Source organism: Campylobacter felis (genome assembly GCF_030250085.1).
Taxonomy (GTDB): Bacteria; Campylobacterota; Campylobacteria; order Campylobacterales; family Campylobacteraceae; genus Campylobacter_D; species Campylobacter_D upsaliensis.
Map to the genome: position 1 here is coordinate 1 of NZ_JANURX010000002.1, position 113,675 is coordinate 113,675.

General features: G+C 36.0%; 117 protein-coding genes, 10 tRNA genes, 1 other RNA gene and 4 pseudogenes (1 of these 132 running past the window's edge). 52 read left to right on the forward strand and 80 right to left on the reverse strand.

The features are described from left to right. From NYG92_RS01200 to metF, 4 genes are all read left to right on the forward strand, one after another. On the forward strand, positions 1 to 258 hold a 258-nt coding region (locus NYG92_RS01200), incomplete at its 5' end, for a flagellin (protein ID WP_270977446.1). A 115-nt stretch (positions 259 to 373) separates the two neighbouring features. Beyond that, entirely contained in the window at positions 374 to 868 is a 495-nt protein-coding gene (luxS, locus tag NYG92_RS01205; RefSeq protein ID WP_082199122.1) for an S-ribosylhomocysteine lyase, read from the forward strand. A 341-nt stretch (positions 869 to 1,209) separates the two neighbouring features. Continuing rightward, positions 1,210 to 3,474, forward strand: coding sequence for a 5-methyltetrahydropteroyltriglutamate--homocysteine S-methyltransferase (gene metE / locus NYG92_RS01210; RefSeq protein ID WP_289233288.1), 2,265 nt, complete (start codon positions 1,210 to 1,212; stop codon positions 3,472 to 3,474). 9 nt (positions 3,475 to 3,483) lie between these two features. Beyond that, on the forward strand, positions 3,484 to 4,344 hold the full coding sequence (metF, locus tag NYG92_RS01215; protein WP_082199121.1) for a methylenetetrahydrofolate reductase [NAD(P)H]: 861 nt from the start codon (positions 3,484 to 3,486) through the stop codon (positions 4,342 to 4,344). Positions 4,345 to 4,347: 3 nt separating this feature from the next. Here the strand turns inward: metF and NYG92_RS01220 are convergent. Further along, positions 4,348 to 4,435 (reverse strand) — tRNA-Ser (locus tag NYG92_RS01220). Positions 4,436 to 4,518: 83 nt separating this feature from the next. Between NYG92_RS01220 and NYG92_RS01225 the strand changes: the two genes are divergently transcribed. Then, a tRNA-Met gene (locus tag NYG92_RS01225) sits at positions 4,519 to 4,595 on the forward strand. Here NYG92_RS01225 and NYG92_RS01230 read toward each other — a convergent pair. Genes NYG92_RS01230 through NYG92_RS01260 form a run of 7 tightly spaced genes read right to left on the reverse strand, consistent with a single transcriptional unit; the run spans position 4,574 to position 10,136 of the window. Continuing rightward, positions 4,574 to 5,344, reverse strand: coding sequence for a TSUP family transporter (locus NYG92_RS01230; protein ID WP_289233289.1), 771 nt, complete (start codon positions 5,342 to 5,344; stop codon positions 4,574 to 4,576). The two genes, NYG92_RS01225 and NYG92_RS01230, sit on opposite strands and share 22 nt — an antisense overlap. Further along, entirely contained in the window at positions 5,344 to 6,111 is a 768-nt protein-coding gene (locus tag NYG92_RS01235; RefSeq protein WP_082199119.1) for a TIGR02757 family protein, read from the reverse strand. The genes NYG92_RS01230 and NYG92_RS01235 overlap by 1 nt, the downstream gene beginning before the upstream one ends. 49 nt (positions 6,112 to 6,160) lie before the next feature. Then, the gene (gene flgK / locus NYG92_RS01240) at positions 6,161 to 7,987 is read right to left on the reverse strand and encodes a flagellar hook-associated protein FlgK (protein WP_289233290.1); all 1,827 of its coding nucleotides are present in this window, start codon (positions 7,985 to 7,987) and stop codon (positions 6,161 to 6,163) included. Between the two features lie 12 nt (positions 7,988 to 7,999). After that, entirely contained in the window at positions 8,000 to 8,431 is a 432-nt protein-coding gene (locus NYG92_RS01245; protein ID WP_004275570.1) for a flagellar protein FlgN, read from the reverse strand. 35 nt (positions 8,432 to 8,466) lie between these two features. Then, complete coding sequence (locus tag NYG92_RS01250) at positions 8,467 to 8,667, reverse strand: flagellar biosynthesis anti-sigma factor FlgM (protein WP_270977455.1); 201 nt, start codon at positions 8,665 to 8,667, stop codon at positions 8,467 to 8,469. A 57-nt stretch (positions 8,668 to 8,724) separates the two neighbouring features. After that, on the reverse strand, positions 8,725 to 9,090 hold the full coding sequence (locus NYG92_RS01255) for a rod-binding protein (RefSeq protein ID WP_131937179.1): 366 nt from the start codon (positions 9,088 to 9,090) through the stop codon (positions 8,725 to 8,727). Further along, positions 9,090 to 10,136 carry a flagellar basal body P-ring protein FlgI gene (locus tag NYG92_RS01260; RefSeq protein WP_139495774.1) on the reverse strand — a complete coding sequence of 349 codons (1,047 nt, stop codon included), beginning with the start codon at positions 10,134 to 10,136 and terminating at the stop codon, positions 9,090 to 9,092. The genes NYG92_RS01255 and NYG92_RS01260 overlap by 1 nt, the downstream gene beginning before the upstream one ends. Before the next feature lie 137 nt (positions 10,137 to 10,273). Between NYG92_RS01260 and NYG92_RS01265 the strand changes: the two genes are divergently transcribed. Continuing rightward, positions 10,274 to 10,348: transfer RNA gene (locus tag NYG92_RS01265), tRNA-Glu, on the forward strand. Positions 10,349 to 10,531: 183 nt separating this feature from the next. Here NYG92_RS01265 and NYG92_RS01270 read toward each other — a convergent pair. From NYG92_RS01270 to NYG92_RS01290, 5 genes are all read right to left on the reverse strand, one after another. Further along, positions 10,532 to 10,616: transfer RNA gene (locus NYG92_RS01270), tRNA-Leu, on the reverse strand. 5 nt (positions 10,617 to 10,621) lie between these two features. After that, a tRNA-Arg gene (locus NYG92_RS01275) sits at positions 10,622 to 10,698 on the reverse strand. 10 nt (positions 10,699 to 10,708) lie between these two features. Further along, positions 10,709 to 10,785, reverse strand: a tRNA-Arg gene (locus NYG92_RS01280). A gap of 3 nt (positions 10,786 to 10,788) precedes the next feature. Further along, positions 10,789 to 10,865 (reverse strand) — tRNA-His (locus NYG92_RS01285). A gap of 22 nt (positions 10,866 to 10,887) precedes the next feature. Continuing rightward, positions 10,888 to 10,965: transfer RNA gene (locus tag NYG92_RS01290), tRNA-Pro, on the reverse strand. Positions 10,966 to 11,124: 159 nt separating this feature from the next. Here NYG92_RS01290 and NYG92_RS01295 point away from each other — a divergent pair. Then, a complete protein-coding gene (locus NYG92_RS01295; RefSeq protein ID WP_289233291.1) occupies positions 11,125 to 11,364 on the forward strand; it encodes a FeoA family protein in 240 nt (79 codons plus the stop codon). Next, on the forward strand, positions 11,351 to 13,369 hold the full coding sequence (gene feoB / locus NYG92_RS01300; RefSeq protein WP_289233292.1) for a ferrous iron transport protein B: 2,019 nt from the start codon (positions 11,351 to 11,353) through the stop codon (positions 13,367 to 13,369). Before NYG92_RS01295 ends, feoB begins: the two co-directional genes overlap by 14 nt. Here feoB and NYG92_RS01305 read toward each other — a convergent pair. Genes NYG92_RS01305 through gap form a run of 5 tightly spaced genes read right to left on the reverse strand, consistent with a single transcriptional unit; the run spans position 13,361 to position 18,649 of the window. Next, complete coding sequence (locus tag NYG92_RS01305; protein WP_289233407.1) at positions 13,361 to 14,980, reverse strand: hydrogenase small subunit; 1,620 nt, start codon at positions 14,978 to 14,980, stop codon at positions 13,361 to 13,363. The genes feoB and NYG92_RS01305 overlap by 9 nt on opposite strands. Further along, a complete protein-coding gene (fabI, locus tag NYG92_RS01310) occupies positions 14,961 to 15,788 on the reverse strand; it encodes an enoyl-ACP reductase FabI (protein WP_289233293.1) in 828 nt (275 codons plus the stop codon). Before fabI ends, NYG92_RS01305 begins: the two co-directional genes overlap by 20 nt. Before the next feature lie 2 nt (positions 15,789 to 15,790). Then, positions 15,791 to 16,462, reverse strand: coding sequence for a triose-phosphate isomerase (locus tag NYG92_RS01315; protein ID WP_289233294.1), 672 nt, complete (start codon positions 16,460 to 16,462; stop codon positions 15,791 to 15,793). Then, positions 16,459 to 17,652, reverse strand: coding sequence for a phosphoglycerate kinase (locus NYG92_RS01320; RefSeq protein WP_289233295.1), 1,194 nt, complete (start codon positions 17,650 to 17,652; stop codon positions 16,459 to 16,461). The genes NYG92_RS01315 and NYG92_RS01320 overlap by 4 nt, the downstream gene beginning before the upstream one ends. A 1-nt stretch (position 17,653) precedes the next feature. Then, positions 17,654 to 18,649, reverse strand: coding sequence for a type I glyceraldehyde-3-phosphate dehydrogenase (gap, locus tag NYG92_RS01325; RefSeq protein ID WP_214145666.1), 996 nt, complete (start codon positions 18,647 to 18,649; stop codon positions 17,654 to 17,656). Between the two features lie 61 nt (positions 18,650 to 18,710). Between gap and nadD the strand changes: the two genes are divergently transcribed. Both nadD and rsfS read left to right on the forward strand, forming a co-directional pair. Then, positions 18,711 to 19,250, forward strand: a complete 540-nt coding sequence (nadD, locus tag NYG92_RS01330; RefSeq protein ID WP_289233296.1) for a nicotinate (nicotinamide) nucleotide adenylyltransferase — start codon at positions 18,711 to 18,713, stop codon at positions 19,248 to 19,250. A gap of 20 nt (positions 19,251 to 19,270) precedes the next feature. Next, positions 19,271 to 19,588, forward strand: a complete 318-nt coding sequence (gene rsfS / locus NYG92_RS01335) for a ribosome silencing factor (RefSeq protein WP_027304513.1) — start codon at positions 19,271 to 19,273, stop codon at positions 19,586 to 19,588. Here rsfS and NYG92_RS01340 read toward each other — a convergent pair. Further along, positions 19,568 to 21,268 carry a tetratricopeptide repeat protein gene (locus NYG92_RS01340; RefSeq protein ID WP_289233297.1) on the reverse strand — a complete coding sequence of 567 codons (1,701 nt, stop codon included), beginning with the start codon at positions 21,266 to 21,268 and terminating at the stop codon, positions 19,568 to 19,570. The two genes, rsfS and NYG92_RS01340, sit on opposite strands and share 21 nt — an antisense overlap. Positions 21,269 to 21,278: 10 nt before the next feature. Then, positions 21,279 to 22,643, reverse strand: coding sequence for a phosphomannomutase/phosphoglucomutase (locus NYG92_RS01345; RefSeq protein WP_289233298.1), 1,365 nt, complete (start codon positions 22,641 to 22,643; stop codon positions 21,279 to 21,281). 78 nt (positions 22,644 to 22,721) lie between these two features. Between NYG92_RS01345 and fliL the strand changes: the two genes are divergently transcribed. Both fliL and acpS read left to right on the forward strand, forming a co-directional pair. Beyond that, positions 22,722 to 23,258, forward strand: coding sequence for a flagellar basal body-associated protein FliL (gene fliL, locus NYG92_RS01350; protein WP_027304516.1), 537 nt, complete (start codon positions 22,722 to 22,724; stop codon positions 23,256 to 23,258). Next, positions 23,258 to 23,605 (forward strand): holo-ACP synthase, encoded by a 348-nt coding sequence (acpS, locus tag NYG92_RS01355; RefSeq protein WP_270977470.1) that lies wholly within the window; start codon positions 23,258 to 23,260, stop codon positions 23,603 to 23,605. The genes fliL and acpS overlap by 1 nt, the downstream gene beginning before the upstream one ends. Here acpS and NYG92_RS01360 read toward each other — a convergent pair whose 3' ends face one another. The 5 genes and pseudogenes from NYG92_RS01360 to NYG92_RS01380 all read right to left on the reverse strand — a co-directional run. Continuing rightward, positions 23,606 to 24,013 (reverse strand): hypothetical protein, encoded by a 408-nt coding sequence (locus tag NYG92_RS01360; RefSeq protein ID WP_270977471.1) that lies wholly within the window; start codon positions 24,011 to 24,013, stop codon positions 23,606 to 23,608. Beyond that, positions 24,010 to 25,371: a cytochrome P450 gene (locus NYG92_RS01365; RefSeq protein WP_289233299.1), complete on the reverse strand. Its 1,362-nt coding sequence runs from the start codon at positions 25,369 to 25,371 to the stop codon at positions 24,010 to 24,012. Before NYG92_RS01365 ends, NYG92_RS01360 begins: the two co-directional genes overlap by 4 nt. 1 nt (position 25,372) lies before the next feature. Continuing rightward, positions 25,373 to 26,500, reverse strand: a complete 1,128-nt coding sequence (locus NYG92_RS01370; RefSeq protein WP_289233408.1) for a DUF829 domain-containing protein — start codon at positions 26,498 to 26,500, stop codon at positions 25,373 to 25,375. Between the two features lie 68 nt (positions 26,501 to 26,568). Beyond that, entirely contained in the window at positions 26,569 to 27,756 is a 1,188-nt protein-coding gene (gene kpsS, locus NYG92_RS01375) for a capsule polysaccharide modification protein KpsS (protein ID WP_289233300.1), read from the reverse strand. Between the two features lie 15 nt (positions 27,757 to 27,771). Next, positions 27,772 to 28,902, reverse strand: a pseudogene (locus tag NYG92_RS01380) (capsular polysaccharide export protein, LipB/KpsS family); the annotation flags it as partial. Positions 28,903 to 28,969: 67 nt separating this feature from the next. On the opposite strand from NYG92_RS01380, the gene NYG92_RS01385 reads away from it, so the two are divergent. From NYG92_RS01385 to recO, 6 genes are all read left to right on the forward strand, one after another. Beyond that, positions 28,970 to 29,947, forward strand: a complete 978-nt coding sequence (locus NYG92_RS01385; RefSeq protein ID WP_270960171.1) for a galactosyltransferase-related protein — start codon at positions 28,970 to 28,972, stop codon at positions 29,945 to 29,947. Then, positions 29,948 to 30,931: a bifunctional diaminohydroxyphosphoribosylaminopyrimidine deaminase/5-amino-6-(5-phosphoribosylamino)uracil reductase RibD gene (gene ribD / locus NYG92_RS01390; protein WP_289233301.1), complete on the forward strand. Its 984-nt coding sequence runs from the start codon at positions 29,948 to 29,950 to the stop codon at positions 30,929 to 30,931. Next, on the forward strand, positions 30,909 to 31,409 hold the full coding sequence (locus NYG92_RS01395; RefSeq protein ID WP_199360725.1) for a hypothetical protein: 501 nt from the start codon (positions 30,909 to 30,911) through the stop codon (positions 31,407 to 31,409). The genes ribD and NYG92_RS01395 overlap by 23 nt, the downstream gene beginning before the upstream one ends. 14 nt (positions 31,410 to 31,423) lie before the next feature. After that, positions 31,424 to 31,499 (forward strand) — tRNA-Ala (locus tag NYG92_RS01400). Between the two features lie 2 nt (positions 31,500 to 31,501). Beyond that, positions 31,502 to 31,577: transfer RNA gene (locus NYG92_RS01405), tRNA-Val, on the forward strand. 16 nt (positions 31,578 to 31,593) lie between these two features. Beyond that, complete coding sequence (recO, locus tag NYG92_RS01410) at positions 31,594 to 32,208, forward strand: recombination protein RecO (RefSeq protein ID WP_027304525.1); 615 nt, start codon at positions 31,594 to 31,596, stop codon at positions 32,206 to 32,208. Here recO and NYG92_RS01415 read toward each other — a convergent pair. Beyond that, entirely contained in the window at positions 32,203 to 34,035 is a 1,833-nt protein-coding gene (locus NYG92_RS01415) for a flagellar assembly protein A (RefSeq protein ID WP_289233302.1), read from the reverse strand. The genes recO and NYG92_RS01415 overlap by 6 nt on opposite strands. Continuing rightward, positions 34,025 to 34,720 carry a bacteriohemerythrin gene (locus tag NYG92_RS01420; RefSeq protein WP_270966257.1) on the reverse strand — a complete coding sequence of 232 codons (696 nt, stop codon included), beginning with the start codon at positions 34,718 to 34,720 and terminating at the stop codon, positions 34,025 to 34,027. Before NYG92_RS01420 ends, NYG92_RS01415 begins: the two co-directional genes overlap by 11 nt. A gap of 136 nt (positions 34,721 to 34,856) precedes the next feature. Here NYG92_RS01420 and ffs point away from each other — a divergent pair. Continuing rightward, an RNA gene (gene ffs / locus NYG92_RS01425) (signal recognition particle sRNA small type) lies at positions 34,857 to 34,954 on the forward strand. Here the strand turns inward: ffs and queC are convergent. Then, positions 34,955 to 35,620 (reverse strand): annotated as a pseudogene (gene queC / locus NYG92_RS01430) (7-cyano-7-deazaguanine synthase QueC); the annotation flags it as partial. Between the two features lie 111 nt (positions 35,621 to 35,731). Here queC and NYG92_RS01435 point away from each other — a divergent pair. Then, entirely contained in the window at positions 35,732 to 36,961 is a 1,230-nt protein-coding gene (locus NYG92_RS01435; protein WP_289233303.1) for an HD domain-containing protein, read from the forward strand. Positions 36,962 to 36,980: 19 nt separating this feature from the next. On the opposite strand, the gene trxB is transcribed toward NYG92_RS01435, so the two are convergent. The 5 genes from trxB to NYG92_RS01460 all read right to left on the reverse strand — a co-directional run bounded on the left by trxB (position 36,981) and on the right by NYG92_RS01460 (position 41,297). After that, the gene (gene trxB, locus NYG92_RS01440) at positions 36,981 to 37,916 is read right to left on the reverse strand and encodes a thioredoxin-disulfide reductase (protein ID WP_289233409.1); all 936 of its coding nucleotides are present in this window, start codon (positions 37,914 to 37,916) and stop codon (positions 36,981 to 36,983) included. 86 nt (positions 37,917 to 38,002) lie between these two features. After that, the gene (locus NYG92_RS01445) at positions 38,003 to 39,193 is read right to left on the reverse strand and encodes a molybdopterin molybdotransferase MoeA (protein ID WP_289233304.1); all 1,191 of its coding nucleotides are present in this window, start codon (positions 39,191 to 39,193) and stop codon (positions 38,003 to 38,005) included. A 9-nt stretch (positions 39,194 to 39,202) separates the two neighbouring features. Further along, positions 39,203 to 39,658, reverse strand: a complete 456-nt coding sequence (locus tag NYG92_RS01450; protein WP_270966261.1) for a molybdopterin synthase catalytic subunit — start codon at positions 39,656 to 39,658, stop codon at positions 39,203 to 39,205. Continuing rightward, the gene (locus NYG92_RS01455; protein WP_004277947.1) at positions 39,659 to 39,880 is read right to left on the reverse strand and encodes a MoaD/ThiS family protein; all 222 of its coding nucleotides are present in this window, start codon (positions 39,878 to 39,880) and stop codon (positions 39,659 to 39,661) included. After that, complete coding sequence (locus tag NYG92_RS01460) at positions 39,867 to 41,297, reverse strand: multicopper oxidase family protein (RefSeq protein ID WP_289233305.1); 1,431 nt, start codon at positions 41,295 to 41,297, stop codon at positions 39,867 to 39,869. Before NYG92_RS01460 ends, NYG92_RS01455 begins: the two co-directional genes overlap by 14 nt. A 126-nt stretch (positions 41,298 to 41,423) precedes the next feature. On the opposite strand from NYG92_RS01460, the gene nspC reads away from it, so the two are divergent. The 6 genes from nspC (at position 41,424) to NYG92_RS01490 (ending at position 48,084) form a co-directional block, all read left to right on the forward strand. After that, positions 41,424 to 42,572, forward strand: coding sequence for a carboxynorspermidine decarboxylase (gene nspC / locus NYG92_RS01465; RefSeq protein WP_289233306.1), 1,149 nt, complete (start codon positions 41,424 to 41,426; stop codon positions 42,570 to 42,572). A 302-nt stretch (positions 42,573 to 42,874) separates the two neighbouring features. After that, entirely contained in the window at positions 42,875 to 43,573 is a 699-nt protein-coding gene (locus NYG92_RS01470) for a TorD/DmsD family molecular chaperone (RefSeq protein WP_270977488.1), read from the forward strand. Next, the gene (locus NYG92_RS01475; RefSeq protein ID WP_004277943.1) at positions 43,548 to 43,739 is read left to right on the forward strand and encodes a twin-arginine translocation signal domain-containing protein; all 192 of its coding nucleotides are present in this window, start codon (positions 43,548 to 43,550) and stop codon (positions 43,737 to 43,739) included. The genes NYG92_RS01470 and NYG92_RS01475 overlap by 26 nt, the downstream gene beginning before the upstream one ends. Beyond that, a complete protein-coding gene (locus NYG92_RS01480; protein WP_289233307.1) occupies positions 43,739 to 46,525 on the forward strand; it encodes a molybdopterin-dependent oxidoreductase in 2,787 nt (928 codons plus the stop codon). The genes NYG92_RS01475 and NYG92_RS01480 overlap by 1 nt, the downstream gene beginning before the upstream one ends. Before the next feature lie 3 nt (positions 46,526 to 46,528). Further along, positions 46,529 to 47,170, forward strand: a complete 642-nt coding sequence (fdh3B, locus tag NYG92_RS01485; RefSeq protein WP_004275575.1) for a formate dehydrogenase FDH3 subunit beta — start codon at positions 46,529 to 46,531, stop codon at positions 47,168 to 47,170. Further along, the gene (locus NYG92_RS01490; RefSeq protein WP_289233308.1) at positions 47,167 to 48,084 is read left to right on the forward strand and encodes a formate dehydrogenase subunit gamma; all 918 of its coding nucleotides are present in this window, start codon (positions 47,167 to 47,169) and stop codon (positions 48,082 to 48,084) included. Before fdh3B ends, NYG92_RS01490 begins: the two co-directional genes overlap by 4 nt. A 16-nt stretch (positions 48,085 to 48,100) precedes the next feature. On the opposite strand, the pseudogene NYG92_RS01495 reads toward NYG92_RS01490, so the two are convergent. The 15 genes and pseudogenes from NYG92_RS01495 to NYG92_RS01565 form a co-directional block, all read right to left on the reverse strand. Next, positions 48,101 to 48,983: pseudogene (locus tag NYG92_RS01495) on the reverse strand (helix-turn-helix transcriptional regulator). Further along, positions 48,980 to 50,047, reverse strand: coding sequence for an HP0729 family protein (locus NYG92_RS01500; protein ID WP_289233309.1), 1,068 nt, complete (start codon positions 50,045 to 50,047; stop codon positions 48,980 to 48,982). The pseudogene NYG92_RS01495 and the gene NYG92_RS01500 overlap by 4 nt, the downstream one beginning before the upstream one ends. 29 nt (positions 50,048 to 50,076) lie before the next feature. After that, on the reverse strand, positions 50,077 to 50,382 hold the full coding sequence (locus NYG92_RS01505; RefSeq protein ID WP_432264796.1) for a hypothetical protein: 306 nt from the start codon (positions 50,380 to 50,382) through the stop codon (positions 50,077 to 50,079). Positions 50,383 to 50,394: 12 nt separating this feature from the next. Continuing rightward, a complete protein-coding gene (locus NYG92_RS01510; protein ID WP_289233310.1) occupies positions 50,395 to 50,565 on the reverse strand; it encodes a hypothetical protein in 171 nt (56 codons plus the stop codon). A gap of 3 nt (positions 50,566 to 50,568) precedes the next feature. Then, positions 50,569 to 53,589, reverse strand: coding sequence for a helicase HerA domain-containing protein (locus tag NYG92_RS01515; protein WP_289233311.1), 3,021 nt, complete (start codon positions 53,587 to 53,589; stop codon positions 50,569 to 50,571). A gap of 178 nt (positions 53,590 to 53,767) precedes the next feature. Further along, the gene (locus NYG92_RS01520) at positions 53,768 to 54,112 is read right to left on the reverse strand and encodes a hypothetical protein (protein ID WP_270977499.1); all 345 of its coding nucleotides are present in this window, start codon (positions 54,110 to 54,112) and stop codon (positions 53,768 to 53,770) included. Positions 54,113 to 54,184: 72 nt separating this feature from the next. Continuing rightward, positions 54,185 to 54,475: a hypothetical protein gene (locus NYG92_RS01525; protein WP_270977501.1), complete on the reverse strand. Its 291-nt coding sequence runs from the start codon at positions 54,473 to 54,475 to the stop codon at positions 54,185 to 54,187. A gap of 62 nt (positions 54,476 to 54,537) precedes the next feature. Continuing rightward, positions 54,538 to 55,200 carry a hypothetical protein gene (locus NYG92_RS01530; protein ID WP_289233312.1) on the reverse strand — a complete coding sequence of 221 codons (663 nt, stop codon included), beginning with the start codon at positions 55,198 to 55,200 and terminating at the stop codon, positions 54,538 to 54,540. Between the two features lie 15 nt (positions 55,201 to 55,215). After that, positions 55,216 to 56,631, reverse strand: a complete 1,416-nt coding sequence (locus NYG92_RS01535) for a hypothetical protein (RefSeq protein ID WP_289233313.1) — start codon at positions 56,629 to 56,631, stop codon at positions 55,216 to 55,218. 164 nt (positions 56,632 to 56,795) lie between these two features. Continuing rightward, on the reverse strand, positions 56,796 to 57,458 hold the full coding sequence (locus tag NYG92_RS01540) for a hypothetical protein (RefSeq protein WP_289233314.1): 663 nt from the start codon (positions 57,456 to 57,458) through the stop codon (positions 56,796 to 56,798). An 11-nt stretch (positions 57,459 to 57,469) separates the two neighbouring features. Then, entirely contained in the window at positions 57,470 to 58,177 is a 708-nt protein-coding gene (locus tag NYG92_RS01545) for a hypothetical protein (protein ID WP_289233315.1), read from the reverse strand. Between the two features lie 110 nt (positions 58,178 to 58,287). Next, on the reverse strand, positions 58,288 to 59,511 hold the full coding sequence (locus tag NYG92_RS01550) for a GTP pyrophosphokinase (protein ID WP_289233316.1): 1,224 nt from the start codon (positions 59,509 to 59,511) through the stop codon (positions 58,288 to 58,290). A gap of 294 nt (positions 59,512 to 59,805) precedes the next feature. Then, positions 59,806 to 59,973 carry a hypothetical protein gene (locus NYG92_RS01555; RefSeq protein ID WP_289233317.1) on the reverse strand — a complete coding sequence of 56 codons (168 nt, stop codon included), beginning with the start codon at positions 59,971 to 59,973 and terminating at the stop codon, positions 59,806 to 59,808. A gap of 10 nt (positions 59,974 to 59,983) precedes the next feature. Further along, complete coding sequence (locus tag NYG92_RS01560) at positions 59,984 to 60,475, reverse strand: hypothetical protein (RefSeq protein WP_289233318.1); 492 nt, start codon at positions 60,473 to 60,475, stop codon at positions 59,984 to 59,986. A 2-nt stretch (positions 60,476 to 60,477) separates the two neighbouring features. Then, entirely contained in the window at positions 60,478 to 60,891 is a 414-nt protein-coding gene (locus NYG92_RS01565) for a hypothetical protein (protein WP_027304549.1), read from the reverse strand. Between the two features lie 146 nt (positions 60,892 to 61,037). On the opposite strand from NYG92_RS01565, the gene NYG92_RS01570 reads away from it, so the two are divergent. The 5 genes from NYG92_RS01570 to selD all read left to right on the forward strand — a co-directional run bounded on the left by NYG92_RS01570 (position 61,038) and on the right by selD (position 66,950). Continuing rightward, positions 61,038 to 63,746, forward strand: a complete 2,709-nt coding sequence (locus NYG92_RS01570) for a S8 family serine peptidase (RefSeq protein WP_289233319.1) — start codon at positions 61,038 to 61,040, stop codon at positions 63,744 to 63,746. An 89-nt stretch (positions 63,747 to 63,835) separates the two neighbouring features. Next, positions 63,836 to 64,612 carry a formate dehydrogenase accessory sulfurtransferase FdhD gene (fdhD, locus tag NYG92_RS01575; protein WP_270982328.1) on the forward strand — a complete coding sequence of 259 codons (777 nt, stop codon included), beginning with the start codon at positions 63,836 to 63,838 and terminating at the stop codon, positions 64,610 to 64,612. Beyond that, the gene (locus NYG92_RS01580; RefSeq protein WP_257415687.1) at positions 64,605 to 65,330 is read left to right on the forward strand and encodes a winged helix-turn-helix domain-containing protein; all 726 of its coding nucleotides are present in this window, start codon (positions 64,605 to 64,607) and stop codon (positions 65,328 to 65,330) included. The genes fdhD and NYG92_RS01580 overlap by 8 nt, the downstream gene beginning before the upstream one ends. Positions 65,331 to 65,347: 17 nt before the next feature. Next, entirely contained in the window at positions 65,348 to 65,920 is a 573-nt protein-coding gene (yedF, locus tag NYG92_RS01585) for a sulfurtransferase-like selenium metabolism protein YedF (protein ID WP_270968471.1), read from the forward strand. Positions 65,921 to 65,927: 7 nt separating this feature from the next. Next, positions 65,928 to 66,950, forward strand: coding sequence for a selenide, water dikinase SelD (gene selD / locus NYG92_RS01590; protein WP_289233320.1), 1,023 nt, complete (start codon positions 65,928 to 65,930; stop codon positions 66,948 to 66,950). Between the two features lie 2 nt (positions 66,951 to 66,952). On the opposite strand, the gene NYG92_RS01595 is transcribed toward selD, so the two are convergent. From NYG92_RS01595 to NYG92_RS01610, 4 genes and pseudogenes are all read right to left on the reverse strand, one after another. Then, positions 66,953 to 68,038, reverse strand: coding sequence for a Cj0814-related protein (locus NYG92_RS01595; RefSeq protein WP_289233321.1), 1,086 nt, complete (start codon positions 68,036 to 68,038; stop codon positions 66,953 to 66,955). A 43-nt stretch (positions 68,039 to 68,081) separates the two neighbouring features. After that, complete coding sequence (locus NYG92_RS01600) at positions 68,082 to 68,702, reverse strand: bacteriocin (protein ID WP_289233322.1); 621 nt, start codon at positions 68,700 to 68,702, stop codon at positions 68,082 to 68,084. A gap of 42 nt (positions 68,703 to 68,744) precedes the next feature. Further along, the gene (locus NYG92_RS01605; RefSeq protein WP_289233323.1) at positions 68,745 to 69,341 is read right to left on the reverse strand and encodes a C39 family peptidase; all 597 of its coding nucleotides are present in this window, start codon (positions 69,339 to 69,341) and stop codon (positions 68,745 to 68,747) included. Beyond that, positions 69,326 to 70,162: pseudogene (locus NYG92_RS01610) on the reverse strand (hypothetical protein). The gene NYG92_RS01605 and the pseudogene NYG92_RS01610 overlap by 16 nt, the downstream one beginning before the upstream one ends. Before the next feature lie 152 nt (positions 70,163 to 70,314). On the opposite strand from NYG92_RS01610, the gene NYG92_RS01615 reads away from it, so the two are divergent. From NYG92_RS01615 to NYG92_RS01635, 5 genes are all read left to right on the forward strand, one after another. Then, a complete protein-coding gene (locus NYG92_RS01615; RefSeq protein ID WP_289233324.1) occupies positions 70,315 to 70,944 on the forward strand; it encodes a hypothetical protein in 630 nt (209 codons plus the stop codon). Next, the gene (locus tag NYG92_RS01620; protein ID WP_289233325.1) at positions 70,941 to 71,342 is read left to right on the forward strand and encodes a Cj0814-related protein; all 402 of its coding nucleotides are present in this window, start codon (positions 70,941 to 70,943) and stop codon (positions 71,340 to 71,342) included. Before NYG92_RS01615 ends, NYG92_RS01620 begins: the two co-directional genes overlap by 4 nt. A 40-nt stretch (positions 71,343 to 71,382) precedes the next feature. Beyond that, a complete protein-coding gene (locus NYG92_RS01625) occupies positions 71,383 to 71,700 on the forward strand; it encodes a hypothetical protein (RefSeq protein WP_289233326.1) in 318 nt (105 codons plus the stop codon). Next, complete coding sequence (locus tag NYG92_RS01630) at positions 71,700 to 71,843, forward strand: hypothetical protein (protein WP_002788974.1); 144 nt, start codon at positions 71,700 to 71,702, stop codon at positions 71,841 to 71,843. Before NYG92_RS01625 ends, NYG92_RS01630 begins: the two co-directional genes overlap by 1 nt. 198 nt (positions 71,844 to 72,041) lie before the next feature. Continuing rightward, entirely contained in the window at positions 72,042 to 72,980 is a 939-nt protein-coding gene (locus tag NYG92_RS01635; RefSeq protein ID WP_289233327.1) for a Cj0814-related protein, read from the forward strand. 21 nt (positions 72,981 to 73,001) lie between these two features. On the opposite strand, the gene NYG92_RS01640 is transcribed toward NYG92_RS01635, so the two are convergent. Then, positions 73,002 to 73,973: a glycosyl transferase family 90 gene (locus NYG92_RS01640; protein WP_289233411.1), complete on the reverse strand. Its 972-nt coding sequence runs from the start codon at positions 73,971 to 73,973 to the stop codon at positions 73,002 to 73,004. Positions 73,974 to 74,148: 175 nt separating this feature from the next. Between NYG92_RS01640 and NYG92_RS01645 the strand changes: the two genes are divergently transcribed. Genes NYG92_RS01645 through ybeY form a run of 3 tightly spaced genes read left to right on the forward strand, consistent with a single transcriptional unit; the run spans position 74,149 to position 79,616 of the window. After that, positions 74,149 to 77,661 (forward strand): proline dehydrogenase family protein, encoded by a 3,513-nt coding sequence (locus tag NYG92_RS01645; RefSeq protein ID WP_289233328.1) that lies wholly within the window; start codon positions 74,149 to 74,151, stop codon positions 77,659 to 77,661. A 9-nt stretch (positions 77,662 to 77,670) separates the two neighbouring features. Further along, entirely contained in the window at positions 77,671 to 79,152 is a 1,482-nt protein-coding gene (gene putP / locus NYG92_RS01650; RefSeq protein WP_289233329.1) for a sodium/proline symporter PutP, read from the forward strand. Positions 79,153 to 79,208: 56 nt separating this feature from the next. Further along, entirely contained in the window at positions 79,209 to 79,616 is a 408-nt protein-coding gene (ybeY, locus tag NYG92_RS01655; protein WP_027304235.1) for an rRNA maturation RNase YbeY, read from the forward strand. Here ybeY and NYG92_RS01660 read toward each other — a convergent pair. The 5 genes from NYG92_RS01660 to recA form a co-directional block, all read right to left on the reverse strand. Continuing rightward, entirely contained in the window at positions 79,591 to 80,472 is an 882-nt protein-coding gene (locus tag NYG92_RS01660; protein ID WP_289233330.1) for a DNA ligase, read from the reverse strand. The genes ybeY and NYG92_RS01660 overlap by 26 nt on opposite strands. Next, positions 80,441 to 81,097 carry a glycoprotein CgpA gene (cgpA, locus tag NYG92_RS01665; protein WP_289233331.1) on the reverse strand — a complete coding sequence of 219 codons (657 nt, stop codon included), beginning with the start codon at positions 81,095 to 81,097 and terminating at the stop codon, positions 80,441 to 80,443. The genes NYG92_RS01660 and cgpA overlap by 32 nt, the downstream gene beginning before the upstream one ends. Then, on the reverse strand, positions 81,084 to 81,290 hold the full coding sequence (locus tag NYG92_RS01670) for a hypothetical protein (protein ID WP_004277997.1): 207 nt from the start codon (positions 81,288 to 81,290) through the stop codon (positions 81,084 to 81,086). Before NYG92_RS01670 ends, cgpA begins: the two co-directional genes overlap by 14 nt. Positions 81,291 to 81,355: 65 nt before the next feature. Continuing rightward, entirely contained in the window at positions 81,356 to 82,600 is a 1,245-nt protein-coding gene (gene eno / locus NYG92_RS01675; RefSeq protein WP_289233332.1) for a phosphopyruvate hydratase, read from the reverse strand. Beyond that, positions 82,601 to 83,629 carry a recombinase RecA gene (gene recA, locus NYG92_RS01680; RefSeq protein WP_289233333.1) on the reverse strand — a complete coding sequence of 343 codons (1,029 nt, stop codon included), beginning with the start codon at positions 83,627 to 83,629 and terminating at the stop codon, positions 82,601 to 82,603. It lies immediately after the preceding gene. A 90-nt stretch (positions 83,630 to 83,719) separates the two neighbouring features. Here recA and NYG92_RS01685 point away from each other — a divergent pair, with 90 nt between their 5' ends. From NYG92_RS01685 to NYG92_RS01720, 8 genes are all read left to right on the forward strand, one after another. Beyond that, positions 83,720 to 84,577: a menaquinone biosynthesis family protein gene (locus NYG92_RS01685; protein WP_289233334.1), complete on the forward strand. Its 858-nt coding sequence runs from the start codon at positions 83,720 to 83,722 to the stop codon at positions 84,575 to 84,577. A 9-nt stretch (positions 84,578 to 84,586) separates the two neighbouring features. After that, the gene (gene fliQ / locus NYG92_RS01690) at positions 84,587 to 84,856 is read left to right on the forward strand and encodes a flagellar biosynthesis protein FliQ (RefSeq protein ID WP_270977225.1); all 270 of its coding nucleotides are present in this window, start codon (positions 84,587 to 84,589) and stop codon (positions 84,854 to 84,856) included. Continuing rightward, the gene (locus tag NYG92_RS01695; protein WP_289233335.1) at positions 84,853 to 85,629 is read left to right on the forward strand and encodes a UDP-N-acetylmuramate dehydrogenase; all 777 of its coding nucleotides are present in this window, start codon (positions 84,853 to 84,855) and stop codon (positions 85,627 to 85,629) included. Before fliQ ends, NYG92_RS01695 begins: the two co-directional genes overlap by 4 nt. Positions 85,630 to 85,664: 35 nt before the next feature. Then, positions 85,665 to 86,501: a biotin synthase gene (locus NYG92_RS01700; RefSeq protein ID WP_270977222.1), complete on the forward strand. Its 837-nt coding sequence runs from the start codon at positions 85,665 to 85,667 to the stop codon at positions 86,499 to 86,501. Continuing rightward, complete coding sequence (locus tag NYG92_RS01705) at positions 86,482 to 87,657, forward strand: cation:proton antiporter (RefSeq protein WP_289233336.1); 1,176 nt, start codon at positions 86,482 to 86,484, stop codon at positions 87,655 to 87,657. The genes NYG92_RS01700 and NYG92_RS01705 overlap by 20 nt, the downstream gene beginning before the upstream one ends. 123 nt (positions 87,658 to 87,780) lie before the next feature. After that, entirely contained in the window at positions 87,781 to 89,046 is a 1,266-nt protein-coding gene (locus NYG92_RS01710; protein WP_270977219.1) for a citrate synthase, read from the forward strand. Continuing rightward, positions 89,043 to 89,807 carry a 3'(2'),5'-bisphosphate nucleotidase CysQ family protein gene (locus NYG92_RS01715; RefSeq protein ID WP_289233337.1) on the forward strand — a complete coding sequence of 255 codons (765 nt, stop codon included), beginning with the start codon at positions 89,043 to 89,045 and terminating at the stop codon, positions 89,805 to 89,807. The genes NYG92_RS01710 and NYG92_RS01715 overlap by 4 nt, the downstream gene beginning before the upstream one ends. Positions 89,808 to 89,843: 36 nt before the next feature. Then, a complete protein-coding gene (locus NYG92_RS01720) occupies positions 89,844 to 90,584 on the forward strand; it encodes a hypothetical protein (RefSeq protein WP_270977218.1) in 741 nt (246 codons plus the stop codon). On the opposite strand, the gene NYG92_RS01725 is transcribed toward NYG92_RS01720, so the two are convergent. From NYG92_RS01725 to tolB, 9 genes are all read right to left on the reverse strand, one after another. Further along, positions 90,585 to 91,214, reverse strand: a complete 630-nt coding sequence (locus NYG92_RS01725; protein ID WP_289233338.1) for a hypothetical protein — start codon at positions 91,212 to 91,214, stop codon at positions 90,585 to 90,587. Positions 91,215 to 91,268: 54 nt separating this feature from the next. Continuing rightward, positions 91,269 to 91,787, reverse strand: coding sequence for a cysteine hydrolase family protein (locus NYG92_RS01730; RefSeq protein WP_289233339.1), 519 nt, complete (start codon positions 91,785 to 91,787; stop codon positions 91,269 to 91,271). Further along, positions 91,788 to 92,543: a tRNA 2-thiocytidine biosynthesis TtcA family protein gene (locus tag NYG92_RS01735; protein WP_289233340.1), complete on the reverse strand. Its 756-nt coding sequence runs from the start codon at positions 92,541 to 92,543 to the stop codon at positions 91,788 to 91,790. Then, positions 92,540 to 93,226, reverse strand: a complete 687-nt coding sequence (locus NYG92_RS01740) for a 5'-methylthioadenosine/adenosylhomocysteine nucleosidase (protein ID WP_270977215.1) — start codon at positions 93,224 to 93,226, stop codon at positions 92,540 to 92,542. Before NYG92_RS01740 ends, NYG92_RS01735 begins: the two co-directional genes overlap by 4 nt. Then, positions 93,223 to 94,146 carry an ACP S-malonyltransferase gene (gene fabD, locus NYG92_RS01745; RefSeq protein ID WP_270977214.1) on the reverse strand — a complete coding sequence of 308 codons (924 nt, stop codon included), beginning with the start codon at positions 94,144 to 94,146 and terminating at the stop codon, positions 93,223 to 93,225. The genes NYG92_RS01740 and fabD overlap by 4 nt, the downstream gene beginning before the upstream one ends. Continuing rightward, positions 94,143 to 94,691: an FKBP-type peptidyl-prolyl cis-trans isomerase gene (locus NYG92_RS01750; protein WP_289233341.1), complete on the reverse strand. Its 549-nt coding sequence runs from the start codon at positions 94,689 to 94,691 to the stop codon at positions 94,143 to 94,145. Before NYG92_RS01750 ends, fabD begins: the two co-directional genes overlap by 4 nt. Before the next feature lie 20 nt (positions 94,692 to 94,711). Then, positions 94,712 to 95,650: a tetratricopeptide repeat protein gene (locus NYG92_RS01755; RefSeq protein ID WP_289233342.1), complete on the reverse strand. Its 939-nt coding sequence runs from the start codon at positions 95,648 to 95,650 to the stop codon at positions 94,712 to 94,714. Continuing rightward, a complete protein-coding gene (pal, locus tag NYG92_RS01760) occupies positions 95,650 to 96,147 on the reverse strand; it encodes a peptidoglycan-associated lipoprotein Pal (protein ID WP_289233343.1) in 498 nt (165 codons plus the stop codon). Before pal ends, NYG92_RS01755 begins: the two co-directional genes overlap by 1 nt. Before the next feature lie 78 nt (positions 96,148 to 96,225). Further along, complete coding sequence (gene tolB / locus NYG92_RS01765; protein WP_289233344.1) at positions 96,226 to 97,434, reverse strand: Tol-Pal system protein TolB; 1,209 nt, start codon at positions 97,432 to 97,434, stop codon at positions 96,226 to 96,228. A 119-nt stretch (positions 97,435 to 97,553) separates the two neighbouring features. Here tolB and NYG92_RS01770 point away from each other — a divergent pair, with 119 nt between their 5' ends. The 5 genes from NYG92_RS01770 (at position 97,554) to NYG92_RS01790 (ending at position 104,179) form a co-directional block, all read left to right on the forward strand. Beyond that, complete coding sequence (locus NYG92_RS01770) at positions 97,554 to 99,170, forward strand: type I restriction-modification system subunit M (protein WP_289233345.1); 1,617 nt, start codon at positions 97,554 to 97,556, stop codon at positions 99,168 to 99,170. Continuing rightward, entirely contained in the window at positions 99,170 to 102,199 is a 3,030-nt protein-coding gene (locus NYG92_RS01775; RefSeq protein ID WP_289233346.1) for a type I restriction endonuclease subunit R, read from the forward strand. Before NYG92_RS01770 ends, NYG92_RS01775 begins: the two co-directional genes overlap by 1 nt. Positions 102,200 to 102,310: 111 nt before the next feature. Continuing rightward, positions 102,311 to 102,952 (forward strand): hypothetical protein, encoded by a 642-nt coding sequence (locus NYG92_RS01780; RefSeq protein ID WP_289233347.1) that lies wholly within the window; start codon positions 102,311 to 102,313, stop codon positions 102,950 to 102,952. A 52-nt stretch (positions 102,953 to 103,004) separates the two neighbouring features. Next, positions 103,005 to 103,598 (forward strand): restriction endonuclease subunit S, encoded by a 594-nt coding sequence (locus NYG92_RS01785; protein WP_289233348.1) that lies wholly within the window; start codon positions 103,005 to 103,007, stop codon positions 103,596 to 103,598. Between the two features lie 47 nt (positions 103,599 to 103,645). After that, a complete protein-coding gene (locus NYG92_RS01790) occupies positions 103,646 to 104,179 on the forward strand; it encodes a restriction endonuclease subunit S (RefSeq protein WP_289233349.1) in 534 nt (177 codons plus the stop codon). On the opposite strand, the gene NYG92_RS01795 is transcribed toward NYG92_RS01790, so the two are convergent. The 13 genes from NYG92_RS01795 to NYG92_RS01855 all read right to left on the reverse strand — a co-directional run. Then, the gene (locus NYG92_RS01795; protein ID WP_289233412.1) at positions 104,163 to 104,933 is read right to left on the reverse strand and encodes a TonB C-terminal domain-containing protein; all 771 of its coding nucleotides are present in this window, start codon (positions 104,931 to 104,933) and stop codon (positions 104,163 to 104,165) included. The genes NYG92_RS01790 and NYG92_RS01795 overlap by 17 nt on opposite strands. A 2-nt stretch (positions 104,934 to 104,935) precedes the next feature. Next, on the reverse strand, positions 104,936 to 105,325 hold the full coding sequence (locus NYG92_RS01800; protein WP_270977203.1) for an ExbD/TolR family protein: 390 nt from the start codon (positions 105,323 to 105,325) through the stop codon (positions 104,936 to 104,938). A gap of 1 nt (position 105,326) precedes the next feature. After that, positions 105,327 to 105,884 carry a MotA/TolQ/ExbB proton channel family protein gene (locus NYG92_RS01805; RefSeq protein WP_289233350.1) on the reverse strand — a complete coding sequence of 186 codons (558 nt, stop codon included), beginning with the start codon at positions 105,882 to 105,884 and terminating at the stop codon, positions 105,327 to 105,329. After that, positions 105,881 to 106,273, reverse strand: a complete 393-nt coding sequence (atpC, locus tag NYG92_RS01810; RefSeq protein WP_289233351.1) for an ATP synthase F1 subunit epsilon — start codon at positions 106,271 to 106,273, stop codon at positions 105,881 to 105,883. The genes NYG92_RS01805 and atpC overlap by 4 nt, the downstream gene beginning before the upstream one ends. After that, a complete protein-coding gene (gene atpD, locus NYG92_RS01815; protein ID WP_289233352.1) occupies positions 106,273 to 107,727 on the reverse strand; it encodes a F0F1 ATP synthase subunit beta in 1,455 nt (484 codons plus the stop codon). Before atpD ends, atpC begins: the two co-directional genes overlap by 1 nt. A 25-nt stretch (positions 107,728 to 107,752) precedes the next feature. Next, positions 107,753 to 108,640 carry an ATP synthase F1 subunit gamma gene (gene atpG / locus NYG92_RS01820; protein WP_270977199.1) on the reverse strand — a complete coding sequence of 296 codons (888 nt, stop codon included), beginning with the start codon at positions 108,638 to 108,640 and terminating at the stop codon, positions 107,753 to 107,755. Between the two features lie 9 nt (positions 108,641 to 108,649). After that, on the reverse strand, positions 108,650 to 110,155 hold the full coding sequence (gene atpA, locus NYG92_RS01825) for a F0F1 ATP synthase subunit alpha (protein ID WP_289233353.1): 1,506 nt from the start codon (positions 110,153 to 110,155) through the stop codon (positions 108,650 to 108,652). Between the two features lie 11 nt (positions 110,156 to 110,166). Then, the gene (locus NYG92_RS01830; protein WP_289233354.1) at positions 110,167 to 110,685 is read right to left on the reverse strand and encodes a F0F1 ATP synthase subunit delta; all 519 of its coding nucleotides are present in this window, start codon (positions 110,683 to 110,685) and stop codon (positions 110,167 to 110,169) included. Beyond that, entirely contained in the window at positions 110,685 to 111,197 is a 513-nt protein-coding gene (locus NYG92_RS01835; RefSeq protein ID WP_289233355.1) for a F0F1 ATP synthase subunit B, read from the reverse strand. Before NYG92_RS01835 ends, NYG92_RS01830 begins: the two co-directional genes overlap by 1 nt. A gap of 8 nt (positions 111,198 to 111,205) precedes the next feature. After that, positions 111,206 to 111,631, reverse strand: a complete 426-nt coding sequence (locus NYG92_RS01840) for a FoF1 ATP synthase subunit B' (RefSeq protein ID WP_289233356.1) — start codon at positions 111,629 to 111,631, stop codon at positions 111,206 to 111,208. Positions 111,632 to 111,692: 61 nt separating this feature from the next. After that, entirely contained in the window at positions 111,693 to 112,532 is an 840-nt protein-coding gene (locus NYG92_RS01845; protein WP_270977192.1) for a ParB/RepB/Spo0J family partition protein, read from the reverse strand. Positions 112,533 to 112,536: 4 nt separating this feature from the next. Beyond that, positions 112,537 to 113,322, reverse strand: a complete 786-nt coding sequence (locus NYG92_RS01850; RefSeq protein WP_004278029.1) for a ParA family protein — start codon at positions 113,320 to 113,322, stop codon at positions 112,537 to 112,539. Further along, positions 113,319 to 113,675 carry the 3' portion of a biotin--[acetyl-CoA-carboxylase] ligase gene (locus NYG92_RS01855; protein ID WP_289233357.1) on the reverse strand. 279 nt of this gene lie beyond the right edge of the window, so only the last 357 of its 636 coding nucleotides appear in the window; its start codon lies off the right edge, out of view; its stop codon occupies positions 113,319 to 113,321. The genes NYG92_RS01850 and NYG92_RS01855 overlap by 4 nt, the downstream gene beginning before the upstream one ends.

Below are 113,675 nucleotides of genomic sequence, written 5' to 3' on the forward strand. Positions count from 1 at the left end.
ATTGTTGAAACAGCGACTATAAACCTAGACCAAATCCGTGCGGACATCGGTGCCGTGCAAAACCAAATCTCAGCGACTATCAATAACATTACCGTAACTCAGGTCAATGTCAAAGCTGCTGAATCAAATATCCGTGATGTGGATTTTGCAAGTGAAAGTGCAAACTACTCTAAAGCAAATATCCTAGCTCAAAGTGGAGCTTACGCGATGGCTCAAGCAAACGCTAGCCAACAAAATGTTTTAAGACTACTTCAGTAGCTTAAAGCTTTCAATAATCCCAAGCGAGGCTTTCACGCTCTTAGCGTGGGCTTCGCTTTTTTTATTCTCCAAAAAATGCTATAATCTACAAAATTTACATACCAAAGGAGTTAAAATGCCTCTACTAGATAGTTTCAAGGTCGACCATACTAAAATGCCAGCACCTGCCGTGCGTCTTGCTAAGATGATGAAAACGCCAAAGGGTGATGATATTTGTGTTTTTGATTTGCGTTTTTGCATACCTAATAAGGACTTAATGAGTGAAAAAGGCACACACACTTTAGAGCATTTATTTGCCGGCTTTATGAGGGACCATTTAAATTCAAATTCGGTAGAAATTATCGACATTTCACCTATGGGCTGTCGCACGGGCTTTTATATGAGCTTAATAGGAACGCCCGATGAAATCACTGTGGCAAAAGCGTGGGAAGCAAGTATGAAAGATGTTTTAAATGTGCAAGATGAAAGCAAAATCCCAGAACTTAATATCTATCAATGCGGCACTTGCAAAATGCACTCTTTAGATGAAGCCAAGCAAATCGCTCAAAAAGTTTTAAATTCGAGCATAGGCGTGATGAGTAACGAAGAATTAAAACTTGAAAATGTTTAAAATTTAGCCCTTGTTTAAGGGTTAAGTTTATTTTAATGTATTTTTAATACAATACAAAAATTTTTATTCTAATGGAGAAACAATGAAACTGATGTGCGAGATGCGTAGTATCTAGTGCGTCCTTTGGCTTGACATTATGTTCCAAAGGCACGAAAGTGGATAAGGGGATGTAATGTAAGAAAGCTAAAATTGTTTTTCAAGCTCAAAATTTAATCTTACTTAACATTAAATCAACTTAATCTTCTTATCCTTGAGTAGCAAAATAAATTATTTTGCCAAAGAGCAAAAGCTCACAAAAGCTTAAATTTCAAAGTTTAAGCCACACAAAAGGAGAATTAACAATGAAAAACGCAATCATTTCTTACCCAAGAATAGGTGCAAATAGGGAATTAAAATTTGCTATTGAGAAATATTTTAAAAAGCAAAGCACGCAAGAGGAGCTTTTAGCCTGTGCTAAGGACTTAAGGGCTAGACACTGGAGAGAGATTAAGGAAGCTGGGATTGACTTTATCCCTAGTAATGATTTTTCTTTTTATGATACCGTGCTAGATACTGCGGTGCTTTTTAATATTGTCGCTAGTCGTTATAGAGCTTTAAATTTAGAGCCACTAGAGCAGTATTTTGCCCAAAGTAGAGGCTATCAAGGCGAAAAGGGCGATACTACGGCTTTGGCGATGAAAAAGTGGTTTAATACAAATTACCATTACCTAGTGCCTGAATGTGATAGTGCAGAGCTTATAGCACTAAGCGGGGATAAAATTTTTAAAGAATATCTCGAAGCAAAAGAGCAAGGTATAGAAACTAAGCCTGTTTTAGTGGGAATTTTTACACTCTTTAAGCTCATAGCCTTTAAAGATGAAAGCACACAAAAACTAGCTCAAAAAAAGCTTTTAAACGCTTACCTAGAGCTTTTTGAAAAATTAAACGATTTAGGGGTGCAGTGGCTAGAGCTTGATGAGCCTTATTTGGTTTATGATTTAAGCGAGAAAGATTTAGCCTTATTTGATGAATTTTATAAAGAGCTTTTAAGTCATAAAAAAGGACTTAAAATTTTACTGCAAAGCTATTTTGGAGATGTAAGAGACATTTATGCTAAGCTTTTAGAATATAATTTTGACGGCTTGGGGCTTGATTTTATAGAGGGAAAAGAGAGCTTAAATTTGATTAAGCAATACGGCTTTTCTAAGGATAAAATCCTTTTTGCAGGTATTGTTAATGGTAAAAATATTTACGCTAATGATTATGCTAAAAGTTTAAAGCTCATTAAAGAGCTTCAAAAATACGCGCAAAACATTGTTTTAAATACCTCTTGTTCGCTTTTGCATGTGCCTTATAGCACAGAATTTGAAACTAAGCTTGAAAAAAATTATCTCAAACTTTTTGCCTTTGCAAAACAAAAGCTTAAAGAGCTTAAAGACTTAAAAGAAATTTTAAATAGCAGTGAAGAAAATCCGCTTTTCAAAGCCAATCAAGAACTTTTTACAAATATCCCTAACCGCTTTGATGAAAAGGTTAAAGCAAGGCTTGAAAGCCTTAAAAAAGAAGATTTTGTGCGTAAGCCTGAATTTAAAGAACGCATTAAAATCCAAGAAGGCGTTTTAAATCTCCCACTTTTACCGACCACGACCATAGGTTCTTTCCCGCAAAGTGCCGATGTGCGCTCCAACCGCCTCGCCTTTAAACAGCAAAAAATTTCAGCACAAAACTACACGGAATTTAATCAACAAAAAATCAAAGAATGCATACAAATCCAAGAAGAAATAGGGCTTGATGTGCTAGTGCACGGTGAATTTGAAAGAAACGATATGGTGGAGTATTTTGGTGAGAATTTGCAGGGCTTTTTATTTACACAAAATGGCTGGGTGCAAAGCTATGGAACAAGATGCGTTAAGCCGCCTGTGATTTGGGGCGATGTATCACGCACTAAGCCTATCACGCTTTCTTGGTCCAAATTTGCCCAAAGCCTTAGCAAAAAAATCGTAAAAGGTATGCTCACAGGTCCTGTAACTATACTCAACTGGTCTTTTCCAAGAGAAGACATTAGCCTAAAAGAAAGCACGGAGCAAATCGCTTTAGCTATAAGAGATGAAGTTTTAGACCTTGAAAAAGAGGGTATAAAAATCATACAAATTGACGAAGCGGCGTTAAGAGAAAAGCTTCCTTTAAGAAAAAGCGACTGGCATAGTGAGTATTTAAACTGGGCTATCCCTGCCTTTAACCTCGTTCATAGCGGCGTTAAAGCCTCGACTCAAATTCACACGCATATGTGTTATAGTGAATTTAACGACATTTTAAAGGATATTGACGCTTTGGATGCGGATGTGATTTCTTTTGAAGCGAGCCGTTCGAATTTAGAGCTTTTAGACACGCTTAAGGCGGTTAATTTTAAAACGCAAGTAGGACCTGGAGTATATGATATACACAGCCCTAGAGTGCCAAGCGAAGAAGAGATAAAAACGACCATAGAGAAAATTTTAGCAAAGCTTCCTAAAGAACAAATTTGGATTAATCCCGATTGCGGACTTAAGACTAGGGGCTATGAAGAAGTGGTTTTAGCGCTTAAAAATTTAGTCGCAGCGACTCGAAAAGTTAGGAATAGTTTATAAGGAGTTTTTATGTGTAGCTTTTCCTTTGAAGTTTTTCCGCCAAGAAGAGATGAAACTATCAAAAATTTAGACGCTATTTTAGAGGATTTAGGGCGATTAAGCCCTAATTTCATCAGCGTAACCTTTGGCGCAGGTGGCTCTATAAATTCACAAAACACCCTAGAAGTGGCAAGTCTTATCCAAGAAAAATACCAAATTCCTAGCATAGTGCATTTACCTTGCATACACTCAAGTAAAGAAAAAATTACAGCTATACTCAAAGAGTGCAAGCAAAGAGGGCTTAATAAAATTCTAGCCCTTAGAGGAGATGTGTGCGAGGGGCTAGAAAAGAGTAAGGATTTTTCTTATGCAAATGATTTAATTTCTTTTATCAAAAAGCAAGAAAATTTCGAAATTTACGCCGCTTGCTACCCTGAAAAACACAGCGAGGCTAAAAACATCATCGAGGATATTCATCATCTTAAAAATAAGGTAAATGTTGGCACAGATAAACTCATCACGCAACTTTTTTATGATAACGAGGACTTTTACGCTTTTAAGCAAAATTGTGCTTTAAGTGGTATAAAAGTGCCGATTTATGCGGGGATTATGCCTATTACAAACAAAAGGCAAATTTTAAAAATTTCACAACTTTGTGGGGCTAAAATCCCCACTAAATTTACTAAAATTTTAGAAAAATATGAAAACAATACCTTAGCCCTAGAAGACGCTGGCATCGCCTATGCGATAGACCAAATCGTTGATTTAATCACTAGCGGGGTGGATGGAATTCATCTTTATACTATGAATAAAACCAAAGCGGCTATAAGAATTTATGAAGCGGTAAAACATTTACCAAAAGAAGAAAACGAGGCTAAAAATGTGCTTTAATTATGGCAGAAAGGAAGGGATTCGAACCCTCGAAAGCTTGCACTTTACACGCGTTCCAGGCGTGCTCCTTCAACCGCTCGGACACCTTTCTACGATAAGAAAGAAAATTATAGCTAAAAATTTTATAAAATCAGCCAAATTTTAGTAAAAAAAGATATAATTACACTTTCACAAGTCAGGGTAGCTCAGCTGGTTAGAGCGCTGGTCTCATAAGCCGGAGGTCGGGAGTTCAAGTCTCCCCCTTGACACCAATATAATCCCACGCCACTTTGATAATCGTCGCTCCCACAACAACTAAAAATAACACTTTAATAAATTTCCCATTTGTTTTTAGCACAAGCTTTGAGCCTAAAAACGCCCCAAAAACCTGCCCCACGCCCATTAAAAGCCCCACAAGCCAAAGCACTTCATAAAGCCAAAGGAAGATAAAAAGGGCGATAATATTACTTGTGAAATTTAAAATTTTGGTGTTGATACTAGCTTTTTTCATATTAAAACCCAAAAACAACACACAAGCAAATATCCAAAACGACCCCGTCCCAGGTCCTAAAAAGCCGTCATAAAAGCCTAAAGTTAGCCCAAAGATGAGATGAAAAAGCTTGATATTTTGCATTTTAGGCGTGGTTTCACTTTTACCTAAACTTGGTTTAAAAGCCGTGTAAAGAAAGGTAAGGCTTAAAAAGATTAAAATAATAAGCTTTAAATGCTCATCTTTAATAAGCAAAACGCTCCAAGTCCCAAAAGCCGCCCCAAGTGCTGTAAAAAACACGCCCCAAGCAAGATGTGGGAGAGTGGTAGAGCGAAAATAAGTCGCTGCCGCTGTGAAAGAGCCGAACACGCTTTGAAGCTTATTAGTCGCTAAAGCAAGGTGTGGCGGGATACCACTTGCCATAAGAGCCGGGATAGTGATAAGCCCACCCCCACCCACGATAGAATCGATAAAGCCCGCAAAAGTGGCAATACCAAACAAAATGAGATAAATACTTAAATCAAGCTCCATTAACTTCCGTTCTGCCCCAGCCTATAAAGTGCGAAATCATACTTTATAGGGTCTTTTGGGTCTAATTTTTTTAAATTTTGTGTCAGTTCTAAAACGGCTTTAAAATCATAGCTTTTACGCGTTAAAAGTCCGTGTTTTAGAGAAATTTTTTGCGTGTGCGTGTCAAGAGGGATAAGTAAATCAGCTGGCGAAATTCCTCTCCAAAGCCCCATATCAAGCTCATCTTTACGCACCATCCAACGCAAAAACATATTATAACGCTTTAAAGGGGATTTTGGCTCATCTTGCCAAGTGCTGCCAAAAAAATGCGTATAACCCTTACTTTTACAAGGATTGATTTCATAAACAATTTTAATGAAATTTAAAATTCCATCGCTAACTTTGCCGCTTTTTTTATAAGGCTCTGTAAAAATTTCCTCTAAATTTTTATACTTATTTTTAAGCCTAGCAAAAGTGATAAAAATTTGCGTTATATCTTCTTCGTTTTGAAAGCGGTATTTTAAATTTTTCATCGCTTTTTTAATTTCATTTTCGCTTTTGTCTATCAAAGAAAAATCAAGCGTTTTTAGAAATTTAACGATATTTTTAGAACTACCATAAGAAAACAAAGCGCACATTAAAGCGATGTAGGCGTCTTTTTTGGGCTTGGCGATTTGTAAAGGGTCTGGAAATTTTTCTAAGCCCTCTTTGGAATTTTCCTTAAGAGCCAACTTGTCAAGCTCAGCTTTTAGCAAAGCCTTCTCTCTCAATTTTTCACATTTTTTCATTATAATCCTTTCCAAGAAATTTGAAAGGATTATAATATAACTTTTTAAATTAAGATTTAAGTCCTAGTAGGGTGTCTAGCATTTGGTCGACTGTGGTAACGATTTTAGCCGCAGCGCCGTAGCTTGACTGCCACTGGATAAGTGCGGCTAACTCCTCATTAGTATTTACCCCACTTTTACTTTGATACTCGGCATAAACAGAATTATAAAGGGTTGTGTTACTTTTATGAATCACATTATTATTTTCCCCATCACTTGCGATTTTACCTGTAAATTTGCGGTAATACTCCTCCATAGTTAGCTCATCTACCGTGCCGTCTTTATTGTAAAAGCTAACTTTGTTATATTGAAGCTGTATGATTTGATTTGCCATATCATTCCCACTATCTACGCCGTTTTTACTCGCTCTTACCGTGCTTGGGTCTCTTAGCAAACTATCTTTCACAGAGATATTGCCACCGTTATTTCCGCTAAAAAATCCCCCCACACTAAAAGCACCCGCGAAATTCGTGCCTTTATCTTGTATAGCTATTTTAAAACCGGGCTTAGCATTGATTTGAAATAAGCCGCTATTACTTTTAGAATCGAAACTAAAACTCGCATTGATGAAATCATCGACATCGTCTTGGTTATTTTTATTTCCGTTATCATCTGTGTTAGCCTTGATTTGACGCATTAAGTCATTCATTGTAGTCGTTACATCGATGGTAATGCTCTTTCTAACCTTTTCATTACCTTTTTCATCGTAAATGACAATATCAAAAGTCCCCGCCTGTATGCTTCTATCGTAATTCATCAAAGGCACATCGCCCGTTAAACCCTCTAAATAATCCGAAGTTGCCGAATTTTTAGCTGAACCTGCGTAAAGATTATTTGTTTCGGTTATTAAAGTCTTTGAAAAGGTATTTAAAGAGTCGATATAACCTTGCAAAATTCCATTATCATAAGCTCCCTCAAGCTTATCATAATCACGCCCCCTTAAATCAAGCTGCGCTCCAAGCTGACCGCCCTTAAGTTTAGCTGTAAGGTCGTGAATTTTCTCATCTGGAGTTTGATAATAAATGCTATAAGACTTATTTTTATCATCATAATCAAGCTTTAAGGGGTGAAAATTCACCCCATCAACTATACTAAAGCCCTCAATGCTAAGATTATAATGATGTCCGGGGTCAGTTATAGTCTGCTCAAAGCGATTATCCTGCACGATTTCATTTTTACTAGCCACTGCACTCACAAGCTTAGAAAGGGTAAGCTCAAGCTCATCACGCCTATCTCTCAATTCGTTCGCATGGTCAGTCGGTAAAGCCTCTTCGCCATAAATTTGCTTATTTAAATGTGCTATTTCTTCACCTATGCGGTTAATTTCCTCCACAGTGGATTTAATGTCGTTATTAACCTTTTGCTGAATTTTTTTAAGTGTGCTATGTGCTTCGTTAATACTCTCGGCTAAGGTTTGAGACGCTTTCACAAGGGCGATTTTAGTCGCATTTTCGTTAGGATTAGAAGCAAAATCGTTCCAAGCCTTATTATAATTTTCTAAATTATTTAAAATCCCTGTATTTTTAAGGTCTGGGAAGCGTTGCGAAATTTCTTCTAAAACCTGACCTAAATAGCCTGTGTATTCTTGCTGAGTGCTAGCATTTTTAAGCTTAAAATAGGCGTGTTCATCGTGAAGTCTCACTATGCTTTCTATCGCCGTTCCTGTGCCAACTTGCACTCCGCCTGTGGTAATATAGCCATTTGTCGTTTGCACAACTCTTTGACGCGTGTAAAAAGTAGAATTGGCATTGGAGATATTATTACCCGTAGTGGCGATTTGCACTTCACTCGCTTTTAAGCCTGTAACTCCTGTATGTAAGGTCGCAAAGATACCCATTTTACCACTCCTTTACACTTTCATTTTAAAAATTTCTGGGATATGCTCTTTATCTCCATAAGCATTATTTGTTCCACCATTGATGTCAAACATTGTATTTACCAAGCCGTCTAAAAAATCTTTCACTATGAAGACATATTTGGCGTATTCTTTATTTTTAGTATGTAAGGTTTGAAGATTTTGTTTAAGTAAATCAAGCTTTTGCTTATCCTCATCATCAAGCATTTCGCTAAGTCCTTTTGTAGAGCTGTTATTTAAAGCCACTAAAGCTGCATCAAGTTCTTTTTTAGCTGCTACAAATTTGGTAATGAGTTCATTTTTAGCCTCGACACTAGGGGCGACCTTGTCGTGTTTGGCAACTTGTATGTCTTTAATATCCTCTTCGGTTAATTCTATCATCTGCGCTAAGATAGCATTAACCTCATCTAAGCATTTTTTTAGCATTTTTTCTCCTTTCCTAGTCAAAAAGGAGAAAAAATTTAGCTTAAAGAGTCTGCTACCGCCGCTGCTGTGGCTTTTAAATCAACTTGATAAGTGCCATTTTTAATTTGCTCGGCGATTTTAGAGACTTTATCGTTCTCCGTTTTTTGACTTTGTTCTGTTTTTGCTTCTCTTTCAACCTTGTTTGTATGGCTTAAAGAAGCGTTAGCTACATAACTTTGTTGTATAGGATTTATCATTTCTGCCTCCTTGATTTATAATCCTCTACAAACCATATCGACTAAAATTACAAAAACTTAACCCCTTTCTTTCAAAAAATCAAATAATAATTTTGAAAAGCCCATTCCTCCACTTAAAGCCTTGCTCATCGTATCGTTATACATAGAAGAATAAATTTCACTACTCGCATCTTTTCCAAAAAGTGAATTTTGATTTTTCAAAGAAATGTCTAAAACAGACTTTATCAAAAAAGCCTCAAAAGCGTCCGTTTGCTCTTTTAAAGCTTTTTCTTCGTCCGTTTTTGCAACGACTTCATTATCTTTTGGCTTAAAATAAGAGGCAAAATTTTCATCTGCCTTTTGCGAATTTGAACCTTTAGCTACCTTTTCTAAAATGGCGTTTGAGTTCATATTGTAAGTATTTAAAAAATTATCCACTCTCATCATATCACCTCTAAATCCGCATTAATCGCACCAGCGCGCTTTAAATTTTCCATTATAGCGATGATGTCATTTGGCGTAGCACCTAGTTTATTTAGCATTCTTGCGATATTCGCCACGGTTGTTTTGGGATTAGAAATTCTAAGCGTATTTGAAGTTGGGTCTATCGCCCCTCCATCTTTCATATCAATCTCATTTTGTGTAGCGGCTGTTTGGTTATTTGGGTCGATTTTTATCGTAATATCCTTATGGGTAATCAACACAGGCTCAACCTCCACATCAACGCCCGCTATCACAGTGCCTGTTCTTTCATCGATGATAACTTTACTTTGTGGAGTATAGGCTATATCTTGCTCTAAAACACGAGCCATAAATTCCACTGCACTAAATTCCTCAGGCTTGTTAAGCTTAATCGTGCGAGAATCGATAGCTTTTGCCACGCTTTCATCAAAAACGCTATTTAAAACTCTTTCTATATCGTGAGCGGTTTTAAAATCCGCCGTTTTAAGACTTAAGGTTAAGTCGGTATTTTCATTAAAATTTTGCGGAATTTCTCTCTCAACATTTGCTCCGCCCATCACACTTGCAGCTGTGGAGTGTGAGCCTGCTCCACCCGGTCTTGCCGTAAGTCCTCCCGTAGAAAGTGAGCCTTGTGCAATGGCGTAAATTTCGCCATCAATTCCCCTTAAAGCTGTAAGTAAAAGTGTGCCACCCTGCAAAGATTTCGCATCCCCCAAAGAAGAGACAACGATGTCAAGTTTGTCGCCACTTTTTGCAAAAGCGGGAAGTTTAGCCGTAACCATAACCGCGGCGGTATTTTTAGACTTAATATCGTTTGGGTCGACTTTGATATTCATACCTTGTAGAAGGTTTGAGACAGATTGTAAAGTAAATTTGGAACTTGTGCCATCGCCACTACCATTAAGACCAACGACAAGTCCATATCCTATAAGTTGATTATCCCTTACGCCCACTGTATTTGCCACTTCCTTTATCGGCACGGCGAAAAGCATAATGCTCAAAGCACAAAGGCTTAGTAAGAATTTCATAGATTACTCCTTTAATCTTTAAACTTAAAAGCATTATAAGCAAAAAGAGTTCCAATTTATAAATTTAGGAAACATTAAGATGTGATTTAAACTTTACTTAAGTATTTTTATGTATAATTCAATTTCTTTTTTGTGTTGGCCCATTCGTCTAGCGGTTAGGACATCGCCCTTTCACGGCGGTAACACGAGTTCGAGTCTCGTATGGGTCACCACATACATCATTATTTAAGCTAATTTTGACTTCCTAAAAGATAGAGCTTCATTATATTAATCAGTCTCATTTTTTATCCAACATTTTCTAATATGTATTGAAATGGCACTCTAAATTTCTTTTTAAGTTAGGAAAAATGTGTTGTTTTATAAATGTTAAAGTATAAAAGTGAAGGTTGACAGCGTGGTGCGGATGAAAGGACTTGAACCTTCACGCATTGCTGCACCAGATCCTAAGTCTGGCGTGTCTGCCAATTTCACCACATCCGCAAAAATGGTACGCTCAAGAGGATTCGAACCTCTGACCTACGGCTTAGAAGGCCGTTGCTCTATCCAGCTGAGCTATGAACGCATATCTAAGGTGGTGCGCCCGATAGGAATCGAACCCATAACCTACAGATCCGAAGTCTGTCGCTCTATCCAATTGAGCTACGGACGCTGATGGGGTGAGTGATGGGAATCGAACCCACGACCCTCAGGACCACAATCTGATGCTCTAACCGACTGAGCTACACTCACCATTTTTATAAATTATAAAAGATGGTCGGGGTGAAAAGATTCGAACTTTCGGCCCCCTGGTCCCAAACCAGGTGCGCTAACCAGACTGCGCTACACCCCGTAAAATTAAAGTCGTTATTATGCCAAAAAAAGAATTTTATGTCAAGCATTGAAATTTATTAATGATACGATATTTTTAAAATCTAATATTTTGATAATTAAACTCAAATTTATTTTTAAAAGAATATAATACGCCTTCAATATTTTTTAAGGAGATTTTATGACATTGGATTCTTTAAAAAATGGAGAAAGTGCTTTGATAATAGGTTTTGACGCTCCATTAGAACTTAAAAACAGACTTTTGAGTTTTGGTTTTTCCAAAAACAAGAAGCTTAAAAAACTCAACTCATCTTTAAAAAAAGCAACAATTTTAGTCGAGCTTGAAAATTCTTGCGTCATACTAAGAGCCAACGAAGCTAAATTTATAAAAGTGGAGAGAATACCAAATGAAAAAAATTAATATCATATTAGTTGGGCAGCCAAATGTAGGCAAAAGCTCTCTCATCAATGCGCTTTGTAAATCGAATTTAAAAGTGGGAAATTTCCCCGGTGTTACCATAGAAAAAGCAAGCGCAAAGATAAACTATAAAGATTACGAACTTGAATTTATTGATTTACCGGGGACTTATGCGCTCGATGGCTACTCAGAAGAAGAAAAAATTACGCAAAATTTCATACAAACACAAAACTATGACATCATCATTAATGTCGTAGATTCCACAAATTTAGAACGCAATCTTATCTTAAGCTCTCAACTTTTAGAGTGTCAAAAAAAGATTATTTTAGCGCTTAATATGAGCGATGAAGCCGAAAAAGAAGGCTTTAGTATAGACATTAATGCACTTGAAAAGCTTATAAAAACGCCTAGCGTTAGCATTTCTTCCAAAACAAAAGAAAATTTAAACACTCTTTTGGAGCTTATCATCAAAACGCACGAAACGCCATTTACACCCTTTATAAGAGCTTATGGGGAACATTTGGAAGAAGAAATTGAAAAAATTCAAAAACATATAGAAAAGCTCAATTTAGAAAATCCTTATCAAAGTCCCAAATCCTACGCCATCGCCCTACTTCAAAATGAAGTGCGAAATAGCACTTGCAAAGAGTTAGTAAGCGAATCGCAAAACAAGCTTTTTGAAATTTATCAAAGCAAAGATATAAAAGAAATTTTCAAAGAAGATTTACTCGCTTTTAGCTCAGGTTTAAGTAAGCAAATTTCAAAACAAGAACCGACTTCAAAAAATATTACAAAAAGCCTTGACGCTTTTTTCATCAATAAATATTTTGGCATAGTGATATTTTTATTTTTAATGTGGGTGCTTTTCCAGCTTACTTTCACGCTTGGAGCTATCCCTATGGATTATATAGAAATGGGTTTTGAAGCACTAGGAAATTTATGTAAGGAAAATATCTCTAACGAGCTTTTAGCCTCCGTTTTAGCCGATGGGATTATAGGGGGCGTGGGAGCTGTGGTTTTATTTTTACCTAATATTTTGATTTTGTTTTTTGGAATCGCCCTTTTAGAAACAACGGGCTATATGTCGCGTGTGGCATTTTTACTTGATGGAATTTTATATAAATTTGGTTTGCACGGAAAAAGTTTTATCCCGCTTATTACGGGTTTTGGTTGCTCTGTGCCTGCCTTTATGGCGACAAGAACGCTTAAAAATAAAAGAGATAGACTTTTGACTCTTTTTGTTATTAACTTTATGAGTTGTGGGGCAAGATTACCTGTTTATGTGCTTTTTATCGGGGCTTTTTTTGGAGGTGAGCAAGCGGGAAATTATTTATTTGGAATTTATATTTTGGGGGCTTTTTTAGGGCTTTTAGCGGCTAAATTTTTAAAAATGACTGCTTTTAGGGGTATTGATGAGCCTTTTGTTATGGAAATGCCAAAATACCGTATGCCAAATTGGAATTTGGTATGGCAAATGTCTCTTAATAAAGCAAAAATGTATCTTAAAAAAGCAGGAACTTTTATATTACTAGCCTCAATTTTAATATGGTTTGCAAGTAATTTTCCTCTTCAAACGAACGCACAAGAAGATGAAAAACTCGCAGCAGAACAGCAGATTGAAAATAGCTATTTGGGGCAATTTGGCAAAGCTATCGAGCCTGTTTTTGCACCACTTGAGCTTGATTGGAAATTAAGCGTTTCTTTACTTAGCGGTTTGGCGGCTAAAGAAGTGATGATTTCAACGCTTGGGGTGCTTTATTCTTTAGGGGAGGATTTAGATGAAAATGATGAGAATTTAAGACAGACCCTTGCTTCAAATATCCCATTTAGCACAGCGATAGCGTATATTTTATTTGTGATGATTTATAATCCTTGCTTTGCAGCCACCATAGTTTTTACAAAAGAAAGCGGTAAGGCAAAATACACGCTTTATCTTTTCTTATTCACTTGCATTAGTGCTTATATCGTGGCTTTCATAGGGCTACATCTTAGTAAAATGTTAGCTTAAAATTTGATGTAAAAAAGGCTGATTTAAGCTTTCATCTACGCTTAAAATAAGCCTTTTTTCCATATAATCTTGACGAATTTCTCCTAAGCTTTTAGCTAAAGCACTCAACAAAGAAAACGCAATCCCCTCAATTTCAAGCCCACCACAAAGATAAATCAATGTCATTCTTAAGGACTTATTTAAATCAAGCTTCACACTATCTTCTTTCGCACTTAATTTAAAATCATAAGGACTAGCGTGATTAAAGGCATAATTTTTCGCCATCTCAATCAACAAAGCCCTATCTTTTAAAAATTCTCCCTTAGCCAAAATATAACTTAATTCAAAAAATTCCCAAATATCACTTGAAATTTTTGAATTTTCGTCAAAATTCGCCTCAATAAAAGCGTAATGTTTGGGGAAATTCTTTTTATAATTTTCAAGCAAATTAAAACCCAATTTATTTTTTGCTAAATTTGCCAAAGCACATTTTAAATTTGATTCGAAACTAAAATCCAAAAGCTCTCTATCTTCTACCAAAATTTGCATTTTTTCCTTAAGATAAAAAATAAGCTCATCTTCTTTTACACTCTCTTTTAAAGTGTTTAAATTTAAATTCTTATTTTCTAAAACAAAAGCTTCTTCTCGGCTCACCCTCGCATAGGCAAAAGCATTTGTCATAGGCTTTTCGTAAAAGCCAAAATTATCCCAAAAATTTTCCTCACTACAAGCGATGCACCCGTGTCCAGCCGCCACAGGCCAAGAAGTTTTGGAATTAAATTTTACCTTAGGGCAGTTATTATAAGTATAAGGACCTTTACACCCCACCTTAAATAAACACGCTCCACTTTTTGCCGCCGCGTCATCAAAAGTCTCTGCAAAAATCCCACTTTCAAATTTCGCCTTTCTCTCACACATATCGTGCAAGCATTTTCCATAGGACCATTTAGGGCGATTTTTATCATCAAGCTCAGGAGAAGTGCCAAAAAGAGCATAAAAGGCTAAAGTAGCGATAATATTCACATCACTTGGCGGACAGCCCGGAATTTGAACGACTTTTTGACTTAAAACCTGCGAAATTCCGCAAGTTTTTGTAGGATTAGGATAAGCAGCTTGTATCCCACCATAAGAAGAACAAGTCCCAGCGGCGAAGATAACTTTAGCCTTATCCGCTATGCTTTGCAAAAGCTCGTAGCCACTTTTACCCTCCGCCCCTATGCTAAGATAAAAGGTATCTATGGGTGCGACCGCCCCCTCAACAATAAGAGCAAATTCCTCTTCCATTGCTTTTTCTAGGCACTCTTCAGCCTTAGTGCCATTAGCACTCATTAAGGTTTCGTGATAATTTAAAGAAAAAAAGTCAAATATAAATTCGGCTAAATCAGGCTTTTCGCTTCTTAGTAGGCTCTCACTACAACCTGTACATTCTGCTAAATGAAGCCAAATGACATTAAGCTTAGGTGCTAGGGAAAAATACTCACAAGCAAGGCTTAAAAGCTCATTAGAGATACCAAGATGTTTAAGCATAGTCGCCACACTTACTCCATTAACGATTCTTTTTTCTTTGCCTTTTAAATTTACAAGGCGTTTTTCTAAACACGCTTTAAGGGCGTCATCGTCCATTGTGCTTATCCCAGCAAAGTATGGTTTGACCCTCATCATCTTTGGTTACATCGCCCATACCCATAATATTATAACCCGCATCGACATAGTGAATTTCACCCGTAACCCCTTTTGCTAAATCGCTTAATAAATACATCGCTGAATTTCCTACATCTTCTATGCTGACATTGCGTTTTAGGGGGGCGTTGATTTCATTATATCTTAAAATCATTCTAAAATCGCCTATCCCACTTGCCGCTAGAGTTTTAATAGGACCTGCGGAAATGGCATTAACGCGAATTCCACGCTCTCCTAAGTCCCTAGCCAAATATCTCACAGAGCTTTCCAAAGCCGCCTTAGCCACGCCCATAACATTATAATGCGGGACATATTTCACCCCACCTAAATAGCTTAAGGTTAAAATTGAGCCATTATCCTTTAGCACGGGTAAAACAGCCCTTGTGAGTGAAAGTAGAGAATAAACGGAGGTTTGCATCGCTATATCGAAAGCTTCTTTGCTTGTTTGTAAAAAGGAATTTTCTAAAGCTTCTTTAGGTGCGAAAGCCACAGCATGCACGATAAAATCGATCTCGCTCAAATCTTTCTTAATTAAGGAGGCGATTTTGTCTAAATGCTCTTCATTGTTCACATCAAGTTCATAAACTGCATTTGAGTTAAATTCCGCCGCGATAGGCTCAACACGCTTTTTTAAAGCCTCATTTAAAAAAGTAAAAGCTAAATTTGCCCCCTGTGCCGCACAAGCTTTAGCGATACCATAAGCGATGGATTTATTATTTGCTACGCCGACTATTAAGCCTTTTTTGCCTTGCATTATCATCTTTACCCCTTTATTAATGTGATGAAATTTTCTACTTTTAAAGCATAAGAGCCTACTAAAACTCCTCCGCAATGCTTAATTTGTGTGAGTTCTTTAATATTTGTCTCATTAACACTTCCCCCATAAAGTAAGGGCACTTTTGTAAGTGTGCGTAAAAATGCCAAAATGGCTTCTATGTCTTCATTTTTAGCACTTATACCTGTGCCTATGGAATAAATCGGCTCATAAGCAATGATGAGTTTTTCATAATTTAAATCCAAATTTTCAAGCTGTTTTTTTAAAAAATCTTTTGTTTTGCCCTCTTGCTTTGTTTTTAAATCCTCTCCTATGCAAAGAAAAATTTGCCATCCTTGCTCTTTGGCAAAGTCAAATTTCGCCTTTATTAAAGCTTCATTTTCAAAAATTCTACGCTCACTATGTCCTATTAAGACGCATTTGATACCAAATTCATCTAAATGTTCCTTGCCTAGCTCCCCTGTAAAAGCACCATTAATGCAAGGGTAGAAATTTTGCGTCCCTTGTGTGAAAAAACTTTCTTTTTGTGAAAAGGCTACGCTAGGAGGAAAGACAAAAACATTTTCATCTTTGTCTTTTAAAGCCTCATTTAAAGCCTTAAGATAAAGCTCAAAAGAGGCTCTTGTGTGGTTGCACTTCAAATTTGCAGCGTAAATCATACCTCGCCTCGCAAAGGCTTCACACCTGGAAGTTCTTTACCCTCGATTAGCTCTAAACTTGCCCCACCTCCTGTGGAAATAAAGGTCATCTCATCAGCCTCGCCACTTCTTGCGACTACATCAGCCGTATCACCTCCTCCTATGATGGTCGTAGCGTGGCTATCGCCTATGAAATGTGCCATTTTTAAAGAACCTTTAGCAAATTTTTCTATCTCAAAAACGCCCATAGGTCCATTCCACCAGATCGTTTGTGCATCGGCTAAAGCTTCTCTAAAAAGTTTCCCGCTAGCAGGTCCTATGTCAAGTCCCATAAAGCCACTTGGAATTTCTTGCGTTGGCACATAAGACATAAAAGCTTCGCTCGAACAAGTCCTTGCCACAGCCACATCAACTGGGAGGTAAATTTTCACGCCAAGTTCTTTACCCTTTTTCATAATAGCCCTAGCATCTTCGAGTAATTCTTCTTCTAAAAGTGAATTTCCTATATCATAGCCTAAAGCTTTTAAAAAGGTGAAAGCCATACCTCCTCCTATGATGAGTTTATCGACTTTTGGTAAGAGATTGATGAGGGCTTGTAGCTTTCCGCTTACTTTTGAGCCGCCTACTACTGCGACAAAAGGACGAGCAGGGTGGCGTAAAAGATTATCAGCGAATTTAATCTCTTTTTGTAACAAAAAGCCTGCTGCTTTCACATCAAAAAATTTTGTAATCATTTCCACACTCGCATGCGCTCTATGACACACGCCAAAGGCGTCGTTAATATAAACCTCCGCTAAAGAGGCAAGTTCTTTAGCTAAATTTTCATCGTTTTTCGTTTCGCCCTTTTCAAAACGCAAATTCTCAAGCATTAAAATTTCACCTGCCTCTAAATTTTCCGCCTTTTTCTTTGCGTCTTCACCAATGACATCTTTAGCTAAAAGCACTTCTTTGCTCATAAGTCTTGAAAGTCTTTTTGCTACAGGTTCTAGGGAGTATTTTGAGCTAATTTCTTTTGGGCGTCCTAAGTGAGAAGCTAAAATCACACTACAACCATTATCTAAACAATATCTTATCGTAGGGATAGCCGATCTTATGCGTCTATCATCTGTGATATTTAAAAAATCATCTTGAGGGACATTAAAATCACATCTTATAAAAACCTTTTTTTTAGCTAAGTCTATATCTTTAATGGAGATAATTTCGCTCTTCATCTTAAGCTCCCATTACATAAACAGCCATATCGACAAGGCGACTAGAATAGCCCCATTCATTGTCATACCAAGCGACAATTTTAACAAAATCCTCGCTAATCACTTGAGTTAAATCACTCGCCACCACAGCACCAAAAGGCGATGTGATGAAATCGCTCGAAACTCTTTCTTCATCATCAACGGCTAAAATTCCTTTTAAATTTGTCTTGCTTGCCTTTCTAAAGGCTTCATTGAGCTCTTCTTTACTTACTTTTTTGCTTAAAAGTGCGGTTAAATCCACGCTTGAAACATCAATCACAGGCACACGCATACTTTGTCCGTGAAGTTTGCCATCAAGCTCTGGCATTACAAGCTTCATAGCTTTTGCCGCTCCTGTTGAAGTTGGGATAATATTTTGTGCGGCAGCTCGGCTACGGCGTTTATCCTTAGCCTTAGCATCGATAATGCTTTGCCCATTTGTATAAGCGTGTATAGTCGTCATTAAGCCTTTTTCTATGCCAAAATTATCTTGTAAAACTCTACAAACAGGACCTAAGCAATTAGTCGTGCAAGAAGCGTTAGAAATAATAGCCTCGCCTTTGTAAAGATGAGAATTCACACCCATTACGAAGGTTGGGGTATTATCCTTTGCAGGAGCGGACATTAGCACCTTTTTAATGCCCTTATTTAAAAAGGCTTGACATTTTTCCTGAGTTAAATGTGCGCCTGTGCATTCAAAAACAAGCTCTGCGCCATATTTTGCAAAGTCAAGCTCATTAATATCACGCGTATGAAACATTTTAACTTTTTTGTTATTAATGAGTAAATCGCCATTTTCAAGCTCCACGCTCGCATCAAATTCGCCGTGAACAGAGTCATATTTTAAGAGGTATTTTGTCAGTTCAAGCTCTGTCGTATCATTGATAGCTACAAGCTCTAAATCATCACGCTTTGTGATGATTCTCGCTACACATCGCCCTATACGCCCAAACCCATTAATCGCAACTTTTATAGCCATTTAATTTCCTTTTGCAAAATAAAATGCTAGAATTCTACAAAAAAAAGGTTAAAAAATTTAAATGAAAATCGCACTTTTTGGAGGGAGTTTTGACCCACCACATCAAGGACACGAAAGCGTTATAAAAGAGGCTTTAAATACACTAGAAATCGACAAACTCATCATTATGCCAGCTTTCATTAGCCCCTTTAAAGAAAGTGTGAGTGTTCCTGCACAAAAAAGGTTAGAGTGGGTTAAAAAACTTTGGGGGAAATTAGAAAAAGTCGAAATTTGTGATTTTGAAATCAAGCAAAATCGTCCCGTGCCGAGTATAGAGAGTGTTAATTTTCTTTATCAATTTTATAAGCCTAGCAAATTTTATCTTTTAGTGGGAGCTGATCATCTTCAAACTTTATCTTCTTGGCACTCTTTTGAAGAGCTTAAAAAAAAGGTAGAATTTATCATAGCAAAGCGTGATAAAATAGTAATTCCAAAGAATTTTAAAGATTTAAATACGCACATTAATATCTCCTCATCTTTTATAAGAAAGCATTTAAACTTAGATAAAGTAAGTGGTGAAATTCAAGAAGAGGTGAAAAAATACTACCAAAAACAGCTATAATTTTAAAATAAAGGACGAAAATGCAAGAAAGAATCACCGCAATCACACAAATTTTAGATGAAAAAAAGGCTGAAGATATTGAAATTTTTGATATGAGAGGGGGAGAGTATTTTGTAAGCTTTGTCATCATCGCTACGACTTTGGGCGAAAGGCACGCCCTTTCTTTAATTGATGAGCTTAAAACTAAACTGAAAGCCAAAGGGGAGGAATTTTTAAATATAGAAAGCAGTGAGCAATGGAGCGTGATTGATTTGGGTGATATTTTAATCCACCTCCTAAGCCAAGAACATCGCGGAATTTATAAGCTAGAAGAGCTTTTAAGGGACTTTGTAATTTAAAATCTTACAAATTTGCTTTTTAATGCCGCTAGGTCCTTCTTGATTAACCCTACAAAAATGCGCCTTCTGCCAAAAAATGCTTTTAGGGCTTTCAATTTTCCCCCAACGCCAATCAAAGCGGTCTCCCAAAAGCACTAAAGTGGGAATTCCTAAAGCTAAACTCAAATGCGCTATCGCACTATCAATGCTTACAAGCAAATCCACCTCACGCAAAGCCTCGCTTGTAGCTAACCAATCATTAAGCTCAAAAGATACATCTTTAATATTAGCAGGAAGTTCTAATTCGCCTTTTTGATAAAGCGTGAAATTCACAAGCTCCACATCAAGTCCGTCAAAAGCCTCAAGTAAAAATTCCAAATCAATATTGCGATAAAATAAACTTTGTGTATGAGGAATAGTGCTTGTGCGAAAGCAAATTCCTACTTTCGCTCTTTGCATCCGTGTCTTTTTCTCCACGCTAATGAGAGGCGAGGGTAATTTTGCTATGGTTTTCGCATTATAAACACCTAAGAAAAAATAAAGGGAGCAAATCGGCACCGCATAATCAAAATCTTGCGGAATTTGTGCGAATACCTTAAGATTACTTTGAATTTTATTTTGTTTTTGAAGCGTTTGAATATGTGTATTAAAAAGACTAAATAACGCACTTTGAGGGCAAAAAATCACTTCCTTTGCCACCTTAGAAAGACTGCGTAAAATGCGAGAAAACATTATTGTATCTCCAAAACCTTGCTCACAATAAACAAGCACCCTTTTTCCACGCAAAAAGTCCTTATCTCCATAAAAAGCCGCATAAGCAACATCATAATGCCTTTGAGAAAAAGTGAATTTAGAAGCTGAATGTAGTCGCATTTCATAATACAAAAAGCCCTCTTCAAAGCGTCCCAAACGCAAACAAAATTTAGAAAACTCAAAACTAGTATATATATCAGCACTCAAAGAAATAGCTCTTTTATAGCATTTATAAGCCTTATCATAATAGCCTGTATATTCTAAAGTTAAAGCATAAAAGAGGAAAAATTGAGAGTTTCTAGCATTATAATTTTCTACTTGTTTGAATAAATTAAGAGCATTGTCATAGTGATAAAGTCTAAAATTTAAATATGCCAATTCAACAACCAAACGCATATAAAGAAAATCATCAAGTGCATAAAGCAATTCTTCTTTTTCCTTGCTTGGATTTTTTTCCTCTTCTAAAAGTCTTTGTTTATATTCTAAAAAATGATGATAGGCTCTTTCTATTATAAATACGGCTTTTTCGTCATTAATATACTTATGCGCAAGAGCATAGTTAAGCCAAAGTTCCTTAGAATAAGGTTCTTGTTTTAAAAGCGTTTCAAATAAATTCTCAGCCTCATTATAAAAGCCGTAAGCTACAAGCGCTAAAGTCAGCTCCAAAGTAAAGGTGTAACAATGTTCTTGTTTTAAAAGTTTATTGATAATTGTTTGTATTTTTTCGGGGGGGGGGGGGGGGGTAGCATCTTGAAGATTGCCATATACGCGTAATAATAGAAGCAAAACATAAGAACTTTGCTTTTTTATAGCTTCTAAAATTACTTGTGCTTTTTCATAATTGCCCTCCTCACAAGCCAATAAAGCCCTAGCATAATCATCGCAAGATAAAGCATAAATTTCTTTATGGTTGTTATGAGAAATGTAAAATAAATCTTTTTGCGTCATTAATGTTTCCTTATGATACACTTTTAACTTGTTTAAAAAGTTCCATTACAGCTTCCTCAAGCTCCTTAGCTCTTAAAGGTGTATTTGCTTCAAAACGCGTGATGAGATAGGGACTAGTGTTTGACGCACGCAGTAAAGCCCAGCCGTCCTCAAAGTCCATTCTAGCCCCGTCAATCTCACAAAGCTCTTTAACTCCCTTTAAAGCCCCTTTTCTAACTGCCTCTTTAAAAGCCTCTACAAGTTTAAATTTCTCCTCTTCACTTACGGGAATTTTAAGCTCTGGTGTCGTATAAAGCTTTGGCAAAGCGTTAATTAAACTTTCTAAATTATAGCCTTTGAAGATGAGTTCTAAAGCTCTTAAAAACGCATAAATTCCATCATCATAGCCAAAATAACGATGTTTAAAGAAAATATGCCCGCTCACTTCAGCTGCTAGGTCGATGTTAAGCTCTTTCATCATTTTTTTGATATTAGAATGCCCTGTTTTCCCCATAAAAATCGTCCCAAATTGCTTCACTGCATCAAAAAGATTTTTAGAGCATTTGACCTCACCTAAAATTCTAGGATTTTCAATATCTTTAGCAAATAAATAGCAAAGCTCATCACCGCAAAAAGTGTGTGTTTTGCTTAACGCGACAACTCTATCTGCGTCCCCATCAAAAGCAAAAGCCATTTGTATGTTTTGATTTTGTTCTAAAAATTTTTTAAGAGGGATTAAATTCTCATTTTCTGTTGGGTCTGGAGAGTGATTAGGAAAAGTGCCATCAGGCTCTTTAAAAAGAAAATGTGCTTTCAAATTTAAAGCCCTCATCAAAGGCTCAAGCACCACGCCCACAGCACCATTAGCACAATCTAAAGCAAATTCATAATTAAAATTTGCCAAATGCCCAAATTGCTTTTTCATAAATTCCACATACAAGCTTAAAATGTCGTATTTTTCAGCCCTTAAGTCTTGAGGAATTTCATCATCTAAGTGCCTATAAACCTCCTTAGAAAATTCCTTAAGCTCCGCCCCAAAAAAGCTTTCCTTGCCTATGGTAATCTTAAAGCCATTGTAATCTTTTGGATTATGTGAGCCTGTAATCATAATATTTGCGTCAAATTGTAAGCCCTCATAAAGTGAAAAATAGCCAAGTGGAGTTGGCACAAGCCCTATATCATAGATTTTAATCCCCGCTTTGTTTAAGCCACTTACAAGATAAGCAAAAAGCTCATCGCCACTATATCTTGCATCTTTTCCTACGCTGACATTTTTACAACCCTTTTGAAGCATCACTTCACCCAAACAAAAGCCTATGGCTTTAACGCTCTTTTCATTTAGCTCTTTATCATAAAGTCCTCTTATGTCATATTCTCTAAAAATCACATCTAGCATAAATTTCTCTTAAATTTAAATTGTATTTTAAAAAAATCTGCTACAATTTTACATCAAATTTACTAATAAGGAAGCTTTATGGAAGAAGAAGTAGAAAATTCGGAAGAGAAAAAGAAAAAGGGGAGTTCTCTTGTTATTATCATCATTGTTGTGCTTTTCGTTTTACTTCTTACTATTATGGGCTTTATCGCCTATCTTCTTACCTCTACTTCGAGCGATGAGGGTGCAGTAACCGAAGCACCAAAAGAAGAAGCCAAACCAGCAGCAAAAACCTCTCAAGCACCAACGCAAAGAGGAAGTGATTATGCTAATATCGGTCCTATGTATCCGCTTGAGCCTTTCACCTTAAATTTATTGAGTGATAGTGGTTCGCGTTATGTAAAATGCACCATAGAGCTAGAGCAAAATAGTGAGCTTTTAAAAACAGAGCTTGACAAAAAGGTCGCCATTATCCGTGATGTGATTATACGCACTTTGACGGCTAAGACTTTTGAAGAAATTAGCACGAGTAAGGGTAAAGAAAGACTAAAAGACGAGCTTGTCGGTAAAATTAATGAAATTTTAACGGACGGCTTTATTAAAAATGTCTATTTTACGGATTTTGTCGTTTCTTAATGCGTGTGGGTTGTGATTTAATCTCCATAGAAAGAGTAGAAAAAATTTACAACAAACACGGCAAAATTTTTTTAGATAAATTCCTAAGCCCTGAGGAGCAAAAACTCATCAAAAATTCAGCTACCTTAGCTGGCTTTTGGGCGGCGAAAGAAGCGGCAAGTAAGGCTCTTGGGGTTGGTATTTCTAAGCATTGTGGCTTTTTAGATATGACAATTTCAAAAAGCAAAAAAAATGCCCCTAAAATCAAATTTTGTAAAAAAACTAAACGCAGATTTCACATCAAAAAAGCTAAGGTAAGTATCACGCACGATAAGGGCGTGGCTATGGCTGTTGTGATTGTAAAGTAATTATTTTCCTATGGTTTGTTGGTCAAGCTTTCTTGAAAGTATGAAATCGACCACAGGTTGTTCCCTGCGGTTTGCCCTTTTGCAATGATCTTTTTGAAAAAAATCGGTGATTTTAATCACAATTTTCGCCCATTTCTTGCGATTTCTCTCCCTCCAAGCGTGAGAGGATACGCTCTCCCAAGCATAGCCGTTAAATAAACTTGCATTGACAAAATGATCCAAAGCCCTAACTCCCTGTCTTGCTCTAGCTGTGCTAAAAAAAGTCCCCACAATCACAATGAGTAAATAGCCAAGCGCTGCCAAAGGCACAATGGCACAAAGTAAAATCGTCCCCGCTAATTTTTCCTTAAGGCTTCCTTTGATATTTTTCCGCACTCTTGCACGAATTCTAGGTTCTAATTTTTTCATCGTTTGCTAAATTTAATCCACATTCCATTAAGAGAGCGAATTGTAAGTCGCCCCACCACATCAGGAACAAAGCCTTCTTTAAGCTCAAGCTTATAAGTTTTTAAAATATTTGCTAAAATAAGAATTGCTTCTTGCATAGCAAAGCCCTGTCCTATGCAAATCCTCTCTCCCATACCAAAAGGTAAATACGCCTCTTTTTTATACTCTCTTTCAAAACGCGAAGGGTCAAAGCCGTGAGGATTTTGCCAAAAAAGCTCGTGGCGATGAATCAGCCAAGGTGCTATCACAACGCCAGAGCCTTGCTTGATGAGCTTATCTCTTACCTGTGTATCTTTTTTAGCTTCTCTTGCAAAAAAGCCTACAGGTGGGTAAAGCCTTAAAGACTCTTTAAAGACATTGGTGAGAAATTTAAATTGTCTAAGATGGGCGATTTTTATCTCCTTGCTATCTTGCAAAATTTCGCAAATTTCATTATAAGCTCTTTCTTGCTCCTCAGGATACAAGCTTAAAAGATATAAAGTCCAAGTAAGAGAGCTAGCGGTAGTTTCGTGTCCTGCTAAAAATAGCATTGCCACTTGGTCTAAAATTTCCTCAAAAGAAAATCTTTGATTTGTCTTTGCATCGACAACTAAAAGTAAAGAAGAAAGTATATCCTCATAATCGCTTTTTTCTAAATTTGCTTCATAACGCGGTTTTATAATATCACTTAAAGCCTTTCTTATCAGCTCTCCTGCCTTAGCTCTTTTTCTATCTCCTAGCAGATAAGAAAGCCATTTTGGAAAATAAAACATCCCCCGCATCGCCGTTCTAACGCTTTCTTCTTGAAAGGTTGCAAAGGCTTCTAAAATTTGCCTACCTTGCACTTCATCAAGTTTAGAGGACATAATCGTTCTAAAAATCACATCAGCAGTTACGAAAGTCATCATTTCATCGACTTCTATGTAAGAATTATCGGGGTATTTTTCAAAACGCCTCATTAAATCCGCCACCGCTTCGCTCATCAAATTAAAAACCTTAGAAATTCGAGTCAGCTCAAAACTAGGTTTTAAAAGCTCTCTTTGCTTATGCCACACCTCACCATTTGTTGTAAAAATGCTTTCACCCAGCAAAGGGCTTAAAAGCCTATGTAAAAGCTCACTTTTAGGAAATTCTCTTACCTCATCGACCATCATTCTTTTGACTTCTTTTGTATCGTTTATGACATAAAGGTCGAAATTTGGCATTTTGACATAGCCTGTTTGCATTTGATAACTTCTTTCATAAAGTCCGTCTAGCCAAGAGCGTCTTTTAAGCAAAAAAGTGAGTAAGGTCGAAGCCTTGTTTTTATAAGGTTTTGGAAAAAAGGGACACTCACTCATTTTAATCCTTAATCTTTTCTTCTAAAAATCGATCTAAAACGATGAAGTTGAAAAAATCATAACCCCCATCATTTTCTACACTCATTAAATACAAAAAATGCGCCTTATTTTTATCGCGTTTTATTTTTTTATAATTTTGCGCTTCGTAAAGGGTGTGAAAGCGTGGATTTAAAAGCTTTGGTCCAAAATGATTCTTTGCATAAACCCCGCTTGTTCTTATAAAATCTACCTGCGGAAAACACGCCCCATCGATTACCGAAGTATAATCATACCATTTTAAGTCAAACCCAGCGACAAATTCGAGCTTTTTTCTAAAATCTGTGGATTTTTTTTGATAGCTCACTAAGGGGATACACTCGCCAAGCGTGAGAATTTTAAGCTTAGAAAAATCGACCCCATTTTCTTTACAAAGGATTAAAATTCTAGCTAAAACCTCAATGCAAAGCACACAGCCCACACTATGCGTGAGTAAAATAAGCTCATAATTTTGCTCTTTATTTTCTTTAAGAGTATGATAAATTTTTTGAGAAAAAAGCTCCATTTTTTCTTCCAAAGCCCCCCTTTTTCTCTCTTGCCAATTTGCACAAAAAGAGCAAATTCTAGCAATCCAAAAAACGGCTAATTTTTTCCCATAATAAAATAAAAAACGATTAAGATAAAAAACGAGTAAAATTCCCACCCCAATAGCCAAAAATAAAGGCACATAAAAATAAAGCAAATAAAAAGCGAAAAAACCAAGCCCTAAAGAAAATAGCAAAGAAAAAAGCACATAAAAAAAGGGGTAATAGCCCGTGATGAGTTGATAGATGCTTTCTTTGCCGAATTTAATAAAAAGTCCTGTTATGGTGTAAATTCTAAAAAGAGCATAGCAGTCCATCAGAGCGTCCTTGTAACTTTTGGACCAGTTTTTTCTCACGATGTCATTCCACGCTAAAAAAGTATAGCGACACGAGACATTTTCCGCCTCCACGCTCCAAAAGGGAAAGTCCTCATCAGTATGGCTTTTAGAAAGCTTGGCTTTAATCTTAAAGCGTTTTTGATACTCCTCTAAATTTCTTTTAAATAATAAATAATAATACCGATATCCCTTAGGGTCATACCCTGCTATATAAAATACATCTCTTTTTATCATTTTAAAAACTCAAATTTAATTTTTGAAATTATAACGCAAGAAAATGATTTAACAAAAGGCTAATTTTATCTCATTAAAGAGGAATTTTTGTAAAAATTGCCATTGATTTGATTTGTTTGAAGGAGATATTTTTTAAATTGTGAAACGAGTAAGGAATTTGGCTTATAAGCGTGGGCTTCACGCCAGAAAAAATGAAGTTTCTTAGGATAAGTCAGCCCCTCAAAATCATAAAAAGCCTCCCCACACACCTTAGTAGGACAGCCCTCCATAATCGCACTAAGTCCTACTGTGGAATTTATGGTAATGCAGCCTAGAGCATTTTGAAGTAAAAATGGCAAATAGCTATCATGCACATATAAAATGCGTCCTTCGACATGGTATTTCTCGCTTAATTTTTCTATCAAAGCGGCGTAATTTCTATATCCTCTATCCATAGGGTGATGTTTAAAGACGAGGTAAGATTTAGCTCTTGCGTGATTAGCAAAAGAAAGGATAGTTTCTTCGATAAAATGCTCAATATCTTTTTTGTAGTGATGTAAAATTTGTGTGTCATTATAGACTTGTAAAATGGCTAAAAAATATTTTTTTTCTAGTTTATAAATTTTAGAATTGAGCCTTTTTTCACTGATTTTATACTTGTATTTTAAAAACAAAGCCTTAAACCAAGCAAACATTTCTAAAGGATTTAAAGGGCGGTGATGCAAAGAATTATTAAAAAATGGAGCTAAAATAAAGGCAAAAAACCAGTATAAAAAGCTATAAAAGCCCATAAATTTAAAGCCACCCGGTATTTTCTTTATCTCAGTGCCGACATCTTTTAAATTTAAGTTTAAATAGAAATTTTTATCGCGTGGCATAATCGAGTTTGCATTAACCCCATCTTTTTCTAAGGTGATACAATAAGGTCTTAAATACCCCTCCTCAAAAACCCACACCGCAATGCCTAGTTTTTTGGCGATTTCCAAGCCTGTATGATTGACAAAACGGCAGTCATTATACATCAAAACGACCTCAATTTGATTTTGCGTGAAAAAATCCTCATAAAAAGCGGCTAAATTTTCTTTGCTAGCTCTATAAATTCGTCCCTTAGGATAAAAGAAAAAGTCTCCGCCGTTAAAATTGATTTTTACAATTTTCGCGTCCATTTTTTTAAGCTTTGCTCCCAAACGCGAGAAGAAATTTCCCACAGGACCTTGTAAAAGTGCGACATTTTTACCACTAAATTCTTTTTTTAACAAAAGATCAAATTGCATACTTTTACCCCCCCCTCATTTTTTAAATCCTCTCATTGTTTCCCAGGTGCGTCTTAATTTCCTTAAAGCATAATTCCTAGAATCTATCCCCCACTTAATGTAGAATTTCGAAAAATATGCCCTTTGCATTTGTGTGATGATGTCTAAACTCGTCTCAACCTCACATAAATTCTTAGTTTTAGGATGTAAATAAAGCGGATAAAGAATCAAAACTCCAGCCACAAGCTCTTCAAGGCTTAATTTTCTACTTCGGCGCTTAATTTCGACCCTATCTTCACTTAGTCCCCAGCCTGCATAAAAAGGTGTGCCATAAACGACAACCTTTTTTCTCCTTAAAAGTGCGTCAAAACCAGCAGTTGAGGTAATGGTATGCACTTCATCACTTGCTTCTATGGCACTATGGATACTAGAATGACGCAACATTTCATCACAAATTTGCAAAATGATTTTTTCATCTTTCAAGCCCTTGCGATTTCCGCTTAAAACATCAGGGTGAGGTTTAAAAACTAGATGGGCGTTAGGATTTTCCTCTCTCACTTTTTGGATAAATTGCAAGGTATCAAGCCCTCCACCTCCCAAGAGCATAGAGGCGTCATCTTCGACTTGAGCGGGGATTAGGATAATTTTTTGCCCGGTCTTAGCTTTAAAGTGTAAATTGTCGTGTTTGAGAGTATTATATTTAGAAATTTTATAAAGCTTTAATTTTTCAATTAAGCTTTTTGCCCTTTTTAAAAGCTCTTCATCAAAGTTGTGATTTTGTAAAATTTCTTCTAAATCGCTTGGTTTTGAAGCATCGATGTAAAGCCCCTTGCTATCGACTACTAAAGAAAAAGGACGCGTAAGGTCAGAGCCTAAAGACACCGAACGGATAAAGCCATCTTCAACAAAACAAATTTTTGGTTTTAAATTTGCGTTTTGTTTCGCAATTTGCGTCTTTAAATCCTCTTTTTCTAGGCGTTTGCCCCAGATTAAAAACACATCATCATCATTTAGTTTAAATTTCTCAAGCTCCTTTAAAGAATTTAAAAAGTGCATACTTTTAGCCTTAAAAAATGCCTTCACAAAAGAACGCTTCCATAAAGTAAAACCGAGAAAAAAAAGACGATGATTACTAAACACCCACATCCTTTTAACAAATTCTTTATATTATAACTTTTAAAGCTATCTATTTAGTAAATTTAAGTTTTGTTATAATTGCGTTTAAAGGAAAAATATGAAATATAGCATTATTATCCCTGTGGATTTAAAACTTCGCCCCCTTGATATTCTTAAAAAAGTAAGGCTCATCTTACAAAGGGCTAATGAGGATACAGAACTCATTTTTGGGCATAATGATAGAGGGGGATTTTTTGATAAAAAGCTTAAAAAACTCATCGCTACTAAAAAAAATGCCAAATTAGCCTCCAAACCCTTTTATAAAGAGCTTATCTGCCAAGCCTTGCTAAGAAATGAAGCCTTTAAACTTAGCTCTTGTGAATATATTTATTTAATGGATGTAGATTGCTTGCTTGATGAGCAGGTCAATTTAGCTTGTATTAAGGAGCTTCAAAGCGGTCAAAGTGAATTTATGTTTTTGCCTTGTCTTTATCTTTCATCTAAAGGCTCAAGAGTTGTTTTGAAAAAGAGTCGTGAAGAGCTTTTTGACGCTTTTATCACTTATAAAAAGGACTTATTTACTAGCCTTGCCCTGCCTAGTGCTTGCATTTTTATGAAAAGGGCTGATTATATTGCTATTGGGGGCTTTGATGAGAATTTTAGGGGGCGTGGGGGAGAGGACTTTGACTTTATGCTGCGTCTTGCTTTATTTAAAAAGGCTTTGACACCGAGTAAGGATTTAACGCAAAATGTTTTTTATAAAGCCCCCTTGCTTTCAAGTGGCTTTCGTAAATATCTTGCCTTTTTTTCTTTGCCATATTTTTTTGAAAAAAGGGTGATTTTTCACATACATCATAGTAGAAATAGGCTTCGTGCTTATTTTAGACGCTATGGACAAAACGCCCAAATTTTAGAGCAAAAACGCTATTTTGAAGAGGAAAATTTAAGTCCTTATGGAAAATCTTTACTCAAGCTTTATGAAAGCTTATGCCACAAATATCAAATTAATCTTGACACTTACTCCATTTTATTTCACGATTATCGTCCTAAACTTTTGAGTTTGGAGAGATTTTTACTTTTTTTAAAGAGACTTTAAATGAAAGAATTTTATATGAGTTTAGCCCTAAAAGAGGCGTGGAAATATCAATTTTTAACTTACCCTAATCCAGCAGTTGGTTGCGTTATCCTTGATAAAAATAATCAAATTTTAAGCATTAAAGCCCACGAAAAACAAGGCGAAGCTCACGCCGAATTAAACGCTATTAAAGAAGCCTTAAAGGTTTTAAAGCCCGAATTTAATTTCCCAAAAGAGCCAAATGCCCTGCATGATTTTATCCTTACAAATCATCAAAAACTCTTACAAAACGCTACCGCTTTTGTAACTTTAGAGCCTTGCGCACATCAGGGTAAAACCCCACCTTGTGCGAAGCTTTTTAGTACGCTTAAATTTAAAAAAGTTTTTGTAAGTGTTAAAGATGAAAATCAAATCGCAAGCGGTGGAGCGGAGTTTTTAAGGCAAAATGGTATTTTAGTGGAAATGGGAATTTTAGAAAAAGAGGGTAGGGAGCTTTTAAAGCCTTTTTTAAAATGGCAAAAGGGCACTTTCAAGCTTTTTAAACTCGCCCTAAGTCTTAATGGCAGCGCTTTAGGCAAATTTGTTAGCAATGAAACAAGCCGCACTTATGCGCATCAAATTCGCTCCATTATCGATCTTTTAGTCGTTGGTGGAGGGACTTTAAGAAAAGATCGTCCCATTTTAGATTCAAGACTTTGTGGAGGTAAAGCACCAAATCTTTGCATTTTAAGTCGTCAAAATTTAAAAAGTTTTGATAAAACTATCCCCGCTTTTAATGTCAAAAATCGCCAAATTTTCACGCAAATTCCTTCTAATGCGAAATTTTTAATGTATGAGGGTGGGGCGGAGTTTTTAAAAAGCTTTAAGAATCAAATGGATATGTTTTTAATCTTTCACAATGCTAAATTTAATCAAGAAGAAAATGTCAAACTTGATTTAGAATTAAGACCGCTTTTTAAAGGAAATTTTAAGGAGGATAGTTATGGAATTTACGAGCTTTTATAATTATGCAAGGAGTGATTTAAAATGCTTAAAAATTCAAAGTTTTGAGAAAAATCACACCCTTTATACGCTTCATTTTAAGCAAGATACTCTTAATCCAAACGCCCTAAGTTTGCAGTATAAAAGCCTTAAGCATTATCATTTTAAGGAAAATGACACACTTTTACTCTGTCATTTAGAGGGTAAAATCATACTTTTTCATAATCTCACCCAAAAAGAAGATAATTTTAAAGAGGCTAAAATAAAACATTGCATTTTTTTATGTTTTTTGGGAATTTTTGCTCTACTTTTTGCCCTTTTTGCAGCGATTAACGCCTTTGCTTTGCTTTATCTTATTTTACTCAGTGCGAATTTAATTTTACTTGTTTTAGCCTTTATTAATCTTGGCTTACTTTTTAAGCAAATTCGCATTTTAAAAACGAGTAAGCAAAGTGAAATTGAAGATTTTTTAAAACAAAATTTAAGCAAAAATTCGGCATAATTAGCGTTTTTTGTGGGGCATTAGCTCAGCTGGGAGAGCACGACGCTGGCAGCGTCGGGGTCAGCGGTTCGAGCCCGCTATGCTCCACCAGTGGTTCCGTAGCTCAGTTGGTAGAGCACTACCTTGACATGGTAGAAGTCGTTGGTTCGAGTCCAATCGGAGCCACCATTTTTAAAGGCTTCATTTGCAAGGCTTCATTTTACACACACAAAGGGTTAGAGACGAGGATTTGATCGTCTATATTTTAAGCCCTAAGACACTTTTAAAGACTTATAGATTTTACGGCTTAAGGCATTCTAGTATATTAAGTGGATATAAGATAGATTTTGCTCTTGAGGAAAATTCTAGCTTTTTGCCTCGTCTTAAAGATGTGCTTCATTTAGGTTTTTCGTGGATTTTAGATAGAGAGAAAATGCTTTTTTGGCAGGAATTTATACGCCTTTTGTATGGACATTTAAAAGAGGTAAGTGAGCTTGATAGCTTTTATTTTGACTTGCTTGATGAATGTGCCAAACGCTTTTTAAAGCAAAATCCAAAAAGAGTTATCTTAGATGCTTATGTGAGAATTTTAGAATTTGAGGGGAGGCTGCATAAAGACTTCATTTGCTTTGCGTGTGATGAAAAAATTAAAGGCAATATCACGCTTTTAAGAGCCTTTTTACCTTCGCACGATTTTTGTGCTTTTTCTTATGAATTTCCCCATCAAAAGCTTGAAATTTTTTATGAGAAGAAAAACTGCTCCATTTTTAATGACGAGGAAATTCACAAGCTTTATGAGCTTGTTAAGCAGGGCTTATGAATCCTCTTGTAAAAATTCCAAAAAAGGTGCTTTAAGTGTTTCTATTTCACTTTCATCATATTTTTCCTCACATTCAATTCCTTTTTCTTTCAATCTATAAAGCCCTTGTTTTTTAAGTTCTAAATAGGCATTTTTCACGCCATCAAATTCTAAAATATTATCTTTTTCTTTTATTTCAGCTTGGATATAAATTTTGACTTTAAATATCATATTTTCAAGACTTTCAAGTCGTCTTTTTGTTTCATATTTTAAAGCGACAAGTTTTTTATATTTCACAACACTTACTTGGTATCTTTGTAAAATATCTTCATAAATCTCTATAATTTTAGTATCTACTTGATTGGCATATTTGTTTTTCTTCAACTTGATAACTTTTACTTGATTTGTTACAAGATAAGTGTAAAAATTTTGCTTTTGTTTTAATAGGGTTGTTAATTTGATATTGATTTTAGCAAATAAAGCTTTAAGTTCTTTTGTTTCGTCTTCACATTTATTTATTGTAAAATAAACTTCTGGAGAGACTTTTATACGATTATTTGCCTTGATATTTTTAAGGATAATTAAATTTTTCTTAGGATAGAGCTTATTATCCATAAATAAATCTTCGATAAAAATATTATCCGCTTCTATTCTAGATGCGATGCAGTGTTTTACATAGACACTTTTTGCCTTAATCTCACCGCGTTCTAAATTATTGATAAAAACGACATCGCCCTCAAAAAATCCTTTATGATTTGCTATAAAAGCACTTTGTGCGTAAATTTTTGATTTTGCGTGTGTAGCACCTGTGATTTGAAGTTTGGCGGCTTTTACTTCTGTCGCTCCTACATGCCCTTCTATATTAACATTACTGGCTTTTATATTGACTATGCCAGATTTTACCGCATCATCATTGAAATTTTTATTTGAAACTTCTACATTAATCTCCTTATCTAAATCTGTTTTAATTGAGCCTGTATTTTTTAAATCCACTCTTGAAACCTTTAAAGAACTACTCACGCTAAAGCCCTCAATATCCTTAGTCAAAAAACCATAATTTGCACTAAAATATTGTATTCTATCTTCTAATTCTTTGGTGTAAATGCTATCATCTTTTAATTTAATCGTATTAAGTTCTTCTTCCAAAGGTTCTATATTTAGTAATTCTCCTCTTAGATTTCGCCCAATTTTCCCTAGTTTTTTATACATATATTCAAATAAAAGTTCATCTTTTTGCACAGGTTGAGAATATTGTCTTTCATCATATGTTTTACCCTCACTCATTTCCACTTTTGTGCTTCTATGAAAAATAAGTTTCGCATTTTGATGAGGGATTTCGCTCACGCCTCTTGCAACTATAAATTCAAAGCCATCAGTCTTATCTTCTTTAAGCAAAGCAATACACTCATCTAAATTTCTTTCTAAATCCCTATCCAAACGCAAAATAAGAATTTTGTGTTTAATTAAAGTTTTATATAAAGCCTGTTTTAAATGATGATTGATATTTACATTAGAATCTATTTTTTCATAGCTTAAACGAGCTTTTATAAGAGTTAAATTTGCATTAGTTCCTAAAGTAAATTTAAAAGGATTGTTGCTTGTTTTAGGAAAAATTTCTATCTTGAATTCTTGATGAATGGTATCATAATTTTTCACAAAAAAATCATCAGAGTAAAACACTTCAAGATCAGTTCTAGGATAATTTTTGCTTCTTGGTGGATTTTGTTTGATGCCAAAAGTGTTAAAATCTAAAATGTGAAAATCTAAGTTAAAATCCCATTTTTCTTGCTCAGTTTGTAAAACTTTAAAGGGATTTTTTGTTTGTAAGATTTTATTTTCAAACATCATTTTTTCCTATTTTTATAAATTCTTTTTCTAAATACGAAAGATCCTTAATTTCCCCTTCTTCCCACAATACTAAAATTTGCTTACAAACTTCACATTTTAAAACACTCTCTTCTTTTAAAAGCTCCTCATGTATGCTTCTTGGCACTTGATGAATTTTATCCTCGCACATACAAAGATATTTAAAGCATTCTTCTTGGTCTATAGCGGGATTTCTTAAAGCTTTTATAGTTTTGTAAGTTTTTAGGCTAAAATGCACTTCGTTAAGATGAATCACTCTATATTTGTAAGCATCAATCCACTTATCATCAACGCAAAAATGCTTTGCAATCCAGTCTTTTGTCAAAATGGCAAGCTCTTTTGCGAAATTTTGAGGGTTTTTGGAGTGGTTTAAAAGCTCTTTAGTTTTTTCTACTAAAACTCTATGTGCTTCCTTATGTTCTTCTAACAATGGATAATCGATCTCCTTCATATAGGATTCCTCATCTTTAAAATGAATTTTGATATAATCAAAAAGCTTCACAATCGTCTTTTTAAGCTCTTCTTGTAAGGAGTCATCATAACGCTCTAAAACCTCTTTAGCAAGTTCATTGGCATGATTTGTGATGTCAAATATAAGCTCGTGTTGCTTATCAAGTGCGTAGTTATTAATGCTAAATTCTTTAGTCCATTCAATTTTTTTATTCATTTTAATCCTTGCTATTCAATATTAATCGATTTTATATATTTTTTAATACATTTTATCAAAAAAAAAAAAAAAACAAAATTAAATTTTTAATAACTCAACGCTTTTTAAGGCAAAATCATTATAATTTCATCGCCTTTTCTCAGACCTGTGCAATGTTTTCTTTAAGCAAAGCTTCAGGGTGGGAACACAGCAGAGCACTTGAATTTAATGTGTGCCGCAGTCATCTGGGGAGAGGTTTTCATATTCTATCTTATCCTTAATTCCCGCTTTTTCAAAGCCCTTTAGCCTTAATAAACAGCTATCGCAAGCACCGCAAGCCTTATCCTCACTCTCATAACAAGACCAAGTTAGCTCTAAAGGCACATTTTCTTTTAAAGCAAGACTTACAATTTCAGCTTTACTTAAATGCACCAAAGGCGTTTTAATGCTTAGTTTAAATCCCTCACTCGTGCCTTCATTGATAAAATTTTCCGCCTTTTTGATAAAATTCTCACTACAATCAGGATAACCGCTACTATCCTCCTCGACCACCCCTATATAAAGAGCCTCGCAGCCCTCTTTTTCTGCTAAAGAAGCCGCTATACTTAAAAATATGCCGTTTCTAAAAGGCACATAAGTGTTAGGCAGGGCATTTTGATGTAGGGCATTTTTAGGCACGGCAAGGCTTTCATCAACCAAAGCATTTCCGCCTATGTCTTTAAGAAAACTTGCATTTAAAACATAGTGTTTTAAAACGCCCAAATGCTCACAAATTTGATGAAAACACTCTTTTTCTTTTCTTTCGGTGCGCTGATTATAATCAAAATGCAAAGCGATAATTTCAAAGCCTTCCTTCTTTGCTAAATACGCACACAAAGCACTATCCATACCGCCACTTATGATACATAAAGCCTTTTTCATTTTTTCTCTTTATAAATTTTTCTAGCATATCGACAAAATCATTTTAAATTTAATATCTTGCAAAAAAAATCATAAAAATTTATAATAATGCCTTCAATGAAAGGATAAAAAATGATTAATATTAAACTAATAGAGCATATCTTTAAAGCCGCTTCTATAAGTCGCTGGAACGATTATCCTAGAATGGCAAATTTAGTCGAGCTTGACAAGCAAGCGCATAAATTCATTATCGCTTATTTTATCGCTAAAATGGAAAAAGATGTCGATATGAGAGTGATTATAGAGGGAGGAATTTTTGAATTTTTGAGCCGCGTTGTGGTTACTGACATACGCCCTGATGTGTATCATCAAATCGTGCGTCAAAAAAAAGATGAGGTGAATCGCTGGGTTTTTAGCATACTAGAACCTATGATAGAAAAGATTGAAAATGGTGCGTTTTTAAGGCAATTTGAAGCATATATTAAGGGGGATTCTCATCAAAAAGAAAGGCTTATTTTAAAAGCAGCTTCTTATTTTGCCACGCGTTGGGAATTTAATATCGTTTATCAAACTTCTTCTTTTTTAAATGATATTGAGGAGATTAAAAATAAGGTCGAAGAGGAGCTAGAGGACTATTATGAGTTAATTGGTGCTAGGAAAATTGCCTTAAATCAAAAAATAGCAAAACTTGTGGATTTAAGTGGGAGACTTCGTTTTCAAAAGCGTTGGGCGCAAACACCTCGTATCCCTGAAACTGCCGTGCTAGGACATATGCTTGTTGTGGCGATTTTGGGATATTTTTATTCCCTTAGCATTAAAGCTTGTGATAAAAGATTAGAAAATAATTTTTATTGTGCCTTATTTCACGACCTACCAGAAAGCTTAACGCGTGATATTATAAGCCCTGTAAAATATGGCATAGACGGACTTCATACTATTATAAATGATTATGAAATGCAACTCATCAATGATAAAATTCTTCCCTTTGTCCCCGAACACTTAAGAGCTGAATTTGCTTATATTTTAGGCATTAGAGAGGGAAGAAATGGTGAGGATAAATGGGTCAAAAATGAATTTGAAAACCGCACCTTTAAAAATGGCAAGATAGAGCTTTGTAGTGGAAGTTTAAGCGTTTGTAATGATGATGAATTTGGTGCTATTGACGGCAAGGCACTTAAATATTGTGATAAATTCGCCGCTTTTATTGAGGCTGGACTTTCTATAAGTTATGGAGTGAAATCCAAGGAGCTTTTAAGCGGCTTTAATGAAATGTTTAAATTTTTCTCTCAAAATAAAAGCATAGAGGGAGTTAATTTTCTCACACTTTGTGAAGAATTAAAAAAGGAATTTAATATCGCTTAAAAAGGGCTTTACGCCCCTTTTAATGCAAACTTTCTATGTAAGCTAGAGCTGAAAGTGCTGCCACAGCTCCGTCTCCAGCCGCACAAATAACTTGTTTGGGGGCATCTTGTCTTAAATCTCCTGCTGCAAAAAGTCCGGGGATATTTGTTTGCATTTTGAGATTAACGCTGACTTGCCCACCCTGCTCCATTTTACACAAAAATGAGCCATCATCTTGTTTTAAAATTTCATTACGCACATCAAGCCCTACGAAAGTAAAGATCCCCGGCACCTTTAAATCTCTCTCGCCATTTTTTAGCTCAAGTTTCACGCCTAAAACTCCACTTGCATCGCCATAAACCTCATCGACACTCGCACTAGTGATTAATTCTATCTTATCGCTTTTCTTCACTTTTTCCACCGTGCCTGGTGCGGCTCTAAATGTATCGCGGCGATGGATTAAATAAACTTTTGAGCAAATATTTGCCAAATATAAAGCCTCCTCAAGTGCTGTATCGCCACCACCTAAAACAGCAACTTCTTTATTTTTATAAAAAAAGCCATCGCAAGTCGCACAAGTGCTAACCCCACGCCCAAAAAACTCATCTTCGCCTTTAAAGCCTGCTTTTCTAGGTGCTGAACCCGTGCAAACAATTACCGCTTTAGCCACTTCACTCTTTCCTCCCTCAAGGGTGATTGTAAAAGTGGCGTCTTCATTTTTACTAATCTTTTCAACGCCGACCATTTCGTGCTTTAAACCAAAACGCATACATTGCTCACCCCAAGGAGCCATAAAGGAAATTCCATCCATTACTTGGGCGACTCCGGGATAATTTTCAATTTCAGAGCTTGAAGTGATCTGCCCTCCTGGCATACCCTTTTCAAACATCACAACATTTTTAAGACCGCCTCTTGTCGCGTAAAGTCCCGCACTAAGTCCCGCAGGACCACCACCTATAATCGCTAAATCTAACATCATTTTTCCTTTAAATTTTTATGCCAAATGATACAAAAAATTTCTTAAGGCTAGTTAATAAAAATTATTATTTGCAAAAATTTGCACTAGGGCATTAAGATTATATCTACTAAGGTTCCTTTTTGCACTTTTTCGCACTCTTTTGGGACTATCATTAAAGCGGCTTTATTGTTAAGATTATTGATAATCGCACTTGAACCCTCTTTTTTACCCTTTAAATTCACGCACACCCTGCCCTCTTTAAGCTCCACATTACACGCGACAAATTCCAAATAAGGGCTTTTTTTAATATAATCTTGCTCCAAAAAAGCGTGTAAAATATAATCCTTTTTTTGCAAAAGCCAAGCGTTTAAAATTTCTCTTGCATATAAATTAAACATCACCATAGCAGAGTATGGAAAGCCGGGCAGTGCAAGGATAAATTTCTCCTCAAATTGAGCGATTTTAATGTGGCGACCGGGCTTTATATCGACCTTGTCGATGATGATTTCATACGCTCTTACCGCTTTTTTTAAAAAGTCAAAATCTCCCATAGAAACGCCCCCTGTTGTGATTAAAATATCGCAAGTTTTAAGGGCATTTTCTAAGGTGCTTTGCGTGAGTTTTTCTTCATCTTTTAAAAGAGGGAAGACTCTAGCTTCACAGCCTAATTTTTGTGCTAAATTCGCTAAGGCGATGTGATTTGATGAGCGAATTTGCGCAGGATTTTCCAAAGCCTCACCCAAGTCCTTAATCTCACTTCCACTACTTAAAACTCCCACCACAGGACGCACAAAAACGCTAATGTGAAAAAAGCCAAGTTCAGCTAAAAGCGCTATCTCACTATAATCGAGTTTCGTTCCTCTTGCTAACAAAAGCTCATCTTTTTGATAGCTCTCCCCTACTTTTCTTACCGCAAACCCCTTTTTAACAGCTTCTTTGATGTAGATTTGCCCCTCCTTTAATTCCACATTTTCCACAGGAACCAAAGTATCACTACCCTCACTCATCAAAGATCCTGTGAAAGTTTTCACACAAGTGCCACTTTCGACCTTAAATTCAGGCATTTTTCCTGCTGGAGTAACGCCCAAAACTCTCAATGGCTTGTCTTGCTCGTCAAATTTGAGTGCATAGCCGTCCATAGCAGAGATGGGGAATTCGGGGTAGTTTTTAAGGGCTTTGATATCTTGAGCTAAAATGCGTCCTAGACACTGCGTTAGGGCGACTTTCTCCACCTTTTCATAGGGTTTTAAATGTGCTTTTAAAAGCTCTAAACTTGTTTCATAAGACATTAACATTGTTTATCCTTAAGCTAAAATTCCAGCGCCCTTAAGTTTATAAGAGCGTTTTTTTGCGTAAATTTTTTCACCCTTTATCACATCATATTTCCAAATGGGCGCACTTTTTTTAAAATCTTCCACAAAATCATTTAAAAGCTTTAAGCCAAGCTTTCTATTTTTACTCAAAACCCCTGCTAAATAAGAGCTTTGATGAATTTTTACTTCGCCTAAAGAATGCGCGAAAAAAAACTTGACTCCCTCTTTTTTGTAATTTTCTTCCCAGCCACTAAACCACTCCTTTAAAAGCGGCTCATAAAGTTCAAAGCTAAGAGCCTCTACTATACCCTTAGTTTCATCGCTTTGCTCTTCTCTTACTATGCCGCAAAAGCTTAAAAATGCCCCGCAGTTTTTATCTCTAAGGCTTTCATACCATTTTGTATAAATGAGACTTATATCTAAAGCCCCTTTGTGAATTTCAAACATCTAGCCTCCACAAACAGGCGGTAAAAGGGCGATTGTATCCCCTGATTTTAAACTGACATTTTCATCAAAAACCATAACGCCATTTAAACAAACCGCACAAAGCTCAAGCCACTCTTTCAGGCTTTCATCTTGCTTTAAAATTTCTTTAAGCTCTTTTAAAGAAGAGATTTCAAGCTTTAAATTTGGCTTATTGATAGGTCCTAAAAATTCAATCGTTACCATTATCTTCAACCTCCAAATTTCCCATCATACCTAAATCCTCGTGTTCTAAAATATGACAATGATACATTCTAAGTCTTAATTCTTCATTGGGACGGACATTAATCGTATCTCTTAAGGCTCTAAATTCGGCTTTTTTAATCTTGCCATTTAATTTTGATGAAATAAGCTCAAACTGCGTCCCGTGTATGTGAAAAGGATGATTCATATGAGATTTATTAATAATAATCCAATCTTCAACAACCCCCACCTTAGAGCTTAAATCAATGCGTTTTAAATCATAAATTTTATTATTGAGTAAAAACATCGAAGCTAAAGCCTTTTTTAAGTCCTCTTCGCCTTTTTTCATCAAGCCGTGCATTTGCGTATGATCTTCACTCATAATCACTTCTTTAAATTCCTTAGGCTCTTCTTTTACCATCATTTTATCCCTATCATAATAAAGATTTTCTAGCTTAAATTCGCCACCCTCTGGCACAGAGATTAAAAATTCCGCCCTTGAAGCGGAGCTTAAAAAAAGCTCATCTTTAAAAAGGGGCTTTTCTATCAACCCCCCATCAGTGCCGACAAGGATAAATTTAGCCCCTTGTATGCGTAAATTTAAATACCTTGCCGCAGTGGCGTTGTAAATGCGGATGCGCTCCTTTGTGCTAAGGGTAATTTTAGGCTTAAACTGCCCATTAATAAGCACAAATTCCCCCTCCCTGCCATTAAGCCAATCAGTAAGATTATTATTTGGAATTTGAGCGTTTTCATCAAGTCGCAAATCGCTTATCATCAAATCTTTTTCTTTAAAATGGCTTAAAGCATCTTTTTTAGCCTTCACTACAAAAGCCCCAGCCAAGCCCATAAAAACTTGCTTAGAGCTAATAAAATGCGGATGCGGATGATACCAGTAAGTCCCTGCGCTGTCTTTAGGGATTGTAAAACGATATAGCCTTTCTTCTCCAGCTAAAATGGGATCGTGAGGATTTCCATCTTGCTCAGGTGGGACTAAAACTCCGTGCCAATGTATGGTTGTAGGCTCTTTGAGTTTATTTTTAACGATAATTTCAACAACATCTTCTTCAAAAACTTCTATTTTTGGGGCTGGAATTGAGCCATTGTAAGTATAAAATTTAGTTTTTTTACCTTTAATGAGTTCAATTTCACTTTCTTCAATGTCAATTTTTGCACGGAAAAAATTTCTCTTTTTGCTTTCATTTTGAAGTAGAGGTAAGGCTTTTAGCATTTCTCCTTGCGGAAAAATATTGGGATCTAAAAGCTTTAAATTTTTGGGAGCAAAATTGATAAAAGAAGTATTTAAATTCGTATGATTAACGCTATGATGTGCGTGGTGGCTTTGCATAGGATTAGCGTAGGCTATGCCTAAACTTGCCAGGCTTAGTGCGTTAAATTTTAAAAAATTTCTTCTATTCATAAATTTTCCTTATGTCTATTAAATTTTTGATAATTGTAACCATTTTTTTAAAATTTTTTGTAAATGTTTATTGTGAATTATTGTGTTAATTTTGTTATGATTTGGCAATTTAATTAAGGAAAAATAATGTTTTATGAAACAATTCAAACACCAGCTTACATTTTAGAAGAGGATAAATTAAGAAAAAATTGCGAACTTTTAGCCAAAGTGAGTGAAAAAAGTGGGGCAAAAGTGCTTTTAGCCTTAAAAGGTTTTGCCTTTTCAGGGGCGATGAAAATCGTAGGAGAATATCTTAATGGCTGCACTTGTAGCGGACTTTGGGAGGCAAAATTTGCAAAAGAATTTATGGATAAAGAAATTCATACCTTCTCTCCCGCCTTTAAAGAAGATGAAATGGACGAGATTATAGGGCTTTCCCACCACATCATTTTTAACTCTCTTCATCAATTTAATCTTTTTAAAGAAAAAGCTAAGGCTAAATCTTTAGGGCTGCGTTGTAATCCTGAATATTCCTTAGCTCCAAAAGAGCTTTATAATCCTTGTGGGCGGTATTCTAGACTTGGAATTTTAAGTAAAGATTTAGAAAATGTGAATTTAAGCGAAGTCGATGGGCTTCATTTTCACGCTTTGTGCGAAGAAAGTGCGGATAGCTTAGAAGTTGTTTTAAATGCCTTTAAAGCGAAATTTGGCAAGTGGATAAAAAAGATAAAATGGGTCAATTTTGGCGGCGGACATCACATCACCAAAAATGGTTACAACACGCAAAAGCTCATCGCTCTTTGTAAAAAATTTAGCGATAAATTTGGGGTGCAAGTGTATTTGGAGCCGGGTGAAGCGGTGGGCTGGCAAACAGGTGTTTTGGTCGCTTCCGTGATAGACATTGTGGAAAATGAGAAAAAAATCGCCATTTTAGATACCTCAAGCGAAGCACATATGCCTGATACTATCATTATGCCTTACACGAGCGAGGTTTTAAACGCTAGGATTTTAAGCACGAGGGAGGGGGAGCAAATTTCAAGCTTAAACGAGGGCGAAAAGGCGTATTTGTTAGCGGGAAATACTTGTTTAGCAGGCGATGTGATGGGAGAGTACGCCTTTAAAAAAGAGCTTAATAGGGGCGATAAAATAGCCTTTTTAGACCAAATTCATTATTCCATAGTTAAAAACACGACTTTTAATGGCGTCATTTTACCGAATTTAATGCTTTATACTAAGAAAAAAAAGCTTGAGATGATTAGAAAATTTTCTTATGAGGATTATGCGAAAAGAAATTGACTTATTATGTCAATAAAACATAAAATAATTTTTGCATTTTTGTTAAATTTTTTTTAAAAAATATAAAAAATTTTTACATTTAATCGTATTTTAAAAATGTTTTAGAATACTATAATTTCGTATTTTTAACTTCTTTTATCGTGTAGTGAAAATGTGAAAAAAATTTATAAATTTCAGTTTTTTTTAAATTAAATAGTATTATGATACAAGCAAGTTTTAAAGGGGCTTAGAGTGCGTAATAGGCAATTTTTGCATAATATTATTTGCCCTAGAAACGAGTCTTAAAAAGTTGGGGAGTAGTGGTGAATTTAGAAAATTTAAGATCTGCTAGAAGTCTTTATTATCAATGCTTAGGCGAGGTTTTTAGCTTTTCTTTTTCTCAAAATAGATTAGCAAATTTGACCCAGTATCTAAATGCGATGAACGAGTGTATTTTCGATGATACTTTAAAGACAAATTTTGCTTTTTTGCTTGAAAGTTTAAAAACTCCACAAGATATGCAAAAACTCATTAAAGAATATGATCTTTTATTTTTGGCTTTAAAAAGTGCTATTCCTACGACTTTTTCCTACATAGAGGAAGGTTTTGAAAATTCAAATGCCTTACTCTTAGTGCGTCAAATTCTTATCAAAAGTAAGCTAAGAAGAAATGAAGCTTTTTTTAAAGAAGGCGAAGATAGTGTCGGCTTTTGCTTTCTTTTAATGAGTGAATTTTTAAGAGAAAAAAGCGATAATTTGGCAAAAGAGCTTTTTGAAAAACTCATTAATCCTAACATTGATGAGTTTTTAAATCTTATCTTGGCAAATGAGGCTGCCTTATTATTTAAAGAAATCGCTTTAATAGGCACGGCTTTTATAGAATTTGAAAGATTTTGTTTTGAGCTTGAAAAGCCTATAAAAACACAAAGTAAAAAGGTACAAAATGACCTTTCTAGATCCGAATTTTTAAGGAGAGAAACCAATAAAAGGAGAAAGCTTGGAAAAACGCAGGAAATTTCTTAAAAACTCTGCCCTAGCTTTAGCTGGAGTGGGTGTTTTAGGTGCGACAAATGTGGCTTTTGGCGAAGAAAAAGCTGAAAATAAACTTGTTCGCGGAAAGAGTAAAAAAAAGGAAGTGCTTTATCAAAGAAGTGCTAACTGGGAAAAATACTACATAAAGGCTGAATAATGAAATTAAATCGTCGTTCATTTTTAAAAATGGCAGCACTTTCAAGCCTTGCAACTCCGCTTTTGGGGCGTAGTGAGGTGTTAAGAGAAGCTAAGGAAAGTGAGCTAAGTGAGGCTTTTGAAGGAAGCAAAAAGGTAAGAAGTGTTTGCACCGCCTGTTCTGTGGGCTGCGGTATCATTGCTGAAGTGCAAAATGGCGTTTGGCTTAGACAAGAAATCGCCCAAGATCACCCTGTAAGCTTTGGAGGACATTGCTGTAAGGGTTCTGATATGATTGATATGGTGCGTTCTCATGTGCGTTTAAAATACCCTATGAAAAAAGAAAATGGCGAATGGAAACGCATAAGTTACGAGCAAGCTTTAAGCGAAATAGGAGAAAAATTAGCTGGCTACCGTAAGGAAAATCCTGAAAGCGTGATGTTTGTAGGCTCTGCTAAATTAAGCAATGAACAAGCCTATTATATACGCAAATTTGCCGCCTTTTTTGGGACAAATAATATAGACCACCAAGCTAGAATTTGACATAGCGCAACAGTCGCCGGTGTGGCGAATACATTTGGTTATGGCGCGATGACAAATCATCTTGGCGATATACAAAAGTCAAAATGTATTTTCATTATAGGAGCAAATCCAGCTGTAAATCACCCTGTGGGCTTTAGACATTTTTTAAAAGCTAAAGAAAAAGGTGCGAAGCTTATCGTAGTCGATCCTCGTTTTACAAAAAGTGCAGCAAAAGCGGACATTTACGCACAAATTCGTCCCGGCACTGATATAGCTTTTATGTATGGTATGCTTAAAATTATCTTTGATGAGGGTTTGGAGGATACAAAATACCTTGACGAAAGAGTTTTTGGGATCGATAAAATTAGAGAAGAAGCGGCAAAATGGGACGCTAAAGAGGTTGAAAATGTTACGGGCATACCAGAGGCTAAATTAAGAAAAATTACCTTTGAAGTCGCTAAAAATAAGCCTACAACGCTCATTTGGGCTATGGGGCTTACCCAGCACACCGTAGGAACTTCAAATACGCGTTTAGCACCTATTGTGCAAATGGTGCTTGGTAATATCGGTAAATTTGGCGGTGGAGTGAATATTTTAAGAGGACACGATAATGTGCAAGGTGCGTCCGATGTGGCTTGTTTGAGTGAAAATTTGCCCGGCTATTATCCTTTAAATGAAGCGAGTTGGAGATATTACGCACAAATTTGGGGCGTGGATTATGAGTGGCTTTTAGGAAATTTCGTCAGTAAAGAGTGGATGCACAAAACGGGCTTAAGCCTTGCTAGATGGTGGGCGGCGGCTTTAAATGGCAAAGATGATAATGATAAAATAGACAATGCGGGAACGGCTTTAAAAGCTTTAATTGTAATGGGTAATGGTATTACCTCAACCGCCCAGCAGGCTAAGGTCAAAGAGGGTTTAGAGGCTTTGGAGCTTTTAGTTTTAGCCGATCCTTTCGTCAATGAAGCGGGTATTATAAGTGAGAGAAAAGATGGAATTTATCTTCTTCCTGCTGCAACGCAGTTTGAAACAAGTGGGAGTGTAACCGCCACTAATCGCAGTGGGCAGTGGAGATTTAAGATCGTAGAGCCACTTTATGAAAGTAAGGAAGATCAAGAAATTTTATTTGAACTTGCTAAAAAACTCGGCTTTTATGAGGATTTCACTAAAACCTTACGCGATGAAAATGGCAAAATTGTTTGGCCTGAAAACGCGACAAAAGAATTTGCTGGGGCAATTCGTAGCATAGGGCTTAATGGCTGGAGTGCAGAAAGACTTAAAAAGCATGCGCTAAACTGGGATAAATTTGATGAAATCACACTCGAGGGTAAAGAAGGTGAGGTAAAAGGCGAGTATTTTGGACTTCCTTGGCCTTGTTGGAGTGAAAAGCACCCGGGCTCTCCTGTGCTTTATAATACTGACATTGAAGTGGCTAAAGGCGGTATGGGCTTTAGAAATAATTTTGGGCTTGAGTATGAGGGCGAAAGTCTTTTGGCTAAAAACGCTCCGTTAAATTCGCCTATTAATACAGGCTATCCGCAAATTACTAAGGATAATATAGAAAAAGTTTTAAATATCACTTTAAGTGAAGAAGAAAAGGCTAAAATGGGTCCAACTTGGGCTTTAGATGCGAGTAATATCATCGCCACAAAATGTATGCAAAAAGGCATAGTGCCTTATGGTAACGCTAAGGCTAGAGCTGTGGTATGGACATTTAAAGATCAAATTCCGCTTCACAGAGAGCCACTTCACTCTCCAAGAAATGATTTGGTGCAAAAATATCCTAGCTTTGAAGACCAAAAAGCTCTTTATAGAGTGGATACGAAATTTATTTCCGTGCAGCAGGCTAAGGATTATTCCAAAGAATTCCCGCTTAATCTTGTTACCGCGCGTCTTGTGAATTTAAATGGTGCAGGTATGGAAAATAGGGCTTCTATGTATCTTACTCGCCTGACGCCTGAGATGTTTTGTGAGATTAATGAAGCATTAGCCAAACAAGAAAATATCAAAAAAGGCGATATGATATGGGTGCATTCGCCTGAAGGCACGAAGATTAAGGTTAGAGTTAAAATTAATAACGGTGTAGCTAAGGATATGATTTTCCTACCTTTCCACTTTACAGGAGTCATGCAGGGTGTGGATTTAACGCATAATTTCCCTGAAGGAACGAAGCCTTATGCAAGTGGAGAAAGTGCAAATACGGTAACAAATTATGGTTATGACATTATGTGTCAAATTCCAGAAACTAAGGGTGGCTTGTGCCGAATTTCAAAGGATGGGGTGTAAAAGATGAGTAAGATTAATTTTGCAAATTTAGAAAAAGAAAGGCTGAAATTTTTTTGCGATAATGAAAGATGTATCGATTGTAATGGCTGTTCAGTTGCTTGTGATGAAGCACACGAATTGCCTATAAATATACGCCGCCGCCGTGTCATTACGCTTAATGAGGGTGAGGAGGGGAGAGAAGTTTCGACTTCTATCTCTTGTATGCATTGCGATGATGCACCTTGTGCGATTGTGTGTCCTGTGGATTGTTTTTATATACGAGGCGATGGGGTGGTTTTGCACGATAAAGAAATTTGTATAGGGTGTGGATACTGCCTTTATGCTTGTCCTTTTGGAGCACCGCAATTTCCACAAAGTAGTGTCTTTGGAGATAAGGGCATTATGGATAAATGCACGATGTGTGCGGGAGGTCCTGAAACGACAAATTCGCAAAAGGAAAGAGAGCTTTACGGACAAAATAGAATCGCCGAGGGTAAAGTGCCCGTATGTGCGGCGATGTGTTCAACTAAGGCTTTGTTAGTTGGAGAAAGCTCTAAGATAGAAGAAATTTACGCACATCGCTTAGAAAGTAGAAAATACGGCATTAAAGCTCCAAGCGAAAGTATGGAGTGGAGAATAGCCTATACAGGAAAGGAGCGTTTATGAAAAAGCTTTTTTTACTCGTTCTTTCTTTTGCAAATTTATTTGCCTATGGTGAAGAAAGAATGGGGCAAGATACGCAAATTTGGGATTATAACCGTATTACAAATATAGCAAATTATGATACTTTTGGTAAGCTTTGGACGACTTTACAAGGCGAGTATATCGCTACTGTAGCTTTGCTTAGTGTGATTGCCGTTTTGGCGGCTTTTGCTTTGCATTATATGGTTATAGGTCCTAAGCAATTCTCTCACGCAGGAAAGAAAATTTACGCCTTTTCGCTTTTTGAAAGACTTTTTCACTTTATCGCTGCGCTTTCTTGGGTGATTTTAGTGCCGACAGGTTTTATTATGATGTTTGGAACGACTTTTGGTGGAGGGCTTTTTGTGCGAGTGTGTAAAAATTTACACGCCATTGCGACTATCTTATTTATCGTTTCTATTGTCCCTATGTTTTTTTGGTGGATTAAAAGAATGCTTCCTGCAAGTTATGACATTAAATGGCTGATGATAGTAGGTGGCTATTTAAGTAAGGAAAAAAAGCCCGTGCCAGCAGGAAAATTTAACTTTGGACAAAAATCGTGGTATTACATCGCTGTTTTTGGAGGCTTTTTAATGATACTAACAGGAGGGTTTATGTATTTCTTAGACTTTAATTCTACTCCTGTGCAAAGTATTTTTGGGCTTAGTCATATCGAGCTTTTAAGGCTTAGTGCGATTATACATAATCTTTTAGGTATAGTGTGTGCTGTGTTTTTTGGCGTGCATATTTATATGGCTGTGTTTGCGATTAAGGGCAGTATTCACTCTATGATAAGTGGCTATAAGGAAGAAGAAGAGGTTTATATCCTGCATAGTTACTGGTATAAAGAGCTTTCTAAAAAGAAGCAAATCGAACCTAGCTTTTCTTACAATCAATAAATTAGGAGGTGATTTATTATCCCTCCTCGAGATATTTTCTCAAAATATCTTTCACTTTGTTTTTTAACTCAAGTGGGGCAATGATTTTAACATAAGGAATCCATTGTTTGATGAAATTTAAAAACTCATCTTCATAAGAAACTTGTGTGCTTAAAGTATAACTCGTCTCATCTTCATCAATAATTTTATAATTAGTCAATATTTCTTTTCTAAAAAAATACTCTTTCGCCTTTTTATCTAGTCGCAAAAGCACCTCCCTACCCTCACCCAACCAGACATTTTGGTCATTTTGAATTTGCTTTTTAAAGGCTTCATTGGGAATAAATTTCTCGTTCTTTACATCAAGTTTCAAAATTTTACTAAAATTAAAATGCTTTAATTTGCTATTTTCATCGGCTAAAAGATACCAAATACCCTTATAATTTACTAATTTATAGGGTTTTACACTGCTAGGGTTTTACACTGCGTTGTTTATTTTTATAGTCAAAATTTAAAACATTATGATTTAATATAGCAACGCTAAGATTCTCAAAAAGCTCATAATCCACCCTTTGAAAACCCTCATTTTTTATCTTCAAAATTGTATTAATTTTTTGGCTTAAAATATCGCTAATAAAATTTTTATCAAGCCTAGGATAAAGGTCACTTATACCGCTTATGGCGGCGAAATTTTGTATATCTTTAAAACTAAGTTGCCCCAAAGCAAAACTTTCTAAAGTATATTTACCATTTTCTCTTTTAATAGGCATAAAGGAAAGTCTTTGATTTAAGTCTCTTTGTATAGTTCTCGTATCCACATTAAATTCCTGCGCTAACTCCTCCACGCTCACGCTTTCACCATTATTAAATTTTAGCAAGATTTGCACCAAGCGTGTGCCTAATTTGTCGTATTCTTTCACAAATTTTCCTTAAGAATCAAAAGGTCTTTAAGCAAACTCGTATTTTCTATCCCCAAAATCTCACTCCTTAGACTCTTAAGTTCGCTTAAGCTTGGATTTTTGGCGTGAACAGCTTCATTGCGTATCTTTTGGATAAGACTTAAGCTTTTTGAAAAACGATAGTTAATAAATCTAATAAGTTCTCTATCTAAATAAACTTGGATTTTTGGGTGCTTGAGTAGAAATTTAATGCTTCCAAGATTAGGTTTTTGAGTAAAAAAATCTTCGAGTATATAATCTTTACCCTGCACATTATATTTTAAATCATAAAGGCTAGAATTTTGTTCACAAAGCTTTAAAAAAAGCTTTTTTGCAAAACTATAAAGCTCATATTCTAAGGTTTTAGAATATTTAACAATAATGCTTGTGAAGTCATTAAGCGGGTCATTTTCGCTATGCATAAGCTCTAATTCTGCGTTGATAAGATTGCTTACACTATTAGGGTGGAGAAGATAAAAAAGTCTTTTACCAAAAATAAAGCGTATGAAATTTTCTTGCATAGTCAAATATTTTTCATCTTTATATACGCTTAAATAATGCCTCTCATCGCCTATAAAATAACAACACTCTTCCTTCATTCTTACGCACAAAGGATAGCTGTAATTATTACCATAAATGGCGTAAGTATGATGATTAGGCGTGATAAAATTGGCTAAAAATCTATCTCTTAAAAGGCTAAAATCCTCCCTCACCAACTCCCTTAAATCACTAATGATAAAAAAATCCTCCACTTCCAAATTTTTTTCTTTGTAGTAAGCAGGAATTAAACTTTCATCGGCATTTTTACAAACTTTTATCACCTTAGCAACAAATAAATTCGCATAATCGCTTAGAAAAAGTTGTAAAAAATTATCCTTAGTGGTAGTTTGATAGATATTTTCTAGGGAATCTTGCCTTTCTTGGTCATTTAGCTTAGATTTAATTTTACCAAAGGCAACTTGAGATTTTTTCTGTAAAATACTCAAATGCTGCTCGATAACATCGCTTTGGTAATAAGGATTGTAAAGAATTAAAAGATGATTCATATTTTAGCGTATCTTTCAATAAAATTGCCTTATTTGAAAAGCTCTTTGATGTTTTGCTTAATGTCATCAGGATTTTGCTTGTAATCTTGCAAAAGCTCTTTGACAATCTCAAAAATTTCATCAAAATCCTCAGGATATTTATTTTTAAAATCAACCAATAAATCCAAAGCCAAACAAAGGGCATCGGCGTTACCTTTACTGCTTTGAAAAATATTTTTCATATCCATTAGTAGATTCACAATACGAGAACTTTGTAAAGGATTTGTAAGGCGCTTAAAGATTAAGCCCTTAAACACACCAGCAAGTTTAAATGATGAAAAAATTTTAGAGAACATTTTGTTTATTTCCTAATTCTTAGACTTAAAAATGCGAGATAAAAATTCCAAAAGCCCACTTCTTTCGCCCTTACAACGAGAGCAGATAAAATCTAGCGGATTTAAGGCATCGCTTTTAGGACGAGCTAAAAATTTCTCCCCACATTTTAAACATTTTTGAAAACTTGGTCTAAGCTTTATCATCGTTTATCCCAAAAAAAGTTCATCTTTAAAATGTATAACATCATCTTCAGTCAATCTTTCCTCTAAATATTTATTAATAAATTCTAAAGCGATATTTTCTTTTTCAAAATTTAAATTGTTTTCCAAAAGAAAATATTTAGCCAAAAATTTCCTAGAAAATTGTTTTTCACATTCTTTTAAACTTAACAATAATTTAGGTGCTATTTTTTGCTTATTTTCATAGTGTCTTTTAATCTCTTTCATTACACCACCGCGTCTTTGTATATCCAAAAGGCTTTTAATATCTTCTACATCAACCTTATCAAGCCAAGAAGATCCTAATATAACGCCACTTTTAAAGTGTTTTGCATAAAACTCATAGACACTTCTTTGTAGGTCATTTTCTTCAATAAAATCATTAGAACTTGTATTTGAACTTTGCTCTATTTTACACATTACCGCCTTATTAAAACCTCCAGAAAAAACAACAGCAACGCCCGTTTCAAGCTTTCCAAGATATTGCGCTTGCTCTTCTTCTAGCGCCATTGTATTTGCGATAGTTTCTTTATCATCTGCAGCAAAAATTCTATGGACAATCTTAGTATTTGTGTTTTTTAGCACTTCTGGAGTAAGTTTGTTTGGAATTTGGTCAGCAATCATCAAGCATTCCCCATACTTACGGATTTCAGCTAACATATCAGCAAAAACCTCTACTCCCTGCTTTTTATTAAGACTATCTCCGGCTTGATATTTGCTTAAAAGCCTATGAGCCTCCTCAATAAGAATGATATGCTTAATATCGTGCTTTCTTTCACTAGAAAAGAAATTAGCCTTAATGGCTTCTAAAATATTGCTCAAGATAAAGCCCATAATTAAAGACTTTTCGCTACCATTTCGAATTTCTTCTATCTCCAAAACAACCCGTTTATCGAGTAATTGTCTAAAATCAATAGACCTTTTTGTATTTAACATAAAGCCCTTAGAACCTACCAAAAGTCCGTTTAATCTAGCCTTTATAGAACCTATATAATCGTTTTTTAGTCTTTCATCAAATCCTTGCTTTAAAACAACATTTTCAATTTTATTATTTAAATCTTCTAAAGTTGGAAAAGAATAAATTCCATCATCAAAAGCAATTTCTCCATAAATTTCATTTTTATTAGTAGCAATATTCCAACCCTTATCCTTATAGCATTCATATATCGCACTTTCTATAATTTGAGGGATTGCCGCTTCCATATCAAATGCCGCTTCTATACTTGCTTTTATCATATCTACCCGCGAAGTGATGCTTTCGTGAGGAAAAAATTCAAAAGGATTAAGTCTAAAAGGTGCTACCGTATCCTTTCCTAATGTAAAAATCAGCAGGTCATCATATTTCTTTTTCAAAATTCTATATTCTGTTTTTGCTGGTTCTATCACTAAAAACGGCTTATTGGAATTAATCAACAAATTTTGGCAAGTCGTTGTTTTACCACTTCCTGTAACACCCGTGATGAAAATATGTTTATCCAAACTTAATTTATCGATACTTACATTTTTATTAGTAATATTTCCACTCTGCATTAGTTTTCCCAAAACAAGCTCATTTTCCGACTCAGGACTTTGAAAATTTAAGCCAAATTCTACCTCTTCTCGAAGTTCTAAACCCATTACATCTTTTTTAGGCAAACCTGAAATTAAACTTAGCTCCTTAGAACTAATCCAATTTCCCAAACTGGTATAACTTTGAGAAAGCAAAGAATTAATTTTAGGGTCACAATTTTCAATTTTTATTTTAGGAAGTTGCAAGTTTCTAAAAGCGTGCAATCTCTTCCCATCATTAAGCAAAAAAGCGCGTAAAGGAATTTTATTACCATTTTCTCCACTAAAAAGAGAGATGATTGTATTTTCAAGTTTCTCTAAAACGGCTTGAGAATTAGAAAAACAAAACATACTACTCACAAACATTCCCTTACCTTTCCCATAGTCGATTCTAGGAATCAAAATTTCATCGATATATTTAAGCCAATCTTGACTTTGCTTATCGATAAATTCAAAAGTGAGAGCATTAGAAGTTGTAGTGCTTTCATTAGTGCTTGTTGTAAGGGACTTATTAGTTCCATCAGTTACACTCGTGCTCTCTCCTTCATTTTTAGTAATAGCTTGACTTTTACTTCCACCTACGGTGCGTGTTGTGCTTGAACCTTGCGATTCAGTTACCGAACTTTCCTTATTAGTGCTTGATCTATTACCGCTCTCACTCACTGAAAAGTTTGTGCTCTCATTCCTATTACTGTTCTCGCTCCGTTGTTCATCTTCATTTTGGGTAGTGGTTTCACTCCTACTTTCTCCTGAATTTTCGCCCTTAGTCTCACTATAATTTGTGCCTTCTGTTTTACTTTCTCCTTCACTCCTAGCGTTTGATGTTGATTCTTGTTCGCTGCGTTTTGCCATTGGAGAAAGTGAAGAATAAAGCTCAAAAATATTATTTTCTATCCCTAAAATTTCATTATCATTTACTAAAGAAGCGATAATCATAAAGCCAAATTCACTATCAACACCCATAACATCAGCAAGACGATCAACGCCTTGAAACTCATTTTCATCTTTTAATATACCTGGAACACCCTCTATGACACTTTGAAAAGAATTATTTTGAATTTTCTGAAGCACGGCGCGTTTTTTTTCTTTTTTAATCGCCTCTATCTTACTCCCACGAAAATTTCCTTTTATGCTAGGTTCAAGTATAAATTTACCTATTTCATCGATGTTTAATTTTGGAGCTTGTTTTGAATGATTTCTTGCTATACCATAGTAAAACTCTACTCCCTCATTATTCCCTAAAATGAGATAAATAAAATTAATCCCCTCTATCCTCAAAGCACTTAAAACATTTTCCAAAGCCTCTCTGCGAGGTGCATCTTTTTTAAAAGTTACACTTTCAACCTTATAAAGCACCATATCGCTTGGGTCTATATCCTGCGTTTTTAAGGTGCTAATATTGTCCTTACTATTAAGATAGTAATTATTTTGCTTACTTAAAAAATTTTTTACTTCTATCATTTTAATTTTTCCAACCTTTCCTTATATTCTCTTTCTCTTTTTTCTCTAAAAAATTTATATGTTTCAGTCTCCTTTTCAAGCTCTTCGCTATCTCCATCTAAAACAATAGAGTGGTTATTGATTTTATTTTGAAGTGTGATGTTTGAAGATAAACAAAGTTTCTTTTTTTTACTCCCTATTATGGCACCATCTTCGGTTTTATCTTAAAATCACATTGAAATTTACTCAAAACCTTCTCAACGATACTTTTATTCCAAATGCTATCTTGCAAATACTCTGTGAAGAAAGGGCTTTGAAAAATGACTGGATTTTGCTCGTCCCAAATAAAAGCAAAGTCAAGTTCATCTCCTTGCACATATTCCTCTTTTTCCTCCCACCACTTCCAAAAATCGTCCCAAATTTCAAAAGAGGTCGCTCCCTCATTTTTCAAAGCCAAAAGCTCACTATTATAAAATTTACAAATTGTAATTTTATGGTCTTTAATCAAAAATAAATTACAAATCACTCTTTTTTCTTTATCCACTTTTCTTCCTTTCAAAACCCAAACAAGTGCTTTTTTTGCTATTTATAATGAAGTTTATCGCATCCTTTAACACTATCTTCTGCTTGATTCTTTATTCTTTTTGCTCTTATTCACTCCCTTAACTTTTTTGTTGGCAAAAGAAAAGAATTCATCTCTTGAGTGAAGTTTATATTTTTCTTTAAGACTTGAAAAATCCGCACCATTATTAGAATTCGCATTTGCTTTAGCAGCTTCCATTTTTTTAAAGTTAGAATCAATAAGGGCACTGATTTCACTAAAATCCTCAAGTTCGTCAACGAGGCCGCTATAGACTTGACTGTTTATAGAACCAATTACACTACTTACCGCACCCAAAAGACCCATTTTTTCTCCTTATTTTAATTTGATAGTAAAATTTCTTCACCCTTAGATAAAACCTAAAATACTCAATCATTTCTAAGAAGTGCGTTAAATTTATCCTTTTGCTCTTGCTCTGTAAGCTCTGGCTTACTTTCCTTCAATGCCTCCTTCAAGGTTTGTGAAATATCCGATGGCTTTGTTCCATTCGCTAAGGGTTGATTTTGCATATAACGCACTAAATCCTCAGAATTGATATTGTTTTGACTGGAATTTTTAAGTATGCTTTCAACATCCTTTTCGTCTATTTTACCCTCATTAAATTTCTTCCCCATACCTTTCCAAAACTCAGTACTTGTTTGAAGTTTGAATTTTTCATCAAGGCTCTTAATACCCAAACCAACGCCCAAAGCTGTATCCGCCCACTTATCTATATCACTTTTTTCTTTATTTAAATCAATTCTTCCCGCTCTCATTTCAGCACTAAGATAGTCAATATAAGCATTAATGCTATCAAAATCCTCAGGCTTTTTTTCAGCCTGTCTTAGTGCGGCACCGTAATCCTCAGGCGTATATTCCTTCTTAAAGATGCCTAACGAATTTACCACCGCAGATACCACATCTACAATTAACTTTAGATGAGGCGATAAAGCCCCTATTGTCTTAAATAAAGAGCTACCAAAAGACCCCAAAGTACTACATACACTACTTACTGCACTAATTGCTGTACCAACGAAACTCCAAAAACCCATTTTTTCTCCTTATTTTTAATTTGATAGTAAAATTTCTTCACCCTCATAGCAAAGACCAGCTTCTTTATCCCATACACCATACCTAAAAGTATTTGGACCTGTGATTTTTATGCGAAGTTCCGCATTCTCATAACAATTATCAAGACTAATATTATAAGACTTTACCTCCTCAACACCTAATGAACCAGAAGTAGCACTCGCATATGGAGTATAGTAAATTGGATACTCTTTCGTATCATTGTCGCATTTGACAAAGGTATGCCATTCCCCACTTACTGTATCTAATTTGTCTTTATCAAGCACAATCACAAATTCCTTCATTCTCACTACACCAAGATAGAAATTAAATTTAGCCTCATCATCGATGCCTACTTCAGAAATGACATTGATACTGCCTCCCTTTCTTCCGTCAAGTAAGCCAAACACAACACCCGTTTTACAAGTGATTTTGGTGGATAAGTCATCATTTGTATCCTCTTCTAAATTCAATTCTCTACGCTTTTCTTCAGCTTCTGGAGTCCCAAGTGCTGGATAAAGCTCAAAATCTAAATCCTCTTTTTCTCTTTTAGCTTTTTGCATCATTCTTTCAAAAGCTTCCTTAACTAAAGGGGAACGCGAAGAATTTCCTCCCAAAAAGATATGAAGTTTGTTAATGCCCTCCATCTTTTCAACAGCAATCTTATAGGTATGATAAAAATTTTTAACTCCCATATCAATACGCTCAACCAATTTAGCCTCCAAATCCTTAACATTACACTCAAGCGTCATACCTATCATTTTTCCGTCATTATCTATGAGACTCACTTGTAATTTACCGCTTTTTAACGCACTAATTTTCTCATCGACTATTTCCTCTTCTTTTCTAAAAAGGTCGATATTTTCCCAAAAAGGTCTAATTTCCTCCACAAGAGCGGTGGTATTTTTCCTTGCTTCTTGTGAATTTTGAACTAAACTTTCATCTCCACCAAAGCCCCGCTCTGTAATTGGCTTTGTAAAAGAACAACCCTTTGAACGCATAGCATTCTTGTTTGTCTTAAAAATTTCATAAGCCAAAAATTCGAGCAAATACTCTCCCCCAAGATAAGGGTCCCCACCCGCACCAAAATGCTCTATATCAAAGTCGTAACGACTCTTTTCACTACCACGCCAAACTCCAAAATCAAAATCTGTCGTTCCACCACCAAAATCAAATACCCCATAAAAAGTTTTCTTATCTACAAATGCTTCATCATAAAAGCCATACGCCTGTAAAGCACTGATAGCATAAGCTGCGGGCTCACTAACACTAAGTTGAACTTTAAATTGCTTTGAATATTCTGATCTAAATACCGCATCAGGGATAGCTTTAGCAATGCCCCTTTCAAAACTTTGACGGATTTTCTCCCTTACCGCTTGAGGATATTTCACTGGAAATGATAATACATAATTCAAATAAATCCCACGCATCATATTATTAATATATCTACCTATATAATAAGCATAAATTTCAATAGGATTTAAATCGCCCTCTTCACATTTTACAAAATCTTTTAGGGTGTAAGATTGCGAGTTATCTTTGATACGAAATTTATTATCAGTTGTGCCAGCCCATTGCTTTAAATTGCTAAAAAGCGGTAAAATCCCTCATTATCAGCCTTTTTAAGATTCCTGTTTGCAGCGTGAGAAATGCGTATATCTTCCCAAAAAGTAAGTGGTCTTGACTTACAAGAATCATAAGCATTTTTAAACCTTTCTATATTCACAAATTCTACGATAGTAGGATTTTCATAATCGTCTTTTTCTTGCTCTGACTTAGTATCCCCAGAACCTATACGAAAAAGTCTCTTATGCGATGTCTCGTCAATCAACCCCGCAACAGTGCTTTTCGTCCCAAAATCAATGGCAACAACACCCTGTTCTTTAACATCTGATAATGGGGACCTTGCATTAAGAGACTTTTCTAATTCGATACTTATCGTATGTTTAGTCTCTTTTGTAGCTCTATAAATATCCCAATGCCCTTTATTAATATCGTAAAGTAAGGTTTTATCATAAGGACTTAAATCCACAGCATAATAATCTACTTCAAGCAAAAATTTTTCTATTACTTTTTGCCGTAAGGCTACTGCTAAATCCTCTTTAGTAACATGCTGTTGTAAGTCTGCCTGTAAGGCTGCTGCTAAATCCTCTTTAATAACATTAAGTGCTTGCGCTAACCTTTCATATTCATTTTTATTTAACACAATGGTATCTATGGTTTTGACTTGCTGACTCATCATTTTCCTTTCTATTATAATTCTACTAAGGAACGACTAGTATCATTCCCATCTTTAAAGCCTACTAGGCAAACCTTTTTTATTGACCCTTGTCCTTTGCTATCTTTGATGTTAGTATGCTCCTTATTATTAAAATTATCACCCTCTTTTACCTCTAAGCGTTTAAACCCATACAATTCTTCGTGTAAGGGAAAAAGTTTGTTGAATAATTCTATTATAGATGAATCTTCACATTTTTCATTTTCTATGAAGACATAAAGACTTTTTAAAATAGTCCTATTTGTGCTAGTAGCGTTAAAATGCATCAAACTATCATCTTTAATGTATGTAAAGTTACTGCGAAATTGAGAAGATAAGCTCTTATAAAACTCATAAAGTTCTATATTAGCCTCATTTTTTAAATTTTCTAATGTCTGGCTTGTCTTGTTATTTTTTTGCTCTAATGCTTCATTTCCCACCTTTAGTGCTTGATTTTCTTCTTGGAGTCTTCTTAGATTAATTTCAAGCTCTTTTTTGTGATCCTTAGTTTCATCTAATTCCCTTTCAAGCTTTTTTTTGTCGCCTTGAACTGATTCCAAGATCTCCTTAAGCCCTTCTAAAGCCCTAATAAGCTCCTTACTATCCTTTTCCCTAACAAAAGTTACGCAACTTTTTTGCCCATCGCTAGATTCTACACTGACTATAAGCTTTTTAATGCTATCTTCTTTCATGTTCTCTACCATAATTTTCACTCCTTTAATTTTGTATTTTTTAAAAATTTTAAAAATCCATTTACATAATTTAATATAAGCCTTCTTTTTTTACTACCTTCTTTTTTTTTACTGCCTTCATCTTATTTCGTATCCTCACTATCTAAAATCTGCATCATACGCTCGTGAATCAATTTTTTGCTCTTAATCTCCTCTTTTTGTTCCTTATTTGCCTTAGCATAAATTAAAATTTGTAATACATTAAGTTTTTGAAGTATGCTTTTACCTGTCTTATATTTGTCCCTATAAGCCGCATAACGATGTAAAATTTCTCTAAGACTTTTATCCTCTAAAAGCAAATTAAGGTCTTTCGTATAATCAAGCTTGACACAATGTAATAATTGTATAAATTTAGCACTGACAGAAATGGGTTCTTCATCACATAAAATCATCAAATCGATATTTTCTAATTTTTTAAATTTTTCCTTAACCCTTTCATTTTTTAAAAACAATAGCACAGTCGTGCTATCTAGGCTTACAGACTTAATTTTTTCTTTTTTTTCTAAAGACTGATTTTCATTTTTCTCAAAAAATTGGCTTTTTTCTTGTTCTTGGGTAATGATAGCTTGTGCTTCCTGATTTATCCTTTCACTTTCATCAATGAGGTCCTTAAATAAATCATCAGCCACTTCAATCAAAGCCGCCAAGCGGTCAAAATAGCGTTTCTTATCAGCTGAAAGCTCCTCTCCAGCCTTATACCTTGCCTTATGCTCCACTTCAGCCCAAACATGTTGTAATAAAGTCTTAATTTGAATTTCAGCTTTCAAACCCTCCAATTTTTCTTCATTTATGTCTAAATCTTGTTTTGACACGACATTTAACATTTTTGGGGAGTAACTAATCACTAAATGTTTACCGAGATAACCAAACTTCCTTTGCTCTCTAAGCTCTTGCGTTTTATCGATACTATTTTCCTCATCAATTTGCTCTCTAAGTTCTGCTCTAAGTATTTCATAGACAATTTGACTATCTTTAATCGAAGTGAGTAAAATCTTAACACCAACCAAATCGGTAACTTCTTTTAAAGGATTGCTGTATTTAAGCCTCTTGTCATCTCTGTTAATTTTCCCCTCAAAACTTTCAGGAGTTTTAGTGCGAGATTGCGTTTCAGCGACATTTTTATCTAGCTTACCTTCTTTAACAGCCTTATCAATCAAAGCATCAATATATGCTCTTAAAATACTTTCAAAAGATTTATAAATAGAGACATCTTTTTTATACTGCTCAAGCACTTCTTTTGAATTAAATTTTATTATATCTTTTAGGGGTTCCTCTGGGGTTACCTCAAGATTAAAATCTTTTATCATAAACTTCACCATACCTTAATATTTTTAGATAAAAAATGTTTTTTATTATAGCACCCCCCCTTGCCAAGTAAAGTGCCAAAATTCAATATCTATCTCTTAAAATGTGTTTCCACCCCCACAATAAAAAGAGTAAATATAAAACACAAAGCACTAAATTATAGGGAAAGGGCTGTGAGTAGAGATAATTAAATATCCCAATCCCCACAAGAACAATAAAAATGATAAGGAGGCAACCAAAATGAACTACAACACTAGCAAACCCTATCAAAACTAACGCAAGAGCGACCCACAACATCATCGACCTCTAAAAATACGAGATAAAAATTCCAAAAGCCCACTTCTTTCGCCCTTACAACGAGAGCAGATAAAATCTAGCGGATTTAAGGCATCGCTTTTAGGACGAGCTAAAAATTTCTCCCCACATTTTAAACATTTTTGAAAACTTGGTCTAAGCTTTATCATCAAACAAGCTTCATTTAAAGGGTTTTTCTTCTGAAAAATAAAGATTCATTTGCCTTAAATATTTATTAAGCTTATCATCAACGCTTTTTGGATAAACTCCACTTTCCTTCACTCCCTCCAAAAGAGAAACCATAATGCTATTAAGCCCATTAAACCATATAAAAAGTTCTTTTTCTCTAGGATTAAAATCCTCAAAATTATTTTTTTGAGAAGCCAGATGCATAAACTCATCTTGTAAATAATCCAAGCAATTCATCGACATTGTCACCTTAAACCTTATTCCAAGACTTATAAAATCCTCAGCCTGAAAGACAAAGTTGATAACTTCAAAATGATTCACCCTTAAAAGAAGCTCTTGGATAAAATTAAACCTTCTAGCTTCTTCGGCAGTTCCTAATGTATCATCGCTACTTGTATCACTCGCAAAATATTCATAAAACTTTTTTAGCCCATATCCTGTAGCAACGAGGGCGATACCGCCCACTATAACTTTTTTAAGCATTTTTACTCCTTATCTTTCAAAGTCTCATTAAGCTCTTCATTTGTTTTAGAAAGTTCAGTTTCAACAGAATCTTTTTCAGTTTTCTCTAAATCTTCATTTTCTTCAAAAAACGCATTGAATTTAGCAAAAGCTTCCTTCGTCCTCTCATCTTCCTTAAATTGCTCTTCGCAATCTCCGTCCGCCTTAGAATCTTCGCCTAAAAAAGCTTCCACCTTATCAAAAATCTTTTCCGCTCTATCCTCAAAATCTTCGATTTTATTATAAAAAGAGTCCATCTTATCGCTCACCATTTGCGACACAACATCTTTTGAATTCTCAACCCACCAGCTATTTTCTTCCTTAGTTTTGTCATAATGCTTTTTAAATTTGACTCCAGCATAAGCAAGAACACCTGCTCCTATAATTAAAGGTAACATTTTTTCTCCTTTGACTTAAAATTAATAAGGAGATTATAAAACACACTAACGACAGGTCGTGTCGTAAATAGCAATAAAAAATAAATTAAGACTTATTTTATACTATTTATTATATAATCATCGCATTTTATTTTTGGGATTTATCGATGAAAAAAGTTATAAAAACTCTATTTTTAAGTATTATTTTTTTATTTTATGGTTGTGGGGGGGGGGGTGGCTCGGTAGGCACAGCCTTAAAGCCACCTTCACTTCGCCCTCCCCAAGTAGCACCAACTGCTTTTTCAAAAGCTCATCAACCAACGCAATTTAGCAACGTTCAAACACCACAAACAGATAATTACAACGATGAAAATAAAATTTCTCACATCGGCATAGCTGATGGAGTTTTTGCCACATATGACAAAACTGAGGCTAAAAATATGACGATGACTAATCAAGTCATTGCAAATACCACAGGTGCTGAGGGACACGGCTCAAAAGTAGCTTCCGTAGTCGCTAAATATAATAATACCTCAAAGCTTTTTGGCTATGATGCGGGTAAAGCAGATACCACTAGCCTTAATGTGAGCGAATTAATTTATATTACTCTTGAAAAGCAAGGAACAAAAATTTATAATAATTCTTTTGGCACAGACCCGACTGATGATTTAAATCAAATCAATAGTAATTTTTATAACGATTTAGCTAAAAGAGCAAAAGAGCAAGATAATATCTTCGTATGGGCAGCAGGAAATGAAAACAAAGAAATGGCAAATGACCAATCCTCCCTCCCCGTAAAACACAATGAAGCTAAAAAAGGCTGGATAGCTGTAACAAGTCTTAATCAAAATAATCAATTTGATAACACTTATGCTAATAAAATAGGCGAAAGAGCGAAAAACTGGGGCATAGCTGCACTAGGAGAGCATACTTTTCAACAAGGAAATGGCTCTGGAACCTCCTTTGCCGCTCCGGTGGTAACAGCAGCAGTGGCTAAAGTGTGGGAGCAATATCCGTGGATGGATAATCACTTAGTCGTTCAAACCATACTTAGCACGGCTGATAAAGAAAACTCAAGCGACCCTACCGAAGAACCAAACGCTACCATAGGCTGGGGTAAGCTTAATGTAAATAGAGCCTTAAAAGGACCGGCGCGTTTTGACAAAAAACTTCTTTTAAACGGCGAGAATATGGTGGAGGTTCATTTAGATTACAGAAATTATACTAATCAAAATAAGCTTACTTGGAGTAATGACATCAAAGGCGATGCAGGACTTCATAAAAAAGGCACGGGGACGCTTATTTTAAGCGGAAATAATAGCTACACAGGAGAGACAAAAATAGAAAATGGTGCCTTAAAGCTCACAAATGGGGGCATTACAGGTAATAAAATCAATATCCAAACACAAGGCACACTCACCGCCGCTAACTCAAGCAGTATGATAAAAGCAAAAACCATTGATAATCAAGGCGGAATTTTTGAAATCACAGGCAAAGGCGCTAAAATCGAAAACTATCAGGGAAGCTCACAGGCTAAAATCATCATCGATTTAGCAAGTAAATTAGAAGCCTCGAATAAAATCGATATGAAAGATAGTATCCTCATCACTAACGCAACGCAAACAAATAACATTGTCTCCACATATCAAAACAGCTACCACACGCTTATAAGTGCCAATGAAATCACTAATTTTGACGGCAATTATCAAATCACTTCAGGAAGCAATGCCTTCATCAACATCAAAGAAGCACTTTATAATAATAAAGAATTCAAGGTATCCTACACCAGAAACAGCACCCATAGTGTCGTAAAAGCCCTAAATTACGATGATGAAAGAACCTTAAAAACGGCGGATAATTTTGAAAGGCTTTTAATCAGTTTAGAGGAAAGCAAAGAGGAACAAAGCCCTATTTATGAAGCGTCTTTAAATGTGCTTAATGCTAATGTGAATTCTTTAAATCGCATTATCGACTCGCTCACAGGCGAAATTCACGCGACAAATAATCACTTCCTAGCCAAGCAAAACGAACTCTTAGCCTATAAAACCGCCCAAAGAATCAATTATCTAAGAAGACAAGATAACAGCGGAATTTACGCCCTTGCTTTACATAGTAAATTTGACATTTCAAGCGATGTTTATGCGGGAGGTAATGCTAAACTTAATTCCGTGCTTATAGGGCATGACCATCATATTGATGATTTTATGTTGGGCTTTAATATCCTCGATGCGAAAACAACAGCAAAATTTGACAAAATAGCAGGAGAAAGCGAGATAAAAAATCACTATTTTAATCTTTATGGAAGTTATGAATTTGATGATTTTTATTTAGCGAGTGCTTTGGGATTTGGCTTTGTGAAAAATGAAACTCAAAGACTGATTAACAACGCCCCCTCTCATAGCCAGCACGATGATAAACTTTATAATTTTTACTTAGAAGCGGGGAAGGATTTCTCTCATCATAGTGCGATTTTTACGCCTTTTGTTGCGTTTGCTAATGAAAACATCACAAGGGGAGCTTTTAACGAGGATACCGCACTTGGTTTTGTAGCGGAGGAAAAGAACTATCATTTATATAAATTACTCGGTGGCTTGAGGACTTCTTTAGTTTTTGAACAAATTGAATTTGAGGGAGAGTTACGCCATAGTTTTGCCTTAAATCCTAGTGATTTTGGCTTTGATGCTTCGTGGAAAAACGGCGCTAAGGCTTATATTAAGGGCGCGAAACAAAATAAGCATTTAACTTATGCGAATTTTAGCACAATTTATCATCTTTCTCCACGCTTAAAACTCGACACACAATACGATTTATCCTTAGAAAATCTTAAGCAAAATAAAGTTCATATCTTTAGCTTGGGTTTGCGTTATGCTTACTAATACCCTTACGACAATTTATCGTAAGGGTGTAGATTGATTTAAAAAAAACTAATATAATATCTCATTAATTTATTATGAAAGAAAAAATTATGGAAGCTTTATTTACGACAGAAATTGTTAAATTCAAGGGCGATGAGCGTTTAGTTTGCGAAGATACTTTAGTGCGCGAAATTAAGCTTGAACTTTTTGTCAATGATGAGAAAATCGGTGCTTTAATGGCGACTCCCACAGATGAAAAAGCCTTAGCGGTGGGCTACTTGATGAGCGAAAATATCATTGCTAGCGTAAAGGACATTAAAAGCATAGAACAAGATGATATGAGTGTAAGGATAGAGGCTAAAATCGATGAGGCAAATTTAGCCAAGCTTAATGCTGAGGGCGTTGTCATTAGCGGTTGTGGTAGAGCACACACAGCAAACATTGACCCAGAAGCCATACAAGCGAGTCAAATCAATTCTAAAGCCCAATTTAGCAAAGATCAAATTTTAAAACAAATGAGTGAATTTTATACACAATGCGAACTTTACGAAAAAACAGGCTGTGTGCATACTGCAAAGCTTTTTGTCGATGAAAATACCTTTTTCATCGGCGAGGACATCGCCCAGCATAATACCATAGATAAGGCTTTAGGCAAGGCAAGACTTGCGGGGGTAGATTTGCAAAATTGCTTTTTAATGGTAAGTGGGAGATTAAGCTCTGAAATGGTCGCTAAAGCTGTTATGCATAAAATCCCAGCCCTCGTTTCACGCACTGCACCCACTTGCCTTGGTGTGATGATAGCGAGAAAATTTAATCTTACTCTTTGTGGCTTTGCAAGAGGAGATAAAATCAACATTTACAGCGGAGAAGATAGAATTAATGAGTGAAATTGTAGAATATATGAAAGAACTTTTAAATAGCAATGAAAAATTAGACTGCGGGACCGCTTTTAAAATCGCTAAAAAATTTAATAAAGAAGTCGAGGAAATCGGCAAAATCGCTAATAAAAATGGAATTCGCATTGATAATTGTGAGCTTGGGCAGTTTGGACATTTGGACTTTGAAAAAGGTAAAATCGAAACCTTAAAAGCTCTTGAGCCTTTTTTGGACGAGAGAAAACGCATTTTTTGTCAAGACGCTAGAGAAGTAGCAAAACGGGGCTTTGGACTTAAAAATGTGCGTTCAAGCCTTAAAGCCTATAAAATCGATGTAAAATATTGCAAATTGGGCTGCTTTAAGGAAAAAAAGGGTAAAAAATTTGTCGTTAAAACAAAAACTTGGATAGAAAATGCGGACGGAGACTTGCTCTTTGGCAAGGGTAAAACCGAGCTTTTAGAACTCATCGCACAAACGGGAAGCTTACTTCACGCCTCTAAGCTTATGGGGATCAATTATAAAAAGGCTTGGACACATTTACAAACCTTGCAACTTAATTCTCAAGAAACACTAGTAAGCTCAAGGCAAGGAAGATCGAGCAAATCAGGCACAAAACTCACGCCTAGAGCCTTAGAATTAATGCAAAATTATACGATTTTACAAAAAGACATTGAAGAATACGCCAACAAACGCTTTAAAGAGCTATTTTTCAAAGAAGAGAAAAAATAATTCGCAAAGGAGAACCATTGAAAATCGATTGTCGTAATTTAGACTGCCCAGCACCTGTGATAGAGACAAAAAACGCCTTAGAAAAACTTGAAAATGGCGAAAAATTAGAAATTCTTTTAAATTCTCACATCGCAAAAAATAATGTGATAAAATTTTTAAACTCCTTAAATTTAACTCACACTTGCGAGGAAAGGGGCGAGGAATTTTGCATTACAGTGCAAAAAAGTGCTTGTGAGCTAAATTTCAATGAAGAAATCAACAATACAATTTTATTTTTAAAAAGCACTAAAGTAGGCGATGGGGAGCTTGGGGAGAATTTATTGCTTGGCTTTTTATCGACCTTAAAAAACTTAGAAAATCGTCCCAATAAAATCATTTGCGTCAATGATAGCGTTTTAATCAACACGGACAAAACGCACAAAGCCCACGAAGCTATGCTTGAGCTTGAAAAATTAGGCGTGGAAATTATAAGCTGTGGGGCGTGTTTGGAATTTTTTGATAAAACTAAAGAACTTAAAATAGGTAGCATAGGCAATGCTTATGCGATTTTAAATGAGCTTTTTGGAAAAGCTAAAATCATCACTTTATAAGGCTTAAATGGACTATAAAGATCAAAAATTGACGCATTTTGTCAAAGCGGCAGGCTGAGCAGCGAAACTAGACCCGTGCGGTCTTAAAACAATACTAAACTTTATGCAAACAAGCCCCGCTTTACTAAGTAGTATCGGCAATAACGAAGATGCAAGCGTGTATCAAATAAGCGAAGATTTAGCCCTCGTGCAAACGCTTGATTTCATCACGCCTGTGGTTGATAGTGCATATCACTTTGGTGCGATTGCGGCGGCAAATGCTTTAAGCGACATTTTTGCTATGGGAGCAGAAGTGATAAACGCCCTAAATATCGTAGGCTTTGATAATAAAAATCACAACTTAGAGCTTTTAGGCGAAATTTTAGCCGGGGCAAATGATAAGGTGCAAGAAGCCCGCAGCTTAGTCGTTGGCGGACATACCATAGAAAGTGCGGAAATGTTTTTTGGACTAAGTGTAACAGGCAAGGTGCATCCTAAACAATTCATCGCTAATAACACGGCTCAAATAGGTGATATTATCATTTTAACCAAGCCTTTAGGTGTGGGGATTTTAAGCACGGCTTTAAAGGGAGGACTTTTAGAAAATTCGCATTTAAATTCTATGCTTGAAAATATGCTTACTCTTAATCTAAAAGCAAGTCGCTTGGCTGTGAAATTTAAAGCTAGTGCGATGAGTGATGTAACGGGCTTTGGACTTTTAGGACATTTAAAAGAAATGCTTAATCCGCAAATTTCCATACGCATTTTTGAAAATTCTTTGCCTTTATTGCGAGGTGTAAGGGGGTATTTTGAGATGGGCTTGATTCCGGCTGGAGCTTACCAAAACTATGAATTTATAAAAAAAAGCTATCCGCATTTGCAAGAAAATGCTCTTTTATTTTGCAGTCCTGAAACTTCTGGCGGACTTTTAATCGCTGTGAGCAAAAAAAATGGCGACACTCTACTTAAAACCCTACAAGATGAGGGTATAAACGCTGCTATTATCGCCCTTTGCGAAAGTAAAGGACAAAAAGAGCTTGAGCTTATTTAAATTCACGCTTTAATATCTACACTTTTTTTAGTTTTAGAAAGCATTTTGCTAAATTCTCCTGTTTTTATCATCACAAAACCAAAAAGAAGTTCTAATTCTTCGCTTTTACCAAATTTATTTTCTAATAATTTTTTTAAAAGTTCATTTTTGGCATTGTCATCTTTATAGGTTTCTTTGTTTTGACTTTCGCTTTGTATGGGGGTGAAATTATTTTTTTCAATGGGTTTAACTAATAAATGATTACCCATAGCCATTTCAAAATCTTTTACAAATTCATCGTGCCTTTTTTTAAAATCTAAATATTGAGTTTTAAATTCTTCCAAATTTAAATTTTCGCGTAAGAGCTTGTCGAACTCATCTTTAAAATCTTTAGCTTTATTTACAATAGAATGATCCAAATGAAAATTTATAGCATAAGAAACATAAGTTTGTAATTTACTTCTTTCTCTATCAACTCCCATCCACTCATCAGAAAGTATATTTTTAAAAGAGGATTTTTCTATTTTATTTGGGTCTTTGATTTGATTTTTTTGCATAAAAGCATAAAATTCTCTCATTTCTTTTTCATTTATAGCACTATCAAATCCGTAAGTTTTACCAAAAAGAGTGCTTTTGCCTTCTTTAAATTTGATTGTATTGATATTTATAAAAAGACTAAGCAAAACATCGCTTTTGGTAAAATTATCCTTAAGGGAAACATTAAATTTTTTTTCAATTTGTTCCCTATCAAAATTCTCTCCAAATTTATCAAGGGTTTGCAAATTTTCTTTATAAAAATTACCAAATTCTTTTGCCCAATTAACATAATCATACAAAGCTTCGGTGGTAAGTTCTGCCGTTGTTAAAGTTTTATTGAGGGCTTTTATGAAATTTGCATTAATTTTATAATCTTTTGGAATTTTAGCCGCTTCATTAAAATCACTCGTAAAAAAGCCCCCTTTATCCACGCCATAGCCTAAAATTTTATCCACCGCTTGAGTTTTATCGCTGGGTAAGTCGGTTGCTCTTATGTTTTTTAAATTAACTCCATCTTGAGAATTTAAATTGGTAAAATTAACGCTTAAATAGGAATTTGTAAAATTTATCATTATTTTGCTCCTAATATCCTTTTATAATGTTATTAAAATTAATTTATATAACATTTGTATTATATCCTCCCATTGCACTTTCAATTTGAGATTTATATTTTTGATCCATTTCTTTGATAATCATATTATATTTTAATAATCTACTAGAAGTTGTAGTATCAAATTTATAATATTGCCCGTTTGTATCCATTACGCCAACTTGATATGAAAAAAGAATATAGGGTTGTCCCAAATGAGTTCTTTTAATCTGTCTTTTTGCTATCAATGTGGGAGAAAAAATATAAGATTGATTTGTGATGTCAAGATAATCTATAAGTCTTCTTTCGCTAGGATTTGAGCAGTTTGCTACATTAAGTCCGCATAAACCTTTTTTGGCATTTGGATCTTTAAAAATATAGTTTTTAATATAATCAACCTCTCCCGGATGAAAATTTGCTACAAGATAAAATTCGGAAGTAAGATTTAATTTATCTTGATTAAATTTAGTGTTTAATATATAATACCCACCCCTAACCTCTTTCATCTCATCAAGGCTAAGAATTTTTACTCCTACGCTGTTATCACTCACCGCACCATTACTTAATTTGGCAAGAAGATCATTTGCAAAAGCAAAATTTGCTAGTAAAGCACTTAAAGCTATGATGCTCAATAATCTTTTAAACATTTTAACCCCCTTTTTATTTAAGATATATTTAGGCTTATTCTATCATTTAAAAAAATTGAAGTCAAATTCGTAATTTATTTTATTTGGCAAAGGAAGCTTAAAAGTTTTTAGAGTCTTTTTAGGGGCTATTATCAAAGCATATCCGCCCTTATCATACCTATCCCAAATGCTAAAGAATTGACTTTTTGAGCTTATGTATTCTCCATGACTTGGGTCAAATACTTGCAAATAATCGCCCCTATAATTGATAATCACCACAAAATGCCGTAAGCGAGGGTCATCTTCAATTTTTACAAGCATAGGGACATTGACAAGTTTTTTTAAAATTTCTTTATCGATCTTATAAGCCTTACTTTCATAGCCTAGCTTTTTAACCGCTTCATTTAGATCCGCAAAGCTTACCATATCCGTATAAAGCTCTTTTTCGCTCATCACTTGCAAAAGCTCTAATTCACTTAATTTCTTATCATCGATGAGATTAAGCAAGGTAGCTAAAGAAGCCGCTCCGCAAGATTCTTCGTAATTTTGCCTTACTATTTTTTCGTTTTTAAGCTCTTGGTAAGACTTGACTACAAATTCCGCCCACAACGCTAAGGGTATAAAAAATATAATGATAAATTTCTTTAAAACTTTTTCCATAAACTTAAGCCAAATACACTATCAGGAGCAGCCGAACTACCGCCAAAATTTGCATTAACGGAAACCGCAGTGTCAGCATTGATACTATAAGTAGAACCTAAACTAAAAGTCGGGATAGAACGCACCTCAGAATTTTGATAGCCATTGATTTTTTGTTTCATTTGAAATCTTTGCTCCGCTCCTAAATCTAAAGTGATTTTAGGGCTTAAAACGATAGATAAACATAAATGCTATGTCCATATTCTATTTTAAGGGTTTTAAATTTCCTCGCTTGATTGTATCCAAAGCCGCTATAAATGCTATATACAACAGGATCGCTACAAACTAGCTTGTAAATTTTGCGATTTGAGATAAAAATTTTTAGTATTATTGAGTGCTTTTTCTCTTTGAACGAGTGCTGTTTGAAAGGTGATTTGCGAGATAAAGTCAGCAAAACTTTCCCCAGTATAAATAAAGCCTAACTAAAGATTATCAAATCCTATGCGATTTTTATGAGAGTATTCATTGGTAAAAAAATTTGTATATTCCTGCCCTGCATAGCTTCCTCCACCTGAAATCAGTAGGTCAAATTTAGGATGCAAAGTATCAATGAAAGTTTGCGTTAAAAAAACTTGCTTTGTATCATTCCAAATGGTAGGATCTCCGCCTACAATGATATTAGGATAAAGTGCGTAAGAATTTGCATTACCCGTGCTAAGTAAAGATAGACTTGTAATGCTTCTTAAACCTATTTGTTTCTTAAACAAACTATCGATATTTAATTCATCGCTAGCAAAAAGCCAAGCATTTAAAATCGCCAAAATGAAAATCATTTTTCTCATTATTTGTCCTTTTTAAAATATTACATAAAGGATAATCAAGCAAAGAGTGCTCCAAATTTTTAAATAATGACATTTTATATCTTATAAATTTGACTTCAATTTTTTTAAATGATAAAATAAACACAAATATATCTTAAATAAAAGAAGTTAAAATGTTTCAAAAACTATTTAGCGTTATAGCCTTAAGTGCTTTACTAGCAAATTTTGCTTTTGCAAATGATCTTCTTGCCAAGCTAAGTAATGGTGCGGTGAGTGATAACAGCGTAGGAGTAAAAATTCTTAGCCTTGATGAGATGAAAGAGGTTAGGGGTGGGTATGCCGTAGCAACTATAAGAATTTCCCAAAACGAATTAGCTGCTTTAGCAGTTCCAGATTTTGAAAATGAATTAGGTTGGGAAATAAAAAATGGTCAAATTAATCTTGAACAAACTATGAAAAATGATAGAGGGTTGTGTCAAATGGGCTCTACGCAATGTTATTCTAATAGTGCGACCAAAAAACATTTATGGCAAAGTCAAAAAAGACTACAAGAATTTACCAATGCTTTAGACGGCTCAAATCCTCTTTATACGGCTTTAGGATTTAGCGTAAAAAGAAATGTGGGCTTTAATAGGGCTGGAAAATTTGTCTATTTTTCTTATGGAGCTGTTGCTGTCAATCATTTTGATGGAAGCATACGCAATGTAACTAATAGTGCAACGCTAAACAATAACATAATTATTAATGAATTAAAAAGAAATTATAAAGATCGCTTAGAAAGTGCTTTGGGAGGATTAAGATGACAATAGGGGCTTTAAATCATTTAAATTTGTCAGCTATGATGAAAACAAATAATAAGCAACAGGCTAAATTTATGGACCTTGCAGGCTTACCAAACTTAGGATACGCCAAAAATGGCGAAACAACCATTTTAGGGAAATTATGGGGTTATGATAAAAACATAAGTAAAAAAGAAGTCGAGGATTTAAAAAAATTTATCGAAGTCGATCATAAAATTGGGGGATTTGATTTTGGAGGGAAAGGGCTTTTTATGTTATATGAAAATGAATTTAATGCCTTGTTTAATTCAACGCTAAGTATTAATGAATTTAAAGAAAAATATCTCGAAACTAAAAAGAGATATGAAATTAGACACGGCTATCAAACTCATAACATTGTATCGATAAATATAAGAGCTTAAAGAATTTATGGTCAATAAATTGATTACTAAGGAAGTAATTATGAAAACACTATCAAATATTATCATTTTAAGTGCTTTATTAATAAATTTCAGCTTTGCAAATGATCTTCTTGCCAAATTAAGTAATGGTGCGGTGAGTGATAACAGCGTAGGAGTAAAAATTCTTAGCCTTGATGAGATGAAAGAGGTCAGGGGTGGGTATGCCGCACAAAATAGAATGGCTCCGTTTTTAGTCGGTGGAGGTTATTGGCTTGCAAGACAAGGAGCTATGTGGGGCGTAAGATATGCAGCTTGGGGCGTTTTTAGTGAAAGACATCCTCTTAATTCGGGTGTTGGCTCAAAGGGTTGGCGGTATTGATGCTTGAAAATCTAATAGCACAAATCATAGAGGGCATAGTAGGTTGCAAAGCTCGTAAAATGGGGTTTTTTTGCATAATAGCTGTGATGGCGTTAGCCTTTGTTTTGTGGTTGGTTTTCTCTCATCTTTATGGGTATTTGTGATAAAGTTTGGCACAAAATTTGCTTGTATTTTACAAATTATAAAAAAGGAGAAAAAATGAAAAAGTTACTTTTCATCATAGCCAACTTATTTATAAGCTACAGATATAAAAATCAATTTGATAGGCAATTAGGCGGATTATCAAGATAAAAACCATAAAGCCGATTTGTAACTAAGATAAATCGGCAAGGAGTGAGAGTGTGATAAACACAGCTTATATGAATAACCATCATAAAGGTGGTTATTCTACTCAAAAATTAAAAGATATATCTCAAGCAACAACGCAAAGCTTGGGAATTTCAAAAAATTATAAAATTGATGCGACACAAATGCAAACACTAGTTAAAAATCTTTCTCAAAATAAACATTTCGACACTATCGATTTTACCAAAACGCTAGAAAACGCCTATAAAGTGTTTTCTAATTTAATGCAATTTTCTAAAAATGAACTTCCGCTAGGTTTTGAAATGGATAAAAATAGTTTTGAAATTTTGAAAATTTATGACAAGGCACAAGATTTAGAAAATAATTTTTTAAGCGATGTTAATTCTTATCAAGGAAATAAAGTAATTATAAATTTGAAAGATTTAAACTCAAAGGATAAATCTTTTATGAATTTTGCAAGAGTAATTCTTAATCAATTTGGTGGCGGTTATCTCATTGAGGGACAAAGCAATATAGGCGGTAAGTTAATGGGATTTGATAAAAATATGGATAAAAATCAAATCCAAGATTTAAATGACTTTATAAAAAATAATTCTTTTATAGCTAACGGCTCAATGGAAAAACTTATGGAAGCACTCGATTTGTTTAGTAGCAATTTAAGCATAGAAGAATTTAAACAAAAATGGTTAAATTTAACAATAAATTTAGAGCCAAGCAATAAAACCATAGAGCAAATTGCAAGAGAAGATCTTAAGGCTAAAGAGGAGCAAAAACCCCGAGCCCCCATACAAGGCGAAAGTCAAAACAAAGAAACTTATAAAGATGACAATGCCAAAAACGAACTTTTAAAAAAATTATTAGAAAATAAATTTGGTAAAAGCGAAGAATTAGAACTTCTTTTTGGTTTTGTGATGATAAAACAGGAGAATTTGGCAAAATTCTTTCTAAAAACACTCCAAAAAGTGTGGATATAAAGGCGTGAAGATTAAAGGTTCTTAAATGCTAAGAAAATTAAGCTGATTTGTATAATAAAAATATTTTTCCAAAACCAAAAGCGAGATTAAATCCTCGCGTTTTTTATCAAAAAACTGCGCGACATATTGATGAGCATTATAAATAATATCCTGTGCAAAAGTGGGATGCAAAAGGCAAAATTCAAGCCTTTCTTCTAAGTCTTCATAATCATCTCTAATTTGTAAATAATGGACATTTGGCTCTAAACTTCCCTCCATAAACCAAGTTTCAAATTTAGGCTTTGGCATAATGGCTAGGGAATTTGAACTCATCACCCATTTAAGATTACTCGCTACATCGTTACCCTCTAAGGCTAAAAGAAATTTATAAGGCAAATGTTTAGCGATGCTTATCCTAGCTTTTTGCCAAGCGTGGTGGAGGCTTTTACTTCCTACATGTCCTAAGTCGCATAGGGGATGGTTAAAGTATTTTTGAAAAAATTCAATTCTATGTTTTTGATAAATCGCCCCACGGTAAAAAAGCTTATCTTGCTTTTGGCTAAATTTATAGGGGTCTTTGATGAAGACAAAATGGCGATTTTTATCTAGTTTTAAAAGCGTGTTACCCCCCCCCCCCCCACTTTCAACAGGACGAGATTTTGTCAAAGATGGCTTAGTGCAAATATAAGAAACATCACCAAATTCAAAATGTGCTTTGAAATCTTGCGGAAAATAACGCAAATATTCATAAGAGTCAAATTTATAACCAACGCCCTTTCTAGCAAATCTCACACTAGCAATGCTTTTTGCGTCTTTATCAAGGGTGATTTTGCTGTTTATTTGACAATAATAATCCACTCTTTTTTTAATCATATCCACATCACTTCGCTCCTGCAAAGCACGCAAAATATTCTCACGCCTTGCGAGTAAAAAACGCGGACTCATCATACGCGTAATACCCTTAATATTATAGGCTAAATGGCTAAGTCTAGTTGCTAGACGGCTATTTCTCATCACTCTCACTCTCTTTAAATATTTTAAAATACTAACACGCTTATATAAACATCAAATAAATGTTACTAAAATATACAAAATCATCAAATTTTAAACACAAAACACAAAATAAAAAAATACAAATTTAATCTTTAATTGTATCATTTAGAAAAATTTCACAAAAGGATTTTACAAAATGATACAAAAATCCATCGCTTTGGCAGAAGAACTACAAAGCAAAATTGAGCAAAATCTCTCCGCTAGTGAGAGACAATTTCACGCTAAAATGCAAAAGCTTCTTAATAATCCCAAAAATAAAGTAATGCTAATCGAGCTACTTGACCGCTCTTTTCGTTGTAAAGATAAAAAAGCGAGTTTTGAGCTTATAGAACACACGCTTAATAAATTTGGCATAGCGGACTTTTTCTCTGCCTTTGAGAAATTCTTGCTTTTTAGCTTTTTAAACTTTGGTAGGCTTGTTCCAAAATTGAGCGTGCCATTTTTTGTTTCGCATTTAAGAAACGATACGAAAGCTATGGTTTTAGACGCTAACGAAAGCTTTTTAGCCCCCCACATCGCCAAACGCAAAAGCGAAAATAATATCACGCTTAATGTTAATCTCATCGGTGAAGAGGTTTTAGGAGAGGCAGAGAGTAAATACCGTATGCAAAAATATGAAGAAGCCCTAAAATCAAGCTATATCACTTATATTTCTATCAAAATTACCACGATTTTTTCTCAAATCAATATCATTGATTTTGACTATTCTAAAGAGGAGGTCGTCAAAAGACTTGATAAACTCTATGCCCTAGCCTTAGAAGAGCAAAACAGACAAGGCGTGAGTAAATTTATCAATTTAGATATGGAGGAATTTAGAGACTTAGAGCTAACCGTGGCTGCCTTTATGGAGAGTGTGGCGAAATTTGATATTAAAGCGGGGATTGTTTTACAAGCTTATATCCCTGATTCTTATGAATATCTTAAAAAGCTCTTAGCCTTTTCAAAAGAAAGGGTTTTAAAGGGTATGCAGCCCATTAAAATCCGCTTTGTAAAAGGTGCAAATATGGAGAGTGAAGAAACGATTGCTAGTCAAAGAGGCTGGGAGCTACCGACTTTCTCGCGTAAAATCGACACCGATAGCAATTATAATAAAATGCTAGATCTTGTATTAGAAGATGAAAATTACAAATATATCAATGTTGGTATTGCAAGTCATAATATTTTTGAAATCGCTTATGCTTACACACGCATTAACGAAGCTGGGGCAGGTGAGAGCTTTACCTTTGAAATGCTTGAGGGCATGAGTTTGCAATGCTCTTATGAGCTTTCACAAATGCACGATTTAATTCTCTATGCACCTGTATGTGATGCAGCACACTTTAATAATGCCATTGCATATCTTGTGCGCCGTCTTGATGAAAATACAAGCGAAGATAATTTTATGCGTTATTTTTTCAATCTTAAAGTTGGCTCTAAAGAATGGGAAGAGCAAAAAAGCTTATTTTTAAATGCCCTTGAAGGCATTAAAACCCTTGATAATTCCACACATAGAAAGCAGGATAGAACTAAAACGCAAAATGTCCCAAGCTCTTACACGACAAAAACTTTTACTAATGAAAGCGACACAGACTTCATACTCTCACAAAATCGCTTATGGGCGCAAAATATTAAAGCAAAATACGAAAATTTAAGCGATTATGATGTCTATCCTGTTGCTGGAGAGCTTGACTTCACACAAGCGGATTTAAACACTTTAGAAGTTAAAGACAAAATCGCCCATCGCACCATAGGCACAGCGTATTTAGCAGGAGAAAATGAGCTAAAAGCAGCTTTAGAAGTGGCGAAAAACTCAAACTTTACGCAAAAAAGTAGCGATGAGATTTATGGCGTTTTAGCCAAAGTCGCCAAGCTTATGCGTGAGAGAAGGGGGGATTTGATAGGGCTTGCAGCATTAGAGACAGGCAAGACTTTTTTAGAAATTGATCCGGAAGTAAGCGAAGCGATTGATTTTATAGAGTTTTATCCCCACTCTTTAGCAACGCTACAAAGCCAAAATCCAAACACCACCTTTAAGCCAAAGGGTATAGGCGTTACCATTGCGCCGTGGAATTTCCCTGTGGGTATTTCTGTAGGCACCATAGCTGCTCCTTTAGCTGCTGGTAATGTCGTGCTTTATAAGCCATCATCGCTTTCTATGCTGACAGGCTATAAGCTTTGTGAGTGCTTTTGGGATGCGGGCATTCCAAGAGATGCGCTTATTTTCTTACCAGCAAAGGGCAGTGATATATCGAAATATATTTTAAGCGATGAAGCGGTGAAATTTTCCATACTTACAGGCGGTGAAGAAACTGCTTATGCAATGCTAAAAGCAAATCCTACCCTACTTTTAAGTGCAGAAACTGGGGGCAAAAATGCGACCATAGTCTCTAAATTTGCCGATAGAGATAGCGCGGTGAAAAACATTATCCACTCTGCATTTTCAAATTCTGGGCAAAAATGCTCCGCCACTTCTTTACTTGTGCTTGAAGATGAAGTGTATGAAGATGAAGAATTTAAAAAAGCCCTTGTAGATGCGGCACAATCTCTAGCAGTAGGTAGCCCCTTTGTGCTAAAAAATAAATTAGGTGCTTTGTGTGATAAACCTAGCGAGAAACTGACAAAAGCTATCAATGAGCTAGAAGCTGGGGAAGAGTGGGCGTTAAAACCAACATTTATAAATGATAACGCTCACTTAATGACTCCGGGCATAAAATATGGCGTTAAAAAAGGTGCTTTCACACATATGAACGAGCTTTTCGCACCGCTTTTGAGCGTAATGAGGGCTAAAGATTTAAAAGAAGCGATTGAAATTGTCAATTCCACAGGATACGGACTTACAGCGGGATTTGAAAGCTTAGATGAAAGAGAGTGGGAGTATTTCCACACTCACATTGAAGCAGGGAACATTTATATCAACAAGCCCACAACTGGGGCTATCGTGCTAAGACAGCCTTTTGGCGGGGTGAAAAAGTCTGCCATAGGCTTTGGGAGAAAGGTAGGGATTTATAACTACATCACGCAATTTATGGATATAGAAGCAAAAACTGATACAAATTTACTTGATACTCCCTTAGCAAGTGCATTAGAAAAATTAAGCAAAGCAAGTGATGAAGGCACACAAGCTACCCTAGCAAATGCCGCCCTTATGGCACAATCTTATGCTTATCATCATAAGCACGAATTTAGCGTAGCAAAAGATTATGTCAATATCCGCGGAGAAGATAATCTTTTTTCTTACACGCGGATTAAAAACCTAGCCTTTAGGGTGTGTGAGCAAGATAGCTTGCAAGATATTCTAGGCGTTATCATAGGGTGTCATACGCTAGGGCTAAGTCCTCTTGTAAGCTATGATAGCGTACAAAGCTCCATCATCAAAGAGCTTAAGAAAATCTGCAAGGCGGTAGATTTGGGAGCGGATTTTGTAGAAGAAAATGAGGAGCAATTTATCGCTAAAATTTCTAAATTTGAACGCATTCGTTATCACGCTAAAGCGGATAAAAATAGCCCTCTCTATCAAGCTACTGCTAAAGAGGCTAAGATTATTATCCGTGATAAGCCGCTATTAAATGGGCGTTTTGAGCTTTTGTTCTACCATAATGAAAAGGCTTTAAGCGTGTCTTATCATCGCTATGGAAACTTAGGCATTCGTGCTTTAAAAAATTCACAATAAGGAGAAACAATGGAAGTTGTCAAAATTAACACAGAAATTGCCATTACTTTTATCGCCTACTCGGCTTTAATGCTATTTATCGGCTTTTATTTTTACAGGAAAAACAAAAGCACAGAAGACTACTTTCTAGGTGGGAGGTCGCTTGGTCCTGTGGTGTCAGCTCTAAGTGCTGGGGCTAGTGATATGAGTGGTTGGCTTTTGATGGGTTTGCCCGGAGCTTTGTATGTGAGCGGTTTTGTAGAAAGCTATATCGCCATAGGTCTTAGCATAGGGGCGTTTTTAAATTGGGTTTTTGTCGCTAAAAGACTTAGAATTTATACAAGCGTGATTGCTAATAGCATTACAATCCCTGATTATTTTGAAACGCGTTTTGATGATGATAAGCACATTTTACGCATTGTTTGTGCGATTGTGATTTTGGTGTTTTTTACTTTTTATGTTTCTTCTGGGCTTGTAGGTGGGGCGAAACTTTTTGAAAGCACCTTTGGGATTGATTATACTTATGCCCTTACCACAGGGACTATTATCATCGTGCTTTATACCTTTTTAGGCGGCTATAAAGCTGTGTGCTGGACGGATATGATCCAAGGACTTTTGATGATGAGTGCTTTAATTATCGTGCCTTTAGTAATGCTTTCAAATTTAGGTGGTTATGAAGCTGCTATAAGCATCGTCCAAGAAATCAAGCCTCAAAATTTATCTATGGGTGAGGGCGTATCGGCTCTTGCGATTATTTCAGCTCTTGCGTGGGGGCTAGGGTATTTTGGACAGCCGCATATTTTGGTGCGTTTTATGTCTATACGCTCGACTAAAGAGATTCCAACTGCTACTTTTGTGGGGATTTCTTGGATGGTGATTTCACTCATTGGGGCGTGCTTTATAGGAATTTTAGGCATTGCCTATGTGCATAAATTTAATCTTACCTTACAAGACCCTGAAAAAATTTTTATCGTAATGAGTCAGCTGCTTTTCAATCCTTGGATCGCTGGGATTTTGCTTAGTGCGATTTTAGCGGCGATTATGAGCACGGCTAGTTCGCAACTTCTTGTTTCAAGCTCGACTTTGGCAGAAGATTTTTATCGCCGTATTTTCAAACAAGATGCAAGTTCGCAAATAGTGATGAGACTAGGTAGAATAGGCGTTTTACTTGTAGCCCTTATCGCTTTTCTTATTTCAACAGATAAAAATTCAAGTGTCTTAAGCATAGTCGCTTATGCGTGGGCTGGCTTTGGTGCTAGCTTTGGCTCTGTAATGCTCTTTTCGCTCTTTTGGAGTAAAATGACGCGTATGGGTGCGATCGCAGGTATGGTTACAGGTGCTGTTGTAGTTGTGGCTTGGAAAAATTATTTGGCAGGGGCTTTAAATTTCCCAATCTATGAAATCGTGCCCGGCTTTGTGTGTGCTAGTCTTGTCATTATCATCGTAAGCTTAATGACTAAGGTGCGTCCGGGCACTCAAAAAGCCTATGAAACGATGCTTAAAAATCTTTAACGGGGCTTAAAGCCCCCTTCCCTTTTTTTTAAATAATTCAAATTTAAAGGCTTTTAGTGATACTTTGTGAAGAAAATTGCGAATTTTTACAAGACATAGCCAATACTTTAAGTCCTAAAGATGTCGAGCTTATCTTCGTAGAAAATGAAGAGATGAGAGAGTTAAATTTAAAACATAGAAATAAAAACAAAAGCACAGATGTATTGTCCTTTCCCCTGCAAGCTATAAATGAAGCTCTTCCGCTTGGTAGCATAGTCATTAACAAAACTCTAGCACAAGAAAAAGCTAAGGAATTTCATCATAGCTTAAAAGATGAAATTTCCCTACTTTTTATCCACGCTATGCTTCATCTACTAGGCTTTGACCACGAAAAAGACAAGGGCGAAATGCGTCAAAAAGAAGAAGAATTAATCCACCTTTTTAAACTTCCACAAAGTCTTATTGTAAGGACGGAGGCTCTTTAAGGCGTAAGAATATAGGAAAACGCGGCAAATTATTTTTAGTATATCCGCTAAATTTATAGGTGATAATGGCATTTATTTGCGGAGGATTTGCCCTATCTTTGTTTTTTAAGCCTGAGCCAATTTTGATAATTTTACCATTTGGCATTTGACAAAGTAGAGCCCCCACCATACCTTCAAATTTGCCCCTTCCTTGCGTATATCCTACGACTTTACACTCTGCATCTTCATAAGGCTTAAGTTTTAGGGCATTATTGGTGCGTCCTTTCTCATAAGGAGCATTATTTTTTCTAATCACAAGCCCCTCTCCACCTTCTTTTAGCACCTTTTGATAAAATTGCTCTAAATGTTCTTGACTTTGAATTTCAAAATGAGGGATAATTTTAATGTAAGAATTTGAATATTTTTCTAAATATTTTTCTAAAATACTTAACCTATTTTTGAGAGAGCAGGGATTAAGCTTAAATTCTTCACAGGCATTTGGCACATCAAAAACATTATAAGTAACATCTCTCCAAAGAGTGTTTTTCTCATCATCTTTACGCAGCAAAGCAGAAAGAGTATCGAAAGAATTTTTACCCAAATAAAGCTCTCCATCAAGCACAAAAGAAGGAAAATTTGCCCTAAAAAATTCAGGGCTTTTTATGGGATAATTTTTTCGACTCTTAAAGCCTTTTCCATCCCAAATTCCCCGCACTCCATCAAGCTTTTCGCTCATTAAATACTCGCTCAAATTTGCATCTTTAAAAGCTTTTTGATCAAATTTATTGAGTAATAATAATTCATCGGCTAAGACAAAATTAATCAACAAAATAAAAATAAAAAATCTACAAAATAAAGATTGTATAGCCACTCGCATCTTTTTCTATCTTATAATTATACTTGCCATCTAAATATAAAACCAAGCGATAATAACCCTTATGAGAACCGAAATCTAGCCTTTTAAAAAAGGAATTTTTTATCCTCACAGCCTTGCTAGGGCTGATGACATTTGACTTAAAGTCCATTACGATTTTGCTAGGATTACCTATGGAAAAATCGGACACAAGCTCGTCATTTGTATTAAGACGAATTTTATTTTTATAGACACTATAAGTTAAAAGCTTATCTATGCTTCCACTTTGAATTGGAAGTTCCACATCGATAGAAAGATTTGAGTCTGCATTACCCTTACTAGGTATTGTTACAGAAACATCTAGGATTTTAGATGGTTCAGGGCTTTTAGAACGCATTATAGTATAAGTATCGTGCCAATCTATGCTTTTATTCACATCTAGCACGAGAGTTTCTTCTGTGCCGTCTAAATTGATATAATTAAAACTAACACTTTTTAAAATTCTCGCATTAGAATTAAATTTCACATCACTTCTCGTAAAAGATGAAGGGGTAATGATACTAACATTTTGCTCACCGCTAAAAGGATTATCATTTGCATAAGCAAAACTAAAAATCAAGAAAAATAAAATCCACCTATTTTTTTTCATCAGGGTCAAGTCCTTGTAATTCAAAATATTCTTTTTGCGCTTTAGCATTTTGCTCTTTAAGAAGTAAAATTTGTCTATTTAACTCTCTTTTCATTGATTCTAAAGAAAGCATAGTATCTAAAGAATACTGCCCAAAGAACATATTGCCAAAATAAATCGCCCCCACAATCACAATTAAAGAAAGAAAGCACATTTTAAAAATTTGTGCATAAAAGCCTTTTTTCTTAGTGCTTTCATCATATTCTTTTAATAAATCGCTCAGAGTCCCTCTCCTAAATATTCATCATTTTCAAGCTCAATCTCAAGCAATCTATTATACTTAGCCGTTCTATCCGCCCTTGCTGGCGCACCTGTTTTAATCTGCCCCGTATTTAAAGCCACCGCAAAATCAGCGATAAAAGCATCCTCACTCTCACCTGAACGATGCGACATAATGCACTTATAATTATTTCTTTGTGCTAGACGCACAGTTCGCATAGTTTGCGTGAGTGTGCCGATTTGATTAGGCTTGATTAAAATGGCATTTGCCATTTTTTTCTCTATACCCTCTTTTAAAATTTCCTCATTTGTTACAAACAAATCATCTCCTACAAGCTGAATTTTAGCTCCCAGCTCTTTTGTGAGTTTAATCCACCCCTCAAAATCATTTTCCGCTAAACCATCTTCAATACTACAAATAGGATACTTCGCACAAAGCTCCACATAACGCGCAATTAGCTCATCACTCGTAAAAGTCCTACCTTCTAAATGATACTTACCATCCTTATAAAATTCCGTGCTAGCGACATCAAGAGCGATTTTAATTTGCTTTTCATACCCCGCCTTTTTAATGCAAGTCATTAAAAACTCAATAGGCTCTGTATTGTTTGCTAAATTAGGTGCAAAGCCGCCCTCATCACCTAAAGCAGTCGGATGTCCGCCATTTGCCAATTCTTTTTTCAAAATGGCATAAATTTCACAAACCGCCCTTAAACCCTCTTTAAAGCTAGTAAAACCATAAGGCATAATCATATATTCTTGAAAATCAACACTATTATTCGCATGCGCTCCGCCATTTATGATATTACACATAGGCACAGGCAAAACGCTAGCATTTGCTCCACCCAAATAGCGATAAAGTGGCATACCTAAAGAATTCGCCACCGCTCTTGCATTTGCCATAGAAACACCCAAAGTCGCATTTGCTCCAAGTTTAGAATAGTTTTTCGTTCCGTCAAGTTCGCGTAAAATGGTATCAAGCTGAGTTTGATTAAAGGCGTCAAGCCCTGTAATTTCATCGGCTATATTTTCATTAATGTTAGAAACAGCCTTTAAAACACCCTTTCCGCCAAATCTAGCCTCTCCGTCTCTAAGCTCCAAAGCCTCCTTAGAACCTGTGCTAGCTCCACTTGGCACTATGGCAGATCCTGAGCTTCCATCGCTTAAAATCACTTCCGCTTTAACGCTAGGATTACCCCTACTATCCAAAACCTCGTAAGCTCTTACATCTTCGATAATCAACATTTATTCCTCCTCTTCTTCACCACTATCACTCATCACACCCTCTATACCCATAGAATTTTGTATGGCTTTTGTGATTTCATCGGCAAGTTCTGGATTTTCTTTTAGAAAAGCCTTAGAATTTTCTCTACCTTGACCAAGTTTTTTATCTTTATAGGAGAACCACGCTCCACTTTTATCGATAATGTCAAGCTTAACCCCATAGTCAATCAACTCACCCTCACGGCTCAAACCCTCTCCATACATCACATCAAATTCCGCCACTCTAAAAGGTGGTGCGACTTTATTTTTAACGACCTTAACCTTAACGCGGTTACCAATAGGCTCTTCATTTTGCTTTAAAGTCGCCACCTTACGCACATCAAGACGCACAGAAGCGTAGAATTTCAAAGCATTTCCGCCCGTAGTCGTTTCAGGAGTGCCATAACCCATAGCACCGATTTTCATACGAATTTGATTGATAAAAATCACCGTAGTATTCATCTTATGCACTATACCCGTAAGTTTTCTTAAGGCTTGACTCATCAAACGCGCTTGAAGACCCACATGCTGATCTCCCATATCTCCATCAATCTCCGCCTTAGGCGTGAGTGCTGCCACGCTATCTACGACTATTAAATCAATAGCCCCACTCCTAGCAATAGTCTCCACAATCTCCAAAGCTTGCTCACCAAAATCAGGTTGAGAAATATAAAGATTATCTGTATCCACACCCAAATTTTTAGCATATTTTACATCTAAAGCGTGCTCGGCATCGATAAAGGCACACACGCCTCCAGCCTTTTGACACTCGGCAATGATATGAAGTGTGAGAGTCGTTTTACCCGAGCTTTCAGGTCCATAAATTTCTATAATACGCCCCTTAGGAACACCTCCTATACCCAAAGCTAAATCAAGCCCCACAGAGCCTGTGCCTATGCTATCAATTTGCTCAACTTCCTTATCGCCAAGCCTTAAAATCGTGCCTTTTCCAAAGGCTTTATCAAGGCTTTTTAAGGCTGCGTCTAAAGATTTTTTCTTATTATCGTCCATAATTGTCCTTAAAATTTAAAAAATATGGCTAGAATTCTAACCAAATAAAAATAATAATTTATTGCCAAATCAAAATATAGGAAAAAATTTATGAAAGAAATTCACATAGCACATTCTCCAGATGCCGATGATATTTTTATGTATATGGCGATTAAATTTGGTTGGATTGGTGCTTTTACTTACCATAATCAAGCCCTAGATATCCAAACTCTTAACGATCTCGCTCTTAAAAACGAATTTGACGCTACGGCGATTTCTTTTGCACTTTATCCACTCATCGCTAAGGACTATGCACTTTTACGCACGGCTGTAAGCTTTGGTGAGGGCTATGGACCAAAGCTTATTAAGAAAAAAGATAAAATTTTAAAACGCAATTTTAAGGTCGCTCTAAGCGGTGCAAACACGACAAACGCCCTTATTTTCCGCATTAAATACCCAGAAGCAAGAATTATTTATAAAAATTTCTTAGAGATAGAAAAGGCTGTTTTAAATGATGAAGTTGATGCAGGGGTTTTAATCCACGAAAGCATTTTAGAATTTGATACAAATTTATGCGTGGAAGCTGAACTTTGGGATATATGGCTAGAACTTGTTAAAGAAAATTTACCCCTACCACTTGGAGGTATGGCTTTAAGACGCTCTTTGCCTTTAAGCGATGCGATTAAGATAGAAAAAGATTTAACAAAAGCTGTTTTTTTAGCACATCATAACCGCCACATTTTAGCCCCTATGCTACTAGAAAGAGGCTTAATCCGTGTCGATGAAGCTAAACTTGAAACCTATCTTAATCTTTATGCAAATCATAATTCCATTTCGATGAGTGAAATACAGTTGCAAGCCCTAGATATGCTCTTTAAACTGGGCTATGATTATAAATTTTATGATAAAATTCTAAAAGCAAACGATTATCTTATCCCTAGCGAATATGAAGAAGCTAGGAATTTATAAAGGAAAAGTATGGAAGAAAGCACTCTCGTGGCACTTGGCGTAGCGACTTTTAAGATTACTCTTTTACTTTCTTTACCTATGCTTTTAGCGGGGCTTATCGCGGGGCTTATCATTAGCATCTTTCAAGCGACCACGCAAATTAATGAAATGACGCTTTCTTTCGTGCCTAAAATCATTTTAGTTGTCGTTGTAATCATCTTTTTAATGCCGTGGATGACCTCAACGATGATTGATTTTACCGCAAATATACTCAATCAAATTCCAACTTTTATCAAATGATTATAGATTTTAAAAAATACTCCTCCGTGCGTATAGGACAAGCTTTTGAAGTCGAAGTTTTAGATAATGTGCGTGAATTTGACGGCTTTATAATAGGAGGAGCTAATAATCTTTTAATAAGCCCAGAGCCTAAAAAAATGGGCATTTTAGGAGAGGAATTTAATTTTATCAAAATTCTCGATAAAAACGCAGATTTTATCACGCTTCAAATAGGCTGTGCAACTAAATCAAGCACCCTATATCAATTTGCCAAAAAGCATAATTTAAAAGGCTTTGAATTCCTTACTAAAATTCCCGGTCAGCTTGGCGGACTTTTAAAAATGAATGCGGGACTTAAAGATTGTAATATTAGCACAAATTTAAGCAAAATTATGACAGCAAAAAGGGAAATAAAACGCGATGAAATAAACTTTTCCTACCGCTTTAATCCCCTTAAAATGCCCTTTTTTTGGGCGGAATTTAAGCTTGAATTTGGCTTTGATTACGAAAAAGATAGGACTTTAAAACTCGCCAGGTCTAATCAGCCAAGCGGTGCTAGTTTTGGCTCTATCTTTAAAAATCCTAAAGATGATTATGCGGGGCGTTTAATCGAAGCAGTGGGACTTAAAGGCTTTAGAAAAAATGACGCAAAATTAAGCGAAAAGCACGCAAATTTCCTCATCAATCAAAAAAACGCCAGCTTTGAAGACGCACTTTTTCTTATCGAGCTTGCAAGAAAAAGAGTCTTTGAGGAATTTGGAATTTTGCTTGAAAATGAAGTCATAATCCTTTAAAAAAATTTGTTACAATACGCCAAAAAGGAGAAATTATGCAAATTATGCTTTGTGCTATTTGTAATATCGCGAGTGGAAATTGCTCTGAAGACTGCAAATACTGCACCCAAAGTGCCTTTGTCAAAACAAAAATTCAAAAATATCGCCGCAAAAAAATCGCTCAAATCGTTTATGAAGCTAAAATGGCTAAGAAAAACGAAGCTTTAGGATTTTGTCTTGTTACTGCTGGGCTAGGGCTTGATGATGAAAAATTAGAATATGTTTGCGAAGCAGCCCACGCCGTAAAAAAAGAAGAGCCAAATTTACTTCTAATCGCCTGTAATGGCAAGGCTAGTGTGGAACAGTTAAAAGAGCTTAAAAAAGCTGGAATTTTTTCTTACAATCACAATCTTGAAAGCTCACGCGAATTTTTCCCACAAATTTGCACAACACACACTTGGGAGAGTCGTTTTGAGACAAATTTAAATGCCAAAGAAGCTGGGCTTATGCTTTGCTGTGGGGGAATTTATGGTATGGGTGAGAGTGAGGCAGATAGAATAAGCTTTAGAAAGTCCTTAAAGGAGCTTGAGCCTTTTTCAAGCCCGATTAATTTTTTCATCGCTAATGAAAATTTGAATTTGAAAGTGCCAAAATTAAGCGCTGATGAAGCTTTGCAAATCATCAAAGATAGTAAAAAGGATCTACCAAATTCCGTTTTAATGGTCGCTGGAGGGCGTGAAGTGGTGCTTAAAGATAGGCAATATGAAATTTTTGAAGCAGGAGCCGGGGCTATTGTGGTGGGAGATTATCTTACAACCAAAGGAGAAGAGCCAAGCCGTGATATTATGAAACTAAAAGAAATGGGATTTAGCTTTGCATCCGAGTGTCATTGACCCGCAAAATCTTATCGATCTTAAAATTCTTATTATTATCGCTATTTGTTTGCTTTTATCGCCACATATAGCAAAAATTCTACGCCTTAGCCTTTCAGCGACTGAAATTATGCTTGGGGCTTTGGTGGCGTATTTTGGATTTGCCTTAGAGAGTGAAAATTTTAAGCTTTTAGCAAATATAGGCTTTGCTTATCTTATGTTTATCGCTGGTATGGAAGTGAATTTACATCATTTATTTAGTATGGATAAAAAACTGGCACAAAAAAGCCTTATTTATATTCTTTTACTTTATACACTTTCTTCTTTGCTGGTGTGGATTTTTGGGCTGCATTATATTTTTATTTTAATTATCCCTGTGATGAGTGTGGGACTTTTATCCATACTTTATAAAGATTTTGGCAAGGAGTGCTACTGGCTTAATGTCTCTATGCTAGTGGCAACTTTAGCTGAGGTTGTATCCATAGTGCTTTTGACCTTAGCGGGTGCTTTTTTAAACGAAGGCACAAGTGCGCTTGATGTCGCTAAAAGCATCTTATATCTTAATCTTTTCCTAGCTCTTTGCATTGTGAGTTTTAAATTTCTTAAGGTGCTTTTTTGGTGGTATCCGCAGCTTCAAACTCTCTTAATGCCTTGGGAGGATAAAAACGAAAAAGATATAAGATTTTGTGTGGCGATTTTTATCTTTATCGTGGTGGCTATGATGATTACCAGACTAGAAATTGTGTTAGGAGCTTTTATCGCCGGTTCTTTCATTGCGACTTTTTTTAATCACAAAAAAGACTTAGAGCATAAACTCTCAAGCTTTGGCTATGGTTTTTTAATCCCCATTTTTTTTCTTTACATCGGCACAACCTTCAATCTTTCTTTACTTTTAAATTATGAAATCGTTTTGCAAGCATTTTTATTAATGTTTTCAATGATTATTTTAAGGGTGGTAAGCGCTCTTACTTTTTATAAAAAAATGGGTTTTAAAAATATGCTTCTTTTTGCTCTAAGCCACTCTATGCCACTAACCTTACTCATCGCTACGGCTACGCTTTCTTATTCGGCTAAACTCATCACGGCAAATCTTTATTCAGCTTTGATTTTAACAGCATTTTTAGAGGCTGTTTTGGTGATGAGTATGATTAAAATTCTTGCAAATTCTTGCAAATAGCCTTAAAAATGTGTTACTTTCTTACTCACATAAAAATAAATATTTTGTAAATTATTTTTTAAAAAGCTCTAAATTTTGCTTATTTGTTACAATAATAAATAAACTAAAATGAAAGGATAATTAATGTCAAACACCATAACTCTAATAGATAATAGAAATGGCAAAAGCTGTGAATTTCCCATTTACAATGCGACTTTAGGACCTAGCGTTGTCGATATGTCAAGCTTTTATAAGCAAACAGGTATGTTTTGCTACGATGAAGGCTTGACCTCTACTGCTACCTGCAAATCGCAAATCACCTACATTGACGGCGAAAAGGGCATTTTGAAACATCGCGGTTATCCTATTGAGTGGCTTGCGGAAAATAAGCTTTTTCTAGATGTCGTGCATCTTTTACTCTATAAAGAACTCCCAAGTGCCGAAAGATTAGAATCCTTTCGCTACGAGCTTAAAAAACGCTCTTTTATCCACGAGGGGATGCATAAACTCTTTGATGCTTTCCCAGATAATGCCCATCCTATGGCAATTTTACAAGGAGCGGTTTCTTCACTTTCAGCCTTTTATCCTGACCATTTAAATATGAATGTTAAAGAAGAATATATGGAAATGGCAGCACGCATTGTCGCTAAAATTCCTACCATAGTCGCCACTGCTTATCGTTACAAAAATGGCTTTCCTATGGCTTATCCCAATTTAGATAGGGGCTTTACCGAAAATTTCTTATATATGCTTCGCACCTATCCTTACGACCATGTGAAATTAAGACCGATTGAAATTAAAGCTTTAGATACAGTGTTTATGCTTCACGCAGATCACGAGCAAAACGCTTCCACCTCAACAGTTCGTGCAGTTGGCTCAACGCACGCTCACCCTTATGCTTGTATTAGTGCGGGCATTGGTGCGCTTTGGGGACACGCACACGGCGGAGCCAATGAGGGCGTCATTCGTATGCTTGAAATGATAGGCACACCTGATAGGGTTGATGAATTTATCAAAAAAGCTAAGGATAAAAATGATCCTTTTAGACTTATGGGCTTTGGACATAGGGTTTATAAGAATTTTGACCCGCGCGCTAAGGTGCTTAAAAAGCTTAGAGACCAGCTTATTGATGAGCTTGACATTGATACTAATCTCATTAAAGTCGCCACTAAAATCGAAGAAATCGCCCTACAAGATGATTATTTCGTGCAAAGAAATCTTTATCCCAATGTTGATTTTCACAGCGGCTTGATCTTAAAGGCATTAGGGATTCCAAATGAAATGTTTGCCACACTTTTTGTCATCGGTAGAACGCCCGGATGGATCGCACAATGGATCGAGCAAAAAGAACAAGAAAGCCTCAAAATAGTCCGCCCAAGACAACTTTATCTAGGTGAAGTAGAAAAATGAATTTAGACTCTTATTTAAATTTGGCTCTAGACGCTGCAGAAAAAGCATCTAAAGCTATACTAAAAGAAAAAGAAAATCTTAAAATTCTACCCAAAGAAGACGGCACGGCTCTTACTTCAGCCGACCTTGCCTCCAATGAAATTTTAAGCGAAGCTCTTGCAAAAACGGATTTAAAAATTCTTTCTGAAGAAAAAATCTTAAGTTATGAAGAAAGGCGAGAATTAGAGTATTTTTGGCTCATCGACCCTCTTGATGGCACAAAAGGCTTTATAAAAGGGCAAGATGAATACTGCATTATGATAAGCTTGATTCATCAAAAACGCCCCATTTTAGCTCTTATCAAAAGCCCTGAAAAAAATGAAGTTTTTTACGCACACAAAGAAAGTAAAGTTTATAAAAATGCAAGTTTTCTTCAAAATGACGAAGCTTTTTTTAAAAAAAATCAATATACCGCACTTTTAAGCATTAATCATCTTTGTAAAGAAGATGAAGAATTTGCTAAAAAATATCAATTAAAAGCTTTAAATATAAGCTCTGGGCTTAAATTTACCGCTCTTTTAGAAGGAAGGGCTGGAATTTATAGACGCAAAGAAAAACTAAACATCTGGGACATAGCTGCTGGAGATTTTTTACTCAATCAAAATGGTGGCTTTATGGGAAAATTTGATAAAACTTTACTTTCTTACAATGAAAAAGATTTAAGGGCGGATTATTTCATCGCGGTATCAAATAAGGCTTTTTTGCAAGATTTTGGCGATTAATTCGCTATAATTTTGCAAAAATCTCAAAGGAAAGCTATGCGTTTATTTTTAATTCTTTTTATTTTTGCTAATCTTTTACAAGCAGAATTTTCACAAAAACAAATTATCAAAATGGAAAAAGAAGAAAGCTTTGAGCTAATCGACCTCAATCAAGACACTACAAAACAGCACATTGATGAACAAAAAGCTGTTTTTGACAGCTCTACGCTAAAGCCTAAAAAAGAACTTCAGGTTAGCAGAGATAAAGTGCTTGATTATGGTATAGTTTTTAGTTTTAATGAAAAATTTCATTATTTTTTAAACAATCATAAGGTTAATGCTAGAGATTTTTCACGCACTTTTACGCAAAAAACTTTACGCAATTTAAAGCTTAATTTCCTAAATTCCACTGCAAATGGAATTTATCAAAGTCAAAAAACTCTGCAAGATTTCAGTCCCAAAAATGCAAAATTAGTTAATGTCGCTCCCTTTCTAAAACAAGAAAAGGATAAAAATAAGCTTTATACGCAATTTATGGATTATCTCATTGTGATTAATCTTAATGAATTTTACATTGAGCTTACAAATTACTTCATCACGCAAAGTGTAAGTGCTCACGCAAATATCAATTTTAAGCTTATTTCAAGCTCCAAAGGTTTGATAAAGTCTAAAAATATCCATCTTAAACTTGCATTAAAAGACCAAAACACAAGGGAAAATCTTCAAGAAATCTTAAATGAAATGCCCCAAATGTTAGCCGAAGTAGTCAAAAAAGAAACGAAAGGTTTAAAGCCCTAATCACCCACCGCCAATGAAGTATTTCTCCACATCATCGAGCAGCTTTTCACATATGCGAGAATCCGTGCTTTTTTCAACAACGAGGTTGATATAGGTTTTTGTATCTCTAAAACTTCCTGCAGATTTGCTATTTTCACGCGTTAGTTTTTGATTATCTTTTGTGTATTTAATGTTAATGTTAAATTTCAAAGCCGCCGAAGCTTCGCCTAAATTTGTTTCCACGACAACATTCATTTGCGAGGCTTTGCCAAGAGTGGCTTGCATTTTAGAAATGATTTCTCTAAATCTTTGACATTGTCTAATGAGTGTTGAAATGAATTTATTATCAACACCCTCATAAGCAAGCTTTAGCTTGTTTTTAATATCCTTAGTGCTTTCTTTTTCAGGGGCGACAAAAACCATATAAAAGCCATTTTTAATCGGCACATTATCACTTTTAGCATCACGCCCACTTGACATCACTTTCACATAAATAGCATTATCCAAATAAACCCTATCGACCATAGGACCATAAATTTCATATTCTTTTTTACGCACGATAACTTCACGCGCCAAAACATTAAGCTTGACATTAGCTTCTTTGATAATAGGTTCCATTTCTTTTTTGATTTCTAAAAGCTCTTTTAACACCACGCTATCCTTTTAATTAAAATAGGTATTATAACAATTTTTTCTTATAAAAAATTAACTTTCCACAAGCTTCACGCCATAAGCTTTTAGAAGTTCAAAAGCGTGATTTTCTAAGCTTTCATCAAAGCTAGTTGTGGCATTTTTATGTAAGATTAAGGTAGCATTTGGCTTCGCGCAAAAGGCTAAAATGATATTAAAAAACACACAAATATGCGACACAAGTCCGCAAAAATGGATTTCTTCATAATCGCTTTTTTCTATAAAATTTGCAAATTCTATGCTACCAAAAGTGTTTTTATGAAAAATTTTCTTTGCTTTTGATAAAAAAGGCGCAAATTCGCTGGGCATTTCCCAACCAAAAGTGTTTTTAATGCAGTGTTTAATGGGTAAATTCTGCCCCTCTCTCGTCTTTAAATAATCCTCTTCGTGCGTATCAAAAGTGATGAGTAAATCCCCCTCAAATTCACTTAAGAGCCTTATAATTTCACTCTTTATGCTAGGAGCCTTTTCAAAACCTAAACTTCCATTAATAAAATCATTTTGATAATCCACCAAAACAAAAACTTTTTTCATCTATTCTCCTTTCTCCCAAAAAGTCTCACTGTGTAAATTCGAAAACGCACTTTTAAGACTAGTAAAAAGCTTAGGATGCTTACTTTCAAGCTCTTTTAATAAAGCTTTTGCCTCTTCTCTTGCATGAGGAAATTTGACATTTTTCTCGCTTAATTTCATACCGGGACAAAATTCATTGCCTATCACTTCAAGCTCGTTGATTGTGGCATTGTCTCTTAATTGCCTTTCGCGGACGAAAATCAAAGGGCGTATGATAGTAATGCCTCTTTTGCTTTCATAAATGGGCGCAAGAGTTCTTAAAGCACCATTGTGGATAAAATTCATAAAAAAGCTCTCTGCTGCATCGTCTAAATGATGAGCAATTGCAAGCTTATTAAAACCTTTTTCAAGTGCATAAGTATATAAAGCTCCACGCCTCATACGCGAAAAATAACTACAAAAACTCGAATTTTCTCTAATCGTATCGCCAGAAATTTCATAGATATTACTCTCAATCACACTATGCTTAATGCCGTGTTCTTCGCAATGTGCGTGAAGTTTGGAATAATCCTCCCCCATACCATAACTCAAAGTCGCCGCCTCAAGCTCAAATTTAAAAGGTGCGTGAGCTTGCATACGCTTTAAAAGATGTGCTAAGGCTAGGGAGTCCTTACCCCCACTAAGTCCTAAAAGCACCCTGTCATTATCTTCTATGAGTTTGAATTTTGCATTAGCCTGAGCAACTTGTCTTATAAGTTTTTTGCTAAGATTTATCATAATTTATCGCACATTTTAAGGACAAAATTAGCAGAAATTTTAGCAGACTTTACTACAAATTCATCAAAGTCAAATTCTGCCTTTTCTCCAGCCTTATCACTCATCGCCCTTAAAATAAAGCAAGGCACTTTCAAAGCCTGACACACTAAAGCCACGCTAGCGCCTTCCATCTCACAAGCATCGGCATTAAAAATTTCTCTAATTTTCACCTTTTTTGTCTCATCGCAAATAAATTCATCGCCCGTTGCAATAATCCCTGCATTAAGCTTGATATTAAGCTCCTTAGCCACTTCAAGCGCGAGAGTATTTAAACGCTCATCTGTTTTGATAAAAATTTCATTACCCGGCACAAAACCTAAAGGATGTCCAAAGGCTGTAATGTCTAAATCATATTGCACCAAACTTTTAGCATAAAGTAAATCACCTATTTCTAAATTTGGATTAAAAGCACCCGCTACACCCGTAAAAAGCAATGTTTGCGCACCATATCGCTCTATCATCACGCTAGCACTTAAAGTAGAATTGACCTTGCCGATTTTAGAATAAGCTAAAATAAGCTCGTGTCCCTTGTAGTTTGCAAAATAATAAGTGTTATTAGCATATTCTTCACTTGTATAGTCTTTTAAAATTTCAAGTAGAGGGGCGATTTCTTCTTGCATCGCACCAAGTATTGCTATTTTCATTGTATAACCTTTAAAAATTCATCAACTTCATTTAAATTTGTTAAAGCGTAAGTTTCTTTTGTGGTGATTTTTTTATTAAGACCTTTTAAAATACTCGCTCCAAATTCGACAAAATAATCGACCTCATCTTGTATATTTAAAATGCTTTGTTTATAAAGCACAGGAGAGATTAGCTGGGCTTTTAGTAAATTTAAGGCTTCGCTTTTGCTTTCATAAGATTTAGCATTGACATTTGAAATCACAGGTAAAAAACTAGACCTTAAAACGCCTTCTAACTCTTTGCTAAGCTTAATTGACGCTTCATTTAAAAGCGGACAATGGCTAGCCACACTCATATTTAAAAGCATAGCTCTTTTAGCACCAGCTTCTTTAAATTTCGCTTCATATTCTAACAAATGTGCTTTTAAACCTGCCACGACAATTTGCCCATCGCAATTATAATTTGCCGCAAAAATGCTTTTACCTTCTGCCTTTGCTAACTCGCAAAGACCTTGCACCACTTCATCGTTTAAACCTAAAACTACCATCATACCGGCTTCAATTTTAACGCAATCTTCTTGCATATAAATTCCGCGTTTATTGACTAAAACAATAGCCTCTAAAAAATCAAAAGCCCCATTAATCGCCAAAGCACTAAATTCACCCAAAGAATGTCCCAAGGCAAAATTATGCCTAAAATCTGGCTTTTTTTCTAACAAAGCAGCATAAGCCATTAATGAGCTTAAAACAATCGCAGGTTGTGTAAATTCACTCCTAGCTAAGTCGTCATTTTGTGTAAAAAGTAGGCGTTTAAAATCAATCTTGCCATATTCACTAGCTTCATCTAAAAGAGCTTTCGCTTTTGGAGAATTTTCGTAAAAGTCCTTTCCCATACCAAGGCTTTGAGAGCCTTGACCGGGGAATATTAATGCGCAACTCATCCGTGGCAACCACAACCTCCGCCGCAGCAGCCGCCTCCGTGATGATGATGTCCGTGTCCGCTTCCGCAGCAACCACCACTTCCAGCTATGATTCCTGTTAAAATTTCGTCTTCACTAGCTTCTCTAGCATCGACTATATTAAGAGAAAAAAGCAAATCCCTACCTGCATAAGGGTGATTGTAATCTATTGTTACTTCATTATCATTTATTTCTTTCACGCTTACACGCACGGTTTGCCCATCTTCACCTTCGCCAAAAAGCTCCATACCGACTTTTAAGTCGATACCAGCAAATTGCTCCTTAGGTAAGGTTTGCACCGCACTTTCATCATAATCACCCAAAGCCTTGTCTTTTTTGATAAGCACATCGGCATTTGAAGGGCATTCAAGCTTCATTACTTCTTCTTCTAAACTATCTAAAATTTGCCCTTTTCCAACTATAAATGCAATAGGCTGGGCGTTAATATTAGACTCTAAAATTTCATTAGTATTCGCATCCTTTAATTCATAAAACATCGATACTACGCTATTTTTTTCTATAACCATTTTTTCTCCTTTAACTTGTTTTATTTGCGATTTGGCGAAGCTTTTGCTTCTGGAGTGTTAGGATAATTTGTTTTTAAAGCCCTGTAAAAGCCATTGGCACTTTTTGTATCGCCCACTTTATCCAAAGAAATTGCCGTGTGATACAATAATTTAGGAAAATAGTCTCCCTTAGTGCTTATGCTTGAGCTTTTTTTGTAATAAACAATAGCATTATTATAATTTTGCTGTTTATACTCTATCTCTCCAAGCCAAAAATTCGCCCTTGCAGGCTTATAATGCTTTTCTATGAGATAGTTTAATTTTTCTCTAGAATTTTCAAAAAGATTTTCATTTAAATCCTTAATTGCCAATTTCAAAATTTCATTATGCTTTTCTTTTTTCCAACTATCATCAATTTTAACTTGTTGCGTTTGTGAAGTTACAGCGATACTAGCATTTTCTTCGCTAGTAAGATTACTATCATTTATTATTGTGCTAAAAGTCGTTTTTGTGCGGTTTGTATCATTAAAGTCATTTTTAGAAACATAATTGTTATTGATAGAATCAACCAAAGAACTAAGCTCTGTTAAGATCTTCTTAACTTGCTTATGATTTGCATCTTGTATTTTTCTACTTTCCTCAACATAGGCTTTAAGACTTTTAAGCTCTAAGCTAAGATTATTTTCTACATTTTCGCTATTTACCTCAAGCTGATTTAGGCGCGAATTTGACTTAGCATACTGAGAATTAATGCCCTCAAGCATACTTTGCAAACCCTCTAATCTCTCATTTGTTTCATTGATTTTAGCACTAAGTGAAGAATATTCATTACTTAAACTATCAAGTTTATCTTTAAATAATTTTTCATTTGAAGTCAGCCCATAAGCCGAATTGCTTGTCAAATTTCCTGCACCAAAAGCAGAAGTTTCCGCGTAAAGAAATGTAGCCCCCAAGAGAGCTACTAAAGTTATTTTTTTCATTATCTTGCTAGTTTAAACTCTGCACGACGGTTTTGTGCATCACAAGTTTTAGTTTTCTCTGTGCAAACAGGATTAGTTTCTCCATAGCTTTTTACAGAAATTCTATCAGAATTTACACCTTGAGAGATAAGTGCATCTTTAACAGCCTTAGCTCTTTTAAGTCCTAAAGCTTGATTATACTCATCAGTTCCCCACTCATCGCAGTTTCCTTCAACAGTAATGCTCGTGCCACTTACTTCAGTGTTGAAAATATTTGCATTTGTGCTAACGACAGATTGCATATCACTTCTAATATTGAATTTATCAAAGTCAAAATAAACCTTACCTAAAGTATCGTTAAGTTGAGAGATTTTCGAATCGATGTTCCAACCATCGCTACCACCTGAGCCACGAGAGCCATCAACATCTGTGCCACCACTTACACTAGTACTTTTAGTACTACAACCACTAATCACAATCGCAAGAGTTGCAATTGAAGTAAAAAGAATTTTCTTCATTATAAGACCTTTCAAAGTTTGTTAAATTGTAGTTATTATAACTAAAAAATTGTTAATTTTAATTAATATTTAAAAAAATTACCAATCAATCGATTGAATTTTACCTACTTTCAATGGAAAATAAAAAGTTTTATTTGCATTGACACGAATCACACCTAAGGCACTTTGATTACCCAAATGCTTGATAAACACTATACTACCGCCATCACTAGAAAAACGCGGAAATAAATTTTTACCATTTGCACTAAGCTGTCTAATATAATCACTCTTAATAGACATTAAATAAATATTAAAGACACCCGCTTGTTTTGGCTCGCGACTGGAATAAACCAAAAAGTCCTTATAAGTCGAAACCGCAGAATTGTTTCTTCCGTGAAAAACGGCTTGTTCGGCTGAAGTGCTACCTAAATTTTGTATAAAAATATTAGGATAGCCTAGCCTATCTGAAACGAAAACCACCCTCGACTCGTCCTCGCCGATGAAATTTGCATTGACATCGATGCCCGAATAATTCGTGATTTTCGTCAAATTTTTAGCATTCAAATCATACAAATACACATCAGGCTGATCCTGCGGCGCCATCGTAACCAAAAGTTTGCTGCCATCACGACTCACATCGCTAGCTACGACCATGCCGCCACTTGAAAGAATTTTTGTCGCCTTATTGCTTGTCAGATCAAAGCGGAAAAGCGTGGGCTTATCGTGATCATATGCCGTGTAGTAAAACATCGTTTGTTCCTCGTTTACCCATTTAGGAAACAAATTTAAGCCTCCATCAACTATCACTCTTTGATAAGTAAGCGTATAATCTGCCATGATGATTTGACTGCGTTTTGACGAATTTGTCCTTGCGATGAGAATTTTATGATCCATCCACTCAACAGGCGCTAAACCTAAAAATTTCACCGATTCTTTAACGCCCTTGTGCGCTAAAAAGGGATATTGCTCGACTTTGTTTAGCGTGTAGTCTTGATTAGCTTTTTCCACTCCACCTGCTTTGATTTTGATATTAAGGCTTAAATTTTCGCCATTTTTTGCAAGAGCATATTCAAAAGTATAGTTAGAATTTTCGCTTCCCTCATCGACCACTTCAAAATTGGAACTAACTTTAAGATCATTGACTATCATATTATAAAAACTACGCTTTAAATTTGCATCGCTTAAATTAGAATTATCTTTAACGATGATTTTAGGTAAAACAACGCCTTGATTAACAACATCAATAACAGGGTCCTCCGCCCATACCACACTAAAAATAGCTAAAAAAACTAGTAAAATTTTTCTCATTTTTTCTCCTTAAATTCATCCGCAAATTCTAGCAAAAACAAAAAGCTTAATGTTAATCAAAATTTAATAAACTTACACAACACCATAGAAACAAATCAAACAAATTTTAAGGAAAAACAATGCCACAAGCACCCCTAACAAGACAATCTCAAAGAGATGCCCTGCACTCTACCATTTGGAAAGTCGCTAATGACTTGCGCGGAAGTGTCGATGGCTGGGATTTCAAAATGTATGTGCTAGGTATGCTCTTTTACCGCTTCATTAGTGAGAATCTAGCCGCTCATATCAATGCCAAGCAAGGCATAGACCCTGCCCCATTACAAACGGGGGGGGGGGGGGGGGAACACCCAAACGCTTATGAAAATTTAAGCGATGAAGAGATAGATGAGAGCCCAGAAAACCGCGAAGCTATCATTAAAGAAAAGGGCTTTTTCATCTACCCAAGCCAGCTTTTTTGCAATGTCCTAAAGTCCCACGCCCACGACACCACCAACCTAAACCAAACCCTAAGCAACGCCTTTGCCAAAATCGAAGCCTCCACCATAGGCACGACAAGCGAGAGCGATTTCAAGGGGCTTTTTAGCGATATTGATGTCAATTCTAGTAAAAATCTAGGAGAAACCCTCCTAAAGCGCAACGAAAAGCTTTATAAAGTGATGCAAGAAATAGCCACGCTTGATTTGCATTATAGTGATAATGCTATCGATACCTTTGGCGATGCGTATGAATACCTTATGCGTATGTATGCGGATAAAGCGGGTAAAAGTGGGGGCGAGTTTTTCACCCCGCAAGAAGTCAGCCACCTACTAGCAAGGCTTGTAAGCTATGGGAAGCAAAGTGTCAATAAAGTCTATGACCCAGCTTGTGGGAGCGGCTCGCTGCTCTTGCAGTTTGCCAAGGTGCTAGGCAGTGCAAATGTCAAGCAGGGATTTTTCGGACAAGAGATAAACCCCACTATTTACAATCTCTGCCGTATCAATATGCTGCTGCACAATGTAGGCTTTGAGAATTTTGACATAGCCTTAGGCGATACACTCCTAGAGCCAAAGCATAAAGATGATGAGCCCTTTGACGCTATCGTCTCCAACCCTCCTTACTCTACCAAATGGATAGGCGATGATGACCCTAAACTTATCAATGACCCGCGCTTCGCCCCTGCTGGTGTGCTAGCTCCTAAAGGCTATGCCGATCTGGCTTTCACTATGCATATGCTCTCTTGGCTCTCTCCTTCTGGCACTTGTGCCATAGTAGAGTTCCCGGGCGTGCTTTATCGCGGGGGCAAAGAAAAGCAAATTCGCAAATATTTGATAGATAATAACTTCATAGACACCATTATCCAGCTCCCGGACAATCTCTTTTTCGGCACAAATATTGCCACCTCTATCATCGTGCTAAAGAAAAATAAGCAAAGCGTAGCGACCCTTTTCATCGATGCGAGCGAGCAATTTACCAAAGTTACAAAGAAAAATATCCTAGAATCCACCCACATTGACACCATAGTAAATGCCTATGCCACGCGCCAAGATATAGAGTATTTTTCGCGTTTGGTAAGTGTGGAAGAAATACGGGCAAATGACTACAACCTAAGCACCTCCACCTACATCACGCCAAAGGATACAAGAGAAGTCATAGACATCACCGCTCTTAATGCACAAATCGCCCAAATCGTAGAGAAGCAAGCCGCCCTAAGAATGCAGATAGATTCTATCATCAGCTCCCTAGAAGGTGCTAACTAATGCGAAGCCTAAAACTCCTAGCCCAAAGCACCGCCTCCACCATAGCCGTAGAATTTACCCCAAGCAAAAAAGTGGATTCTAGCTATCAAAGTGAAGCCCAGCTAGAAAAAGAGCTCATCAAAACGCTTGAAGCCCAAGGCTATGAATACGCCCCTATCAGTGATGAAAAAGCCCTAGAATCCAATCTGCGCACAAAGCTAGAGACGCTAAACTCCACCACCCTAAGCGACACAGAGTGGCGGCGATTTTTTAACCAAGTGCTTTCTAGGGCAAATGCCTCTATCGTAGAAAAAAGTGAGCTAATCCAAGAGGACTATATCCAGCCCCTAGAGCGTGATAATGGCAGCACTATCAACTTCAAGCTAATCGACAAAGCCGACATACATAAAAACTCCTTGCAAGTTATCAATCAATATCAAGCCCAAAGCCCCACGCGCTCTCACCGCTATGATGTAACGATCCTAGTCAATGGACTGCCTTTGGTGCATATCGAGCTAAAGCGCAGGGGCGTGAGCCTAAGAGAAGCTTTCAATCAAATCAATCGCTATGGGCGGGAGAGCTTTTTTAGCGGGAGTGGGCTCTTTGAGTTTGTGCAGATTTTTGTCATTAGTAATGGCACGCAAAGCAAGTATTACTCCAACACCACGCGCGATTTTCATATCAAAACACAACAAGGCATAAAAACGACCAAAACTTCCAATAGCTTTGAATTTACCAGCTATTTTAGCGATGAGCAAAACACCATTATAAACGACCTTATAGACTTTGCAAAGACCTTTTTTGCTAGGCATACACTTTTGCAAATTCTTTGCCATTACTGCGTGCTAGATGTAGATAGAAAGCTCCTAGTCCTGCGCCCTTATCAAATCGCCGCGTGCGAGAAAATCCTGCAAAAAATCGCCATAAGCTACCACAACAAATTCTACGAAAAAGCCAGCGAGCAAAAAAGCGGCGGCTATATCTGGCACACCACAGGCAGTGGGAAAACTTTAACCAGCTTTAAAACCGCCCAGCTAGTGAGCAAAATCCCAGAAATTGCTAAAGTGCTTTTTGTCGTGGATAGAAAAGATTTAGACTATCAAACAATGCGAGAATACGATAGATTCCAAAAGGGTGCCGCCACCGGGAGCAAAAACACCAAAGAGCTCCACGCCAGACTCCACAGCACAGACAAAGATCATAAAATCATCATTACCACCATTCAAAAGCTCTCCCGCTTCATCGCCCAAGCCAAAAATAGCGAGATTTTTAACGAACACATTGTGATGATTTTTGATGAGTGCCATAGAAGTCAATTTGGGCAAATGCAAAAAGACATTTCCAAAGCGTTCAAAAAGCTCTACCTCTTTGGCTTCACAGGCACGCCCATTTTCGCCGCAAACGCGCTAGGCTTTGAGACGACAGAGCGTGTCTTTGGGGCTTGCTTGCATCGCTATACGATAATCCACGCCATACGCGATAGCAATGTCCTGCCCTTTCGCGTGAGCTACCACGCCACCACCAAGCTCAAATCAGCTATCCAAGATGAGCAAGTCCCAGCCATAGACACAGAAGAAGTCCTGCTAGCTAGAGAGCGCATTGCTCAAATTACAAGCTATATCTTAGAGCATTTTGCCACCCAGACTAAGCGCAGCTCCACCTACACCCTAAATGGCAAGCATACCAAAGGCTTTAACGCCATCTTTGCCACCCAGTCTATCCCTATGGCTATGCGCTATTATGAAGAGTTTCAAGCCCAGCAAGCAAGCCTGCCAGAATCTCAAAGGCTAAAAGTAGGCGTTATCTACAGCTACGCCCCAAACGATGAGTTAGAAGAAGAAAACAGCGAGGACACCGCCTCCCTGCCTAAATCCCAGCGCGATTTTTTGGATTCTGCTATAAATGACTATAACGCGGCGTTTAAGTGCAGGTTTGATAGCTCCGCGGATAACTTCCACAACTACTACAAAGACTTCTCCCTAAAGCTTAAAAACCGCGAGCTAGACTTAGCCATCGTGGTCAATATGTTTCTAACAGGCTTTGACGCCACCACGCTAAACACTCTCTATGTCGATAAGTCCTTGCGCCACCACGGGCTTTTGCAAGCCTACTCACGCACCAATAGAATCCTAAATTCCATAAAAAGCTTTGGCAACATCATAGCCTTTAGAGACTTGCAGAGAAACACCGATGACGCCCTAGCCCTTTTCAGCGATGAGAATGCTAAAGGCATAGTCTTTCTAAGAAGCTTAGAAGAATACCTACACGGCTACACCGATGAAAAGGGACAAAAACATAAAGGCTACAACGAGCTGCTACAAACCCTGCGCACGCGCTTCCCTCTAAACAACTTCCTAGAATCCACCCTAAAGCAGAGCGACAAAAAGGACTTCCTAGCCCTTTTTGGCGAGATTTTGAAGCTCCGCAATATCTTAGAAGTCTTTGATGAGTTTAGCGATCCTTTGAGTGCGCGCGAGAGGCAAGATTATCAAAGCCACTACATCGACACCTATGAGAGCCTACGCGCCAAAGACCAAGCGCAGAAGCACAGCGTGCTTGATGAAGTGGAGTTTGAAGTAGAGCTTTTGAAGCAAGTAGAAGTAAGTATCGAGTATATCCTAGAGCTTATCGCCAAATACCACAAGCACAAAGATAAGCACAGCTATGAGCATATAGTAAAGCTGCTAGATTCTAGCCTAAGCCTACGGAGCAAAAAGGAGCTTTTGCTCCGCTTCATACAATCGCTAAACCCCCAAAGCGATGTGGAAAAAGACTTCCGCGCCTACATCAACGCGCGCAAAAATGAGAGCCTAGAGACAATCATCACCGAGCTAAAGCTAAAGCCTGAAAAAACAAGGGCATTTATGCGCGATGCCTTTGAGAGAAGGGAGCTAAGAGACTATGGGCAGGCATTTGGCGATATTTTGCCCCCATCTCCACTCTTTGGCAAGGGTGCAGAGCAGACACATATAGTCCGCAAGCAAGCTCTAGAAAAGCTGCAAGAGCTTTTTGAGCTTTTTAGCGGACTAGAGCTAGGGCAGGAGCGATGAAATGGCATTGCAAGAGAGCCAGAGCAAAGCACAGCAAGCAAGGCACAGCCGCTCAATATGACAACAAATCCGCTATAATCTGCGCTTAGATTTTAAGAAAGGAAAGCAAGAATGAAGCCATATTTGTGCGATTTACTTCAGCTTTTTTCGCAAAGCCGCTTAAGTGGCTATGCCAATCCACAAGAACACGAGCAAAATCTATATTTAATAGCCCATATCGCGCATAAAATAGGAATCCTAGAAATTATCATAAGAAACAAAATAGACTTCTTGCTATCTCAAAAGGATTCGCAATGGCTTGAAAAGATTATTTTGCAAAATCAAAGCAGAGATAGCCTCATCTCCGCTCAAAACTTAGGATTCTGGCTAAAAGTAGTGGATTTTTATAAAATCCATAATGCGATTTTTAAAACAGAGTTTTTGGATACCTTAGATTTTAAGAAGTATTTTGATAAAAACAAAGATACTTTTCACACAAATCACACAAGAATAATGCGACATCACAAAGCGAAAGCGATTTTATTACTTCTGCGACTTATTCGCAATCGCGCCTTTCATTTTGAGAATCTCTATAAAATCGTAGGCAATGGCTATCCTAGATTAAATGTAAAAATCACAAATAAGCACAATGAAGCAGTTTATATAGCAATCCACCCAGACAAAATTGTAGAGTTTTTAAACGATCTGTTAGGGAGCTTTCATAAGGACTTGGTGCATTATGGAGAAGTAAAGGTGGGGGCAAGTGCCCCCTAGATAGAACCGACATTATAATGCAAAATTGTAAATTCAAGCTTAAAGGACGAGTATGGGCATAAAGGAGCTTTTAGGGTTTTTAGAATGTGAGAAAGTGGAGTTTAAAGAGCTGGGGGAGTTATGTGAGATAAATGGCGGAAAATTAAACGCAAACAAAGCGCAATCTAAAGGCTTATATGAATTTTTTACCTATGATTACAATAATCCTAAATTTGTGGATAATTATGCTTGGGATACTGAAGCTTTAATTATTTGTAAAAAAGATAATGGCGAAAATCCTTGCCGATACTTTAACGGGAAATTTAATGCTTTTCAGTGGATGCGGATTTTACATAGCTTTAAAAATGGAGCAAATATTCACTACATTAAATATTATTTTAACGCTATATTTATGCAATTTTTACAAACAAATTCAATTAACATTAGCTTACCTTATATCGCCATAGAAACGATTAAAAAATTCCAAATCCCCATTCCGCCGCTAGAAATTCAGCAAAAAATCGTAGATATTTTAGACGCCTTTACAGAATTACAAGCAGAATTACACGCGCGCCGCAAGCAGTATGAATATTATCGAAACAAGCTTTTAAGCTTTGAAGAGCTAGAGAAACGCGCAAATGCGATTGGGGGGGGCTTAAGCTTGTAAGCTTGGGCGAAGTGTGTGAAAAAATCTCAAATATAAAGTGGAAAGAAATGCAAAATCAAACTTTTAAATATATTGATTTAACTTCTGTGGATAGGGAAAATTGCCAAATCACACAAACGCAAACCATTACTAAAGAAAATGCCCCTAGCCGTGCCCAACAAATCGTGCAAACTGATGATGTAATTTGCGGAACAACACGCCCAACTCTACAAAGATACTGCCATATTACAAAAACTTACGATAAACAAATTTGTAGCACAGGCTTTTGCGTATTGCGTGCTAACAAAAAATACATATTACCAAAATGGATATTTTTTAATTTAAAAACAAGTAAATTTTTAAATCATATTGAAAGATTTCAACAGGGGGCAAGTTATCCAAGCATTGCAGATGCTGATTTAAAAAACTTCCAAATCCCCCTACCACCTTTAAAAGTGCAAAATGACATTGTAGAGCTTTTAGACAAATTTGACACACTAGCAAATGACCTAAGCGCAGGGCTGCCCGCCGAGATAGACGCTAGGAAAAAACAATACGAGCATTACAGAGAGAGACTTTTAAGCTTTATTGCAAAGGATTAACTCCCTCATCTTTTAAATTCATCGTTATAGCTACGCCCTTATTTTTAGGAGGATAGGCGATAAATTTGCCTTTTTGACTTTCTAAGAATTCCAAAACCTTAGCGTCAAAAATGCTATCATAGCTCTTTTCTACTGAGGTGTAGCCGAATTTCCCCTCGCTATCGATGAAAATTTTTACCTTGACGCCTATATTTTTAGGATTAGGATAGTATTGACTCCAACGCTGCCGGATCACCCTTTCAACCCTGCCCAAAAACTCATCATAAATCCCTACTTTTTGGGACTGGGCGCCTTGTCCGTTGGCGGTGCTTTCTTCTGGGATGAGATTGTTGTTTAATTGCTTGAGTAGCTCGGCAGCACTTTGAGAATTCGCACCTTGACTCGACTTTGCGGAGGATTGAATTTGAGTGGTTTTTTCTTCTTGGATTTCTTTGACATTGCCAAAAAGGGCGTTAAAATCGGTGGCTTTTTGATTAATATCTTGCGTTTTGACCATTTTATTGGTGGTTTGGGCGAAGAGTTCGTTGACATTAATAGGATTTGACTGCTCGGGCTTCGGAGTGGGCTTAGGGGTGGGGATTTTGGCTGAAGATTCGCTTAATTCAACATTAATAAAACTATCCTTTAAATCCGTGTGGTTTAAAACAGGCTCTTGCGCAGTAACCAGCCTGAAAAATACAAAGCCAACAACGATAAAATAAACCCCGCAAGCCAGAAAAAAGGAGGTGGAATTGCTCAAGCCATAATTTTTCATCATTATTCAGTCTGTAAGGCGACCTTGCTAAAGCCTAAATTTTTTACGCTTCTTAGCACAAAAATGACATCATCATATTTTAAGCTCTTATCCGCTCTAATGAAAACGGGCTCCTCGGTGTTAAATTGTGCCTTTTTTTGGGCGAGATTATCAGCAAAAGAGACAAAGTCGAATTTTTCTTGATTGATGAAAATCTCTTTTTTGGCATTGACACTCACAATAAGGCTTTTTATGGTCGGCGAACTTGCACTTTTTTGCGAACCTTGAGGGAGATTGACCCTTTCTTCGTAGGTGATGCTTGGAGCTGTAACCATCAAAATGGCTAATAAAACAAGCATAATATCCACTAAGGGAGTGATATTAAGCTCGGGCTTTTCATCATCAAAGGGCATCTTAACCTCTATGCGAGCTGAGGATTTTAATCTCGCTATCGATAATGCTTAAAAGCTCAAAAGCCTTCCGCTTGATGATAAGATGAAAGGTATAAGCTGGGATAGCAACTAAAATTCCACAGCCAGTAGCTACTAAAGCCTCGCTGATTTTGGGGGCGATGATACTTAAAGAATTTTGTGTGCCAAGCCCCCCAAAAGTCTCAAGTATAGAAATAACAGTCCCAAAAAGCCCTATAAAAGGCGAAGTGGAGGCGATGATACTGAGCCAAGTCAGCCCCAAGGAAGAGCGGCGAGAGGCTAAATTTTTATAAATTTCTAAATGAGAAAGGCTGGTGTCGGTGCATTTTCTTAAAATAGAATTCGTGCGACTCAAGTCCTTTTCGCCCAAAAGTAAGCTTTCCAAGCTTTCTTTTTCCTTGCTGCGCCAATTTGCTAAAAAAGTTAATCTCGCAAAAAGTATGGCAAAAGAAAGGATAAAATAAAAAGAAAGCCAAGCCAAAACCACATAGGTAATAAGACTGGATTCATTAAAAAAATGGAAAATAACCTCGAAATTCATACATTTGCCTTAGCATTATCAAGCTTAGAAAAAGTCGCTGCTAGGGCGGCATTATCCGAACTCATAGCTTTGATTAAGTCTTTTGCGTTATTAAGATTTTTCTCAATCTCACTTTCACTTGAGCCGCACACCCAAACCGCGCCTTTGGCTAGAACGCAAATCTTGCTTTCATCGACCTTAGCATAGCCTGAGTCAATGGCAACTAATTCGTGTTTTAAATCTTGCTTTTCTACATCAATGACGCCAGATTTTAAAGAAGCTACTAAACTCGCATGCCCCCTTAAAACACCAAATTCCCCCTCGCTTCCAGGTAAGGTAACGGACTTTACCTCTCCTTGATAAATCATTCCTAGAGGGGTTACTATTTCTAAAGATATTAAATCCTGCATCAATTAGCCTTTTTTTGTTCAACCTTACAATTATCTAAGCAAGTATCACCTCTACTAATCTCCCTCAGAGTTTCTGCCTTAGCAATTGCCTCGTCAATATTTCCTACCATATAAAAAGCATTTTCTGGCAAGTGGTCGTATTTGCCCTCTAAAATTCCCTTAAAACCTGCTATCGTTTCTTCAAGGCTTATATACTTGCCAGGGCTCCCTGTGAAAACCTCCGCCACAAAGAAAGGCTGGGATAGGAATTTCTCTATTTTCCTTGCTCTTTCGACGACAAGTTTATCTTCTTCACTAAGCTCGTCCATACCTAAGATAGCGATAATATCTTGTAAATCTTTATACTTTTGAAGCACAGATTGAACGCCTCTTGCTACCTTATAATGCTCCTCACCTATGATTTGTGGGTCAAGCATACGCGAAGTTGAATCAAGTGGATCAACAGCTGGATAAATTCCCTTTTCAGCAATAGCACGGTTAAGCACAGTCGTGGCATCAAGGTGCGCGAAAACTGTCGCTGGGGCAGGGTCTGTCAAGTCGTCCGCTGGGACATAGACAGCTTGAACAGAAGTAATAGAACCTTTTTTAGTGGAAGTAATCCTCTCTTGAAATTTACCCATTTCACTCGCCAAAGTCGGCTGATAGCCAACCGCGGATGGAATTCTCCCCAAAAGTGCGGACATTTCGGAGCCTGATTGAGAAAATCTAAAAATATTATCGATAAACATCAAAACATCAAGCCCCATTTCATCCCTAAAATACTCAGCCATCGTAAGTCCGGTAAGAGCAATGCGATTCCTAGCGCCCGGCGGTTCGTTCATTTGTCCATAACAAAGGGCAACCTTATCCAAAACATTGCTTTCTTTCATCTCATTATAAAGGTCATTTCCCTCACGCGTTCTTTCACCCACGCCAGCAAATACAGAATAACCGCTATGTTTAAAGGCGACATTGTGAATAAGCTCCATAATAATCACCGTCTTACCCACACCGGCACCGCCGAAAAGTCCTACCTTACCACCCTTAGCATAAGGCGCGAGCAAATCTACAACCTTAATACCCGTTTCAAAAATTTCACTCTTAGTGCTTTGCTCTTCAAAAGCAGGCGGGTCTCTGTGGATACTCCAATGCTTATCAAAGCTTATCTCTTCGCCCTCATCTATCAAATCGCCCGTAACATTAAAAATTCTTCCCAAAACTTTTTCACCCACAGGCACAGAAATAGGACTTCCCAAGGCTTTAGCCTCCAGTCCCCTCACCAAACCATCGGTCATATCCATGGCAATGGTTCTTACTCTATTGTCCCCCAAATGTGCGGCGACTTCTAGGATTAATTTTTGCTCTTTTCCATCGTTATTAAAATCTACCCTTATCGCTTCGTTAATTTGTGGTAGATAATCATCAAAATCCACATCTACAACAGGTCCTAATACCTGCGAAATAAATCCTTGCATGCTTTCCTCTCTCCTTAGAATTTTATTATTTCATCGATTCCACACCGCTGATAATCTCAATAAGCTCGGTGGTGATGGACTCTTGTCTTGCCTTGTTGTAGGCTAAATTCAGCTGCTTCACTCTCGCCTTTGCGTTGTTCGTGGCATTATCCATAGCCTGCATTCTGGCACTATGCTCAGCAGCCAAAGAATCGATGAGGGCGAAATACATATTGTATTCAAAATAGGTCTTCATCAATTCCTCTAAAAGCTCTCTTTCCTCCGGCTCAAATTCCAAAAGCGAATTTGTGGATTTTTCATCAATAGCTTTAGGCTCCACAGGGATAAGATGACTAATTTTAAGCTCTTGAGTGATCATATTTTTATAGCCATTATGCACCAAAACAATAGCATCGGTCTCTCCAGCCAAATAATCCTCAACCGCGGCACTAATCACCTCACAAGCTTTTTCATAATCAGGACTTGAGCTAAGATGAAGATATTTTTTCAAAAGCTCTCTTTTTTGGAAATTAAAATACTCTATGCCTGTTTTTCCTATGGCTCTTAATCTCACAGCAATATTTTGCTCTTCATAATCCTTTAAAAGCTCATCTACGGCTTTAATGGTCTTAATATTAAAGCCCCCACAAAGCCCCTTATCTGCGGTGATAAAAATTACATCTACATTTTTAAATTTTTCTCTTTTTTGAAAACAGCTTAATTGAATATCTTTTTCATCTTGATTTGCCTTGTGAATTTGAAAAGAAATTTCATTAAGCATTTCATCAATTTTTTGTGCGTAAATTTTAGACCTCTTCGCTGCTTCTTCAGCTTTTTTAAGCTTTGCAGTAGAAACAAGTTTCATCGCATTGGTCGTTTTTTGCGTATTATGAACGCTTTTTATCTTTCTTTTAATTTCTTTAAGATTAGACATAAAAAAGCCTTATAGATGATTTTCTTTAAAATCTTCAATAGCCTTAGCTAATTTATCTTCCAAATCTTTATCCAAAGCCTTTTTGGTGCGAATTTGCTCAAAAAGGTCTGGATATTTAGCCTCAATAAAAGGATAAATACCATCTTCAAATTCTCTAATTTTGCTTACCACCACATCATCTAAAAATCCTCTTGTTCCTGCAAATATAAGCACAACTTGCTTTTCCACAGATAAAGGCGAATAAGGCGGTTGCTTTAAAAGCTCGACCATTCTTTGTCCGCGTTCTAATTGCTTACGACTTGCTTCATCTAAATCACTTGCAAACTGAGCGAAAGCTTGAAGCTCCCTATACTGCGCCAAATCAAGCCTTAAAGTCCCAGAAACTTGCTTAGTCGCTTTAATCTGTGCTGCTCCACCCACACGAGATACGGATAAACCGACATTAATAGCAGGGCGAATGCCTGAATTAAACAAATCTGTTTCTAAGAAAATTTGTCCATCCGTAATGGAAATAACATTAGTTGGAATATAAGCAGAAACATCTCCCGCTTGCGTTTCTATAATAGGCAAAGCCGTCAAACTTCCTGCACCAAGCTCGTCATTAAGCTTAGACGCTCTTTCAAGCAATCTTGAATGTAAATAAAACACATCACCAGGATAAGCCTCACGACCCGGAGGACGGCGTAAAATCAAAGACATCTCGCGATATGCCACCGCATGCTTACTTAAATCATCATAAACAATCAAAGCGTGTCTTGAGCTATCCCTAAAATATTCACCCATAGTTACACCAGCATAAGGGGCGAGATATTGTAAAGCAGAGGAATCTGAAGCACCTGCATTTACAACTATGGTATATTCCATAGCACCATGCTCTTCAAGCCTTTTTACCACTTGAGCAACCGTGCTTTGCTTTTGCCCTATGGCAACATAAATACAAATAACCCCTTGTCCTCTTTGAGAGATGATGGTATCCACAGCGACGGTAGTTTTACCCGTTTGCCTATCGCCTATAATTAACTCTCTTTGTCCCCTACCGATAGGAACGAGGGCGTCAATCGCCTTAATCCCAGTATGCAAAGGTTCGTGAACGCTTTTTCTCGCCATAATACCCTTTGCCTTCTCTTCAACAAAACGGAATTCACTTGCATTTATAGGACCCTTAGCGTCAATAGGCTCTCCCAAAGCATTAACAACACGACCGATTAAAGCCTCTCCAACAGGCACTTTAAGAAGCTTTTTAAGCCTTTTAACAGAGTTGCCCTCCCTTAAGCCTTCACCCTTTCCTAAAACAACTATACCAACACTGCTTTCTTCAAGGTTAAGCGCCATACCTTTTTCACCATTTTCAAACTCAACCATCTCTCCAGCCATAATGTTTTTAAGACCATAAACCTTAGCCACACCATCTGCAACAGATATGATTTTGCCAGTTTCTTCAATTTCCAAATTTAAGTCAAAATTTTCTATTCTTTCTTTAATAATAGAACTGATCTCATCAGCTTTAAATTTCATTCATATTCTCCTTAAATAGTTTTAAGTATAAACTCGCTTAGTTTATTTTGCAAAGTTTTCATAGAAAAAGAAAGCTCATAGCCAAGCTCCTCCAACGCAATTTTTACCCCATCAATTTGTGTCATTTGAACGCTTAGTTGAATTTTAACATTAAATTTTGCACTAAGCTTATTTTCAAGTTCTTTTAAACTTTGTTCGTCTAAATTTTCACTCGTATAAACCACGCCCAAAAAAACATTTTCCTTAAAGGCATTTTGTCTTTCAAGCTCTTCAACGATGTATGGCACACAAGAAAGTCTTGAATTTTCTATCAAAATTTTTAGAAAATTTTTAAAATTTGGGCTAAGTTGTTCAAAAAAAGACTGGATAAGCTCTAGCTTTTTTTCTTTTTTAATCTCGGTAGATTCCACTAAAATTCTAAATTTAGCCAAGGTAAAAGCCGAAGCTAAGATGCGTAAATTTTCATAAAAATCTTTAGCATCAGCCCTTAAAGCAATGGCTTTGGCATATTTTTTTGCTACCGTATTCATTAAGAAGCCTTTTTCATCATAATATTAATAATTTCTTTTTGTCCAAAATGTGCATTGTTTTCATCAAAAAGCTCGGCTAAAATTTGAGAGATGACCTCTTTTTCCATTTTTCTCAATTCATATTCTTTTTGCTCTTCAAAATGCCTATCCAAAAGTGCAAGCTCTCCTTGCAATTCTTCTTTAATCCCGTTTGCTAAAATTTCCGCTTCTTTTTTAGATACAATCAAAGCCTCCGCAGCATTAGCCTTTGCCTCTTCTAGCTTTTTCATCATATCAAGCTTTTTAGATTTACTTTCAAGCAATTTTTTTTGTATCTCATCTAATCTAGAAGAAATTTTTAAAATACGACTTTTATAAAAATGCTTCACAGGATTGACTAATAAATAATAAAGTATCGCAACGAAGATAACAAAATTCACCGTTCTAGGTATAATGTCATACTCTCCACTTCCACTCGGTGCAGCAACAGCACTTAAAGGCAATAAATAAATAAGATAAATTAACCCCTTCATCACTCTCCTTAAATCTTTTTAATATTATTTTCTAAAAGTTGTTTAAATTCTGGTAAGTTTTTTAATAAATTTTGCTTCAATTCCTCTTTTTGTGCATTAAGCTCGACATAAAAACTTGCCATTTTACGCTCAAGCTCTTCCTTCTTTGCTTTAATTGCGACTTGTGCTTCTTCTTTGGCTTGATTAATAGCACTTTGTTTAATTTTATGAATTTCTTCTCTTGTGTTTTGATGGATTTTTTCTACCTCATCGTTTGCTCCAAGCATTTCTTGTGAATTTTCCTTGACCTTATTTTCATCATTTTTAATGGAGCTATTTCTCTCATCTATAAATCTTAACAAAGGCTTGTATAGCATAGAATTTAAAATCAAAATCATAACTAAAAAAATTGCCATTGTGGCTAACATTATCGAAATGTGCATATCTGAAAACATTATTTTCCTTTATCATAAACTATTGTAAATACTGTATCTAAAACAAACTAAATTCTAAATTTCAAGCTAAAATTTCAAATAATTTTTTAATTTTATCTTTATTTGTTAAATATATTGTTAGTTTTTCCCTTTTATTTTCACACTTTAAGCCATATTGATTTAAAATTTTCTTAATTTTTTGCATATCCTCATCAAATTCAAAAGAAAATTTTTCATCTTTTGGCTTTTTATTTTTCAAATTTTGGACGATTTTCTCAGTATCTCTTACACTTAATTTTTGCCCTATAATGCTATCGACCATAGTTTTTTCATCATCTTTTTTAAGTCCAACTAAAATTTTAGCGTGCCCTTGTGAAATTTTACCTTCGGCAATTAATTTTTGCGTTGTTTGTTCTAAATTTAAAAGTCTTAGTGTATTTGTGATTTGCGCGCGACTTTTATGGATAATGGACGCTAAATTTTCTTGAGTGATTTGATGCTCTTCAATCAAACTTTTGTAAGAATAAGCCAATTCGATAGGATTTAAATTTTCTCTTTGTATATTTTCTATCAAAGCAAGTTCTCTAAGCCTTTTTTCCTTGACATCAGCCACAAAAGCCAAAATGCTCTTAAGTCCTAAAATTTTACTCGCCCTAAGCCTACGCTCTCCCGCGACTAAAATATAACGCCCATCTTTTTTAAGCACGATAATGGGCTGAATGAGTCCATATTCTTTAATAGAATTAGCAAGCTCCTCCAAAGCCTCTTCGTCAAAATGCTTTCTAGGCTGGTAAGGGTTAAGGTCTATTTTAGCTAAAGGAATTTCGCTGACTTGATTTGTATCCAGTCCTAATTCTTTGCTATATACCTCGTCCAAATCGCCGATTAATTTACTTAAACCTTTATCTTTATTTAAACCCATCAATTTATCCTAAAATACAATAAGCTAAATTTTGATACGCCAAAGAACCGGGTGATTTTATATCATAAAGTATAATGGGCTTCCCAAAACTTGGACTTTCCGCAAGTTTTACATTTCTAGGGATAATGATAAAGTCATCTTCACTGCTTTTCATTTTAAAAAGCTGCTTTTTGAAATTTTGCTTTAAATCCTCCACAACATCTTTAGAAAGATTATTTTGCGAACTATACATAGTCGGCAAAAAGCCCCTAACCTTAAGCTTTGGATTAATCGTTTTTTTAATAATCTTAATGGTATTTAGCACCATAGCCACACCTTCAAGTGCATAAAATTCACATTGTATAGGGATAATCACACTATCACTCGCCGCAAAAGCGTTAATGGTAATATTTCCAAGTGCAGGAGGCGAGTCTATAATGATAAAATCATACTTATCCACGACTTCCTCAAGTTGCCTTTTAAGCATCATTTTCTTTTCATTTCCCTCATCTTTAGCAAGCTCTTGTTCTATACCGACAAGCCCTATATTTGACGGAGCTAAATGCAATTGAGGTAATTCTGTTTTTAAAATAATATCACTAAGCTTTTTTCTGCCTATAAAAACATGATAAATGTTATATTCATAATTATTTCTATTAAAACCAAGTCCTGTTGTTGCATTTGCCTGTGGATCTACATCGATTAAAAGCACTTTTTTTTCTGCTACCGCCAAAGAAGCGGCTAAATTGACCGCTGTGGTCGTTTTACCCACACCACCTTTTTGATTTGCTATCGTAATTACTTCGCTCATCTTAAACTATATACCCTTTTATTTGCTAATAATATCGAACCATCTTCATACAAAAGGGCATCTTTTAATGCATAAAGCCTACCCTCATAATGGACACTAAATTTTTTTGATTTTTCAAATTCTAACACATACTTACTAAAAATCTGCTTCCATAAAAATTTTTTTTCCAAAACTTTTATAAATTCCTCCACCAATTCTTTAATCTCTATTTCAATATCACAAAAGGTGGCATTTTGCGGAGCAAATTTAAGATTAAGCCCCATACCACAGACTACAAATTCGCCTATTTTATGACTCATCACTCCGCCGACTTTTTTATCTCCTAAATACAAATCGTTCGACCATTTAAGCCA

Bases quoted from the DNA above. Each gene is read 5' to 3' on its own strand.
- NYG92_RS01445 (WP_289233304.1), bottom strand. From the start codon at position 39,193: ATGTTAATGTCTTATGAAACAAGTTTAGAGCTTTTAAAAGCACATTTA.
- feoB (WP_289233292.1), top strand. From the start codon at position 11,351: ATGAAAAAAATTAATATCATATTAGTTGGGCAGCCAAATGTAGGCAAA.
- NYG92_RS01550 (WP_289233316.1), bottom strand. From the start codon at position 59,511: ATGATAAAAGATTTTAATCTTGAGGTAACCCCAGAGGAACCCCTAAAA.
- NYG92_RS01695 (WP_289233335.1), top strand. From the start codon at position 84,853: ATGATTATAGATTTTAAAAAATACTCCTCCGTGCGTATAGGACAAGCT.
- NYG92_RS01770 (WP_289233345.1), top strand. From the start codon at position 97,554: ATGCCACAAGCACCCCTAACAAGACAATCTCAAAGAGATGCCCTGCAC.
- fdhD (WP_270982328.1), top strand. From the start codon at position 63,836: ATGGAAGCTTTATTTACGACAGAAATTGTTAAATTCAAGGGCGATGAG.
- NYG92_RS01580 (WP_257415687.1), top strand. From the start codon at position 64,605: ATGAGTGAAATTGTAGAATATATGAAAGAACTTTTAAATAGCAATGAA.
- NYG92_RS01615 (WP_289233324.1), top strand. From the start codon at position 70,315: ATGTTTCAAAAACTATTTAGCGTTATAGCCTTAAGTGCTTTACTAGCA.
- NYG92_RS01525 (WP_270977501.1), bottom strand. From the start codon at position 54,475: ATGGGTCTTTTGGGTGCGGTAAGTAGTGTAATTGGTTCTATAAACAGT.
- NYG92_RS01490 (WP_289233308.1), top strand. From the start codon at position 47,167: ATGAAAAAGCTTTTTTTACTCGTTCTTTCTTTTGCAAATTTATTTGCC.
- NYG92_RS01685 (WP_289233334.1), top strand. From the start codon at position 83,720: ATGAAAGAAATTCACATAGCACATTCTCCAGATGCCGATGATATTTTT.
- NYG92_RS01345 (WP_289233298.1), bottom strand. From the start codon at position 22,643: ATGCTAGATGTGATTTTTAGAGAATATGACATAAGAGGACTTTATGAT.
- NYG92_RS01805 (WP_289233350.1), bottom strand. From the start codon at position 105,884: ATGAATTTCGAGGTTATTTTCCATTTTTTTAATGAATCCAGTCTTATT.
- luxS (WP_082199122.1), top strand. From the start codon at position 374: ATGCCTCTACTAGATAGTTTCAAGGTCGACCATACTAAAATGCCAGCA.
- NYG92_RS01555 (WP_289233317.1), bottom strand. From the start codon at position 59,973: ATGATAAAGCTTAGACCAAGTTTTCAAAAATGTTTAAAATGTGGGGAG.
- NYG92_RS01600 (WP_289233322.1), bottom strand. From the start codon at position 68,702: ATGTTTAAAAGATTATTGAGCATCATAGCTTTAAGTGCTTTACTAGCA.
- NYG92_RS01835 (WP_289233355.1), bottom strand. From the start codon at position 111,197: ATGAAGGGGTTAATTTATCTTATTTATTTATTGCCTTTAAGTGCTGTT.
- NYG92_RS01625 (WP_289233326.1), top strand. From the start codon at position 71,383: ATGAAAACACTATCAAATATTATCATTTTAAGTGCTTTATTAATAAAT.
- NYG92_RS01845 (WP_270977192.1), bottom strand. From the start codon at position 112,532: ATGGGTTTAAATAAAGATAAAGGTTTAAGTAAATTAATCGGCGATTTG.
- NYG92_RS01710 (WP_270977219.1), top strand. From the start codon at position 87,781: ATGTCAAACACCATAACTCTAATAGATAATAGAAATGGCAAAAGCTGT.
- NYG92_RS01320 (WP_289233295.1), bottom strand. From the start codon at position 17,652: ATGAAGAGCGAAATTATCTCCATTAAAGATATAGACTTAGCTAAAAAA.
- tolB (WP_289233344.1), bottom strand. From the start codon at position 97,434: ATGAGAAAAATTTTACTAGTTTTTTTAGCTATTTTTAGTGTGGTATGG.
- NYG92_RS01315 (WP_289233294.1), bottom strand. From the start codon at position 16,462: ATGATTTACGCTGCAAATTTGAAGTGCAACCACACAAGAGCCTCTTTT.
- eno (WP_289233332.1), bottom strand. From the start codon at position 82,600: ATGTTGATTATCGAAGATGTAAGAGCTTACGAGGTTTTGGATAGTAGG.
- NYG92_RS01250 (WP_270977455.1), bottom strand. From the start codon at position 8,667: ATGATAAATCCTATACAACAAAGTTATGTAGCTAACGCTTCTTTAAGC.
- NYG92_RS01530 (WP_289233312.1), bottom strand. From the start codon at position 55,200: ATGGGTTTTTGGAGTTTCGTTGGTACAGCAATTAGTGCAGTAAGTAGT.
- fabI (WP_289233293.1), bottom strand. From the start codon at position 15,788: ATGATAATGCAAGGCAAAAAAGGCTTAATAGTCGGCGTAGCAAATAAT.
- NYG92_RS01455 (WP_004277947.1), bottom strand. From the start codon at position 39,880: ATGGTAACGATTGAATTTTTAGGACCTATCAATAAGCCAAATTTAAAG.
- NYG92_RS01785 (WP_289233348.1), top strand. From the start codon at position 103,005: ATGGGCATAAAGGAGCTTTTAGGGTTTTTAGAATGTGAGAAAGTGGAG.
- NYG92_RS01545 (WP_289233315.1), bottom strand. From the start codon at position 58,177: ATGGTAGAGAACATGAAAGAAGATAGCATTAAAAAGCTTATAGTCAGT.
- NYG92_RS01435 (WP_289233303.1), top strand. From the start codon at position 35,732: ATGATTAATATTAAACTAATAGAGCATATCTTTAAAGCCGCTTCTATA.
- atpG (WP_270977199.1), bottom strand. From the start codon at position 108,640: ATGTCTAATCTTAAAGAAATTAAAAGAAAGATAAAAAGCGTTCATAAT.
- NYG92_RS01850 (WP_004278029.1), bottom strand. From the start codon at position 113,322: ATGAGCGAAGTAATTACGATAGCAAATCAAAAAGGTGGTGTGGGTAAA.
- NYG92_RS01415 (WP_289233302.1), bottom strand. From the start codon at position 34,035: ATGATGTTTGAAAATAAAATCTTACAAACAAAAAATCCCTTTAAAGTT.
- NYG92_RS01755 (WP_289233342.1), bottom strand. From the start codon at position 95,650: ATGAAAAAAATAACTTTAGTAGCTCTCTTGGGGGCTACATTTCTTTAC.
- NYG92_RS01295 (WP_289233291.1), top strand. From the start codon at position 11,125: ATGACATTGGATTCTTTAAAAAATGGAGAAAGTGCTTTGATAATAGGT.
- NYG92_RS01365 (WP_289233299.1), bottom strand. From the start codon at position 25,371: ATGAGTGAGTGTCCCTTTTTTCCAAAACCTTATAAAAACAAGGCTTCG.
- nadD (WP_289233296.1), top strand. From the start codon at position 18,711: ATGAAAATCGCACTTTTTGGAGGGAGTTTTGACCCACCACATCAAGGA.
- fliL (WP_027304516.1), top strand. From the start codon at position 22,722: ATGGAAGAAGAAGTAGAAAATTCGGAAGAGAAAAAGAAAAAGGGGAGT.
- NYG92_RS01235 (WP_082199119.1), bottom strand. From the start codon at position 6,111: ATGAAAAAATGTGAAAAATTGAGAGAGAAGGCTTTGCTAAAAGCTGAG.
- NYG92_RS01795 (WP_289233412.1), bottom strand. From the start codon at position 104,933: ATGAAAAATTATGGCTTGAGCAATTCCACCTCCTTTTTTCTGGCTTGC.
- NYG92_RS01730 (WP_289233339.1), bottom strand. From the start codon at position 91,787: ATGAAAAAAGTTTTTGTTTTGGTGGATTATCAAAATGATTTTATTAAT.
- NYG92_RS01840 (WP_289233356.1), bottom strand. From the start codon at position 111,631: ATGTTTTCAGATATGCACATTTCGATAATGTTAGCCACAATGGCAATT.
- NYG92_RS01715 (WP_289233337.1), top strand. From the start codon at position 89,043: ATGAATTTAGACTCTTATTTAAATTTGGCTCTAGACGCTGCAGAAAAA.
- NYG92_RS01450 (WP_270966261.1), bottom strand. From the start codon at position 39,658: ATGTTTGAAATTCACAAAGGGGCTTTAGATATAAGTCTCATTTATACA.
- NYG92_RS01505 (WP_432264796.1), bottom strand. From the start codon at position 50,382: ATGTTCTCTAAAATTTTTTCATCATTTAAACTTGCTGGTGTGTTTAAG.
- NYG92_RS01735 (WP_289233340.1), bottom strand. From the start codon at position 92,543: ATGATAAATCTTAGCAAAAAACTTATAAGACAAGTTGCTCAGGCTAAT.
- ribD (WP_289233301.1), top strand. From the start codon at position 29,948: ATGAAAGAATTTTATATGAGTTTAGCCCTAAAAGAGGCGTGGAAATAT.
- NYG92_RS01245 (WP_004275570.1), bottom strand. From the start codon at position 8,431: ATGCTAAAAAAATGCTTAGATGAGGTTAATGCTATCTTAGCGCAGATG.
- NYG92_RS01360 (WP_270977471.1), bottom strand. From the start codon at position 24,013: ATGAAAAAATTAGAACCTAGAATTCGTGCAAGAGTGCGGAAAAATATC.
- NYG92_RS01595 (WP_289233321.1), bottom strand. From the start codon at position 68,038: ATGATAAATTTTACAAATTCCTATTTAAGCGTTAATTTTACCAATTTA.
- NYG92_RS01500 (WP_289233309.1), bottom strand. From the start codon at position 50,047: ATGAATCATCTTTTAATTCTTTACAATCCTTATTACCAAAGCGATGTT.
- NYG92_RS01790 (WP_289233349.1), top strand. From the start codon at position 103,646: ATGCAAAATCAAACTTTTAAATATATTGATTTAACTTCTGTGGATAGG.
- NYG92_RS01515 (WP_289233311.1), bottom strand. From the start codon at position 53,589: ATGATAGAAGTAAAAAATTTTTTAAGTAAGCAAAATAATTACTATCTT.
- NYG92_RS01340 (WP_289233297.1), bottom strand. From the start codon at position 21,268: ATGACGCAAAAAGATTTATTTTACATTTCTCATAACAACCATAAAGAA.
- recA (WP_289233333.1), bottom strand. From the start codon at position 83,629: ATGGACGATAATAAGAAAAAATCTTTAGACGCAGCCTTAAAAAGCCTT.
- fabD (WP_270977214.1), bottom strand. From the start codon at position 94,146: ATGAGTTGCGCATTAATATTCCCCGGTCAAGGCTCTCAAAGCCTTGGT.
- NYG92_RS01510 (WP_289233310.1), bottom strand. From the start codon at position 50,565: ATGATAAAGCTTAGACCAAGTTTTCAAAAATGTTTAAAATGTGGGGAG.
- trxB (WP_289233409.1), bottom strand. From the start codon at position 37,916: ATGTTAGATTTAGCGATTATAGGTGGTGGTCCTGCGGGACTTAGTGCG.
- fliQ (WP_270977225.1), top strand. From the start codon at position 84,587: ATGGAAGAAAGCACTCTCGTGGCACTTGGCGTAGCGACTTTTAAGATT.
- NYG92_RS01560 (WP_289233318.1), bottom strand. From the start codon at position 60,475: ATGCTTAAAAAAGTTATAGTGGGCGGTATCGCCCTCGTTGCTACAGGA.
- cgpA (WP_289233331.1), bottom strand. From the start codon at position 81,097: ATGAAAAAAAATAGGTGGATTTTATTTTTCTTGATTTTTAGTTTTGCT.
- NYG92_RS01540 (WP_289233314.1), bottom strand. From the start codon at position 57,458: ATGATGAGTCAGCAAGTCAAAACCATAGATACCATTGTGTTAAATAAA.
- NYG92_RS01460 (WP_289233305.1), bottom strand. From the start codon at position 41,297: ATGAATAGAAGAAATTTTTTAAAATTTAACGCACTAAGCCTGGCAAGT.
- atpC (WP_289233351.1), bottom strand. From the start codon at position 106,273: ATGCAGGATTTAATATCTTTAGAAATAGTAACCCCTCTAGGAATGATT.
- pal (WP_289233343.1), bottom strand. From the start codon at position 96,147: ATGAAGAAAATTCTTTTTACTTCAATTGCAACTCTTGCGATTGTGATT.
- NYG92_RS01740 (WP_270977215.1), bottom strand. From the start codon at position 93,226: ATGAAAATAGCAATACTTGGTGCGATGCAAGAAGAAATCGCCCCTCTA.
- NYG92_RS01670 (WP_004277997.1), bottom strand. From the start codon at position 81,290: ATGTGCTTTCTTTCTTTAATTGTGATTGTGGGGGCGATTTATTTTGGC.
- metE (WP_289233288.1), top strand. From the start codon at position 1,210: ATGAAAAACGCAATCATTTCTTACCCAAGAATAGGTGCAAATAGGGAA.
- NYG92_RS01700 (WP_270977222.1), top strand. From the start codon at position 85,665: ATGCAAATTATGCTTTGTGCTATTTGTAATATCGCGAGTGGAAATTGC.
- NYG92_RS01660 (WP_289233330.1), bottom strand. From the start codon at position 80,472: ATGCGAGTGGCTATACAATCTTTATTTTGTAGATTTTTTATTTTTATT.
- fdh3B (WP_004275575.1), top strand. From the start codon at position 46,529: ATGAGTAAGATTAATTTTGCAAATTTAGAAAAAGAAAGGCTGAAATTT.
- NYG92_RS01420 (WP_270966257.1), bottom strand. From the start codon at position 34,720: ATGAATAAAAAAATTGAATGGACTAAAGAATTTAGCATTAATAACTAC.
- NYG92_RS01395 (WP_199360725.1), top strand. From the start codon at position 30,909: ATGGAATTTACGAGCTTTTATAATTATGCAAGGAGTGATTTAAAATGC.
- rsfS (WP_027304513.1), top strand. From the start codon at position 19,271: ATGCAAGAAAGAATCACCGCAATCACACAAATTTTAGATGAAAAAAAG.
- nspC (WP_289233306.1), top strand. From the start codon at position 41,424: ATGTTTTATGAAACAATTCAAACACCAGCTTACATTTTAGAAGAGGAT.
- NYG92_RS01830 (WP_289233354.1), bottom strand. From the start codon at position 110,685: ATGAATACGGTAGCAAAAAAATATGCCAAAGCCATTGCTTTAAGGGCT.
- NYG92_RS01230 (WP_289233289.1), bottom strand. From the start codon at position 5,344: ATGGAGCTTGATTTAAGTATTTATCTCATTTTGTTTGGTATTGCCACT.
- NYG92_RS01750 (WP_289233341.1), bottom strand. From the start codon at position 94,691: ATGGTTATAGAAAAAAATAGCGTAGTATCGATGTTTTATGAATTAAAG.
- NYG92_RS01630 (WP_002788974.1), top strand. From the start codon at position 71,700: ATGCTTGAAAATCTAATAGCACAAATCATAGAGGGCATAGTAGGTTGC.
- acpS (WP_270977470.1), top strand. From the start codon at position 23,258: ATGCGTGTGGGTTGTGATTTAATCTCCATAGAAAGAGTAGAAAAAATT.
- putP (WP_289233329.1), top strand. From the start codon at position 77,671: ATGGAAGTTGTCAAAATTAACACAGAAATTGCCATTACTTTTATCGCC.
- flgK (WP_289233290.1), bottom strand. From the start codon at position 7,987: ATGGGTATCTTTGCGACCTTACATACAGGAGTTACAGGCTTAAAAGCG.
- NYG92_RS01800 (WP_270977203.1), bottom strand. From the start codon at position 105,325: ATGCCCTTTGATGATGAAAAGCCCGAGCTTAATATCACTCCCTTAGTG.
- NYG92_RS01775 (WP_289233346.1), top strand. From the start codon at position 99,170: ATGCGAAGCCTAAAACTCCTAGCCCAAAGCACCGCCTCCACCATAGCC.
- NYG92_RS01570 (WP_289233319.1), top strand. From the start codon at position 61,038: ATGAAAAAAGTTATAAAAACTCTATTTTTAAGTATTATTTTTTTATTT.
- NYG92_RS01565 (WP_027304549.1), bottom strand. From the start codon at position 60,891: ATGTTACCTTTAATTATAGGAGCAGGTGTTCTTGCTTATGCTGGAGTC.
- NYG92_RS01780 (WP_289233347.1), top strand. From the start codon at position 102,311: ATGAAGCCATATTTGTGCGATTTACTTCAGCTTTTTTCGCAAAGCCGC.
- NYG92_RS01620 (WP_289233325.1), top strand. From the start codon at position 70,941: ATGACAATAGGGGCTTTAAATCATTTAAATTTGTCAGCTATGATGAAA.
- NYG92_RS01720 (WP_270977218.1), top strand. From the start codon at position 89,844: ATGCGTTTATTTTTAATTCTTTTTATTTTTGCTAATCTTTTACAAGCA.
- NYG92_RS01605 (WP_289233323.1), bottom strand. From the start codon at position 69,341: ATGGAAAAAGTTTTAAAGAAATTTATCATTATATTTTTTATACCCTTA.
- kpsS (WP_289233300.1), bottom strand. From the start codon at position 27,756: ATGCAATTTGATCTTTTGTTAAAAAAAGAATTTAGTGGTAAAAATGTC.
- atpD (WP_289233352.1), bottom strand. From the start codon at position 107,727: ATGCAAGGATTTATTTCGCAGGTATTAGGACCTGTTGTAGATGTGGAT.
- NYG92_RS01385 (WP_270960171.1), top strand. From the start codon at position 28,970: ATGAAATATAGCATTATTATCCCTGTGGATTTAAAACTTCGCCCCCTT.
- gap (WP_214145666.1), bottom strand. From the start codon at position 18,649: ATGGCTATAAAAGTTGCGATTAATGGGTTTGGGCGTATAGGGCGATGT.
- NYG92_RS01640 (WP_289233411.1), bottom strand. From the start codon at position 73,973: ATGAGAAATAGCCGTCTAGCAACTAGACTTAGCCATTTAGCCTATAAT.
- NYG92_RS01260 (WP_139495774.1), bottom strand. From the start codon at position 10,136: ATGAAATTCTTACTAAGCCTTTGTGCTTTGAGCATTATGCTTTTCGCC.
- NYG92_RS01645 (WP_289233328.1), top strand. From the start codon at position 74,149: ATGATACAAAAATCCATCGCTTTGGCAGAAGAACTACAAAGCAAAATT.
- NYG92_RS01255 (WP_131937179.1), bottom strand. From the start codon at position 9,090: ATGAGAGTGGATAATTTTTTAAATACTTACAATATGAACTCAAACGCC.
- metF (WP_082199121.1), top strand. From the start codon at position 3,484: ATGTGTAGCTTTTCCTTTGAAGTTTTTCCGCCAAGAAGAGATGAAACT.
- atpA (WP_289233353.1), bottom strand. From the start codon at position 110,155: ATGAAATTTAAAGCTGATGAGATCAGTTCTATTATTAAAGAAAGAATA.